Here is a 115,343-nt window from a genome sequence, read left to right as displayed (position 1 = left end):
ATTTCATCGATGGCTGATTCCAGTGCAAAAGCGCCTGTTGCCTCACCAGGACCACGCATCCAGATAGGAACGCCTCTGTCCAGCGGCACGATGCGGTATTTAGTGGTTACGTTCGGACAGCCATACATGAACCTTGTCATGGCCACTGTACCTTCTGTAAAGTCGTCGTAATTCGCCGTTTCAGCGGTAGCTTCATGGTAGATACCCTGTAACTGACCGTCCTTATCCGCACCCATACTGATATGTTGTATAGTGTAAGGGCGATGTCCCACCAATGAGAACATCTGCTGACGTGTCATGACCAGTTTAACCGGCTTTTTGAGCTGACGTGCAGCAGCTACCACAGCGACTTCCTGTGGCCAGGTACGCAATCCCATACCAAAACCGCCGCCAACAAATTCGGAGTATACCTGGATATTCTTTTCCGGTATTTTGAACGCACCCGCCAGTGTACGCTGTGTAGCCTTTACTCCTTGTGTTTTAGCGTATACTTTCAACTGATCCTCTCCTTCCCAGATAGCCAGTATACCCGCCAGTTCCATCGGATTGTGTACCTCTACAGGGATCGTATAATCAGCTGAAATGGTAACAGGCGCCGTTTTATATGCCTCTTTCTGCTCACCACGGGTATAATCGCCGAAGCGGCCGGGCATAGCTGCCTTCTGTGTATTTTTCAGCAGGTCAGTCTGATGTTCGGTTTTATTGTAGGTAGCTGTCACCAGTGAAGCGCCATATTGTGCACGCTCCAGGGTATTGGCTACCACCAATGCGATCGGCTGACCGTTAAAGAGTATTTTATTACTGCCCAGCATACGGTATTTCTCTCCGCCGGAAGGCAGTTTCGCATTACTGTTTGGCTGATCGGCCCAACCAGGTACGGCGGGCATATTCAGGTGTGTATATACCGCCAGTACACCAGGTGCACGTTCCGCATTTTTTGTATCAATCGTAGTGATGGTACCGCGGGTAATTGTACTCGTCACCATTACACAATAAGTAAGACCGGGCACTTCGAACTCTGCAAAGTATTTTGCCTTACCAGTTACTTTAGCTCTTCCGTCTACCCTGTTCAGCGGTTCACTTTTTTTATCTGTTCCCATTATTCGGGTTTTAAGCGTTTAGATATTACCGTTTGCAGCGGCGAGTTTCAATGCCTCCACAATTGTGTTGGGCGCGAGGGTGAGTTTGAATTCATTACTGCCCTGCGACTTTGCAGGCGCCATCACCATACGTGCCGCCTCCTGAAAGTTCTCTACCGTGGCCTTCTTTCCTTTGAGGAAAGCTTCCGCTTCTCTCAGCCGCCAGGGTTTATGCGCCACGCCACCCATAGCCAGGCGTACATCAGCGATATTATTGTCTTTCAGGGACAAGGCAGCGCCAACTGATACCAATGCGAATGCATAGGAGGCACGGTCACGTACTTTCAGATAATGCGCATATCCACCTACTTCATTGAAAGGAATATCCACCGCTATGATCAGTTCTCCACGCTGTAAGGTGTTGTCCACTTCAGGCGTATCTCCCGGTAAACGGTGAAAATCGCCAAAAGGAATTTTACGTTCCCCTTTGGGGCCTTTTACTGTTACGACTGCATCCAGTGCTGTCAGTGCCACACACATATCGCTTGGATGTACGGCAATACATTTATCACTTGCACCGAAGATGGCGTGCATACGGTTGACGCCTCCGATAGCGCCGCAACCGGAACCAGGATTTCGTTTATTACAAGGCATGGCTGTATCGTAGAAATAATGACAACGCGTACGCTGCATCATATTACCACCGACAGTGGCCATGTTCCTCAGCTGTGGAGAAGCGCCTGCTTTTAATGCGAGAGACAGGAGCGGAAAATGTTTGACGACCAGGGGATGTTCCGCTACCATTGTATTTTTAGCCAGTGCGCCGATACGCAATCCCGTCTTTGTTTCTTCGATCTTTGTAAGGGGCAGGCGATTAATATCTACCAGTCGCTCCGGTCCCGTTACACCACTCTTCATCAGATCGACAAGATTGGTACCACCGGCCAGGAATGTAGCCGATTTATCTTTGGAGACAGCAGCAATGGCTGCATCACTGGAAGTGACCCTTATGTAGCTGAACTGTTTCATATCTTCTTCCCTCCCTGTTTTACGTCCATGATCGCATCGACGATATTGGAATAAGCACCACAACGACAGATATTTCCACTCATATATTCTCTCACTTCATCGGGCGTACCAGCGTGTCCTTCCCTGATACAACAGATTGCTGACATGATTTGTCCAGGCGTACAGTAACCACACTGGAAACCATCATGCTCCAGGAATGCTTCCTGCATAGGGTGCAGGTTATCTCCGTCTGCCAGCCCTTCGATGGTAGTCACCTCACGGCCTTCTGTCGTGAGTGCCAGTGTCAGACAGGCATTCACACGTTCTCCATCGATGTGGACGGTACAGGCGCCACACTGTCCGTGGTCACAACCTTTCTTTGTACCTGTCAGTTGCAATCGTTCGCGCAACAGATCCAGCAGGGTAACACGCGGTTCTATCCTGACACTTTGCTTCACCCCATTGATGACCACATTCAGCGGCATTGTCTCAATGGCAGCCGCGATCTTTTCATCAAGGCCGTTTTCAGCAGCTTTGAGCACCGTTTCAGGCGCAAGCGCCAACGCTGTCATCAAAGAGGTTTGTTTAAGGAAAGAGCGCCGGGAAGTACCGTTCTGCTCTTCATTCCTGAGTTGATCGTCCATAATCTTGCTTCGTTATCAGTTTGACAGTATTTTTCTTATTCCTGATCTGCGTAATAGTAGCTATATAGGGCTATCTTATATCTCCTGAGCCGCATTGTTTCAACATAGTCAATTTATCAGATACCAGCAGCGATGAATATGACGAATGGCAGATGCTATCATAAGGTTAAAAACTTTTCAGATGCTGTTGATTTACAAATTACTGAATTGTATGCATTAAGACACAAAAGCGTTATGTTTGCAAACACATAGCGTATTTGACGTACGTAAAGTAATCTGACGCAGAATAGATTGCCGCTAAAACTATACCGGAACTTTGATACTTTGTTTACTATTTTCCAGGATAGTATCTCCGGTTGTTTTCACATTTTTTGTTACCATTGCGCTCTATGAAGATTTCTCACTATATATTTCTTGGATTCGTATCAGTACTGATACTGTTTTCCATTACGACGTTCGTGAACTTCAGTCTGTCCAATGCGGTGACAGAAAACAATGCCTATTTCACCCGTTCCACCAATCTGGTGCGTAACAGCAGCCGCTTTCAGCGGAACGTACTCACGATGGTCAACGGCCTCAGAGGATATCTGCTCACTGGTGAAAAGTCTTTTGTAGAAGCCTATGACACGGCTAATATCGAAAATGAGCTCATCCTGAAGGAGCTGTCATCCATGCTCACAGACACACTACAGATCAACATGCTGCAGCAGATTAAAGAGCTGAATGACCAGTGGACGGAAGAATATACAGATCCATTGAAACAGGCGAAAATGTCAGCGTCTATCAGCAGGCAACACCTGGATACTTTCAATAGGGTATACAAGGAAAAATTTGCTTCCGGTCATGAACAGGCGATTCAGGCGGCATTACAGGAGAAATTCAAGACATTCTCCGCATATGAATATGCACGTAGGGATGCACGCAAGGAAGAACTGGCTGCTTCGGTTATCAATACGAATATTCTTTCGTTGTTATTGACATCCGCTTCTATTGTACTCGGGCTTTTCATCATCATCTATGTAACCATGAAGATATCCCGGCGTATCAAGGTCATGACAGATATGGCCAATGATATTGCGGGAGGCAATTATAACGTGACGATCAAAGATACGGGTAGCGATGAACTGAGTGCATTAGGAGATGCGCTCAATCATATGACAGAAGAACTGTCAAGGAATATCACGCTTTTGAAGCGATCCAATGAAGAACTGGACCAGTTCGCACATATTGTATCGCATGACCTGAAAGCACCGCTGAGAGGCATCAGTAACGTTGTAACATGGATAGAGGAAGATCATAAACAGGAACTTACGCCAAAAGTAAGCGAATACATGGAGCTGATAAAAGGTCGCGTGATAAGAGCAGAAAACCTGATAGAAGGTTTGTTGTCCTATGCAAAAGCAGACAAGGAAGAGATCGAAAAAGAGGAAATTGCACTCAACTCACTAATGAAAGAAGTACTCGACACACTGCCTGATATGGACCATGTAAGGGTTGAAATGGCTGATCTTCCCATTATACACGGAGAAAAATTGTGGTTGTTCCAGATTTTTTCTAATCTTATCGGGAATGCAGTCAAACACAACGAAAAGCCCGGCCCTGCTGTAAAAATCTATTATAAAGAACGGCCTGATCACTATGAATTTTTCATTGAAGACAATGGAAATGGTATTGAAAAGCACTATCAACGGAGGATTTTTACTATTTTTCAGACTTTAAAGGACAGGGATAGTTTCGAAAGCACAGGTGTTGGATTGGCAATTGTCAAAAAAATTATAGAGACCAAAAAGCAGCATATCAATGTGGTCTCCGCACCGGGCAAGGGTTCTGTCTTTTCATTCACCTGGTCAAAAGATTAAAATGCAACCGATTAATATTTTACTGGTAGAAGATGATAAGCTGGATGTGATAGATATTAAGCGTTCACTTGATAAATTGAATATTTTCTATAAACTCACGAATGCCAGAAATGGCGAGGAGGCCATTACACTGCTGAATGAACAGATCAATACCGGCAATGAAGGCTTACCTGATGTCATGCTCATTGACATCAACATGCCCAAGGTAAATGGTTTCGAAGTATTGGAATACATGCACCAGAAAGAAGAGCTCAAACAGATCAAACGATTTGTACTGACTACGTCCGGTGACAGAACAGACAAAATTACTGCTGAAAAGCTCGGTGTATCCGGCTATATCATCAAACCGCTGAAACTCAACAGTCCATCCGCCATGGATGCATTCAACCTGATGATCGACCTGCTCAATTTCAAAAAGAATTAGTGTTTATTTTTTGACTCCGGCGTAGACATAGTGCTCACCCTTTGTTTCTGCTCCGGAGACCCTTCTTTGCTTCAGCACCGGAATTGCTTTCTTTTGTCCGGTCAGGATCTCCTGTGGAATATACAGATGGCTCTTGGCTCTTGTAATCGCTACGTACAGCAGATTAATCTCTTCCGACAGCTTTGACATATTGACGTTATCGATGTTCTCCGCCTGCTTCACCACCTTGTCATGGGTGATGTAGTCATTGGTCAGCGTCACTTCATCATATTCCATCCCTTTACAGCGATGTACCGTAGAAAAGATCATATCAGCCTGCTCCTTATCATCATGATCAAGGTGGCAGTCTTTTAATTTTTTGATATAACCAGGGATCTTCTCACCATACTTCTTCACCACATCAACCAGCATCCCCAGCTGTGTTTCGCCGGTTGTTTTGATATACTCTTCCAGGTCTTTCATGCTGTCCATGGCCGCAATGGTCTTATCCCGTATACGGCCGACATCTCCGGTATGGAGGTTCAGTATATCATAGATGGAAGCGCCATCATTGGCATAAGTATAGTTTTCGATCCGGCCTTCAAAATAGATCGTTTTGATCTCTTTCTTTTCAATCAGTAATTCGATGGCTTTTACCAGTAAACCTGCATTGGTGCGGGCTACTACCGCCCTTGTATTGGCCTTACGGGACTTACCGAAACCGATGACCTTTACCGTCAACGGATTGCTATACAGCTTCTTCCACTGAATGACATAAGACGCCAGATCGGCGATATCCTGGTCAAAGCGGAAACTGGTGCTGAGCGTATATAAAGGGTAATTGAGTTTGTCGAGGGAATTGACGGCATAGCGCCAGCCATAGATCTGCTGATGACTATCGCCTACCAGCACCTTAGTGCCTTCCTGTGAACGGAATACGTCCAGCATGGCGCCGGAAGCATCCTGTCCTTCATCAAACAGGATCACATCGAAGTTCAGCCTGGGTCTGGCCAGCTGAAACTTCTTCAGATAAAAATCATGCGTAATAGGGATTTCACCCTTATTCATCTTATCCAGGAAAAGGCGGGTCTGATACTGAATGTCTTTCTTATACTTAGTGGCAAATTCGATGGCCTCCCTGTCAGTGAGCGTATCTTCATAATCAAGATCCTGCACTTTTGCGGGCGCACTATTACAGAAATAAGAAAGGTAGGCATTGATATGTGTAGCGAGAATAGACTCTGTATGTTTGCCTTTGAGGCCGCGCAGCTTCAGGATATCTACAATCTCATTCAGTTTATACCCCTCGCCCTTGATTGTATATTTTGATCCTCTGACTATATAGTAATGCGCCAGCGAGTGCGCTGTTTCCACCCGCACATTTGCGAGTCTCACTTCTGCAAATTTGCGTTCTGCCTCCTGTTTAACAGTCTTGTTGAATGCCAGATAAAGGATACTTTTATCCGGTCTTGCTTTCGCATATTCAATAAGTGTAGTAGTCTTACCGGCGCCAGCAACGGCGATGATCCTGATGTCTCCTTTGCTTTTGATAATGGCAGCCTGCTCCTGGGTCAAATTCATGGCCCGAATTTACATCATCTCGCGTTATTATCAGGCATACCAGACGTCCGCCGGGGATAAAGAAAGATAAATATCTTCTCCCTTTCTGAGCACGCTGTTATCTGTTTTTACGGTGATAGTCGCAGCAGGCAGTGCTACAGCCACTTCATAACTGCTGCCCATAAAGCTTACGTCTTGGATCTTTCCGCTCAGTCCATGTTGTCCTTTTTCCACAACACGGAAACGTTCAGGACGGATAAACAGACTTTTATCATTGAGATGCACACCGGATACCTGGCTGAAATCAGTAGCCTGGGCAGAAGGAATCATGTTATAACTGCCGAATAATGCCGCTACATATTCATTTACCGGCTGGTGGTATACCTCTTCAGGAGCGCCTTGCTGTACGATCTGACCATCTTTCATGACGATCACCTCATCAGCCCAGGAAAGGGTATCTACCGGGTCATGAGACACGAGCAGACAAGTGATATTGAGATCTTCACTGATCTCACGGATCACAGCTTTCAGTGTATTTTTGAGAATGGGATCCAGGTTGGAATAAGGTTCATCGAGAATCAGCAGACGAGGAGCGGTAGTTAACAAACGGGCTAAAGCCACACGTTGTTTTTCTCCACCGGACAACTGATCATTCTTTCTTTTCATCAGGTGACTGATACGGCAGATCTTATACAGTCTTTCCGCATCTTCATCAGCTAACATATTGGCGTAGGCAAGGATTTCCTCCATGCGGTAATGGTTACGCAGCTCATAGTGCTGGGAAAGATAAGCGATACCTGGCTGACCAGGTAATAATCTCTCCAGCGGTCCTTTCACCTTCACATTTTCAAACCGCACTTCACCGCCATCTGACTGTGTCAGACCACCGACTATTTTCAACAGGGTACTCTTGCCGGATCCTGACTCTCCTACGATAGCTATTTTCTGGAAAGCTTTCTGCGTGAAGCTCACGCCTTTCAGCACTTCTTCTTCCCCTTCCTGCTTGCGCACGTCCGTTACTTCTAACAAATTCATATAAAGCTGATATCACATAAAAAGCTGCAAATTACCACTTAAACAGAGAGGAAGCAAGTAAAGAAGTTCAGGCTGGCACTAAAAACTCCAGCTCCCGCTTCAAAATGCTGACAATGTAGCTTTTACCATCCCGGGAACGTATCAGTTCGTCATCAATGTGCGCATGTTCATCCCCCCAGGAAATACGGATATTTTTCCCTTTGATCACCGGGAGGTCATAGTCCTTATGCGCTGAGGAAGCAATACGGTCTTTGATATAGGCAGAGAATGACTTTCTTTTATCTTCTCCTAACAGCACAATCTCCATTTCTCCGTCCCCTACATTCGCGTCTCCGTTGAGATTTAGTCCCGGGCCAATAGAGCGTATGTTCATAATTTCAGCCATCAGGTAATGCCCCGAGTAATCCACTCCGTCAATCTCCAACTTACATTCCTGTGCATGGTAGTTATCGATAATATCATGCAGCATTACAAGCGCCAGTTTGATCTTTTCTTCCGGTTCATCAGGTTCTTCCAATTGCTTCATAGCTTCCATCAACACCGGAAAAATACCAAACCCAAAACTTTCCAGGAAGAACATCTCTTCATGAAAGCCGGCAATGGTACCTATATCAAATGGCTGTATATGATGTTTATGCCAGGAGGCGATAATGTCTTCTTCTTCACCGGTGACATGCAGGGAACGGCTGATATTATTGGCAGTGCCCATGGGTAATAGTGCCAGCGGATAACGCCTCTCTCCTGCTTTGCCGCTAAGAAATTCAAGAATGACTTTCCTGATTGTACCATCCCCACCGGCGATGATCACAAAATCAGTATCAGGAGAGATTTCCCTGCACCAGTTCTTTTTGGCAGATGAGTATGTACACTTGATCTGCTGGTCACTGATCTTCTTCATCAGTGCAGCTTCTGAATGTTCCTGGTCACCAGCTTTGGGGTTATGCAGTAAATGCGCTTTCATACACATCAATATCCAAAAAGGATACCACCCCAATGGCATGAAATTGGAGGCCGCATTGGTATGAGAATACTAATCACAAACGACGACGGCATTTACAGTCCGGGCATAGCAGCGCTGGCCAGAATAGCGGCCCGGTTCGGAGAGGTAAGGATAGTTGCCCCGGATGTGGAACAGTCTTCCATGGGACATGCGGTAACGCATTCCCGGCCGCTTTCCTTCAAAGCCTCTCCTATTAATTTCGAGGGGATTGAAGCATATCGTGTAAATGGCACCCCGGCAGACTGTGTCGCCCTGGGAACACATCTGTACACCAAGACAGACGTGGTATTGTCGGGCATCAATATGGGGCCCAACCTGGGCAATGGTATGTGGCATTCCGGCACCCTGGCAGCGGCTAAACAGGCTGTACTGTTAGGTATTAAAGGCATAGCCCTGAGTACGCCTGTGGGCAAATCTGAGCCTGATTTTGCCGCTTTTGAGGATTATGTGGCACAAGTACTGGAATTGTTGCTGGAAAAGCCCGGACTAAGCCTTTTCAATGTTAATTTCCCTCCTCACCCCAAGGGCATCCGCTGGACGAGACAATCCGTACGTTTATATGATGGTAAGATCGTTCCCGGCACTGACCCGATGAACCGCAAGCATTACTGGTTCACCGTCACACCACTGGAACCAGCAGAAGAGGGTACCGACAGGTGGGCAGTAGAAAATGATTTTGTCTCCATTACCCCATTACGCCTGGATCTGACAAATGAAGCGGAATTACAGGCGGCACTGAATAGTCAGTCATTGTAAACTTATACTGGCCTTAATGGTCAGGCTCCATAGCTGAAAACAAAAAAAGGCTGCGTATGCAGCCCTTTTTTTGTTTTTACAATAACTTGTCCAGTGTAACAGGCAGATCCCGGATCCTTTTTCCCGTCGCATGAAATATAGCATTGGCAACAGCTGCTGCCACTCCCACCTGACCGATCTCCCCAACTCCTTTCACACCAAGCGGATTTACTACATCGTCGTTTTCTTCCACAAATATGACCTCAATATCGTTGATGTCCAGATTTACCGGGATGTGATACTCGGCATAGTTGTGATTGACGAAGCGGCCGAACTGATGATCCATCACAGACTCTTCATACAAAGCACCCGATATTCCCCATACAATTCCGCCCATGATCTGGCTCCTGGCTGTTTTAGGATTCAATATCCGGCCAGCGGCTATCGCACTTACTACCCTGCTTACTTTTACCAATCCCAGTTCCTCATCCACCTGCACTTCGACAAAAACAGCTGAATGCGTATTTTTCGCATATTTCATCTGTTTGAAGATATTGGGAAGTGGTGTAGAGGTCACATTGACCGCATCTGTCTCCGTCAGGGTCATGATATCTTTCAGATGAATAAAATTGGCTGGTGTTTCAATCATATACATCTTTCCATCTGCGAAAGTGAGTTGCTCTATGGACAGCTCCCTAAAGGGAGAATCAGGAATATCTTTAGCCAGTGACAATAAACGCTCTCGTATCTGCAAACATGCTTTCTGCACAGCAGTACCGACAGAAGCTGCCGTAGCGGAGCCACCTTCGAGGTAAGCAAAAGGCAAAGAAGCATCCCCCAGCTGAAAAGTCACATTATCGATCGGAAGCCCGAGGGTTTCCGCAGCGATCTGTGTCATGATGGTATATGTACCCGTACCTATATCTGCAGTAGCACTACCTACTGTTAGTTTTCCATCCGCAGTAAAAGTAGCTTTGGCACGTGCCGGTACAGTCATTGCATCCCACATACCGGTGGCCATTCCCCAGCCGGTTAACAGGCGCCCGGTCTTCATAGACCTTGGCGCCGGATTCCGTTGCGACCAGCCAAATCTGGCAGCGGCCTGTTCATAGCAATCCATCAAACCTTTACTGGAATATGGCTTTTTCATAGATCCGTCTTCTACACTATAGTTGATACGCCGGAGCTCAAGTGGATCCATATTCAGTTTATATGCGAGTTCATCCATTGCACATTCCAGTCCGAATACACCGGTCACCGCTCCGGGGGCACGCATATCCAGTGGTGTATATGTATCGAGACTCACCAGTTTGTAATCCTGCTGCACATTTTTGCAATGGTACAACATACCCGACCAGTTGACGATGTTTTCCACATAGTCTTCAAACTGCGAAGTACCTGATACAGCCTGATGACTAATGGCTTGCAGGGACCCATCTTCCACTGCTCCGATAGATAATGTCTGCTGTGTAATAGGTCTGAATCCCAGAGAAAACATCTGTTGTCTGGTCAGCATCACTTTCACCGAACGTTTCAGTTCCAGGGCTGCCAGTACAGCCATAAACAGTTGGTACTGCGGCCTCAATCCTGAACCAAACGCGCCACCTACAAAAGGAGATAAAGCTTTTACTTTTTTACCGGAAAGTCCGAATACGCTTTTGACATAGCTTTGTGTATTCAGAACGCCCTGGGTTTTATCATATACGGTGATACTACCATTTTTGTAATAAAGTACCGTAGTAGCATGCATCTCCATGGGATTGTGGTGTTCTGCCCCCTGATAATAGGTTGCTTCAGCACGCACAGGCGCCTCTTTAAATGCTTTATCAAAATGGCCCCTGTTAGCCGGTTTCTTAAAGCCGGTCTTTTTTCCTTTAGGAGGTCTTGCCTTATCCAGATTTCCGGTCAGACTGGTGGTATGAGCATCCGCTTCGTAGCTGATATTTACAAGCGTTGCAGCATACCTGGCCAGTTCAAATGTTTCCGCAACGACAAGCGCCACCGGTTGCTGACTATACGCGACCATATCCGTTTGCAGATAACGGAAATGCTTACCTGGCGGTGCATCCATGTCTTTATAACTGCGGTTGAACCAGGCGAGTCCGGAGACATTCTGATGCGTAAATACCTGAAGCACACCTTCCAGTTGCAGCGCGGCTGATGTATCAATATCTACGATACGTCCCCTGGCAATGCCAGCCGAAACCACCACACCATAGCATAGCCCTTTGGCATGATAGTCTGCAGCATATTTCGCATCACCGGTTACTTTTGCATATCCATCTACCCGGTTCATCGGCCGGCCTATATATGTAGTTTCGTTATTCATTTTTCCCGATTTAGAGCTTCCTTACACGCACGTATGATCGCACGTTTTGCAAGCGCCGGTTTAAAATCATTTGTCCCGAAAGTGACAGCATCCTTCAATATTCTGTCAGCTGCGGCTGCAAAGGTTTCAATTGTGGCAGATTTACCTTTCAGCTCCGCTTCCACCGATTCATCCCGCCAGGGCTTGTGCGCTACACCTCCCATAGCTATTCTGATATTGGATATTATATCGCCCTCCAATTGCAATACAACGGCTACAGACACCAGTGCGAATGCATAAGAAGCCCTGTCTCTTACCTTCAGATATTTATAATTCGCCGTAAAACGTTCATTTGGTAGTATAATACCGGTAATCAGTTCATCGTGTGCCAGGTTATTGTCAATATGAGGCGTGTCTCCTGCTAACCGGTGGAAATCTGCAATAGGGATCAATCTTTCCCCCTGCTGTCCCCTTACCTGTATCACCGCATTTAATGCCCTGAGAGCCACACACATATCACTGGGATGCACCGCTATACATTCCTGACTGGTACCCATTATGGCATGAATACGATTGTACCCCCGCAAAGCCGAACAACCGCTTCCCGGCAGCCGCTTGTTACAGGGAGTAGATGTATCATAAAAATAATAACACCTTGTACGCTGCATCAGGTTACCACCATTAGTAGCCATATTGCGCAGCTGAGGAGAAGCTCCGGCCAGTATTGCATCGGCCAGCAGCGGATATCTTTTTTCAACCAGGGAATGCCAGGCAGTATCAGCATTTGTCGCCAACGCTCCCAGAAACAGGCGACCATCATCCAGCAACTCAATACTGTCCAGATGTAATCTGTTAATATCTATCAGATGGCCAGGATGCAGGACATTTTCTTTCATCAGGTCTATCAGATTGGTACCGCCTGCTACGAACATTGCCGCAGCATGTCCTGCCATTTCGTTCACAGCATTATCGATATCAGATGCCTCTGTATATGTGAAATTGTTCATAGCTTTTGATTTACCTGTTGCACAGCTGCCACGATATTCGGATAAGCGCCACAGCGGCATAAATTACCACTCATCAGTTCCTGTATGTCTTCCCTCGTTTTTGCTTTTCCTTCATTCATCATACCGATCGCCGAACAGATCTGTCCGGGTGTACAGTAGCCACATTGAAAGGCATCATGGTCAATGAACGCCTGCTGTAAAGGATGCAAAATGCCATCTTCCGCAATACCCTCAATAGTGGTAATGTCGGCTCCGTTTTTCATGACGGCAAGCGTCAGACAGGAATTGATGCGCTTTCCGTTCACCAGCACGGTACAGGCGCCGCACTGACCGTGATCACAGCCTTTTTTAGTACCTGTAAGCTGCACGTACTCACGTATCGCATCCAGCAGCGTTACCCAAGGCTGTATTTTAAGTTCATATGGTATTTTATTGATCGTAAGGTGAATGGTATGTGCAGCCTGATCAACCAATACCGGCACAGCAAATTGATCCATTGTTATAAGTTTTGATCATAGTTACGGGATCAAAGATTACGCCTTTCTCAAAGCCACCATCAACATATATTTATATATTTGTATATTTATAGCACCTATACCTGTTAAAACAATATAAAATATGAAGCAACTAGCGCTTTGCCTGCTGGCAGTCGCCCTATTACTCACAGCATGTGGAAAAGACGAGGATGAAAACCAAAGCCCGGCTAACAGCTTTACTTACAACGGGCAGGAAACAGGCACCCCTTACGGTTACATTATGGATTGGGGCAGTGAAGGGAGTCAGCTCATGTTTGCAGATAAGGAACTGACACTGGACGGTCTGTCAACAAATGCCAGTGCAGTAGGCATAGACCTGGATGTCCTCGTCTCTGGTCAGACCTACACGTTCAAAAAGAGCGATGCCCCGGACTACGATAAAAAGCAACATTTTGGATATGCGGCTGTCTATAATAACCAACCTTTTGCCAATGGCAAATTTGTTGCAAATGCACAGGTGCTGGACTCCCTGATCGCAGGTTCGGTTACCTTCAGACAGGTGGACAATGTATACAACATTGTATACGATCTGAAATATGTAAATACAACAGTAAAAGGAGAATATAACGGCGAACTGACACCTAATTAATTAACATACTGTTAATAGCGGAAAAAGTCCTGACCTGAGAAAAAATCTTTTTCGGCTACAATATTCACATTATCAGTAAATTAGAGCTTAGAAAAAGTAAATAGGGACAATCTGAATATAAGTGTTGACAAATACCCGCAAAACAGACCATGCACAAGGTTTTCGGGGCTGTGTTCTACTTCATATTCAGGACATTAATATAGCATTACAAAAAAATCTATGTGCTGTAAATGTGTTTATTCCATCAGAAACTATTTATATATTTGCAGCCATAATCAGTAATAAGACTACGAAACCTACAACTAAATGACTAGATCAGCAAACCGCTTATTAGCTGTAATACTATGTTTTGCTTTCTACGGCTGCACTTTTGGTGATGAAAAAACGAATCCTGCAAACGGATATACTAACGACGGCAATTTTATACAAACTGATTATGCTGTTAGAAAGAACTGGGCAGGAGGGACAGTGATTGCTTTTACAGATTTACTACCTACAACGGAATTTACAGGAAAAGTAAACGCTGTACAATTTTTACTGGATACACTGGAACAACACGGGGACTATACGTACATGCCGTCTGATTCGGCAGCTTTCGACAAAACAAAGAATTTCGACATCGCCATACTGTACAAAAATGTGCATTATATGAATGGAACAGAAGTGGATAACAGTGGGCAGACATACAGTAAACCTACGGCCGGAACACTCACATTTACTCCCGGTCCCGGCTATCAGACATTCTCTTACACACTGAAATTTGGTTCAGACCACGTCATTTCAGGGTGCTTCAGAGGACAAGTTACTTCGGTAGAATAACAACGTTTGTTGTTCTGTATAAAAAGGATGAAAAATAATGCGGCGACGGCTGTTTCGATCTGATTCGGAATAGCCGTTACTGTTTTATATAATTACTATCAATTTATAACTGCTATGTTGTTTCAGTAACTAATTCTAAAGTCCTCTTTTTATCAACAAAGCGATGCAATAATACATCAGAGAACTACATGCAGCATATCTGCATACTAACACCGTAATCCTTTACTACAAAGCATCACACAGGAATCATTTTAACATTTTGGATACTGTATCTACTAACCTATTTAATAAAAAATAAAGGATTCGATCAAAAGAAAAAAAATAAATTTCCGTAAATAGATTCTACTTTTCCATCATCAATTTTGATATCGAAGTTTGATGTAATTTTTTTATACCACGTCTAAAAACCGATTGTATAACCCGGATTCCCTGCAGGAAGTTCATGAAACCCTTGTTCGTTATGTAACTCAGTCTATCTGACCGTTATCTTACGCCCATTCCACTATTTTTTTATTTATTCTATGTAAACCCAACCCTCATGTCTGCTAACATTGAGTTCACAAAAGGCAGTGGCATACGCCTTTATACTTCGCACGACGAAGAATATATTGATGCCGTATCCGGCACATTTAACCTCGCACTCGGATACAGTCATCCGGAAGTTGTCGAGGTATTGCAGAAACAGGTAAAAGATCTGATACACGTTTCCTCCTCCTTTACCGGCGATCTTGCTGCAGATGTTTTAAACAGCATACTCGAACATGCACCGCAGGGCATTACTGACGGATGGATGCGCGATATTATTGGCTCTACGGCCAATGAAGGCGCTGTAAAAATCGCTAACAAGTTCAACGGAAAGAATGAAGTCATCAGTCTGTCCCTCTCACATCACGGACAGACACTTTTTGCGACTAACATCTCCGGAAACGCGTTCAGAAGAAAATCGTTCTCCAACACCATGCAAAGTCAGCATGCAGTAGTACCTGCCCCCTACTGTTATCGCTGTCCATTCTCTGCCAAATATCCCAACTGTGGATATCTCTGTGCAGAAGCTGTATATGACTACGTTGAGTATGGCAGTAGCGATCATGTATCCTGCATGATCATGGAACCTATTCTGGGTAACGGTGGTAACATCGTGCCTCCGGCAGGCTACTTCGAAAGAATCAAACAGATCTGCGAAGAACTCGACATCGTGCTGATCTCCGATGAAGTACAAACAGGTATCGGCAGAACCGGATACATGTTTGCCAGCGAGCATTTTGATATGGAACCAGATATTATCACACTGGCCAAAGGCCTGGGTGGTATTGGTATCCCGACTGCCGCTATCCTGTACAAACCGGAGTTTGCCGTCCTGGAGAAATGGGAACATTCCTACACTTCCGGAGGTAATCTGCTGTCGCTCGGCGCTGCAAAAAAAACCATGGAAATTGTATCCCGTGAAGGCTTCCTGCAAAACGTACGCGACAACGGTATCGTACTGGGTAACCTGCTGAACGGCCTGAAAGAAAAGTTCGGTCATTTCATCGGCGATGTAAGAGGTATGGGATACATGTGGGGCCTGGAAATAGTAGACAAAGACGGCGCTCCGGATGTAAAACTCACCAACAGGATCATCGACAATGCCCTCACAGATCATAAGCTCATCCTCAGAGGATCCCGCTATGGATTTGGCAACGTTGTAAAGGTAAGACCCGCACTTACTGCCACTGTAGATGATATCGAAGAGATCTGTGGCAGATTGGACAAAATATTCAGTCAGGTAAAAACAGTCACCCATGCAAGCTATAGTTTATAACGGCCCCTGGAATATTCAGTTGGAAGAACGCGAAGAACCAGCCATCACACTCCCGGATGAAGTCATTGTTGAAATACGTGCTACAGGTATCTGTGGCACTGACCTCAGCATCATTTCCGGAGAATATAATGCCAGACAGCAGGTGATCATCGGCCACGAATCAGCCGGCGTAATCGTAGAAAAAGGCAGTGGTGTGGAGAACTTCAATGTAGGTGATCGTGTTATCATCGACCCTACCTACTATTGTGGTTACTGCGAGAATTGCCGCAAGGGTTTACGCAATCACTGCTTCCAGAAATCCAGTACGGAAGCCGGCGTATCCATCGATGGTACATTTACAAAGTACTTCAAGACCACCAAACGCTTCATCTACCCGCTGGGCGACAATGTACCCTTTGAACAGGGCGCTATGTCAGAGCCGCTTAGTTGTGTGCTCACAGCTGTAAAGAAACTCGCCGTCAGCCCTTTCTACAATGTAGCCATCCTGGGTGGTGGTCCGATAGGACTACTCTTTTATCTCGCACTGAAACAGTACGGTATACAGGCGGGTACTATCTATGAAACTTCTGCTAACAGAACAAACCTGATCAGCAGTAATGATATACTCAGTTCAGGATGGTATCTGTCCGGTCATTTTGCACCTCGTAAACATCAGTATGACCTGATTGTTGATACAACAGGCAGCATGCTGGAAAAATCAATCGATGCAGTTGCCGACGGTGGAAAGATTGCGCTGATAGGACTGCGTAACAACCAGCAGACTATCAATCCGAGAGAGATCACGGATCGCAGTATTTCCATCATCGGTTCCATCGACTCACAGGACACCTTTAAACATGCTGTTGACCTGATCAACAGCCAGGTACTCGGACTGGAAAAGATCATCACAAAAGCCTATGGCATTGATGAATTCCAGGACGCGGTACTGGACCTCGGCTGTAATGTCAGCAAGCGGCAACGCAACAATGACATCAGCAGTCTGAAATCAGTTATCAAATTTTAAAACTGCTTTTTCATGAAGTACATCATTTTCGATATAGATGGCACGCTTACCAATACCACAGAGATAGACGATCTCTGTTATACACAGGCCATCGCAGAAACCTTCGGATTTTCCGATTTTAATACCAACTACGGTCACTATGAGAATACCACAGACTCAGGTATTCTCAACCAGCTCTCACTTGAGCGCAGGAACCGTCCCTGCACAGTCACCGAAATAGAAAACTTTATTGACTGTTTCCTGCATCTGCTGGAACGTGCCTATGAAAAACAGGCCCACTATTTCCATGAGATCCCGAAAGCTGGCAGGATTATCAGCAGCCTGGTCCGCAATGAAGACCTGCGCATCGGACTTGCAACCGGTGGCTGGAAACAGTCTGCGCTCTTCAAACTGCAATGTGCCGGTATCGACATCGAAGGTTGCAGTGCAGCATCTTTTGCACAGGATGCTTTTGCAAGACGCGATATCATAGGTCATACAATAAGTAAGATGAACAAACGCCACAACACGACGCCCGATCTTGCAGACATCATCTATGTTGGTGATGGTAACTGGGATTATCAGGCGACTTTGCAACTTGGCATAAAGTTTATCGGTATTGATAATAAGAAACTGGCACACTTACAGGATATCACCAAAATATCCGATTACGATGAGCTGGAACAACATATTGGCCTTTTGACATTAACTTCCTGATAACACAATGAAAGACCTGACTGTCAATTTAAACCTGAAGCGAACGCATCGTATTGCGGCAAGCGTATTCTTCTTTATCGCCGGACTGACCTATTCCAGCTGGGCCTGCAGAATTCATGATATCAAAGCAGCTTTCAGTCTCAACAATGCCGCCTTAGGAAGTGTATTGTTTGCACTGCCGGTGGGCCTGATTGTGAGTCTGCCGATATCAGGCTGGCTGGTCACCCGTGTAGGAAGCGGAAAAGTATTAATCGGCGCCGGACTCTTATTCCCGGTGATGCTGGTGGCAATAGGGCTCGCACCGGGTATATGGCAGTTAGTGTTACTGTTGTTCTGCTTTGGTTTTATGAACAACGTTTTTGAAATATCCATGAACACACAGGCTGTTGGAATAGAGGCTTTATATGGCAGGTCCATTATGGCTTCATTCCACGGTCTGTGGAGTTTAGCCGGTTTTGCCGGCGTAGGGATCGGCACAATTGCCATTTCACTTGATATGCCTGTATTACCGCATTTCCTGTTGATCTGCGGCATCTGCTGGCTGCTGGTCCTGTTCTCTTACAGATACCTGCTACCCGCAGATGAAAAACAGGATGATACCCAACCGCTCTTTGCACGACCGGACAATAGCATCCTCAAACTGGGATTAATCGCCTTCTCCAGTCTGGTGACGGAAGGGACCATGTTTGACTGGAGCGGTATATATTTTCAGAAAGTGGTAGCAGTACCAGAACATCTTACTACAGCAGGCTATATCGCCTTTATGAGTACCATGGCCGGAGGCCGCTTCATTGCCGACCGCTTTGTTACCCGGTTAGGTGCCAAAAAGGTCTTACAGATGAGTGGGATCATGACTACTTCCGGATTAATCATCTCTATCTGCTTTCCTTATCTTATAACAGCAACAATCGGCTTCTTACTCATCGGATTCGGCGTATCCTCTGTCGTACCCCTGGTACTGGCATTAGCAGGAAAATCCAAAACAATGGCGCCAGGTGTAGCTATTGCAGCCGTATCAACCGTTGGATTCTTCGGTTTTCTGCTGGGCCCTCCTATGATAGGTTTTATCTCAGAAGCCACCAGTCTGCGCTGGGCATTTGCCATCATCGCCTTGTTGGGTACCGGTATCACACTGCTGGCATCACAGGCAGGAAAAATCTCAGCGGAACAATAAGCAGGGATCAAGAAAGGATAACTTCATTCGTATAATTTATTTGTACTTTTGGCGATCCAAATTCCCACTTCAAATGATCTCCTTAAGTTCCAACTACCCGTTACTCGCAGAACAGCAGAACGATTTCAAACGCATTATAGAAAGGCATTACAGCACCTACAATCAGTGGCTGAATATTAAACCCGCCGACGGCACACCCGAAGACCGGAAGACGGCTGCTGCCTGGCTATCAGGTAAGGGACCCGCTATCAGTGAAGACCGGATATCCATTGTCACGTCAGGACATCAGGCCATTATGGTGACCATGATCGCTGCCGCCCTTCAGGGTAACGCTATCGCTGTAGACGAGTATACCTATTCAAATTTCATCAGCATTGCCCGCTGGCTGAACATCGAAGTGATTGCCTGTCCTGGTGATGAAAAAGGCATGTTACCTGCTGCATTAGCCGCTGCCAGTGCGAAACATAACATCAAAGCCGTGTATGTGATGGGTACCATCAGCAATCCTACCGGTATTGTGATGCCTGTAGACCGCAGACTTGAACTGATCGAGGTAGCCCGTAAAAACGGACAGATTATTATCGATGATGATGCTTATGGCTTCCTGGAAGAAAACCCGCCTGCCAATTTCGCGCAACTGGCCCCCGACCTCGGCTGGTTTATCTATAGCTTATCCAAACCCTTTGCACCGGATATCAAGGTTGCTTATATCGTAGCACCGGAACGATATAAAGAGATGATTACCGTCGCTATCAAGCTGACCACCAGTAATCCTTCCACCTTCTTTACCTCACTGGTATCTGATGTGATCAGGAACGGAGAACTGGCAGATCTCTTACGCAGAAAACGGATCGAAGGAAAGAAACGCCAGGAACAGACAAAAGCCTTCCTGTCCGGATTCGAAGTACAGGGACACGAAAATGGCTTTCACTGCTGGCTGACATTACCGGCAGGATTTACTTCCGCTGAATTATACCATGAGCTGCGTGAAAAAGGTGTGGAAGTAATGGCAGGCGCCTTCTTTGCAGCGCCAGGAGCTACTGGTGAATATATCAGGATCGCAATGGGCGCAGAAGCAGATATGAACAGGGTATCAGAAGGCCTGGCGATCATTAAACAGACCATCTCCCGATAATCGCTTCGTATATTCCATCAGGTTGTATTAACACCAGGAACCTGTTTTCCGGGTATTTGTATATACCGCCGATTTTCGTTTCGTTTTGCTGCCTTACATAACTTTACATAACCAGGGCATATATTGTTTCGCTGTATTACATTGATTTATGTTTGTCATCATTACTGCTAACGATGTGTTAATTATAACCAGGTGGTCTTAAACCAATGGGAATGTCATAACTTAGCAGTACACAAACAAGCATTTAAAACTAGCTACATATGAATACAAATATTGGCATCACAGAAGCAAACAGACAGCAGGTATCCAACCAGCTGGCCAAATTACTGGCTGATGAATATGTACTGTATACAAAGACACGTAATGCACATTGGAATGTAGAAGGACCGGATTTCCATGCAATGCACCTGTTCTTCGAATCTCAGTACAATCAACTGGATGAGATCATGGACAGCGTAGCTGAAAGAATCCGCTCTCTGGGTCACTATGCACCGGCTACACTGAAAAGCTTCCTGGAACTGACACACCTGACAGAGTACAGCGAAAGACAGAATGATAGCCTGGGCTTCATTAAAGAACTGCTGGGCGATCATGAAAGCATCATCGAATTTATCCGTGGTAATATCGACGCATTTGCCAATACGTTCAAAGACGCAGGTACCAGTGATTTCATCACCGGTCTGATGGAAGAACATGAGAAAATGGCGTGGATGTTAAGAGCCCACTACAGAGGTTAGAAACCTACTCTATCATAAATAGGAAATGCCGCAGTCATAGGTACTGCGGCATTTTCATTTTTATACGTCCCTCCTCCTTACATGATCTTTTTTTCTGATCTATGGAATTGTACAACAGTTACGATGATTTGTAAATCCGCCGTACTGCCGGTTTCAGATACCTTTGAATCCGGAACGATATACTAGACTCCGACCAGGCTTAGAAACACGTTCCTAACGGCAGAATACGATTATCATGAACAAAAAGATCATAGCACTATTTTTCCTCCTGCTATATCAGGGTATACAGTCATTGTCCGCCCAGAGCTTTAAACTGATGCGGTTTAATGAAGACTACTATTACCTGCGCAATGACACAACAGGTAACTGGTATAATCATATCAAGTATATCCCCCTTTTTAATAAAGATCATTATTACCTGTCGTTTGGTGGAGAAGCCCGTTATGAATATGCAGCCACCGTTCATGACAACTGGCTGAAATACGGCGATGGCTACAATAATCTGATCCTTCAGCGCTACAGCCTCCACGCTGATATGCACCTGGGACCTGCTGTCAGGGTATTCGCACAGGTAAACAGTGCCCTGGAAAACTTCAGCAAATTTGACCCTAGTCCGGTTAATAAAGACGCATTGAATGTGGAAAACCTCTTTGTAGATGTCACCCTTAAAACATGGCGTACAAAGCAGCGTAAACTGGTAGCAAGGGCAGGCAGACAAGAACTTGACTATGGTACCGGCAGACTCATTTCTGTCAGGGAAGGTACCAACGTGCGCAAATACTTTACCGGTGGAAAACTGATGTATAATGCCCCCCGCTTGGGCGTAGACGCCTTTGTTATGATGGACGACGAAGTGAACCCCGGCGTATTCGACAATCACCTGATACATGAAGCAAATCTGTGGGGCGCTTATTCCTATATCATCCTTCCCAGACAGGGCAACTTCGATCTCTATTACCTGGGCATCCACAGAGACCAGGGGAAATTTGAGGAAGGAACACAAAAGGAACTGAGACATACCGTTGCCGTGCGTTACTGGAAATACGGCGGCGGATTTATTTACAACCTGGAGTCCGCCTACCAGTTCGGCTCCTTCGGTAATGGTCCTATCAATGCATGGACCACCGCCATTGACATCGGTTATACATTTGAACACGCACGGTACAAACCGAGTATCAACATCCGTAACGACTACATTTCCGGTGATAAGACACCTGGTGATGGAAAGCTGCAAACATTCAATCCCCTGTACCCTAAAGGCGGTTATTTCGGGTTCAATCCCCGTATCGGACCATCCAACCTGATTGATATCCACCCCTATGGTACTCTGACCTTCAACAGCAAGTTCTCCATGCAGGCAGACGCGGTCTTTAACTGGCGGTATGCAACAGGTGATGGTATCTACACACCCAGCGGCTCCTTCAATATGGCCGGCGCAGGATCAGATGAACGTTATATCGGGACCGCTTACCTGTTAAGCAGCGATTATGCATTCAGCAAATTCGTTAAACTGAGTTGCGGGCTGCAATATTTTGATACAGGCGCCTTTATCGAGCAACAGGTCAACCCTTCTGCGAATTCTTTCTTTATCAATACACAGTTATCATTTAAGTTCTAATAATATGAAAACGTTAAAAACAAGTCTGACCAGTTTATTGCTGTTTGTCGTAGTCGCAGTAAATGCACAGGTAAAAGAGCTCCCTGCAGTGGGTACATCCGCAGTAGTGGGTAAAGCAAATGGCATTGCCGTTGAAGTAAAAGTACAGGGGCCTTCCGCACAGGAAACACCTTTACAGATCGCATGTGTGTTTGAATACACAGAAGGAGATATTACCAATCCACCGGCATTACCCGCACCGCTGAATGGTATGCTGCATCTCGACGAAGCCTTACATGGTATCATTACGGACCTGCGGAAGAGTGGCAAATTCACCGGACATGCATTTGAAACATTACTGATCACGCCTCCTACCGGCACGATCAAAGCGAAACAGCTACTGCTGATAGGTCTGGGTAACAGAAATACCTTCAATGCGGATGTAATGTACACCGTAGGCACTATTGGTATGAGAGAAGCCCTGAGACTGGGTGTAAACGCTTATTCCCATGCAAGTGACATTAAAGATGCAGGTATCGATTCTCCTACCGCCGAAGTAGCAGAGAATGTTATAAAAGGAGCCTTTGATGCTTATAACACACAATTGCACCTGAAAGAGAAAAAGATGTCAGTATTTAAACCAGTGCTGAAATTGACCCTCCTGTCCGGCCCTGCATTTTATGCGCCTTCTTCAGAAGCCGTAAAACATGCGCTGACTGCCTACCAGCAATAGAAAGTAACGGACATAAAAAAACCGGGAAGAAGACGACGACAACTTCTTCCCGGTTTTTTTATGTACATTCTATCAGACCATTTCGGCCATACTATGTTTGAAGGTCGTAAAGTTCATGCCTGTTTTAGCTTTGAAGAACTTACTAAAATGCGCCTGATTATCGAAACCCAGATCAAAAGCAATTTCCTTCAGACTACTATCCGTATATAACATCCGGCGTTTAGCTTCCAGGATGATCAGTTTATGTATCTGATAACTGGCAGTAAAACCCGTCACTTTTTTAACCGCTGTATTCAGATAGTTAGGCGTTACATTCAAGGCATCTGCATAATCAGCTACCTTCTTACAATGCAAGAACTGCTGTTTCAGCATCGTCATAAACTTCCGCGCCACATCTCCCTCTCTGGACAGTACCTGTGTTTGTGCACCAACACCTAATTCCCTGGACAAATAGATCATAAACACGTTCAGTAGTCCTGATAAAACCTCAGAACGCATCCACAGATCACCTTCACACTCCCTTTGCATCTTTCTGACAATTTCTTCCAGTTCCTCCTGCATCTCCTCATCTGCTCTGAAGTTAAGCAACTGCATATTCAATATGGACTCTTCGAAGGACGACATCATGTCCTTCAGGTTATAAGCCAGGTAAAGGCAATCAGGTGAAAAAGAAATATAATAGCCATTGACAGGACCTTCCAGCTGAAACTTTCTAAGCTGACCTGGCAGGAAACAATAGATCTGGTGTTCTTCCACCTGCATGATCTTACCGTCCGCCTGTACAGTGCCGCTGCCGTATTTCGACCAGAGGATCTCTACATTCTCGCGTTTAAACGCCTCCCGGTCAGAAAACGTATTAATCATATCTGATGATTCAAATGAATGGATCTGAATCCTGGATTTCAATTGTGTATTTTCCTGGTGATGTCTCATAAAACTGGCCTATTTAATTGACTTATAACAGGCAATCAAAATGCCACAGGATTAAACAATTGAAAAACAACCGATTACACCCACAAGTTCATAAACTATACTTACGATATATCGTAATTTTACGAGTACTGTTCTGAGCGTCTTTATTATTATTCATAATTTCCAGCTCAATACTACTCGTTATAGTTACAGATCCGCGACGCCTACTCTCAATGCTCTTAATCCGCTCAGTCCCTGCAGATCTTCCAGTTCCAGTTCTTCCAGGTCATTGTTCAGGGTCCCCTTCTCCTGCAGATAATGGATAAATGGCAGGTAATCTTCAATATCCTTATTGTCAAAATAGATCAGTACGATCTTATCCGGTTGCGTTAAGCGCTCTTCGGTATTACGCAGATGTACCTTATCGATCCGTTTTTTGATCATCTGATACCGGATGTTATAGGCGCCCTCCACATCAAATTTCCTTTCATCCGCCCTGAAACTGATATCAATAGTATGGTTATGCACAAAGATCAGCTGTGTGGTACGCAGCGGAACCGGCATATCCGGTAATAAAGAAGCTGTCAGCTGTGCCACTGCCGCCATAGATGACAATTGCCAGAGACGCAGGTTCTTCAGGTGAAAATGATTAAATGCCTGTTCAGGCGCAAAAGACTGTCCGATATAAATATCATATTCAACCCCATCTGAACGGAACTTCTCAAAATAGCAGGGATAGGAAGTCTGCAACTGGTCTTTCTCCGTTTCAAAATAATTGTTCACGACGGTATTGATCATCTGCATGGACATTTCCAGCGCATGCTTACTGCCATACAGGTTATTGTTGAATTTATCCAGTACGCTCAGGTATTCTTCCAGTATTTGACTGTTACCATTCTGTTTTGACATATGCTTCAGATATGGAGTCGTTTCTTCCTTGAAAAAGGTCACCAGCCTGTTTTCATCATTGCCGTTCAGTTGCTGTACGCCCAGGGCTTCTTTCCACTTGCCGCATTTGTAGATCATTTCTTCCTGTAATACGGAATGATGATCTTCCTGTAAAGACTGCAATGTTTTCATCAGGTGATCCAGATGCGTATCGAGATCGGTGACGATCGCCTTATTCCGCTCTATGGTTGAATTCCGGATATCTACCGCACCATATAAGGGATAAACCCCATTAAAATGGATGGTTTCGGCTGTCTCCGGCAGCCCTTTCTTCCTGTCATGCAGATAGTGCCAGGCCACCTCGTTGAACTTCCATTGTACGGAAGGCTGGATCGAGGTAAATTTCTCCTTGATAATATTCTCGATCTCCAGGTTAAACTCGTCAATATATACTTCGAATAACTGGGCAATAGCTGGTAATGCCGGCTCAAGTAATGAAACAGTCGTTTCTTCAAATGTCTCGTCTCCCCAGGTATGCATCGCCAGTACACCTACCGGATTAGCGTTATAAAATACCGGTAGCAGGGCGAGTGAACGGACTTTCAGTTTACGGAAATGTTCCAGAAAAGCGACCTCCATCTCCTTCGGCCCGAAAAGGTCGTGAGAGAAGAAGGAATTAGGATTGGAGAAATAGCCCTTGGCCTGTTTACGGAAGACTTCCGGCGACAGCCGCTCTCCCCACACTTCAAAAAGGATCCCCGTACCGGCCTTTTTATAGCCATAAACGGGCTCATTATTGATCTTTACCAATGGAAACAGGTCAAACTCGATCTGTTTATTCCCAACGATGGTTTTAAGTGATTGTATAACGTTCAGGTAGCTGCTTTCGTCATTATCCGGTGTACGGTTCAGACGCACATTTTCAATATTTTCCACCGCCTTCTGTACCGTCACATCAGATATTGATACGATACAGAAGCCCCTGAAACGGAAAGCTGTAAGCGGCAAAATTTTCTGCAACAGATCATACCCTTCGTCCTCCGCCAGCATCAGTGATATTTCACCAGAATCAGGTGTAGGCAGCGGCCCTATCGGTTCTACCTGTAGAAAATCCGCATTGATATGCACCTGGAAGTATTGCAACAGTCCGGTTTCCCGGTTGATACCAGCGTGATATTGCTCCGTTTTTACAGACATCCGGAAATTATAGAGTCGCTGCAAAATGAAGGAATAAATCATCTGCAGACGGCTCTTATGGAATTCCTCCGGCGTCTTGGATACAATATACTTTTCATGATCGACCACCCTATTGGACATCAGCTGATACAGGGTTTCGGTACCATAGAATATCAGCGGGTGAAAAGGGAAGCTCAGGCCCCAGGCCATTTCATTTTCATCTGCCAGCGGGGGAGACAGGCAGACGTACAACTGTTCCAGTAATTCACTGTATTTATGTACCTCAGTAAGCGCAATATCTTTACTACACAACTGATATTTATCGAAAAGCTCCAGGGCATTTCTGTAGATACCAGCCTTGGCCGTCCTTTCCTCTCCTGCTCGCTTGTGGAGATAGTCAGTGAATAATCTGAAAGAAATGGCGGCGTCCAGCTGGAGAGGTAATGCTTTCTCACCGGAGAGGTCCAGTATGTCCTGTTTCATGCGTAGATTCTTTGGCGGATTACTACAAAGTTAATGAACATACGTAAGAACCGTAAAAGGACTATTCCTGTGTTGGCACACTTATGTCATTATCTGTTCTGAAAACTGTTTCAAGTAGTATGCCAGCTGGCGTACGCAGGAAGATCCGCCGTTCGCCTATATCCGGCAGATCCATCGGGGAGAAATGGATACCCAGGTCTTTTAGATGCTGTCTGAAACCCTCATAATCCTCCATAAAAAAGGCTGTATGGTCAATGGCTTCTGCCGGGGACTGTCCGGTTCTGTCATGATAAAATGAAGCCGGTATCAGGTGTACCAGCGGCGCTTCTTTCCAGTATAGCCAGTGGCCGGGTATCGCCCTGGCAATAGCCGCAGGGCGGGGGCCTTCTGTCAGTCCGAAGACTTTGACAAAGAAGTCCCTGGTATCAGCCAGATGATCCGTCCTTATCGTAGTATGATCTATATGCATGTGTTATTCCTTTAAACTTGTCATGCAAAGTTCGGCTGTCTGTATGGATCGTGCATTGAACGAAGCGGAGATTATCCTGTATAAACTATAGATCGGCGCATCTGCTGTTTCTTAAAGGCAGAAGGACTAAGGTTGAAATGCGCCTTAAATGCACGGTTCAGGTGGCTTTCATCACTATATCCAAATTCCTCGGCTAACTGGGTCAGTGTCTTATTTCTGCCTACCAGCTGACTGGCGATCAGTTTAAGGGCATATTCCTGTACATACTTTTTGTAAGCGCTACCGGTAGCATTCTTGAAATACTGGTTAAAGTAACTCTTACTGATATGAAAAGTATCTGCCATCTTTTGTACAGACAATAGGTGTTTATCTGCGATATGCTGGTGGATGTAGTTCAGCACAGACTGTATTTTATCGTCTTTGGCAGTCGATAATTGTTCACCGGCATCTTTTGCAGTCAGTGTAATGATCAGAGAAAGAGCATGTTTTATAATGATCTGCTGATGGGCGCTTTCCTTCCGGTGCTCCCGTATGATCAGCTCCATCAGCTGCATGATATCCTGTTTGTTTTTACAGCCGGCAGAGACCTTGCGGTATGGAGAAGACAATGCGGTAAACAGATCTTTAAACTTCGCATCCTGCAGAAAATCGCTGAAATACCCTTCATGAAATTTCATGATACAAATAGCGCTGCGTTCCTGAAAAACAAAGAAATGATTATCCTGTGGGACCAGTATAAACAGATCGCCCTTTTCATAGTTATAGGTCGTTCCGTTGATCATATGCTGTCCTCTCCCCCGCATGATATACAGCATTTCAAAATGTGTATGCTTATGCAATAGAAAAGGCCAGATATCCTTGACCACATAGTCGATCTCCAATTGCTGGGTGAGGTTCCTGATATACATACCTGAAAATTACGGGTATTTCAGCTAATTGCAGATACCGCTCAAAGAAACAGCCGGCACAATGGCCAGCTGTATACAACAGAACGGAGTTAACCGGGTATTAAAAGCTTTGTGTAAGGCGCAAACCTGGTGTCACTCCTTTAAAGACTTCATGGAAATAAACCACCGGCTCTATCTTTGTTTTTCCTTCCAACAAGGAAATACGTCCCAATCCCACACGGAAGGAATGCTTCTCAAAATAGTCTCCGCTGCGATGTACAAGATATCCGACAGAGGCGGCAAATTGCAGATAAGGGTCTTTCTTTCCCTCCGCTCTTTTCGCCGGACCAACACCATACATCAGCGTTACAAAGTCATTCCGGTAGGTCTTTAGTTTCCCGTCACTATCCCGGCCAAAGAAGAAATTAGGTTCCCAATATGCCCCTAATTCCATCGTATGCTTTCCACTGAATACAGCAGTCACCGCAGTTGCTCCTACACTAAAAGAAGGCACGAAGTAGTTTTTATAATTCTGGATATTCACACTGGCGTTAAAGGCGAGATAGTCGTTATGTGCACCGATATTGCCGCCCGAAAGACTGGAAGAAATCATATAATCCTTGCGGATATGCATCATCCCCTTGTCGTCTTTTACCCAATCTGAATGTACATTTTCCCGGAGGCTAACCAGCTTTGCCTGCAGACGTCCATCTGCATAGGCAGCGAGATTATTCAGCTGATTCACAAAAAAGCTGATGCGAAAACGATGTACCTGTTGTTTCCCACCCACAGGTACCATACCGATAAAATGCACCGTATCCTGTTCCAGTTTCAAGGCTGCCATATTTCCCTGTTGCACGAGATAACTTGTACCGGCAGGACGAAATTGTTTAAATCGCAGTTTCTTGGCAGCCGGCGGTTCCATCACGTAGTCAATACGTTTAACGGACAATTCATCTAATAGTGAATCCTTTAGTGGTGCAATATCTTTCAGGAATATTTTCAGCAGGGAATCAATATTGCCGATACATGCCAGGTCTCTCATGTCTACCAGTTCTACCTGCATCTTATCTCCCTTATCCAGCGCGATCTGGAATCGCTTGTTGATCTCCTGCTCCGGCACGTCAAATACCTTGTCTTCATTGGATGTATGTGTATTATTCTGGGCATAAAGGATCCCTGTGATGCTCAGCAGGAGCATCAGAAAGCAAGTAACTTTTTTCATCTATTGTTTAATTTTTGGGAATGTTGTTTGAAGATTTATCCGAGACAATCTGGCTGGCAAAACCGGCGCGTCCGCCGACAGCAACCCTGAATTGTTTATGGTCCGGGTTTATATAGGTATTACCGATGACGTCTCCGCCTACGTCGTTGATGTGTACAACACGCATTTTGCGGGTATTCGTACCGGTAGTAGCGGCAGTCATCACGAATGGTGTGTCATTATGGACAGCGGTCGTCTCCGCTATTGGCTGTAGGATAGCTACATCTTGTAAAGCTTCAGCTGTATCTGCCTGTACGATGCGCTGTTTACTGCTCCTCACCGGCCGTGTTTTCTGGAGTGTTACGGCACCCACTGTTTTTACAATGGCAGGTGCAGAGAAATTTTTGACTGCTGGTGTATATACCACTTCCGGCGCCGCTGGCAAAACCGGTTTTGCCTTCTCCTGTAGCAGGAATGGTATTACCATTGCTACCAGGACAGCTGCCGCAGCCCACCAGTACCACATCTTCCGTTTTACAGGGGCCAGTGTTTCCCTTCTCTGTTGCAAACGATCCCAGGCAGCTCCCTTATTGAAAGGCGCTTCCCCTGGCAGTCTGTCCAGTGCATCCATCTTCTCCGGGAGGCTATTGCTGTGATTTTCGCTTAACATATTCAATATTTTGCTGCGTAAGCATTTTTTGTAATAACGATTTCGCCTTACTTAACTGGGATTTGGAAGTACCTTCCGTTATACCCAGCAACCCTGCGATTTCTCCATGATTCATCCCTTCTATGACATACAGGTTAAACACCGTCCGGTAACCAGCGGGCAATTGTATCACCAGGTTAAAAATCTCTGCCGCTGAAAGCGTGTTCAGTACATCTTCCTCAAGGGCGACCGTTTCTGCTACATGTTCAGACACAATCACGAAGGTGTTTTTCCTCCGCAGAAACATCAGGCATTCATTGATCATGATCCTTTTCAACCAGCTAAACAGGGCCGCTTCTCCCTGGTATTGCAATCCCGGCAGGGCGGCATAACACTTATAAAACCCATCCAGCAATAATTCTTCTGCATCCTGCTGGTTCTTGACGTAACGGCGACATACCATCAGCATCCTGTCTGACAAATGGTCAAACAGTAATCGCTGGGCGGCAGCACTGCCTTTTCTGGCTTCTTTGATAAGTTCAGGTGTAATCAAAAGCACAATGGGTTTATACACTTATAAATGCAGTTTACTGTGAAAGGGTTGCCCGGACAAATAAATTTATTTGCCGCAAGCGATTTGAGTATCTTTGGGCATTATTATCCTGTACCAATGTATTCTTTCCGTCTCTTACCTAAGAAGCTACTGCTCTGCGTCGTTCCCCCTGTTATATTTGCGCTGTTCACAAGGGTGCTTTTTGGCCTGGATCAATCTGGGGTCCTGTTATGCGTAATGACACTGGCCTTTCTTTTTTGCGTTCCTTTTACTATGGGAGCCATCACCATCTATTTTTCACCAATACAAGATGTGGAAAAGAAGCGCTATCGGGTGATGATGCCCTGGGTATCCATTATTGTCTTTCTGGTTGTAAGCATCGCTTTAGAATTGGAGGGATGGGCCTGCTGGATCATGGTGCTTCCCCTTTTTATGATAGCAGCTTCCATCGGCGGTCTGATAGCAGGACATTATAAAATAAAGCAACATAAACGGGAAACCCTGAAAATCTCCCTGTTCGCCTTACTGCCTTTATTACTGTCACCGCTGGAACAACAGCTGACAAAGATCCCAGGTCGTTATAAAGCGGATACTTATATTGATATTCATGCACCTAAAGAGAATATCTGGAACAATGTGACCAGGGTGAGTGAGATCAACGCTGCACAGGATAAAGGCTGGTTCACCCGTATGCTGGGATTCCCCCGCCCTATTAAAGCTGAACTGAATTACGAAGGCCTGGGTGGATACAGGAAAGCCATATTTGATAAAGGACTGGTCTTCGATGAAATCGTAACGGAATATGAACATGAACGGAAAATGACGTTTACCATCAAAGCCAATCCTTACGATATCCCATCTACGACGATGGATGAACATATCGTGATCGGCGGGGCTTATTTTGATGTACTCAATGGTACCTACGAACTGGAGCAACTGGATGATAATACTTTCAGACTCCATCTGTTCAGTCATTTCAAACTGACCACATCCTTCAACTTCTACGCAAGCTGGTGGGCAGGATGGATCATGAAAGATATCCAGAACAATATTCTTCAAATCGTCAAAGACAGGGCCGAAAATGGTAAACAGATATAGTATACTGCTGATCTGTCTCTTGTTGACGGCCTGCATCAACAAAAACAAATCACATATCGCTATAAAAGGCGTACAGATCAAAATACTCCCCCTGGGCAGGGTAAAGGATATCCAGATCAAAGAAACGTACGAGGAGCTAAAAGACATCTCGCCAACAACGGAAGTATTGCCAGCCCAGGATATGCCGGCATTCACTTACTATGAACCCCGAAACCGTAACAGGGCCGATTCTCTGATCCGGTGGATGAGTCGCATGGCGAAACCAGGCGAAATATATGTAGGAATTACGATGCAGGATATCAGTGCTTCCAAAGGCAAACATGAGGACTTTGGGATCATGGGACTGGGATATTGTCCGGGTAACGCCTGTGTTGTATCCAGCTACCGGCTGAAAAACAAAAAGAATTTCACCAAACTGGTTGTTCACGAGCTGGGCCACAATATGGGGCTTCCCCATTGTCCGGTCAGCACCTGCTATATGCGGGATGCCAGAGGGGGCGATCCTACGGATCAGGAAACAGGTTTCTGTAAAAAGTGTAGTGCTTTCCTCCTGAAGAGGAATATGCGGTTCTGATCTACAGCAGTTTTTGTTCTACCGCTGTCCTGATCAGCAATGCAACATTCTTGACTTCAAATTTCTGCAACAGGCTTTTGCGATGGGTTTCCACTGTCAGCGGACTTAAATGCAGCGTAGCTGCTATATCTGGTGTGGTTTGCCCTTCCGCGATCAGCTGCAGTATTTCCTTTTCTCTTTTCGTCAGCCGGGGTACGCCTTTCAGTTCTGTAACAGATGGACGGGACATGATTTCTTTTACGGCCTGACTGAAAGTGATCTGTCCATCCAATGCTTCATGGATACACGCGATCAGTTCTTCTCCGGAAATATTCTTTAGTAAATATCCCGAAGCCCCCTGCTGTAACATCTGCAACACCATACTGCGTTCACTGTGATTACTTAATGCCAGGACGATGGTATGAGGAGAAAATTTCTTTATTTCAAGGCACAGTTCAATGCCGTTGATATCCGGCAGACTGATATCCAGCAGTACAATATCTATGGTATGTTTCTTCAGAAAGCTAAGGAAAGCAGTTCCTGTTGTAAAACTGCCCGCAACCGAAATATTCGCTGCATTCAGCAGTAATTGCTGCAATCCTTCCAATACAATCAGGTGATCATCCACTATGGCCAGACTGGCGCTTTTATCCGACATGCAGTTCTATGTTTATTGTTGTTCCTTCGTTAATAACAGAAGTGATTTCTATGTTTCCATCGAGGAAACCGACACGGTTCCTGATGTTGCTGAGTCCTATTCCTTTTCCGCTGATAGCGGTATCGAATCCTTTTCCGTTGTCTTCTAATGTGATCAGGAAAGTATTACCATCCTGGTTACACTGTACAATGATGTTGTCTGCTTCTCCGTGACGGATCGCATTAACCAGCATCTCCTGTACGATCCGGTAAATATGCACCTGTTTCTGTTCGGGTAATGTTCTGCTGATACCATATGCCTGAAAATCAATTGTCAGCTGCTTTGTCATCAGTGATTCACACATATCTCTTAACGCTGTTTCCAGTCCGAATTTCAACAGATTGACCGGCATCATATTATGAGCAATACGCCGTAATTCCGTTACCGAACTATCCACCTGTCCGATGATCTTGCGTAATTCCGTCTGTTTCGTTTCTACACCAGAGAGCTGTCCCGAAAGATTCAGCTTAACAGCAGCCAGCATTCCACCAAGCCCATCATGCAGATCACGTGCCAATCTGTGACGTTCCTGCTCCTCTCCCTGTAAAACAGCCTGACCGAACTTCAGGCGCTGTTGCTGTTCTATTTCTATCAGTTGTTGCACATGGTTCACTTCCTTCTGTGCTAATAGCTTTCTGTTACTACGATAGTACAGCAGAGCAAAAGTGGCAACTACCAGCAGGAATAGGCTGGTGGAGGCGAATAACCAGCTGTACAGGCGACTGTTCTTTGCAGACAATGCGGCCTGGGCATTCTTGCCCTCTAACGCAATGATCCGCTTCTGGCTCTCCGCACGTTGATATTTCATTTCCAATGCGTTAATATCATTGGCAACGTCGCTTTCGTGCAGACTGTCGCTGAGGTGCCTTGACTGTTTCAGCCATTCATAGGCGGGTTTCATCTCTCCGAGGCCGGAGTAACTTTCTGCCAGTCCTTCGTAGATCTCCAGGCGGCTACTGTTCAGGGACATTACATCTTCATCCTGCATTAATTCCAGGAGAATATCTTTTGCAGGTCCATAGATTTTTGCAGCCAGCAGTGATTTCACCTTATAGAATTGTATTTCCTGGATAGCATAGACTTTATTCGGTCCTTTGGCAGCCGCCATTCCTTTGTCAAAGCATTTAATCGCGGTGGCATATTGCTGCTGGTGATGATAATACAGGCCCTCCACCATATAATGACCAGCATATAACTCTGATTCAGGATAAGGCGCCAATAATGGTTTTACTTCATCAACCGTACGTTTGGCTTCTTCATATTTTTCGAGGCAGATATAGTTCTCTCCTGCCCTGTTATAGGCGGAAATCAGTTTCGGACCAGATGCATGAATGGATTTATAAATACGGATCGCATTGTTGAGATATGTTTCCGCTTTGTCGTATTGTTCAATATTCATAAAAGCAACCCCTACGCCTACATACTGAGAAGCTAGAATAGTACTATCGCCCGCTTTAGAAGCCAATGGAATCGCTTTATTCAATACATAATCAATATAGGTTCTGTCATCATCTTTCCGCTGCTGAATAACGGCCAGATTGATCCAGACATTTGCCCGTATCTGATAGGCGTCTTTTGTGGGGTAAGGACTCAGCACACTATCTGCTCTTTTGAAGGCAGTTTCGCTTCTGTCGATATCAGATCCATAATAAAGATATCCTTCATGTGCATACGACAATCCATAGAGGAAGGAGGACCCTTTACTCAGGCGGCGACCTTCCTCAATACATTGTCTTGCTTTGACAGTATCTCTGGATACCCAGTATACGACCAATGCAAAATTAGCCCTGGCCTTCACGCTATCAGTTCCGGGTTCACGCAACATCGTGGTGAGGCTGTCAAAATACCGTTGTTGGTTTAACGGCATCTGGGCTTTACAACATATGGATATGGCGATGGTTAATACAATCAGGATATATAAACGGATCATGGCCGAAAAATAAAACAAATACCTGGAAACAGGTAGAAATAAATCATGGGTTCCCGGTATTGCCCTGCCTGGCAGGCCGGTTTACCTTTGTCATCCGATGAACAGGTATGCCGAAAACTGAATGATAGAGTAGGCACTTTTTTAAACCATTTGTATGAAATTATTGAAAAATTACGCTTTCCTGGCGCTGTTGTTATCTCTTGTGTTTGTTGCTTGTTCCAAAGATGATGACAATAAGCCGTCTTCATCCTCTCACAAAGTTTATTTCAAAGCGGTTGCTAGTACAGGTTCCAGTATCTCCGTCGCTGTATGGGGATATGACGGTAAAACCACTACTGCAAGCAGTCTGTCCGGTACGACCTGGACAAGTCCCGAATTTGAAGTACCTGCAGGTACGATTATAGCCAATGCTGCGGTAAGTGCAACAGGCGTTAACGCTAGTTCCACACTGAAATTACAGGTATTTGTAGATGGAGAGATGAAAGACGAAGGATCTTCCAGCGGAGAAATTTTAAGTGCATCTGTTTCACATAGTTTTTAGGGCTTTCTATTAGTTAAACCACGGCTGTGCAAATGTGGTAACATCTATTGTATTGAATTTCCCAACTATAAAGGCAACATATCAATGTTGCCTTTTTGTATTTCGTAAAATGCTATCTTTGCGCTCCCCAAACCTATTGTCATGAGAAATACATTCAGATTTTACAAGACGCCCGAAAACAGATGGTACATTGACATTCCCGAATGGCAGGATGATATTGCCGCACTTGAAATGGTATTAGGTGCAGATACCATGCTTGATAAAGTAAGCAACTATACGAGTGAATGCTTTGTAGAAATGAGTGATGAACCATTTGAAGGCGCAGATCCGATAAGGTTGATAGAGAATCTTCAACAGTCTATCGGAGGCGGTAACTACCTGATGGAAAACTTCAGGGGAACGCCTGTTAACCAGGAGATGTGGCTCTGCGAGGTAACAGAATATGTGTTTAAAGGATTACCGGAAGTTATTTATGTAAATGTTATACAGGAAAATAATTAATCTGTGGTAAAGGCCCCGTATCATGGTTTTGATACGGGGCCTTTTTTTTGTTCAATTCGTTCACTCTATACGCATGCTGTATACTGATTCATTCGTTTCCATTCATCTTCTACTGAAACCAATAATAATTCCAGTCTATAATAGCAAAAATACCATTGGTCACATCACGTAATTTTAATGGATAAAGTTGCGCATCCAGGCAAGCGTTTTTGGTACATACTCAATACGATAGAACATGGTAACAGCCGCAACATGCTGGCTATGCAAATAAAGAGTGATCTGTTTGAGCGACAAGTGACAGCAAAAAAATTACAAACTTCTGCCAAACACCACCAGCACCACAAACTGATTACGCCAATTACCTGATAAAAGACCCATACATTTTTGACTTCATACAGGCGAAAGGAAAAGCTGACGAAAGGAATATTGAGCAACAATTCACCGACCATATTACCAAATTCTTATTGGAACTAGGCACCCCATAAAATAATTTCCCCGATATCCCTTTTATTCCTTTACTTTGTATCTCAAAGTATAATAACACCCGGCGATCAATCCGTGTCAGACAGTATTTCCGCTGCCTGTTACGCATATAGCTATATTTAACAAAAGGCCATCAGGCCCTTTTTTTGTGTAAAAACACTTTGAGATACAAAGCACTTTCAACTGCCCAAATTAACCTGATAAAACGCTTCACATGAGAACTAGTCATCAATGGATCTCACATTTCAGAAAAAATGCCACACAACAGCGTATTGACTGGCAACTGGCCCCCACTGTTACAGAACAGGAACTATCCCCTATCCTGCGCTCATTTCAGTCCTGGCAACTGGGTGAAACACCGGATGGCGGTCCGCTCTTAAAGGCGACCCGCAAATATGCCCGGAAAATGAATGATCCCTCCTACCTGGAAGCTATCCGCCTTTTCATCAGCGAAGAACAAAAACACAGTGATAATCTTGGCACTTATCTCGATCGCATCGGCCAACCCAGATTAAAAGCAGATATATGCGATACCATTTTCAGAAAAGTAAGGTATTTCAACACCAGTATGGAAATCTGGACGCTAACGGTATTAGTAGTAGAAAGCATAGCGCAGTTGTTCTATCAGTCCCTGAAAGATGCAACACGCTGTACACTGTTAAAACAGATTTCTACGGATATTCTCGTCGACGAAGCACACCATATCGCATTTCAGCGTGACCGCCTCTTTATGCTCTTTCAGCACAAATCCTGGATTACAAGATTCGTTTGCCGGCACTTATATAAACTGTTCTTCGCCGGCACAGTACTCATCGCCTGGACAGCCTATAAAAACGTGTTTATCGCCGGTGGTAACACCTTCAGCAGTTATCTGCGAAAAATGAGATACAAGTACTATAAGAGTATTCATAATACAATCAGTCAGAACAAATACTATTATTCAAACAGCGTAATGGCTTAACAATCATGATCAGACATCTCTCTCCCCTGGAAAAAATGCTGCTGGTATCTGTCTCCTTTACAATGTCACTGCTGGCAATACGCATAGGCTATACACAGGAAATCACCTATATTTTCTACACCTGGAATACATTCCTGGGCATATTACCACTCGTGTTCAGTCATATGCTGTTACGCATTGATAAATACAATATAAATGCATTGCTGCTCCTACTCTGCTGGCTGGCATTTTTTCCAAATGCACCTTATCTGATCACCGATCTGTTTCATTACGAGGAAAAACCTCCTATGCCGAAATGGTACGACCTGCTACTCGTGACAACAGCCGCCTGGAATGGGTTATTATTGGGTATTGTGTCGTTGATGCAGGTAGAGCAATATCTGCTGCGGCACATGCGCGTGAGATGGGTCAGAAGACTGGTCGTCCTCAGCTTTATTTTATGCGGTTATGGGGTCTATATTGGCAGATATCTGCGTTTTAATAGCTGGGATGCCGTCGTTAATCCACAGAAACTTTTACAGACCTTTGCAGGGCATCTTTTCCTGCCGCATCAGCATCTGTCCACCTGGGCATTTACGATTTCATTCAGCGCCATGTTCGGGATCGTATACTTTACCTTAAAACAATTCCGGATTGCCACCATTCGCCTTGCAAGTTAAGCACTAGTTATCCACATAAAACAGCTGTCTTAATAATAATAGCGTGTGTAAAATGGCACTTCAAAGGGAAACTTCCCGTATATGCGTCGTATATGAAGCATGTAAAGTAATAATTTGGGGCAAAAGGGGGCATTCAGGACAAGGTGAGTATAAATATATAATACTCAGACTATAGTTATGCTTCATTAATGCTTCGTTCACACACGAAAGATCAACGAAACGTAACTATAGTCTGAGTATATCCAGGTAATAATAAAAGCAGATCTATACTGCCGGGTTCAGCCTGTTAAAAGCTGCCTCTACTTCCTGCGGACCAGCTTTCGCCATTGCTTCACTGAAACCAAAAGTTAACTCTTTTTTTCCTTCTGCCAACTGTGCAAAAATGGCTGCGATAAAGTCGCTCACCGGAGGTGCCGCATCATGCAACCCTTTTCCGCCCAGATCTGTATTTAAAGCCGGTGGGATAATTTCTATCACCTCTATTCCCTTGTTTTTCAACAAGTAACGGCTGGACAGGGTAAAAGAATGGAAAAATGCCTTTGTAGCACTGTATACCGGTACTTTTGTAAAAGGTGCAAAAGCGAGTCCGGAAGTTACATTCATAATCGCGTTCAGAGAAGGCAAACCACTGAATAAGGCAGTCAGGTGTACCGGCGCTTCCACATTCGTAGCAATCTCTTCTTTTATACGCTGATAAAAGTCTGCATCCGTAATATTCGTCCATTGCTGAACTCCGGCATTATTCACCAGGACATTCAAATCACTGTGCTGTTCTTCTACCCATTTGAAAAGCGCAATTCTCCCCGCTTCTGTGGATAAGTCGCCAACTTTGGTGATTACCGCAGGGAATTTATCGCTTACTCCCTTTAATACCGATTCTCTCCTGCTAACAACAATTACCGTATTACCTTCCTGCAGAAACCGCTCTGTCAGTCCAAGACCGATGCCGCTGGCGCCACCGGTGATCAGAATTTTATTGCCTGTTAATTTCATATATGTTTACGTTTTAAATTGCTGACAACAAAGGTAATCGTACCTGAATTTCCACAGCTTGCGAATATCAATGCAATGATTACGAAATTCAAACCATCAGTCTGGTGTGCCATTAACACCCGCCACAGGGAAACAGGCAATCCTTCATATTGTTGCGTCTGTACTGGCATGATTTTTTTGACAGGTATACTGCAATAAACCTATAATGCCATGATAAACAATGATCCCAAAGACAAGGAAGTAAAAAAGAAAAATGAAGATGCCGGTATACAACCTGATCCTGAAACACTAGGACCGGAACCACAGGAGCACATGGAAGGACCGATTTCTACCATCATCAAAAAACTGGAAGAAATCGGCGAAGATAATTTCGGAGAAGACGATGAAGCAGTGAAAAAAAAGGAAGAGAAGAAATAAATTCCATAAAATTATACATGAGGCGTGAGGAATGGAGCAAGTCTCCCTTCCTCATGCCTCATGCGCAATTCATATCGCTGTATAGTTATTTAATACATATTAACTTACACGAAAAAACATATCGGCATTTACGCTATTGTAGAAAGATCTGGTAACCCATCGTTATGTACATTTTATCGATAACGATATAAACCCCAAAGACCAGGTATTAAAAACAAGCTGTGATCAGAACTCCAGGGGCAATTTCATATTCATAATAATCGGCACGAGATTGTCCAGGGACTTTCGCAGATCAGCTTCAAGTGTTGCTTTCTCTGTGAATTTAAAAACGAATTCATTAATGGCGTGCTTACGCAGGTAATAATCCAGGGTTAGTCTGGCTTTATGATCGTTTATTTTTTCTACCGTGTAATAAGTAGCCCTTTTCCTTTTTTCCTCTGTCTCACTGAATACCACCTTATCTTCCGGATCATAGGAAAAGCTGCTGGTATACATCAATACTTCTTTCCCGCTATTCATTACATGCCGGTGACGGCTTCCAACGCCAGGCAGGAAATGTTCTACTTCATCCACTGCTTTCAACCCCACCTGCCAGAGATGACGAAACTCAAAATGCACAACAGTATATATCAGGGTTTTGATATCAACGTCATATTCTTTTGATACAGAAAACACCTTCACTTTACCAGACAATTCCAGCTGAGGATCCGGTTCAGGTGGTAATTGCTTTCTCAATTCTCCCAGCTGCGTGTAATGGAACAGTACATTACCCGTCTCTGTCTCTTTATGACTCGTATTCCATTTCATCCAGGAAGCCAGATCCGGTCGGGAGTCATCTCTGAAAAGCTTATCTGTAACAAGCCAGTATTCATGTTCTGCAATATCATTTTTCAATAACTGGTGTGCTACAATCACATCCTTCCCGATCAGTTTACTGAAGTTTTTCACCTGGTAGGTGGTAAACTCCCCATAGTGTGTGATTACTTTCAACGTGAGATTAACAGCAGCCACACAGGCGTGACACTGACATATTTTACGTTGATCGTAAGCGTTGAGGTGACGGTGGAATTCACAGAACATTCTTTCCACCTGTTTATACAATACTTCCAGTTCAAGTGGGGCACCGAACTTATAAAACAAAATGGCATCTCCTTCTATTTCGGATATCTCGAACCCGGCCTGATTAGCATTGATCAATACTTCCAGCAGCTGTTGAATAATATGATGGCTATGTTCAAGTTCGATCTCATTCACGAAACGGGTAAAGCCACTTATATCGGGGATAAAAAGCAGCCCTCTGTTTTCCATCGTTTTTATTTAAAGTTAACGAAAAAAAAGGGCGGATATATATAAAAATCCCCCGGTTATCGCCGGGGGACCATTCACTAGATAACTAATTCGATCTGTTAATATTCATCTGCCAATAAAGGCGGCGCAAGGTATTTTTTATAAGCCCTGATCGCTTCAGCGGTCAGCTCTTTCTTATTCTTTACTTTCTCTACATCCTCCAGCGGATAGAACAGATCAGGTTTGGTGTTGAACTTTGACGGATCCAGTGGTTGTGGTCCGCTGAATATATATGATAATTCATCATCGAGACTTTTGTAACTATACAAGGTAATCCATACAGCAGGTTTATTATCAATCTGCACTTTTATACGGCTCACCTGTTCGATAGGGGCATCTGCATTGTATTCCTCCATGTTATAGGCAAGATAAGCACGGCCAATTAACTCCTGTGTCAACAGATGCTGAATCTGCGACATATGCTGATCGCTTTCAACATCAACAATGAATGAGTAACCCACAGCATCATCGTTGAGAATTTCTTTGAGCACTTTATCATTTATTTTGATACCATGATTAATCAATCCACGTGCAGCGAATGCACTGATAGCAGGAATAGAATCCGGCAGCAATTTAGAGAAAACGGCATCTGCCTTCACCGGTATGCCTGGTAAGGAAAGTGTATTACCGGTTGCCAGTACACGACTCAGCCATACAAAACCGCCATTCTCCTTCTGATCAGCATCCCATGCCTTCAACTGACGATCCAGTAAGCGCACCATACCCGGCACCAGTTTCTCCAGACCATACTTCGCAAAACACGGCGCCTTCCATATGGAATCTTCATTGAAATGAACAACAAACTGTTGCAGGATGCTACCAGATTTTTCTGCCGCCGCAATAATAGCCGGCAGATATTTCTCCTGCATACCATTGTCTTCCATCGCGTAAGAAAAAATATTATCATTGATCTCATTATCCTCCGGTATTGCCGCTGCCAGACGGATGAACGTCTGCATAGCCGTATCCAGCGACAGGCCGCTGAGGAAACTCAATAATTCGATACGTAACCCTGTATCCTTTACCATCGTAAACAAATGCTCCGCAGCTGCTACAATTGTATCATCTGCCATTTCCTCCAGATTCACCAGCAACTGTACGCTTCTGTAACCAGCAGTATCCAGCGGGAACGGACTTTGTAATGCTTTTAAAATAATGCTTTTATCCAGACTATCAGGATGCATATAAACCAGGTATTCACTGGCCTCTTTGAAAGCCGTCGTATCCGTACTCTGCAGATCTGCCAATAACACCGATAATTTCTTATCTCCGATCTTCAATGTAGTCGCCTGTTCTTTCTTACCGGGACGGAAAGAATCAAAGAACTGTTGCGCACGGCCGGTGCCGACTACTTCTTCAGGAACAATTGCGGACAAACAATACATGACATGGCCTACAACAATCACTCTTCTGTATGACCGCAGATTCGTGTTCAATGATTTCAATTCTGTATCATATACCGGCCATCCGCTTAAGACTGATTTTCTGTAATCTGCTACCACTAAAGAAGAATCTTCAGGATGAAGGAATGTCTTCATCAGGCTATCCGGATCACCGCTATGGTAACGTGAATACTTGTTCACCGTTACAATGTAAGAAGAGAAAGAAGCACTATCCAGTGCCGCATAGACATCATCAGAAACCGTTACTGCTTTATCATGACCATAGAAAGTAAACGGCTCCGGACCACTAATCGTAAAACTACTGTCAGCTGCAGTAAAAGATGTCTTCAGTTCCTGTGCCTGCACCGGCAATATCCTGAAACCATCCAGGAAACCTCTCCAGTAACTACTGTCTTTGCTCTCGCCATCATAGGTACAAAGCAGGCTATAAGCCAGGTTGCCCCTGGATATAAAATGCAGGCGGGACATATACCCGCTCGTATGACGATACAGCAGTTTAAAGTAAGCATAACCGTCTTTTCTCGTCATGGTAGAATCAATCAGTTGTAAAGTAGAGTCCTGCCTGAGCAACACTGTACGGATACCGGCCAAAGCTGCTGCATCATCTGTATTGTAATAACCCGACTTCATTTTCTCAATACGCAGTACATATGAAATGCGGTTCGCATCATCCAGTGCGGTATACGCTTCTACCGGACGTGTCTCTCCTTTATGATCAGCTTTCACATAATTAGCATCCGAAGGCATAAGCGCAGAAAAGCCCAGCTCCGGACGATACAGGGTATCATATACACTTACCGCACGTACAACATCATAGAAGCGGACAGATTTAAAAAACTCTTTCCGCGCAATGCTGTCAGTCCCATCCGATCCATACATAAAAATAAAAGCTCTGTTATTACGAATAAACAGACGCATATGAAAAGGTAGCTTCCCCTGCATCATCAAAGCCTCCGTACCCGGGATATCTCTGTAAACAATCGGATATGACTTTTTCAGTTCCGCTTTACCCTGTGCTGCCATATTCGCGATAAGCATATCCACCAGTTCCTTTTCATTCTTATCCAGTTGTGGCAGATCCATTGACAGGGAAAATGCAGCTTCATTATCGTTAGTCCCTACATACATTTTCCGGTTCATATTAGGAATAGGATAAGCAATAGGTACGCCGGGAAATACAACGCTATATCCATCTGCCATCCTGTTGAGTGTGTATCCTTTCACACTATCCAGCCTTTGCCGCTCACGTTGCGCCATACCTGTAAAAGTAGCTCTCACCGGATTCACGCTGAACCCTTTGGCACGCAGGAGCGTGATCAGACCCATATCACCCGAGAGGTGTGCAGCGCCAACAGCAGCAAACACACTTTTACCTTTCATCAGTGTAGCCAGGTTAGCTGCCATTTCAACATTACGCTTACCTAAACCTGGTCCCATATCATCTTCCTTTGACTTGTCCACCAGATTGTACATCCGTTGCGGATCACCGGCATAATAGAGATTTACAAGCGAATCCAGGAAACTTACCCTCGCATCAAATAACTCCTTTTCTGCGGGTCTTTCATTGACCCCAAGCTGATAACCGACACTTTCAAGAAAGATCTCTTTTTGTAAGGTTGTTACATCGGCACTCATGAAATAAAGCTGGTTCTCCAATCGTTCAAGACTATGCACCGGCTTCCCCATAAATGTCGCTTTCTGATGCAGCCATCCATCCAGGAATATATTCTCTGCCTTTGCACCCGTACCGGCTGTTTTGTTAATCACTTCATCTTCATCCAGCAACAGCTTTTCCACAAACCAGAGCCTTTTCAGATTCAGCTGCGCAATAGGAGCGCCTGACTTCTTTATTACCAGACTATCCACAAATCTGTATTCTGCAGGTGTCAGTATTTTACGCATGTAGTTAACAGTATCGCGCAAGGGACCAGCAGGAGAAAGCATGTATGCCATAACAGAATCAAGATCGATCTCCATGGCAAATGCATCTGCACCACGCAATGCGAGCAACACCGAATCACTAAAATCAAACACCCGCTTTTCCGTCAGGTGCATTGTACCAAACAGATAGGAAGGCGTGCTTACCCCGGGCGCTTCTATACGCCAGAGCAGCTGATAGTCAGGCCGCTTTGTATGCTGTGCCTGGAGCAGAAATGGTGATAGTAACAGTGCAAGCAGTACAGACCATGTAATGCGGGAAAAGAAACCGGTTTTGAGGTGCCGGGGATAAGTGTAGGATACTAACATATACACAAAAATAGTAAAGTATTAATATGTCAGCGGTTCTTTATTTGATGTCCCGGAAATAAGAAAAGAGGCTGTCCCGTCATCGGAGGACAGCCTCTTCCAGTATTGGATAACAACCTTTTACAATCAAGGCGCTGCGATCTGCCATTGCTGATTAGCACCACTATTCCAGTTCCACTGAATCACATTACCTCCGTTGGCTGTTGACTGACCATTGACATCCAATGAGAAACCGCTGTTCCTGTTTAATAACTTGTAATAACCAAAACCTATATCAACAATCTGCCATTGCTGATTGTTGCCGGCCCAGTAGTCCCATTGCACAATTGCTGCTCCTGCGACGGTAGATTGACCATTCACATCCAGGGATTTAGCACTATTTCTGTTTATTATAGAAAAGTAATTATTACCTAATGCATTAAATGACCATTGCTGACTGTTACCTCCCCAGTAATCCCACTGATCAATCGTAGCGCCGTTAGTAGTCAGCTGGTTATATACTTCCAGTGATTTACCACTATGTTTATTGATGACTTTATAATAAACGCCTGCTGTAAATGATGCATAAGGAGGCGTAATTGTGCCGGTTCCCCAGGCATATTTTAAACGGGTTAAACCTGAATTATTATTAGTAGCAAGGGATGTGCCATTAGCGGTAAACATGCTGTAAGTATCGCCTGTTCTCAGACCGGGCCAGTATACACAACCAACACCCAGTTCGCGTAGCGAATTCGTCATTCCCTGCAGATACGTGTTATTCACATTTGATCCTGGTGCGCCGGTATAATTAGTACCATCTGTCATCACGGTACCAAATTCCGTGACAATCGTCCTGCCAGGATAAGCCAGCGATTTAACCGGTTGCTCCCAGTCGGCAGTTGTCGTTTTACTGCTTTCAAACCAGGTGTAATCATGGAAAGAAAGCATACAGCTGTCAAAACGGGTATCTGCTCCCACAGTATTTACACCGGTGGAATATCCGGTACCATCGAGTATAAACCTGTTCTTAGGCACACCCGGATACCTTGTTACGAACTGATTGTACAAGGTCAGCAGGTCTGTCGCACTATACCCATGCGGCTCATTAAAGACCTCAAAATAGATCAGCGGATTGGACCGGTAAGCAGCGATGACCGCATCCCACATCTGCCAGAAAGTAGTCGTATTATCAATCAGTCCATTGCGTGAGGAAGCACCCTCCCAATACGCCAGTAAGACTTTCATATTTTTAGCGCTGGCTTTGTCAACAGCGCCTTTATATGCCTGCCACCAGGTGCCCAGCACCGTAGGAGGGTTGACAGGCAGCCGCACGGTATTGGCGCCCGCTGTCTGAAAACCGCTCAGTATATAATCGGCCTTCGTCTGAATAGTCGCATAGCTGTCATTGATAGTGGTACCCGACAAGACCAGCTCATCATCCGCAAAATTATCCCGGGTATCCGCCCAGTTAACGCCTTTAAAATCTGAAGAAGGCAGGGCTGCTGCTGATACGGCTGCGGTAGAAGGAATAGGTAAAGCACAGGCTGCGCTGTCTTCAATGTCTTTTTTACAGGCAAACAGCAGCATAGCTGCAAATGCAAGAAGGGGGATTTTTCTTTTCATACGTGAGATTTATAATGATAAAATATTAGGGTTCTTCGCGCGGAGGTATGGGAGATGGGTCTTTCAGCTATGGGCTCCGGCTATATCGCTTATTCGTCATAGATTCGTCGCTTCGCCGTCGCTTGTTCGTCACTTCTTCGAATGAGTCATTTTAAGCAGCATATTATCCTGTGGAAATATCATTACGCCAGCACAAATACCTGTTCATGCATATACCTGTACAGTCATTTTTTCAGATAGCCCGCTACAATGCTATTGGTTCTGTAGAAGCCTGCCGGTATACAAATCTGTGCAGGATGGAGGTCATCAAATATTAATTGTAAATCTTACATTTAAATGTAACAACAATGGAGGAGCCGGCAAAATCTTTGTTTTGCAGCAGATATGTCCCTGATGAAGTAAATCAGTTATTTAACTTTTATATAGTCAATCAATGCCCAGCGTTCTTCCTCGCTCATCGTGGAAAAATCAGGACATTCAAAACCGTATTCTTTCTTTAACCGGACCTGACCTGTATCTGTACGCACGGAAGCACGGTCCCGCAAAAAATCATATAGCCATTGGTCATTCCTGACATTAACCCGTTCAGTCAATACCGGCCCTGTGAGCTGCTTGTGAAATGAATGACAGGATGCACAATTTATCCTGAATAAGCCTTTTGCCGAAACAGGAGCGCGTAAGATAAAACTATCGACGGGTGTGATACGATTCTTCGACACATTACTCTCTTCAAAAACAACCGAGCGGAAGATGTCGAGCACAACATCAGGCTGTTTTAAATCTGTACCATCTATGATAAACTGATCCTCCCTGTTAACGGCTATCATCATCACGGCCAGATGTCCGGGAGCTTGAGACAATCCTATATTCGCCCGTAATCCATTCACCGTATCCGCTGCATACTTCATTTTTTCATCTGTAAACTGACCTATTTCCTCATAATAGTGACCATAACCAAAATGCAGCGTATCTACTCCATCCGTTAATCCACCAACATAAGTATCAATACCCTGCCGTTTAACTTTCTTCCAACCGGCAGGCGTCGTCAGTTTAAAAACACCAAAATCAAGTGTCTGCTTTTCAGTTGTGCTGTTACATGCAACGGCAACAAACAGCAGCAAAACCGGGATTAAAATACTACGTGAGTTCATATCTATAGCATAGGGTGATTGATCCCCAATATACCATTCCTTTCGTTACGGGGAATACTATATCTTCGGGATCGCAGCAGATAGTGTATAACAACACTATTCCCAAAAAACATTACTTTATTCACATATAAACACCCTGACATGAAATTTCTTTCTCTTGCGCCCTTTGTGCCTTCCGGCAGTGATTTCGATGCCTCTAAACAACTTTTCCAGGAACTGGGTTTCAATATCGGCTGGGACGCTGGTGACTATGTCGGTTTTGAAAAAGACGGATGCAATTTCATTCTGCAGAAATTTGATAACGAACCCTTTGCGCAGAACTTTATGCTCAGCGTAGGCATAGAAAATGCAGATGATTTCCGGAAAGAAGTAGCAGACAAGCAACTTCCTGAACGATTCGGTATAAAGCTCAGCCAACCTATCGATCAGCCATACGGCAGAGAAGTCAATATCATTGACATTGCCGGCGTTTGCTGGCACTTTGTACAATCCTGACTTTTAATCCGGCTGATGCTGAAAACAGTAGCCGTTACCGATACTTGTCATGTGTTTACAACGGGTACCTTTTTTAGTAATCCCCTGACAACGAACAGTATGCCCCGTACCTGCAGGCTTCTTTGCCGGTTTTTCGGTCAACGCTTCTATCGGTTGCTGTAATAATTGCTGGACAGGTTGTTCCAGGGATTCCTGTAATTCAGGGTGACAAATCTTACAAGGATCCAGGTGCAGGCGTATCGCTTCTGTCAGCGACAATCGCTGAGAAACATTCTTAACCATTCTGCAATCCGCTGTATGATATTTCTTGCCGTATGGTGTTTTATAGACAGACTGCGAATGCAATCCCGGCATCAGCGAAAACAGGATGTATACCAGTAAAAAAACAATACCTGCTTTAACAACAGTGGGCAGACAACTTCTTTTTTGAGGGGACTTCATCAATATACAGGGTTATCATATACACCGGTGCAGATAGCAAACACTATCCGCACCGGCAAAGGTTATTCGCTTAATTGCTGATAGATCTGATATAATTGGAAAATGCATTACCGAAGGACTCAGTTGCCTCATAATTACTGAACTCATACTCTTCATGCAAGCCATTCCTGGTCTTCAGCGATATACTGCCATATCTCACAATAGGGATCTGACGGTTATCTTTAAATCGCTTATCAGGTGTACCATTCCTGTTCACCTTCGCCCAGGTCCTGTCAATCACCTTACTATCCCCCGGCACAATTCCACTTTCCACAAAACGGACTGGTCCGAAGTCAAACTGTAATTCATTATACCCGATAATACCAAACTGGTCGCGCGAGTCATACATGATCACAAAACCAGGATAGAAATACAGGTCAGCGCCATTCGCATTCTTCAACCACAAAGGAGAGATCTCCGATCTGATATCAGGAATACCCTTCACCGCAATCGCTACCTCCCGCTTCATCACCAGCGTGGAAGCTGCTGACCTGGCCGCCACTCTGTTCTGATGTACGGCGCTTGTAACATCCCATACTTTCTGCGAGTGGGATAACTGTTTAAATGTATCTTCCAGCACACTGAATTTCGCTTTCATGTCCGCATCAAATTCAATGTCCATCTGCATATAACTGTTATCAATCTGTTCTTTTATACGAAGAATCGCATCCTGCTGTGCAGCGATCGTTTCTCTTACCTGCTGAGGTATCTTACGTATAAAAAGTCCGTATAAAAACACATACGAGCAAAACAATTGCATACGGGATACAAAAAGCGCTGACTGAACCTTCGTCAGGTCCTGTGTCAGTTCTTTCTTCTGCCGATGTGCAGCTACGATCGTAGCCTTTATACCTTGCATATCATTGCTGGTAACGTCATTAGGCGCTACGCTGAATATATTGCCGCGATCTTCCGGCTCCAGCGTAGCCACTTCCGGCACATAGGCTTCCGGTCGCTGAGACTGACCAGGCGCAGGCGATATTCTTTGTCTGTTGTATATACCCAGACCAGGTATACTTGTATTCAGATAGGTGCCATTGGGACCGATATTCAGACTGGCGCCTCTGACGCCAATAGTCGTGCTGATACCTTTACGGCTGATATTGAGGTGTACGCCGGGGATAATTTTTATGCGTTTTCTATAGCTCCATGCCATGAAATAATGTTTTTGGGATAAAATAGTTTTTCACGTATGCAGCAAATATCAAAGAAATGCCCGCATACGCAATCATGTCTACCCAAAAACCGGAAAAATCCCCCTCTATGCTCAGGGGTATAACAGGTACTTTTTACGCATCTCTTTATACTTCGACAAACCAGGTTCCCAGGATGCACGGATCTCCTCCGCTGTCTTTCCTGCAATAATCTGTTGTTTGAATTCAGACACACCGGCCAGATAGTCGATGTTCCCGATCTGCGTACTGATCGAACGGTCAAAAAAGCGGGCCTTATCAGGATAAGCATTGTACAATGAGATCATCCATTCCAGGTTGATCTTTCTCTCACGACGCAGTGCAGCTACGTCATAGTTTCTGAGATCCAGTCCGTAGCACGCTTTATTCATATGCAGCGGCGTTTCGCTCATACCGGGAATGCTCACCGGCTTAAAAGAGAAACTGTATTTGTCTTTCAACGCTGGACTTCCCAGTACCGTAAACGGATATTGGGTACCTCTCCCCTGACTGATAACAGTACCTTCAAATAAGCAGGTAGAAGGATATAATAATATACTCTGTTGTGTATTCAGGTTTGGTGAAGGTTTTACAGGTAAGGTATACTCCATGTCATGCTGGTAGTTCTTCAACGGAATGATCTTCAGTTTACAGGTTTTTCCACCAGGCAACCAACCCTCTCCATTGATCATTTTTGCAAACTCAGCGATCGTCATGCCATGTGCAATTGGAATCGGGAACTGTCCGATACCCGATTTCAAACGCATATCCAATATCGGCCCATCTACCAGGTAACCATTAGGATTAGGCCGATCCAGGATCAGCACTTCTTTATTATTCTCCGCGCAACCCTCCATCACATCTCTCAGCACATTGATATAAGTATAAAAGCGGCATCCCACATCCTGTATATCAAAAATGACAATATCCACATCTGCCAGCTCAGCTGCACCTGGCTTACGCTTAGCGCCATACAGTGAAATGATCGGCAAACCGGTCGCCGCATCTTTTTCATCTTTTACTTTAGCCCCATTACTGGCATTGCCACGGAAACCATGTTCCGGTCCGAATACCTTGACAATTTTAACCCCTCTCTTCAACAGACTATCCACCAGGTGACTATTCCCGATAACAGTAGTAGGATTCGCGAGCACAGCCACTCTTTTCCCTTTCAATAATGGCAAATAGGCAGCCGTCTGACTGGCCCCCGTAATAATCCCTGCATCTTCTTTCTCCTTCCGGACAACAGTGGCCTGTGTCTCCGGGTGAGAAGCAGGACATGTAAACAACGTAACAAGCGTGGCAATCGTGAATATTATCTTCATATCTGAATGGTTAGCTATACAATATACAAATAAGCAGGACACCTTTCGCTTAACAGCTTATTGTCCCCTCCGCTATCTATCCTCACAACCTGCTGATATCCCTCAAATAGGCAATCTCATACTATTTAATGTCTAATCAACACTTTACACATCCCGTCATACACATATACCAACTTTTCTTGTACCCATCATAGTTGATCCTTCAACTATTTTTCCGCATAGCGTAAATCATTTTCCCGATTGTATAAACGCGTCCGCCGTTTATACCCCAACTTCGCGGCCCAAAACATACGTATTATATGAGACTACTTCAGACCTTACTTTTAATGCTCCTGGCATTCAGTCCTTGCGCACTCTTCGCAGAAGACGGAAACGGAGTCGTTAAAGGTACAGTTAAGACGACAGATGGAAAGGCAGCTGCAATGGTATCAGTAACATTAAAAAATACTAAGAAATCGACCATTACAGACGAAAATGGCGCTTTTTTACTGAACAATGTGAAACCTGGCACCTACACCTTACAGGTTACCCTGCTGGGCCACGGCGCAAAAGAAGAAACTGTTATCGTCTCCTCTGATAATACAACCGAGATCAACGTCACCTTACAACTGTCAGATATCCAGTTGCAGGAAGTGGAAGTAGCGACAGGCCGTAGTAAGTTCGCAAAAAAAGAATCTGACTACGTAGCGCGCCTCCCTTTAAAAAACCTGGAAAATCCACAGGTATACAACGTTGTATCTAAAGAACTGCTGCAGGAACAGGTAGTAACCAACTTCGACGACGCATTGAAAAATACACCGGGTGTAACCAAACTCTGGTCATCTACAGGCCGGCCTACTGACGGCGCCGGCTATTTCTCTATGCGTGGTTTCAGCGTACAGCCAACCATGATCAATGGTATCCCGGGCCTGACTAACGGTGGTATCGATCCTGCTAACGTAGAAAGAATCGAATCTATCAAAGGTCCTTCCGGTACCCTGTTTGGTAGCAGCTATATTTCCTTCGGTGGTTTGCTGAACATCGTTACTAAAAAACCTTACGAAACTTTCGGTGGTGAAATCAGTTACACTGCCGGCGGATTTGGCCTCAACCGTGTAACAGCCGACGTCAACGCACCGCTGAATGCTGATAAAACAGCTTTACTGCGTGTGAATGCCGCTTATCACAATGAAGGCAGCTTCCAGGATGCAGGTTTCAAAAAGTCCTTCTTCTTCGCACCAAGCTTCTCTTATAAAGCGAGCGATAAATTATCCTTCCTGGTAAATGCAGAATTCTACAATGCTGAAAGCACCAATGCGCTGATGGTATTCCTGAACAGATATCGTCCGCTGATCGCAAAAACGCCTGAACAACTGCACATGGATTTTGACAGATCTTACACCAGCAACGATCTGACACATAAAACGCCTACCGTAAACCTCTATGGTCAGGCTAATTATAAGATCTCTGATAAGTGGACGTCCCAGACTGTATTGTCAAGAAGCTCTCGTAAAAGCGATGGATATTATTCCTATGTAATGTTCCTGGATATGGGCCCTAATGGAAGTCCCGGACCAAACGATACATTACTGAGCCGTTTTGCATACTATCAGAACTCCACCACTACCACTACCGATATCCAGCAGAACTTCATCGGTGATTTCAACATCGGTAGCCTGCGTAACCGTGTAGTATTCGGTCTGGATTTCAATGATCAGAGCACCGTGAATAATAACAGCGCATACGCACTGTTTGACTTCGTGAACGTTACACGTAATGACGATCCACGCTACGCACAGCTGACAAAAGCTGCGGTAGATGCGAAACTCGGCGGACAAGGCGGTACCAAAGACGGTAACAGTGCACAGGTATACAGCGCCTACATCTCCGATGTACTGAATATCACAGACGCGTTAAGCGCCATGGCGAGCTTGCGTGTGGACCGCTTCGAAAGCAAAGGATACACAGATTTCGCAACCAATACCACCAGTGATAAATACGGCCAGACTGCAGTGTCTCCGAAATTTGGTCTGGTATACCAGATCGTTAAAGACCAGGTAAGCGTATTCGGTAACTATATGAACGGTTTCAGTAACACCGCTCCGGGTGTAAGAGTACTACCTGACTACACTAACATCTTCAAGCCACAACAGGCTAATCAGTGGGAAGGTGGTGTAAAACTGGATGTACTGAACCACAAAGTAGCCCTGACGGCCAGCTACTACGACCTGCTGGTGTCTAACATGACCCGCCAGATCACCGTAGAACGTGAAGGTACCGCCTACAATGTGACCATCCAGGATGGTAAACAGAAAAGTAAAGGCGTTGAATTTGACCTGATCGCTAATCCGCTGCCAGGTCTGAACATCGTAGCAGGTTATAGCTACAATGACAGCAAAGCTTTACAGATAGATGCGGAATACCTGAACAGAAGACCAGTATCTGCCGGTCCTGCTAACCTGGCAAATGCCTGGATCAGCTACGCCTTTACCAAAGGCGCTGTAAAAGGTCTTGGTCTGGGCTTCGGTGGTAACTATGCCAGTGATAACAACGTGACTAACGGTCTGACCACAGGTCTGTTCACACTGCCTTCTTACACCATCCTGAATGCATCTGTATTCTACAATGCAAAATCATACCGCCTCGGTGTAAAACTGGATAACGTCAGCAACAAGGAATATTTCTCCGGATGGACTACCCTGGAGAAACAAATGCCAAGACGTCTGTCAGTAAATGCTACTTTCAGATTCTAACCGATAAGAATTAGGAATTAGGAATTAAGAATTAGGAATTCATTTTAATACTAGTTTTCTATACAACAAAAGGCGTCCATTTATATAGGACGCCTTTTGTTGTATAGAAGTTGCTGTGATCTCCGCTTAATTCCTAATTCCTAATTCTTAATTCCTAATTAAATTCTACTTTTGCCCGGTAAATATTCGAAATTCACCCCATTGGTTAATAAAACCCCAACGTCATGTCAACAACCCTGTTCGAAAAATTACTGGAAAACAGTTATACAGAACAACAGCCCGTCTCCATATTTTTGACCAGCGCAATTGTGCACGGCATTGTCAGTCAGCTGCATCCCGGCGCCGTAGAAGTCAGAACTGCTGAAGGCAAACGCTGTACGATCAAAACCGAAAAAATAGAGGCGATAGAAACATTGTAATCGCCCGCTTTTATTATATCATATCTAATTGAAAAGGATGGACAATACGACCCAACATTCCCTGCCGGGACTGATCCGGAAAGTACTGGGAAGCCCCCACGCAGAACAGGTGATCAAAGCCCAGATCATTCAACTGGCATCACAGAACCTGCATGTACCCGAAGTGACGACTGCCCTGCTGGAAGTACTGCCACAAACAAAGGACAAAGAAACCCGCGACAGACTTCTTTTCTTCCTCTCTTCGCTGAATACTTCCCGTTTTACGGACCTCAGTGCACTATTCGACGCATTGATACTGGTATTCCAGCAGGAGAAAGACCGTGATACACGTACAGCCCTGCTATACCGCCTGCAGGAAAGTCTGCACCAGGATAGCCGCCTGGCGCCTTTCTTTATTACACTGGGCGCCGATACACAACTCAGTGAACAGGAAATGGCCGCCGTACAGGATGCCTTATCCACTTTACCGGCAGTGACAGAAGAGATTGCACTGGCAGCGCTGGATAAACACCATCACGGTGGTACTCTATTACAGATGCAGGCGCTCACCCTGGCAGAGAAATGCCCGGTATGGGGAGAAAAGATCGTGACCGCTTTACAACCCTATCTGGATGTAAAGAATGATAAAGATATACGTATACGCATCCTCAGGCGCCTCGCAGATGCTAAGCTGCTGGACGCTGCTTATGCACCGCTGATCATACAGGTACTGCGTACTGACAATGAAGCTTATATGCGCGCACAGGCACTGCTCGCCTTACAACGTATACGCCCCTGGAACGGGGATATGGTGGCCCAGGTATACTGGTCTTCCGTCCACGACAGTGATGAAAGTATCCGTCAACAGGCACTGCACCTGCAGAAAGAGATGCCGGAACTGAGTAACGAACAGCTCATACAGCTGGCCGCTTCTCTCGCCGCAGACCGCTCAGAAGGAGTGCGTCTCACTGTATTGGAACTACTAAAACCAGTGATGCGACTGCCAGAAATCCGTAATACAGTCGCTGCGGCCTTCAGTTCCCATCCGGGCGTTTTCGACGATACTGAATTCAATCAACTCACCGATATGCTGGCCCCTTATGCAGGCAGAGATCCGGAAATCAGCAATATGTTGCTGGACGGTATCAAAGACCTGCCTAATACGGCACAACGCAGGAAAGTATTGTCATTACTGATCGGTCGACTGAAGACCGAACAGGTACTGGATACATTACTACAGTTATTCACAAAAGAAAGGGATGAAAGCCTGCGGGAAATACTTTTCAACCAGGTAAAAGCATTGTCCGTTGCCCGTCACCCGCAACTGGTAGACGCCTTCTGTACAGAACTCACAGAACCAGGTTCTCCTTTCAGGGTCACCTGTGCAGGTATACTGGCAGGTGTCGCGGAACTCTATCCACAAATACCAGCTGCATTGGAAGATGTATTGCTGTACGATACCGAACGGGAACTACTGCGGATTTGTCTCGATGGTTATCTGCGCCCCGGCGTGGAAAAACGCTTCGATGTACTACTGTCCGTCGTACGCAATGAAATGGTCGACACCCAGTCCAGACAAAAAGCACTGGACGCCATACTGAAATTAAACCTGGAAGCCGGTCAGCAGGACACACTCACAGCAACCCTGGCAGGTATTAAACCCAATACGCTGAAAACATCCTGAGATGAGTAACATTATTGAACAGATCAAAGAAAGAAGAACGGCCAATACCTCACAATCACTGATGATGCTGGATATGGTACCGCTCTCCGATACAGATACAAAATACTCCCTGCTGTCGTCAGCAAGTCCATACCTGCAGGATCCCGCGATTGCTGCAAAATGGATAGACCTGATCGAAGCAGAAAAAGATACACAGCTCAAAGCGGACATGTTGCTACAACTGGCCGGCACGGGTATGCACCAGATAGCGATCAAAGACCGGTTTATCCATGTGCTGATCAACTCCCTCCAACAGGATGAAAGCAGGGATATTATCCTTCCCCTGCTGGGCAGATTCTCTATCACATATAAACAGGCCAGGCAACACCTGATCTCCTTCTACCGGCAACAGGACAACAGAGATGTCAGCAGCATGATCTTATCGTGGTTGCTGATACCGTTGGATGCAAGCCCTGAAGATCTCAGCTTCTATAAAGAGATACTCAACAAAGTAGATGAAGCCGACAAGCTGGTACTGGTGAACAGATTACTCCTGCAGCATGAAGCAGACCTCCCCCTGATCAGTCAGTTATTGACACCGGAAGAACCCTTCCTGATCAAAGAAATGGTCCTGCGCTTCTGCTTTGACAGATCTTATGTACCGACAGACGCCCTCGCGCAACTGATAAAATCAGACAGATCTCCATTGATCTGTATCCGTTGTATACAATTACTGGCAGTACATGGCATAGACAGTCCCGAACTGATCGATGTACTACTCGAATCCGGCAGGAATGATCCGGATGCCAGTGTAAGAAATGCAGCCCTGCACGCATTTTCCTATAGCATCAAACTGACGCCGGCGATCATTACACACCTCTGTAATAACCTGGCTACCGAAAAAGAAGCCGGCATTGCACTGGGACTGATCAACCTGCTCGCGCCATATACCGCGCAACATGAAACATTGTCCAATGCCTTGTCACAGCTGCTCACGCAAAACATCCAGACCACACTGGCAGTACGCATTTATGAAATCCTCGGTAAACTGATCCCGCAACGACCTGCACTATTTGAAAGATTTGTGCAGTTATTCGAACAGGAACAACATACGGAATGCCGTACCGCCATCCTGAATGCCATCGCTGCCGCGGTCACAACAGGTGATGAACTGAACAGCTTCTACCTGAAAGCCCTGGATGCAACTTCACCGGCTATTAAAGAAGCAGGTATCAGAGGGATATTGTTAATACCGCTGACTCGGACCAATATTGCGACCGTAGAGGCAGCAGCGCCTGTATTACTGTATCCGGACCTGCAGGCAGACCTCCGCCGTACACTGGCCAGAAAGATCAGTACCATTCCGGACTTATCTTCCGCTACCATACAGGTGTTCGGCAAACTGGCCGACCACGAAACCGATGCCACCATCCGTGATATCTGTACCAAGGTCCAGGAAAGCGCGATCTCCCAGGCTGGTGGTGAACATATCAACTGGGAACAATGGCTGCACAAAGCAGATGTTGAACATGATTTCTCTGGTATATTCCCACATCTCTGGATGTACTATGATGATAATCCTGCCATGGCCCGCAGTATCCTCTGGGCAGCCCTTACACCTGGCGGAAGTTCTTCTCTCTACCAGGAGCGTGTCTCCGATGTAGATATACTCCGTTTCCTGGCCGTTAAGGCGGGTATAGACGATAATCTCAGCAGATACACACTCAACCAGCTCCTGACCACAGACCTCGGTAATGAGTCTAAATTCAGGCAATACCTGCTGGTGCTGAAAAGCAATCCGCAATTCGCCGAACTAAAAGAAGGATTGTGGTCCCTACTGGAAAAAAGAGGCCGTTATATCAATCTGCTCCAACTGGATGAACTGAATCATCTCATCTGGGGCGATGAACTGGAAACAGTATTCCGGCAACACCTGCAAAAACAACAATCTGCTGCAGGTGTCCTGCCTTACATCAGTTATCTCTCGGCCAACAGTTCCTGGGCGCCCGTTCCGGAATTGCTGCAATGGATCGTACAGCAGCCTTTTGTACAACAGGATGCCGACGCCATGCGCGCATTGAAAGACGCCACCCGCAATGCGGGTATGGACCTGGAAAAGATGCTGCGCAATGCAGCGCCGGAGAAACCGGGATTTGCTGACGAAGAAGGACCCGGTTTCGCTGATTAATCATACAGTGATACCCGGATGCCGATTTGCTGACCTGATAACTTTAAACGATGCCTGAAGAATTAGCTTTATTCGATATACTATTAGCGCCTGAACGTTCGGAAACAGAACGCCTGGATGCACTAAACAGTCTGCAACCCTTCCTCGCTACAGACGAAGCCGCAGAAAAACTGTCCCTCGCAGCGAGAAACGAAGCCTCCACCACCATACGTGCGCGGATGCTGGCACTCCTGTCCGACATCCCCATCACCCGTCTTACTCAACGGAGTGCCTATATTGATACCTTCTGCTGGTTTGCCTGCCTGGAAACAGAAAGAGCACTACGCCTGCAGGCAGTACATAAACTCGCAGCACTCGCGTCACACGTAGACCTCGTACAGGAAATCCTGGCAGAAACACTGGTCAACGATCTTGATATCGCCATACAACTGGAATGTATACTTGGTCTGGGCAACAGCGTACAAAAAACGCCTGCTACCATCCAAAAGATCAGCGCATTCATTCCACTGGCGCCCACAAAAACCAAATACAGCTTGTTGCAGCTGGTAAAACAGTTTCCGATGGAATCAGCAGCAGAACTGGTATTACAGTTCCTGTCCCCACTGGAAAGCAGCAGTACCAGACTGGATGCCATCAGTTTCCTCGCATCGCTGCCAGCTCCTTCTCCGGCAGTGATCAGTACCCTGTCTACACAGTTCCTTGAGGAGAATGACTTACATGTACGTACCGCGATTATTCAATTGCTCGCCGGACTGAAGACCGCAGACCAGTCATTGTTTCCTGGTGTCCTCGCGGCATTACAACGTATGCCCGATCAACCGGAATTACTGGCTATACTGAAAGACAGGTTGACAGCACACCCGGAACTGGCAGAACAACTGTCTCAGTTGTTTGCAGACAGTCAGTCCGCCGGACTGAAAATCAGCCTGCTCTCCTTACTCCGCCATAGCGAAATACCTGCCCTGCTGATAAAAGGCTTACAGGATACCAATCCCTATGTCAGAGAAGCCGCCATTCCTTATCTGCAACAACATTTTGTTCGCTACCAGGACACCATCGAACCGGCATTGATAGCTGCTATCAATAAAGAACCACTTACCGTATTACGTAGTGCACTGATATCCGTACTGCTACACACCGGTCGTAAATCGCCTGCCACAGAAGCAGCGTTGATATCGCTGGCATTAGCAGAAACCGAACATCACTTAAAAATACAACTGGCCGAAGCCGCCACGCAGATCCCTGTTACAGAAGAAAACAAGGCACTCTTACTGCAACTCTTCAGAGAGATCTTGGAAGGTGTCTACTTCCCTCCTGCTATCAAACACATGGTAACAGAACGCCTGCGTACCTTCTCCTACAGCGATTCTCCCGATCTTAAACGCAGTCTGGGACTGATGCTCGAACAGGCAAAAAGCATCTCAGAAGTCGCCAGTATTTATGGCTTATTAAAAACACTGGAAACAGATATTCACCAACTGGCGCCGACAATGATCAATGTACTTTACCGGCACATTGCATTTTATCCACAGGCGCCCCTGGACGAATGGGTACAGACACTCGGAATACTATCCGCTCAGGATGCAACAATAAGGGCCGAACTGCCTTATATCGTTTCGCTGACCAAAGCCAACTGGCTGCTGTCAGAAACAGAAAAGGCAGATCAGACAGGCGCTTTCCTGCCTGCATTCAAAGAGACGCTGTTGAAGAAGAATGGTATGCAAACCTTCATGGAAGCAGAAAGAATGCTGAATGAAGCCTGGCAGAACAGAACGATCAAAAAGACAGAGGTCATTGCATTGTATAAGATGTTGTTAAGTCTTCCAAAGACGGACGGCATTCTCCAGCGACTGCTGAATATTATGCAGACAGGTAAACTGGTTACGCCCGAACTGGTACAGATCAGCCTTGATTACCTGCTGACCTCCATCGACAAAGACGGCACTTACATGGTCAGAAAATACCTGGAAAGCACCGGCTTTATGGACCTGGAATACCGTGACAGGGTAATTGCATTATTCACGCAAGACAACTTCCGTCGTTACATGCAACACAACCTGTCTACCCTTCATTCCAAAAAGCGGTACAGCACCATCAATGACTGGGAATACAGCGGCTGGTACAGCGCATACAACGACTGGCCGATAGCGGAACTCGTATTCGCAATGGAACCCGGACAATTGATTACACAACTGTTCTCTACGTCTCCTTCAGCAAGCGATGCACCTGAAGCAACACTGCAATACCTTGTGCTGGAACACCTTTTTAGAAAAGCCAGCAATACCTGGGCAAAAACAGTATACAGCAACGCAGAGACATTACAAGCCTTCCTGCGGCAGTTAGCTGACAATATCCGCATCCTGCCGGAAACAAATGGCCTGCGGGACAGAATGGTATACCTCTTCTGGAAAAAATGGAATGACTACGTAAGACTCATGAATGGCAACCCCATACCGCCTGAATTAGCCCACGCAGCGGCAGAAGTATATGTGGCAATCTGTAAAGTACAGCAAAGACTGGAACCAGATTTCTCGGGTAAGAAATTCCCGGATATACTGAAGGGTATGAACAAAGATATCGTTCAGCAGCAATGGCCCTGGAACAACGAACTATGGGAGACCTTTGAATACAGACATTTCCCTAAAGCAGATCCTGATCAGGATGCAGCGCAGCAATTGTACCAGCAGGCCGCCAAAGCTTTGCAGTCAGGAGAAATGGGAAAAGGCTATCAGGTATTGAAAGACCTCCTGGCACATTACAGTCATACAAAACTGGTAAAAGAGCAACTGAGTAACATCAATAACGCCCTCTCCCGTTTAGAAGAACAGTCCAGGTAACAGATAATAAAACGGCTTCTGAAAGAGAAGCCGTTTTTATTTATTGCCAGCGGAAGAAATCAAAATCTGCGTATCCACCCGCTGTTGTAGTAGCGTAATTAAACAACCCATAACGGTAGCCGATAAAATGAGGCAAGGTGTATTTCATCTGTAATACCGTTCCGAACTGCACCCAGGATTGACCATCCAGGCTATAATAAAAGTACCCCTTATCAGTCAGGTTACGGAAATCGCAATCCGCTTTCAGATAAACCGTCTTTTGCTGTAAAGGTATTCTACCCTGTTCAACAGGCCGGCCTGACACATAACTGACCATCACCAGGTAACGGACATTCTTCTCCACCTTCACCCCTATCCAGCCATATTCCTGCTGAAATAAGGTCAAGCCCGCACAATCTCCGTCTTTCATATGTGTCACATCCAGCGCAGTGATACCGGAGCACTGAGGTCCATAAGTTCTTTGTGTCAGCATATTCCTGGCAAGGAAAAGAGAAGTATCTACACGACCAGTAGTCAACCGCAGATAACCAGGGCGTTGCTGCAATGACCACAGATGATTTGCAGGCTGATGATTCCATTGCCACGCATATGGCAACACACGATCTCCTTTTTTCCTGTTGAATTCATCCGATGCTACGATCTCTCCCATCATCCCATTTGATGCCGGTAAATCCAGCGAATCAGGTACTACGCCGTTAATGCCCAATACCGGCCAGCCATCTTCCCAATGCACAGGCGCCCAATAAGGTACTCGCCCGACAGCACCGAAATCCCGGAAAAGATAGGTATACCACTTCCCATCCGGGGTACTGATCAATCCTCCCTGTGCAATGCCCCTGTCCTGCAATGCTACACGTCCTTCATAAGGTCCGGTGATCTTATTGGCCCGGTGCACAGTCACCGTACGCATACCACCCTTAGGCCAGCAGATATTAAACAGGTAATACCAGCCATCGATCTTAAATAACTGGGAACCCTCTGCCGGCAGACCAATATTCGGTCCGGCAGGCGCACTGGCATTTTCAATAATCACCTTACCTGCTGTAGCCGGCTTAATACCCGCAGCATCGCTATTCAGTTCCGCCAGCATGATTTTCCCGCTTCCATATACCATATACACCTTCCCATCATCATCAAAAAATAAAGAATGATCATGCAGCATCGGTGTAAAAGACGCTTTCTTCCAGGGACCTCTCTCTATATCTTTTGTAGTGTATACATACGTCTTATGCGTGGTACCACAAAATGTAGTCAGATAGAAAATACCCTCATGATAACGAAGGCTACTCGCCCAGGAACCACTGCCATAAGCACTCTTTCCATTATCCAGATTGAGGGCATCCATATCATCCAGTACGTCATAAGCATAGCCCACCATCTGCCAGTTGACAAGATCAGTGGATTTCATAATCGGTACACCAGGCGCCATATGCGTCGTCGTACTGCTCATGTAATAAGTATCCCCGACCCGTATCATAGCCAGGTCTGGCACATCCGCGTAGATAATAGGATTTACAGCTTTATCAGCCGTCTTTGATTGCGCATATCCGGACAGATATGCCAGTGTAAATGCTGTCAGCAAAAGCAGCGATTTCATATAGTGTCGTTATTTACAAACAATACTTCATTCCATACCGTGGATCTGTAAAATACGAAATTAAATTAACTGTACATCTGACATATAATAGAGCAGGATATATTTATTTCCAACCGCCGCCCAGGGACCTATAAAAAGCAAGCTGACCTGACATCTCTGCCAGGTCAGCTTGCTGATATCCCGGATCATATCCGGTCATCTGTCATTTACATGGCGAAAGTCTCTTTTAACTTTTTATCCAGCTCTTCTCCCCTCAGATTCTTTGCAATGATCTTTCCTTCCGGATCCAGCAGGAAATTCTGTGGAATCGCACGTATACCATACTCCCCGGCTGTCGGACTCTTCCAGTATTGCAGATCAGATACCTGTAACCAGGTGAGTCCATCATCTTTAATTGCTTTTATCCAGGCACTCTTTGAGGGTCCTTTATCCAGCGAAACACCCAGTACTTCAAATCCATGAGATTTGTACTTGTTATACGCTTCTACAACCGCCGGGTTTTCTGCTCTGCAGGGGCCACACCAGGAAGCCCAGAAATCAATCAGCACATATTTACCTTTCAGGGAAGAAAGTTTAATCACATTCCCCGCCGTATCCGGCAAAGCTATTTCCGGCGCCACTTTGCCAATGGCAGTACGCGAGATCTTTACAAGATATTCACTATACTTCTTCCCCGGTACAGATGTTTTGATCTCTTTCGCCAGTCCTTCAAACAACGGCTGCACCACTTCATATTGCGGTACTGCACCACCATAATCCTGTATGGTATGCAGACTTACAATTGAATTCGGATGACGCTGAATAAAATCCAGCTGTACTGCCTTTTTAGCTTTATCATTGGCTTCCTCTGCCGCCTCCATTTCCTTTTTAAAACTTTCTGATTTGCGTTCTTCCGCCGTAGCGATAGCATATTTCCTATAGATATTCATCAGCTCCATTTCCACAGGGGCCAGTGCATTACACAGCTTAACATAGGCATCGTTAATAGCAGAACCATTAACACCCGATCTGGCGATGGAATCGGCCGGTAGCATCGTACGGTCACCGGGTTCAAGATAAATATTCAACTTATCCTGTTCTCTCATTTCACGCATCGTTTTACCATCATGACTGATAATAACAGTAGCTGTAACCGGATAATCCAGTTTACCGCTGAACGCGAAATCACCAGCGGAAATATCTGTTGAATCCAGGGTAGTTTTGCTATTGTAACTATACAAAAGATAGGCTCTTGCCGGCTTATCCAATACTCCAACCTTCCCCGACAGTTTAAAGGGCTTCTGCGCAAGCAGCATACCTGGCATACAAAGCAACGCTGCTGTGAATATTCTTTTCATGCTGAAATGTTGATCAGTTATTAAATATCTTTTCTAACTCTTTTCCAATCTGATCGCCGTCTCCCGTATCACGCGCAAGTATCTTTCCATCAGGACCAATGATCAGTTTTGTCGGCAAAGCAGTGACGCCGTATTTTATCGTGATGTCCCGGGGATTAGACTGACGCTGCATAACCTTCTGTTGATCTACACCCGCCAGTACGTGCCGCCAGATACCGATACCATCCTGTTCTATCGCGTTTTTCCAGGCAGCTTCACGTCCATCATCAGAAGCAATACCAATGATCTCCAGCCCTTTTCCTTTGTATTTATTATACCATTCTATCAGGTGCGGATGACTGTGGCGACAAGGCACACACCAGGAAGCCCAGAAATCCAGTATCACGTACCTGCCCTTGAAATCCGACAAGGACAGTTGTTTACCATTGATATCGCTAACACTGAAATCAATGGCCTGCTGACCCGGAGCGCCTGCTTCCATCCCCCTGAGTGTTTCTCCTATAGCCTTTCCTAACAGCCCATGCTGCTCGGCAGGAGTGAATAAGTCATACACCTTCCTTATTGCTGCCGTACTGTAAAAAGGCATATAAAAATTCAGATAGTATGCTGTCACGTAAGAATGCGGGTTTTGCAACATAAACGTGTAATACGTTTTGTTACGCTGCTCCTGTAGTTGGTCCATTTCTGCACGTTGTACTCTTTTAGCGGTAGTATCTGTTGTTTGCTTAATGGCCGCCCGCAACGCAGTACTCCGCTCCTCTATGGGTTTCAGCATACGTTCCAGCGCTTCAGACTCCCTTTGTGTTTCAGAACCACTGAGTGTGAGCGTTTGCAGCGCCGTAGCATCTCCCGTCATTTTCATAACAGCAGGTTCTATGAAAAACACGCGGTAGTCTTTCCCTGACTGCACATGTTTATCTGTTGTCTGTTGGCCTTTAAAAACAAAAGAAACAGACGCAGTACCTGGCCCGCCGATATTCCCACTGATCTTAAACCGATGGTCTTTAACGGCCTTTACAATGACTACCTGTTTATGCGCCGCATCAGCATATGTCCATCTCACACTATCAGGATTACCGGCAGTCAATATCCCTTCTAATACAAACTGTTTTGTTTTTTGCTGTGCAATAGCTCCGCTTGCGGTACTGCATAATGCAGCCGCTAATAAGACAAACTGTATTTTCATGATGATCTTTTTATTGCGTGTATCCCGGATTCTGTGCGCCGATCAGTGGATTGTTGACAAACTCTGACCTCGGAACAGGGTAAATGTATTGTTCTTTATTTTTGATAGTTGGTCGTAGCGTAGTAACAGTCGCCAGTGGAAAACGCAGCAAGGCGAAGTAATACTGATCATCCTCCCCTGCAAAGCTTTTCACATACTCATAGTAACCCTGCAACAACAGATCGTCCGCCGTATTTGCCTGCTCAACCGCCAGATAGCTGGTCGTATTGTCTGTTGCAGTAATACCGGCGCCCGCTTGTACAGCGTGTATCAGTCCCTTTGCAACAGCCAGACTACCGCCGGAACGGATCGTCGCTTCAGCCGTCATCAGGTAGACCTCAGACAAACGGATCGCATACGCCACTTCCGATAACTGTGTCGTAGTCAGTGTGGATTGTACATACTTTATAAAATAAAATGTACCTGCCTTATCACCATTCGCATTGCCGATATACCATTGCTGACGCGGATCATTTGCCAGCAGATCTTTTAATAGCGTCGTTGCTACATAAAAAAAGTTACGCCGTACATATACACCGCTGGTATTATAGTAGTAAGCCCCCTGGTTAGCCTGTGGTGTAACGCCCAGTATCACCTCTTTACTGCTCAGCCCTTTTACATAGAAGATATCACGGGTATTCGGTTCTAACACATAACCACTGCTGCTGATAACATTATTTCCAATAGCGGCACACTGTGCATAATCCTCCTGCTGGCCCCTTGCTAACAGCACACGCATCTTCAATGCCATCGCCGCCCATTTTGTGACGTACACATTGCTACCGGATGTAGCGGCATTCTCTACCGCATAATCCAGGTCTGACAATATGAACTGATAACTGCTCTTGACATCAGAACGTGCCCTGGCATAAGTAGTAGAGGTAAGGAACTTGTCATGCAACAGCGCCCCGTAACTACTGTTAATATCAAACCACTGGCCCATCAGTGTCAGCACCTTGAATATAGCAAAGGCCCGCATAAACCTGGCCTCCGCCAGTATCTGCTCTTTTCTGCCATTGGAAAATAAGGTTCCGCTGAGTGCAGTCACCTGGTCTATGATACCATTGGCCGCATTCACGAGGGAGTAATAACGCCCCCAGTCATTATTGAAATTGGTCCTTCCTAATACATTACTCGCTTCATTCAATGTATTACGCCCATCATCCAGTACGCCTGCCAGTATAGCCGTATTAACCTGGTTATTCGTCCAGTTCGTATTTGTTTGTGAAGCGTTGGCAAAACGGTAATACACCCCGTTGAGCGCAATGTTAGCCGTTTGCTGATTGACAATTGTATTTCCCTGCACCAGCGCGTCTTTCGGCAGCTCGTCCAGTTGCTTCTTACAGCTATACTGGCTGCCCGCCATCAATACCGCCGATAATATGATAATAGCTTTTTTCATCTTTAATGTCCTTTAAGATCATAATAAATCACACGCCTAGAAGCCGAATCTGAAACCCAATACAAACTGACGGATAGTCGGATAATTGTTGGAATCCGTATAACCATCTACAATGCTATATGGATCATTGCTCACCTCCGGATCCTGTCCCGGATAGTTCGTGATCGTAAACAGATTGGTAGCAGAAGCATAGATGGAGGCTGACTGTACCTTCGTCCGCGTCAACAGTGTTTGCGGAAACTGGTAATTGAGCGTTATAGATTTCAGCTTGATAAAGGAGGAACTATAAATATCATTACTGCTGGTGAAATTGGAGTTCTGTCCGTAAATAAGTCTCGGACGATCTGAATCTTTGTTTTCAGGCGTCCAGCGGTCCAGTATGCGCACTCCCTTATTGGTAAGATCAGTCACTGATTTATTGGCAATATCCGCCGCATAGAGGATATGTCCGCCATAGGAATAGGTCATTAAAGCTGACAGGGTGAAATTGCGCCAGTTAACGGTATTCGTCCATCCACCATAGAACTTCGGTGCAGCGCTTCCTATGAGTGCATAAGAATCAGGAAATCCCGACAGCGGACCACTGGTCGCCAGCACATACATCGGATCTCCTATATTCAGATAAGGAGTAAAGAAGGCATAGTAAGGAAAGGCCGCTTTATACGCGTCCAGCTGTTCTTTATTCTGAATGATACCATTGTAGGGTGTACCCACAAACTGTCCTACCGGATATCCGGTTCTCAGTACCGTATTGGACATGATATAACTCTGTCCGCCGGAAGAAGTAACCCCACCACCATGATTCGGATCCGTATAATCCATATTCAGACCGGTCACGAGACTACGGTTGAAAGACATATTCAGACTGCTTCTCCAGCCCGCATGTTTACCTGTAATAACATTGCCGGAAACCTCAATTTCAAGTCCTCTGTTGCGGATGTCTGCCAGGTTGGCGATGACAGATGAGTAGGAAGAACTGGATGGCAAAGGTTGATTAAATAACAAGCCGGAAGACTTCTTCTCATACACCCCCACATTCAGTACCAGACGGGATCTGAACATAGAGATATCAATACCCGCATCTTTCTGTAAGGTCTGTTCCCATTTCACTTTGTTGTTACCCAGTTGAGATGGGATCACAGCATTTGTACCATTGTAGGATACAGGCGTATACAGCGTACGGTACAGGTAGTTACCGATATTCTGCGTACCTGTATAACCAGCACTGGCACGCAGTTTCATATCATCGATCCAGGTAAACTTTTTCATGAATTTTTCTTGCGAAATACGCCAGCCGATACCACCGGAAGGGAAATAACCCACCCTGTTATCTGAAGAGAACTTCGAAGAAGCATCCGAGCGACCGGTAAAAGTGATCAGGTATTTATCCCTGAAAGCATAGTTAGCACGCAGGTAAAAGCTTAGTAAAGCATTTTGGAAGGCGGCCGACTTACTTGGCAGTGTCACAGCAGCTGATGATAAATTATTCAGGATAAAATCATCCGGATAGGTTTGTCCGGAAGCCTGGAATGAATTAGACCTGTCTTCCTGCCAGGAAGTACCCGCTACTACATCCAGACGATGATCCGGTCCGAACTGTTTATTATAGCTCAATGTATTTTCATACAGGTAGCTGGTCGTTTCTGTTTGTCCCTGTGAACCAATACCTCCCATAGAACTTCCTGCGCCACTGGCAGTTTGTACCTGGGCAGAAGAAGGTGTGTAGTTACGCTGGTGATACTGGTTGTAATTGATGGAAGCCTGGCTACGGAATTTCAGCCCATTGACAATATTATACTCAAGTGCCAGTGAGCCAAGAAACAATCCATTTTTACCCTGGTTGATACCATTCAGCAATGCCAGCGGATTCTGAAACCCGTTGAAATTATCTGAATTCACGGCACTGCCGGCCAGATTAGCCAATGTACCATCAGGATTATAAGGCGCCCGGGTAGGCGGTGCATATAATGCCTGGGCATATGCGCCGTTGGTGATATTGTTGGTAGAAAATGCGTAGTTGATATTTGTTGTAAACTTCAGCCGGGCATTGACCTGGTTATCAAGGTTCAGCTTACCCGACAGGCGTTTGAAGTCAGTACCTTTTACCACGCCTTTCTGTTCTGAATAAGAAAGGGACGTGTAATAACGGGTTCCTCTGCCACCACCGCGTACAGAAACGTCTGTGTTCTGGGTAAGACCGCTCCTCAATACAAGCGATAACCAGTCTGTATTATCCATACCCAGATAGGAAGGATCATTAAGGATCTTATTCGCCGTAGCTGAAGGTTGCTCCCCCATGGCCACCCTGTCGGCGTTATAGTTCGTAGCGGCTTCTTTCAGGATCATCCTGTATTGATCTGCATTCAGCACATCGGCTTTAACCGGACGGGAAACACCGGTATAATTATTTAGTTCAAAATAAGGCTTCGTATCCTGTGTACCTTGTTTGGTGGTGATGATCACGACGCCATTTGCCGCCTTAGATCCATAGATGGCGGTGGCAGATGCGTCTTTCAGGATATCAATAGATTCAATATCATTAATGTTCAATCCCGCCAGACTATTCAATCCACGTGCATAAGCACCCGAAATAGCATTGGATGGATCACTGAAGTTGGTCGAACGTGCAACAGGGTCTACCACTTCGCCAGGCGTTTTGATATAGCGGCTGGTGGGCGTAATCTGCACACCATCGATGATGTATAAAGGATCATTCCCCCCAAGGATAGACGTACCGCCACGTACACGGATATTAGCCACACCACCGGGAGAGCCGTCAGACTGTACCACCTGTACACCAGCGGCTTTACCTGCCAGACCAATATCGATAGTGGCAAAGGGAACATTCCGTATTTCATTTACGTTCACCGTAGCTACGGATCCAATGAGGTCTTTCTTCCTGGTACTACCGTATCCTACTACAACGACCTGGTTCAGTGCAGCATTTGTCACCTTCAGCTGAAAGTCGATAGTCGGCTGATTCCCTACTGTTACCTCACGGGTGACATAACCCACAAAACTGATTACCAGCACATCGCCGATATCAGCGGCTATCACATATCCGCCTTTGCTGTCGGTAACGGTGCCTTTACCGCTATTGCGGTTACGGATGGTTACACCAATAAGCAACTTCATGTCTTCATCAAACACGGTTCCTTTTACAATCCGTGCTTGTTGTGGCTGAGACGGGATGCTGTTATTTTTTTCTGCGGATACCAGCACTACGTTTTTACCCATGATCTTATAGGTCACTGGTAATCCACGCAGACAGCTATCCAGTGCTTTTTCAATCTGGGCATCTCTGATACTGATCGTCACCTTGTAATTAGCAAAGGTGGCAGCATCATAAAAGAAGTGGAAACCAGACTGCTTACTGATCCGTTCCAGCACTTTTTCAACAGGTGTATCCTTTTCATTCAGACTGATTGCCTGACTAAAGCTGCTTGCACTCACATGCATCAAGGTAACAAGCATCAGAAAGGTGACAATTTTCAAAACCATCAGGATTCTTTTTGACAGCAGCGGGCATGGCGCTGCCATAGTAAAAGAATGGAAATTCATTACTTTTGTACTGTTTGGATTAATAAATGATAATTGCTAATCAGATTCCCGGAAGGGAGGGTTAATCCAAAAGTCAATCGGCGTAGAAGTGTTCGTACCACTTCTGCGCTTTTTTTCTGGATATAACCCTGTCCGGATGGTTGGTCTTGTTATCTCTTCATGTTTGGCTGATTTATAAGTTTTAGAATTTTGGTTGATCAATCCGGTACCACTGTTATCGTCTTACGTGGTCCATTATCTGTTATTTTAAAATTCACATGCAGGAGCCTGAGCATGTCCAGGACTTCGGTGATAGCTGCCCCGCGGGTGATCTCTCCGGAGAAATGCCGTTCAGGGACTGCTCCTTCGTAAATCACATCCACATCATACCACCTGCTCAGCTGTTTCATGACGTCTTCCAGTTTAGTACCGTTAAATTTGAAAAGCCCGTTTTTCCAGGCAATCACCATATCGGTATCCACCTCCTTATTGATGGAGATGTCTGCTGTATGAACGATAGATTGTTCTCCGGGGGCCAGTTCTACCTGGCGGCGACCATTATCGATCCTGATTTTACCTGCTAATAAGGTGGTGATGATATGTCCGTTGTCCCCATAATTATTGATATTGAACTGTGTGCCCAATACCGCGATAGTTTGCCCAGCCGTATGTACGGTAAATGGCCGTCCGGGATCGGTAGCTACCTGGAAATAAGCCTCTCCGCTCACTTCTACCTGTCGCGTATCCCCGTTAAATGCCGTTGGATAACGGATGGAACTTGCCGCATTGAGCCACACAATGGTCCCGTCTGCCAATACCAGCTGGAATTGTCCGCCACGTGGCGTGGCAAGCGTATTATACGTAACAGCTGTTCCGGCGCCCGCCGCATATAGCAGACTGCCTCCCTGTTGTTGTACAGCTGTTTCCCCCTCGCGGATCAGTTGGTGGCCTGTGCTGTCGAGGTTAACTTTTTCACCGTTGGCAAGTGTAAGAACGGCTTTATTGGATCCGGGCATGATAACCGGATCGGACTGTTGTGCCAGTCTGTCGCTGACCGCTGTCTGGTTGTATTGCCAGCGATAGATACCCAGTAATGAAAAACATAGTATAAGGACTGCTGCCGCCCACCACCAGGTACGCAGTCGACGGACAATCGCTGTCTTTTCCGTTGCTCCTTTATCCACAGAGACAATACGTGCGACACGCTCATGCAGGGTACTTTCATCCAGCGGCTCCGCTGTGACAGCCTCCTGTTCCATCAGAACCGCAATCGCATCTATAGTGGTATCATCTGGCAAGTCCAGCCAGTACTGCAATTCCTGACGTTCCGCAGCCGTTAATACCCCCTGGCGATGTTGCCCTAATAAATAAGCGATACGTTCTTCCATACGCCCCCTTTACTATATAAGAAGCAGGAAACCGGAAATGGTACTATCCGGACTCCAATTTTTTTTAATAATCTTTGAGGAACAAAAAGAGAGGGATCATAAAAGTATATCCTGAAGCCGCCAGGTGTTCCCGGATCTCCTTCAGACTGGTAGTTAATACGTTCTTTACGGTACGTGGAGTAATAGACAGTGTATCGGCGATCTCCTGTATCCGGATACCCTCATCCCGGCTCATACGGTAAATACGGCGGCGTTGTTCTGGCAGCCGTGCTACCGCTTCGCCGATCACCCGCCTGATATCCGCCAGGTGCGCCTGGTCATCCGGCGTAAGCGGGGCCAGATCTCCATCCTTATCCATATTAATATTCAGCGTAGCCAGCTTTTCTTCATATACCAGCTGCTTCCTGAGTAGGGTGAGGTATTCCCGGGAGGCGACTTTAAAGATCCAGGCACTGAGATTTTCAATCTCCGGCAATTTGTCCCTGTTCAGCCAGATCCTGATAAACGTTTCCTGTAAGATATCTTCTGTCTGTAACGCCGAGCCGGTATATTTCCAGATAAAAGGACGCAGTTGAGGATAATAACGGGCATACAGCTCCCTGAATGAAGCCTCATCGCCTTCTGCGATCTGTTGCAGCACCCCCTGTTCTATATTTGATGGTTTATCCGGCAATATTATCCCTGACGTTTTACTCTCCCAAGATACAGCAACTGTTGAAAGTTTCAAGGCTCCCGGCAAACATTACGCACTCCCGCTTATCCAGTCCACTTTACACCTGGCCTGTCTTTAGCATAGATATGGCAATAAAAAAGCGCAGGCATTCAACCCGCTCTCCTGATTATTTCTGATAATATTGAATATACTATTGCTTTAACACCTCCGCCAGCTTATTCCTAAGCGCCTCTCCATGCAGGTTCACACCTACTACCTTTCCCTCAGGGTCCAGCAATAAGTTAAAAGGCACTCCATTTGCCCGGAAATAACGATATATCTCCGCATCAAAGTGTCTGGGATCAATGGCATTGACCCAGGGAAGTTGCTCTTTCTCTACTGCCGTCAACCAGTCCTGTCTGTCTCTATCAATAGATACTCCCAGAATCGCAAATTGATTTCCTTTATATTGCTCATACAATACTTTAAGCAATGGTATTTCTTCCCTACAGGGAGCACACCAGGATGCCCAGAGATCAACCAGTAGATATTTTCCTTTAAAGCCGTCAGTACTGATTGAATCTCCTGCGGCATTTACCGCCTTAAAATTCTTTATTACCTGCCCCGTCTGTGTACGTTCATAGTACTCCAGTCGTTTTTTAACTGCCCCACCATATATAGTAGTTTTATAACGTTCCGGCAATTGTCTGTAGATGGAGTCAAGAAGTAATTGTGGTATCGCAGCTTCAGATCCGGTACTCACGAGATAGAATAATGGCGCAAAACTTTCCGGATGTTCTTTGAATAAATCCCGTATCAAACCAAACGCGAATTGTAACTGCTCAGCCTCCGGAGCATGAATATACTTTGGAGCAAGCGTTTTAATTTTTCTTTCTAATGGTCCAATCACTTCATTAATAGGGCCCGCCTTTATAAAGTTGATGTTTATCATACATGCCTCCCTATTATTCAGCAAACTGACAGCTATCGTTGTATCAACTGTAATTGCCGTCTCCCCCGCTTCCACATACAACCCATCAGATTCTATAGGAAAATGGCTGTCTACAGATAACCTTGCCCGGACAGGACCTGTTGTTGATCCTTCGAAACGGAATTTATTGTTTTTTATAAGGACTGTATCTACATGATGATCCCAATCGAGATAGATCTTTCCTTTATAATTCAGCGACGTACCCCGGATCACAAATTTCTCCTGCGCATAACTGACAGATATAAAGGAACAAAGTAAGAATACAATGAGTGTACTAAATAATTTGTATGGGATAAATTGTCTGCAATGAAGGTTTATTGGCATATTTTCGGGTTATTGGGTCTTGTGGGTATTGGCTAAATATACAAAATCCTGTCGCTAAGCCCCTTACTTTTTACAGCCATATAAGATACATGAAACAGATACTTTGGATTGTAGCATTACTGGCCGCTCCCGCCACTTACGCACAAACAGGTCAGTTTATCAAAGACAGCCGGCATCAATGCCTGATCTGGGATGAAGATTATTCACCCAAAGACAGCGTCACATGGACAGGCAGTTGTAAAAACGGACATGCTTCCGGAACCGGCATATTAACCTGGTATCAGGATAATAAAACAGTAGGCGCCTATACGGGCATCATGGCTGACGGCAAACCAAACGGCCAGGGAACATATGTCATCCCCGGCTATGCGACCCTGAAAGGTACTTTCGCCGATGGCGTCCTGCACGGAAAAGGGGCGGCTTATTTTGAGAACGGCGGAAAAACCATCGGTAATTTTGTAAAAGGTAACTTTTTAAACCTGGATGATAAATACCTGGCGCTCCTGAAAAAGTATGATATCAGCCAGGACAGCACAGATATTTATGTCAATGACAACGGAGCCGGTAAACTGTTCTACTACACGCTTGTGCCACAGGGGAAGATCAACGCTGTGCTCATTCTCTTCCCTTCCACAGGTGAAACAGCAGAAAACGTGATCAGTTGTAACAAGGCATTGATGCAACAAGCCTGGAACAACCATATATTGACAGTCGTAGTAAGCGCCAACTACAACAAAGGACTGGAAACAGATCAACCAGCGCTCACATTTTTCGAAGCCGTTTTCAAGGACCTGATTATCCGGTTCAAAGCCCCCAAAGATAAATTCATATTAAGCGGCCTGTCCCTGGGTGGTGAAAATGCCTTACAATACACCGAGATGTCCAGGAATCAAAAGTATAACACGTTGATAAAGCCACTGGCTACTATCGGCATCGATCCACCTGTTGACATGGCAGATCTGTACTACAATGCGCAAAAACAGATCCCCCTTTACGAAAAAGAAGGCGCTGCATTATCAGAGAGTAAAAAACTAGCACTGACAGAAGCCCATTTCCTGATGGACTACTTTCACATACAATATGGCGGTTCGCCAGATGAATTTCCCGAAAAATATATAGCGGCTTCCCAATTCTCCAGGAACCAGGAGGATGGTGGAAATGCGAAATACCTGGTGGACGTACCCGTAAGACTATACTGTGACCCGGATATTGTATGGCAATTGAAAAATAAAGCCAGGGACTACTACACTATGAATGCCGCTAATTTGTCTGCAATGGCAAATTTCCTGATGCAGCACGGCAGTACTAAAGTAGAGTTTATTCCTGCTGTAGGTAAAGGATTCCGGGTAGATGGTACCCGACATCCACATTCCTGGTCGATCGTTGATGCGGATGACTGTATCAGATGGATATTGCAACTGGCTAAATAAACAAGAGCCCTCCCATAAGGGAAGGCTCTTTACTATACTCAGAAGACCATTAGTGTTGTGGGACCGATCAGTTAAGCAACGCCGGCGGCAGCTTTATCATGTTTGGGTGCAGCATACAACGCCTGCAGTGACTGAACAGATATTGTTGCGCTCTGTGAATTCTGCACGCTGTCTGCATTGATCCATACGATCTGCTGACCGTTACCAAAGAGGCTCCAGGACGCAGACTGATAAGGAACAGGGTTCAATACAACTTTAGGTTGTGCCTGTGTACCGTAGTAAGCAATTACACCGGTAATACCTGTTGAAGGCGCGTTTACACAGATAACCGTAGCAGCATTTTCTGTAAACTGTACAGACATGAATGCATTGATGTTGCTGGTGATCTGACCTGCATACCAATGAGAAGCTGGTACTGCGTAAAAACGGGTAAATTTCTGGAAGCTCTGTTGCTGGCCATTCAGTGAAAGACCCTGGTTGTTGATACCACTGGTATCAGTAGGCATCTTCACGCTGCCAATAAATGCCTGGATATTGGCGCCTGGTTGACCATTCAGAATAGAAGCTGCAATAGTAGCAGTCTCATCGCCACTGACAAAGCAGATAGCAGCAAGACCCTGATTAGCGGTTGTGCCGGGAACGGTAACGGTTACGGGAGGTAATGAGTTGTTACCGGTAACAACAACGGTTGTGCTTGCATCATTTCCTGCAGCATTGTAAAAGAAGAGGCCGTACAGCTGACCTTTGTTCAGACCACCGTTACATGTAGCGGTGTCGCCCTGGCCAAAGCTGATAAGCTGACCTTGGTTCCAATTAATTGCGGACATGATTATAAATTTTGGTTATTTTCCCTACTCTTTTAAAGGCTTTTCGGATCCGCCCTGTCTTACTGTAATGCGCATTGAAGACATCTCAAAGGTGAAGAAATTGACGACTGTCATCGTCGCAATAAAGGATGGTTTTCAGCAATACCCCAATTGGGGTAGACTGTCAGATCAATAGCAGTAGAGGCCGCTGTCCGCCATCAGATAATACCTTTATCGATGGCCAGCCGGATTAGCTCCGCAGAGGTCTTGACATTCAGCTTATGCATGATATTTCTCCGGTGAGTCTTCACCGTATGTTCACTGATATAAAGCGAACTGGAAATAGCCTTGGTATTCATTCCTTCAGCCAGACATTTGATGATTTCCTTCTCCCTTTCAGAAAGTTCCTGTAATCCGCTCTTACCAACACTCTTCCCCCTGAAATAATCAAATACCTGGTCATTGATCTTCGGATGAAAATAATTCTTCCGCTCACTGGCATTGTTAATGGCCTGTACTAACTCCGCCTTGGACGCATCTTTCAGTACATATCCCTGTGCGCCTTTTTCCAGCGCATCTTTGACCTGCCGCATGGACTGATGCATCGTCAACATGACAACAGGTTTATCATATCCTTTATGTTTCAGCAATTCCATACAGGCAATACCATTCAGAATAGGCATATCAATATCCAGCAGTATGACATCGATGTCACTGCCGGCCAGAATATCAGGGATCTCGTTACCATTGGTAGTATGCTTTACCACCGCTATACCATCTTCGGGTTTAAACAAAGAAGCAACGCCTTCTGCAAACAGATGGTGATCATCCACTATCAGTACTTTTATCATAGGTCTCAGTTGAGTGTTATCGGCGTAACAGGCAAGTCTATATTTACCGTGGTACCGCTTGCAGCGTTACTATCAAAGCGGATCTCCCCACGCAGATCAACAATCATTTCTTTCAGTGTATTCAATCCCATACCGGAACCGGTCATTTCTTCTGCTACATCAAATCCTATCCCGTCGTCCTGTACGATGATATTAATAATATTTTCTTCGTCAAAGCAGGTCAGCGAAATAGACAGTTTTGTCGCCCCTGCATGTTTCAACACGTTACTCACCAGTTCCTGCACGATCCGGTATATAATGATTTCATTCCGTGCCTCCATTTTCTGTTCACACATAGCAGCGGAGAATTCCACTTCCAGACTATTCGCCTGCCGCAAATGCGCTGTCAGTTCAACCAATGCAGGTACAAGACCAAAATCATCTGCGATACCCACATTCAGGGAATGGGAAAGATTCCTGATATCAGCGCAAGCCTGATCTATCAACACGGACAAGGTCTGATAATTAGGGATCGCCTTTTCATCTACTGCGTGCATGTTAACCTTAATAGTCGCCATCAGGCTCCCGAAGTGGTTATGTAACTCCCTGGCAAGGCGTTTCCTTTCACTCTCCTGCCCCTGTACCATCGCCTGCAAGGCTTTTGTTTCCTGTGTATTAAGCAGATTCCGGATCCTTTCGTCATGGTATTTCTGCTCATTTACCGCCAACAACTTTGCATTAAAAAAACGTTGCCGGAAATACAGCAACATCAGTACCGCCAATAACAGGAAGAACACCGCAACGATGATATAGATCCTGTTCAGCAATTGGCGTTTTTCCAGTAATACGATCTCTTTTTCCTTCAGACTCACCTCAAACTCCGTCCGCAGGTTCGCCAGCTGCCTGGTCGTACCCGAATTTTCTATACTGTCTTTATATACAATATACCGGCTCTGATAATCAAAAGCCTGTGCATAGTCTTTCTTCGTTTTATACAAGTTTGACAACAAGAGAGAAGCATCCCGCATCTGCTCTTTCAGGTCCAGCGCCTGCGCTATTTCCAGGGCTTTACTGGTATGCCTGATCGCGTCTTCCGTTTTTCCTTCTTCGGCATACAGTTTACCAAGCTGGTTATGATAATCCGCCATGCCAAATTGATCTCCCAGCGGACCAAGCATATCAATTGCCCGTAGAAGTCCTTGTCTCGCACTGTCATTATTACCCTGCTTCCAGTAGACCAGGGCTTTGTTTCCTACCGCATACGCCTGACCGATCTTCAGACCGATCTGTGCAAAAATTGGCTCAGCCTCATTGTATAACAATAAGGCTGAGTCCAGTTCATTCAAGCTATAATAACTATATCCGGTGTTCAGGAGGTTAATGGCCAGTTGTTCTTTATTGCCGTGTAGTCTGATAAGGCCAACCGCTTTCCTATTATATATAATGGCGTTCTTCAGATCATTGTTGGCCATATAGGTATTGGCAATTTCAAGATAACCGGTGGTCAGCCGTTTATGTTCTCCCTTTTCAATGGCCAGGTTGGCACTACGGAACAGGTTTTCCAGGGATTTTTTCAGATTCCCCATTAAGCGGTAAGCAACCCCTTTGGACTGCAGCGCTTCAATAATATAATTGGGTTCGTGATGCGTGGCGGCCAGTTCCAGTAATGTGTCTGCATACAGCAATACCTCATCGGGAGAAGAGGAATAGGCTGCTATTTTCGCAAACATCGCCATCTGGGACATCGGAGAAAGCGTATCCGTCTCCAACAATACCTTTTTAAGACTATCCGCTTTACCCTGATCCTGTGCCCACAGTGTTCCGCTGATACCGAATATCAGACAAAAGAAAACCTGTATGAACCGTGTTCCATCCAATTGAGCGCTGGTTTAATCATTATCCGTTACCCTGATTCGCTCTTAATACCGGATCAATACACAACGGTATCTTTACGAGCTCATTCGCGATCTGGTACTCCAACATGGCATACAGGTCGAAACTCAGTTCCCCGCCGGCATTGACATTAGATATAGGCACTTTAAAACTAACCTGGTGCCCGTCCAGCCTAATATCATCAGGAACGGTAATACCCCCGTTCGAATTGATCACCTTAAAATCAGTGAAATATAGCTTATGATAAGAAAACAATACCAGCGGAAGAATGGTAAAATAGACATCCTGATCCGTTGTCACAGGAATGGCAAAGCTTTCAACAGGATTCCCCAGTGCCATTGCGCCCTGGTCATATATAGCAGTGTTTTCGCGTACCTGTGCATTTGAAGGTGGATTGATACCGATATTAGCGATCAGGCGACTACAGTCTACCTGTACAAAAACGTGTCTTGATTGTGCCATTAGATTGGTGTGGTTGTTAGGAATGGTTTTTCAGATAGTCATTCTGAGTAGCTAGGGGTATAACGCTTTTCCCGCCATATTGTTCAAAATTTATTCTGGGGATAGAATTTGACGGCTTCCACGTAAATGCCTATCTTGTTTATTATTAATCACCTATACTTCATTAATTTTATCAAATGGGACTTTTTTCAGGCTTACTTGGAAACGCCGGCGCTGTTGATCAGGCGCAACTCGTAAAAGATTACGGTAAACTTTTAACTCCTTCAGAAAACATTGAGCTTGGCTTCAAACTGATCAGGGACACTTTTATTTTCACCAACAAACGTATGATCCTGGTTGACAAACAAGGGATCACAGGTAGCAAAGTAGAATACCTGAGTGTAACCTACAAAAGTATTTCAAGATTCAGCATCGAAACTGCAGGCACCTTCGACCTGGACGCAGAACTGAAGATCTGGATCTCCAGCGAAGTACAACCAAGCATACGCAAACAGTTCAATAAGTCTGTAGACGTATACGAAGTACAGAAAGTACTGGCACAGCACGTACTGGGATAATATCGTATCTCATTTATTTTGCGGAGATAGACTACTGTGCAAACTGAAGTTGTGTTGCAATGTGTAGTGTTAGTTTTATCTTCTTCTGGAGATAGTCAGCCTATACTCAACTTACGTTGATGCTCCCTTTTAAAGCTAAGATTAACGTAAGATAAATATAGTCAGACTATACTTAAACGGGGCTATCCTTTTGGATTAGCCCCGTTTTTTATGACTGTCAGTGAATAATGAATCATTAACAATAGTGTTGTGTTAACATGTGATTAACATACTTGATAAGATATTTCTGTATTATGCAACAGAATTAAAGACGCATTGCTTCTATACCAGGTTGCCGGCCCGGTAAATAACAAGGGACATAAACAGCATTAAGTATCCGGCAAAATCTCTTTATTTTTTTTTGAAATAACGCCTGCACTATGAAAGCCTGTATTCACAGGATCCGGACCATGCCGCCTGACGCAACCGGTATGTTCTTTTATTGAATTGCTCAAAATCACCAAAAGAATATCAACCTCGAATAATCTAAAACAATGACTATGAAAAAAACAAAAATCCTCGTAATGACCTTTGCCGCAGTTCTCGGCATAGGTGCAGCTGTCAGTGCAAATGTAAATACAGCTGCTGCCGATGCACTACATGACTGGATAGACTGGAACGGACAAACTGTGCTACAAGGCGTCACACAACAGGATGCACAGGATCTCTGCGTGCCTGCCGTAGGCGTCTGTCTCAGGGCGAAAGACAATGTTTTCATATACACAACCGGATACCTGCTGTGGTAGAGAAAACAATTGTCTAACCTTTAAAATGACGTCAGATCAATAACCTGGGTTTTGTGTCAGGTTTTTATTTGCTTCCAGATCGATCTTAGGAATAGGCCATAAACGCCTGCGGGAATCCCAATCCTTTTTGATTTGCGCCATCACAACATCTACTTTTCCTGATCGGACAAGATCGTACCAGTTAATTCCACATTCCGTGAAAAATTCAAACTGGCGTTCACGTTCGATCAGGCTTTTCATTTTATCGGCACTGATAACACCTGTTTCTACGCCTACAGCCGACAATCCGGCCCTTCGGCGAACCATATTTAAATTCGCCGCCGCACCTGCAAGATCCCCTTGTTGCAGTCTGCACTCCGCCAGGATTAAAAACATCTCTGACAAGCGGAGGACTGCCGTTAATTCGATTGGAAAGGTGTCAACTGCAGAACGAAATCCCTTTTTTAACTTGTAAGGGCAGTAAAACGTATCCTGATCAATCATCACTGTTTTTACCCAATGGCTCTTCCGCTGATCTCCGGTATCAAATTGCCGGATCAGGGAATCAGATAAAGCAATCCTTGGATATAAGCTGTTGGTGGGATAAATTAACATTGTTTCCATAGAATAGTTACTCATATTCTGGGGAAGCACCTGGAAGATGGATTCTTTGCTGTTAATAACAAATACACTGTCAAGGGGCTCTAATTGATACATTCCGCTGTTAATGACACCTTTACATTCCTGTTCTGCCAAACGCCATTTTTGTTGCTGCAAATAACACCTCGCCAGCAAAGCCATTGCTGCATACTTATTGGCTATTACCTTATAACCGATCGGATACTGAACAGGCAATTCCATTTTGGCATATTGCAGATCAGCTATGATGGAATCCATCACTTTATCAGGATTATCGCGGCCCTGTGCCTGCATTACCTGGTAATCAGTTGACGTTATATACGGAACCGCACCAAATACATTCATCATATGAAAATAAACCAGAGCCCTGAAAAATCTGCATTCAGCTGTTAGCTGAGATTTATCGGCAGCAGCTATGCCCTTACTATTATTGATGCCTTCAATACAAAAATTAATCTGACTGATAATTTTATAAGGCGCCATCCAGAAGACAGTACCTAGTGTGCCATTCGTCGGACTGATAAATCCACTGGCAAATTCCTGCTGATCTGAGTTAGTACCCAACTGCACGGCTTCTCCACTGTAGAGGGCGATTAAAATACTACCTCCACAAACGGGATTGGGCGTACTCCCCATTGTTTTGCAGATGCCCATAATCGACTCTTTAGCCGTAGCAATATTCTTAAATGGCTGATCTCCTACGATACTACCATTCGGTGGAGCTACATCCAGCAGTTCTGAACATGCCGATATCATCAGCACATACAGTAACAACAATATCAGTCGAACTGAAACAGCGATAACTTTCTTCATATCATTTTCTTCTTTAAGGGATTACCAAAATAAATTTTAAGGCTTGCAACGACAGTTCGGAGTGTAGGCAAAGCATACAGGTTTGCTATTTCAGCATCGCCTGCATCGTATGGCGAAATGGTCAGTAAATTCTGCGCCTTTAAGGACAACTCAATTTTATCAATGTGCCTGATGGCCAGATCAGGGTTTCTGAATGTGTAACATATATTAACATCTCTTAGTGCCCAAAAGCTGCCGTTAGTAATAGCACGACTGGAATTAATGAGATTAGCCCTGTATAAATTCACAGGACTGTTAGATAATGCGGATGCCTTCGAAAACTCAGCTTCATCGCCTGGCTGACGCCAACGTTTATCAACAACGGCCAGTTGATTGGAAAGACTACCCCAGTTTGCCCCTCCCATCAGGACATTATAGGTGTAACTGGGTACCGAGACTTTTTTGAATTCGGAAGAGGTAGAAAATGACCATCCCTTATAACTGACACTCAGCGTCAGCCCTCCCTGATACTTTGGATCAGTATGATCAAAATACATCAGATCATTTTCGTTTAACTTATCATCACCATTAATATCATCAAATTTGTCAAAGCCGGTTGCTTTATCAACACCATTCCAACGATATAACTTTTTAGCATTAAGTGACTTCCCTATGATAAACCTGGAAGAATAGTCCGATTGACTCAGTCCGTCAAACGAACCAAGGGTATTCTTTGCGGCAGTCAGATTAAACCCTGCACTCAACTGAAAAGCGCCTAGCTTCAACTGCCTGGCCTCAAGGAACAACTCGATTCCACGATTCTGGATTTCAGCATCAAAATTCTTAAGGATACTTTTATAGCCTGTCTGGCGGGGAAGCTTGTATTCCACCAGCTGTCTCGTATTTCTGTTTAGAAAATAAGCGACGTTACCCGAAAACTTTCCATCAAACATCAAAAAATCCAGTGAGAATTCTATTTTTTCACTTTGCTCCCATGAGTACTTGGAATTATACAGCGATCCTAATGAAAGACCTTTCGTGTCGGGCAAAGACGCTTTGGACGGTTGCCAGAATTGTAAATACCTGTAGTCCCCGATCTGATCGCTTCCTGTTATGCCATAGCTAAATCTTAACTTCGCGTACTCCAATGTCTTCTTCGGAATTCTTAAAAATGATTCCTTTGCAAAATTCCATGCAATAGCAGTCGCCCAGAAATTACCGAATCTGGTCTGGGGTGCAAACCGACTACTGCCATCTCTCCTGATGGTAAAGTTGAAGAAGTAAATATTCGAATAATTATAATCCAGCTTACCAAATACAGACCCGTATTTATATTCACGGATTACAGGACTGCGATCCGTAATCAAAGGAGCCCTCCCTTCAGCAGGTGCATAACGATGATCATAATAATATCCGGAACTACTATCACCGCTTGTTTTAGAATACTGATAAGTCCCTCCTGCTAATAATTTCAACCATCTCCAGGTATATTCCACGACCGGTTCGACGATAATACTATTTGACACACTGTTTGCGAGAAAAGATCTTCCTGGCAGGGAATCAGCGGGAAGCGGCATCATTGCGCCAGAAGGTATTAGAGAACTTTCATTCACAAAATTTGCATTCGCACCAATGTTTGTCTTAACAAGCAGTTTTTTATTATGGCTAAGGAACTGTGGACTTAGATTAAATATGACACTGTTGATGTTCATTTTATATGTCTTCTTCCTGTCTGCATCCGGATTCCTCGACCAGTCCAGCCATTCTGCCCATTTCAGATCCTTGTTCCGGCCCATAAACCGGGCAGCATTCTGGGGAAGCAAAACGCCCATCAGGGATCCGTTAAATATTTTATTTGTATTTGAAGAAAAATAAAATTGCGACTCAATGGAGAATCGCTTGTCTGGCAGAAAACACTTTAATGAAGAATTAAGGGATATCCGCTGGAAATTCATATCATTGTCCATTACAGACCCCTCCCGCCAATATCCAAATCCGATATAAGATGAAACAAGGTCTCCACCATGTGAGACAGAAAGATTAGCATCTGTCACAGATGTTACGCGACCATACAGTAATTTCTGCCAATCAATATATTTTTCAGTCGTATCAAACAAATCCGGCGCATAACCCGCTCCTCCGCGACTATTCACCGGTGTAATACCATCATTCTTAAAAGCCTCCTTACGCAAATCCATATACTGATCTGGCGATAACAAATTGAACTTATGAGCCACACTACTTATCCCGGTATTCACATTTGCAACCATCCGTGAAACACCCGGAACGGCAGACTTCAGCCAGATGGCAATCACTCCGTTCCCTCCACGGCTGCCATAAATACTTGTAGCGATCGCATCTCTGGATACCTGAACAGACTCTATTTCATTCACATTTATGACAATAAAAGGACCAGCCCCTGCTGTTGTATTATTGGTAATGACACTTGACAACTGATTGAGGTTATCACTAACAATGGGAACACCATTGATCAAAAACAAAGGACTGCCTGCATTTAGTATAGAGTTTCTTCCTCTTAACTCAAACTTAAAAGACGATCCCGTCACTCCATTCAAGGGAACAATATTCAATCCGGGCACCCTTCCTCTAAGTACATCTGCCAGATTATTGGCTGGATGTTTTTCTATTTCCGAAGACGTTAGCGTAAATATAGTCGCCATAGATGCTTCACGTGATTCTTTCGAATAGCCATCACAAATCACTTCTTTAATAGAGGTACTCACCTGTTTTAAAACAATATTGTATTTCTGTCTGTAATGAATAATTTGCTCCACCGACTCACATCCTACGAAAGACACGGCTATAGTAATAACAGAATCTTCTGCATCTAACGAAAACGCCCCCTTTTCATTTGTGATTTTTTTCTTATTGGTCCCACAGCGGGTCACTGTTGCTTCAAACAAGGGCTTACCATCATTATCGGAGACAGTGCCTCTGAACTGATACAGTCTGGGCGCAGGTATAATCAACTGCTGCCCCGACGCAGATGCATTTTTAGGTGGGAAAGTCTGGGTCAGGTGAATATCCCAACCATATACTTCCCATTTAAGACCATACTTTCTGTTGATCTCATCCAATACAAAAGACAAAGGTTTTCCCGCAAGATCGGCTGATACCATAATACTGTCATACGCAATGATCCCAAGAATATGAAATTGCGTTTCATTCTCAATCTTCTCGACAAGCGTAGATAAAGGAATACTTGCCCCGCTAAAAGAAACTAAAGTTGTTTCGGTTGATTTTCGTCCCTGAGCATACGTTCCATGTACAAAAAACATACTGAATAGCAGCATCAGACAGAGGTTAAAGCTAGATGTACATTTTTTCATAATGTGTTGGAATATTTGTTTTGAAACACTCCTACCATTAAGTGCATCTAACCGGAAAAATGAGTAGTGTATAGAAGCATTTTTTTAATGACATCCGCATTTTTACGATTCCTTGATTGTTATGACACCTAACTTATCAAAAACGTCATAGGATTGTCATAAGAATTTTTACCTGTACTTCATTTTTCACTTCAGCTATACTTATATATAAACGGCCTTCAACCTCAAAAGAACCATCCATGTGTTACTATTATTATGATGCTCTATCCACGTGCTTTAAAAACGCTTTGCAAGTAAAAACCACCAAAACCAATGTGCATGATAGACTACCAGGACGATCCGGAGCTGCTACACAGACTTAGCAATAATGACCAGCTCGCTTTTAAGATGATATATGAAAAGTATGAGCGCTTTTTGTATTTGCTTGCCTACAAAAATCTTCAGAATAAAGAAGGTGTGGAAGATCTCGTACAGGAAATTTTTATAGCGTTATGGAAAAAAAGATCGACTGCCACCACAATACTGGTGTTAAAAGCCTATCTGATAAGGATGTGCGAATACAAAGTCTGGAAAAAAAATAACGCGCCGAAAAAGACGTCTTCACTTGACGCGATGTCATATGATACAGCTTCTCAGGTTTTAGGCAGAGCCACAGACGACTCAGCGATGGAGCACGAACTTATTTATCTGGATCAATTATCTCAGTTTAAAAACAACCTGGCAAAAATTCATGGAACAAAAAGAGCAGACGTATTTATCAAAGTTAAAGTGGAGCTTCTTGATGAGGAAGATGTTGCCCAATCAGAAAACATTACTGTAGGTACTGTTAGAAAACATGTAGCAACAGTCATGAAATATCTACGCGAACAGGTTCAAAGCAAAAATCAGATCACCCCCAATCCCCCTCACTCACTTTAAATAATCTACCATGGAAAACATTTCACCAGCAATTGAAACCCTCATTATCTCCGAAATTACCGGCACAATCTCCCAGGAGGAGAAAGAAATACTGGATTTACTAATAGCAGTCCATCCGGAAGTTGCCAATATTTCAAAACATCTGCATAAAAAACTGGGAGCAGTCACAATACCAAAAACAGATATTGATGCGATAATTACATCAATCACTAACGAAATAAATAATGTAGAGACACTCCCAGCCCCATCTTATAAAAATAATTCACGAAGGCGGTGGTATACCATTGCAGGTACCACACTTGCCGCAGCCGCCGTTACAGCCTTCATATGGTTCAGACCCGGCAATACCAGCAATATACCCTCGCCTCATTTGGACAAAGCATTTTTTGCCAATAATCAGAAAGCCATTACCCTGACATATGGTACTGCCATAAAAACCATTATGGGACAAGGCTTGTCAATAAATGAAAAAGGAGTAATCACCACAGATGATGGTCAGGTATTCGATACCGAAATTCTCCCGGGAGAAAACGCTTCTGTGGCTGTTCCGGATGGCGGCAGCTATCAGCTGAAACTATCTGATGGTACGCAGATTGTGATGAATTCCAAAACAACCGCAACATTCCCTCTCATATTCGGCAATAGAAGAAACCTCACCCTTGCAGGCGAAGCTTACATAGAAGCCGCAGAAGATGCTACAAAACCATTTGTTGTCTATGCTGCAGATACCGAGACAAAGGCACTGGGAACCGCGTTCAACATTAACAGTTATAAAACAGGAAATGTAGTAGTCTCATTGTTGAAAGGCAAAGTAAGAGTTTCCGGGGGCGGCCAGGAAAAGGAAATTACACCCGGTAATGCAGCCATCTATTCCGAAGGGAACATAGAAATCAGTCCCAACAAAAAGGATCTTTTAGATTGGGCAAAAGGTAAAATTTATCTGCGTACCACCAATACACAGGAGATTGAAGAAACAGCAGCGAGATACCTTGATCTCAGGATTAAGTTTGACAAACCCATCACAGGCAAGCTAGCCCGAATTGCCATGGAACGAAATAACCCCGAAAAATTCCTTAAACAATTTCCCGCAGGCTATGACCTGCATCCAGGTGACAGCACCTATTATTTAAGATAAGTTGCATTGTTAACCCCCAAATAAAATGAGTACTTAACAAAACCCCAATACCGTTTCAGTCCTCATTCTTGTTTTTTGCATAGTCATTGTTAAAAATAGCTGGTAATTCCTTACCGGCTTTTTTAATTAAAGCTCTTCCGGAATGCCAGCGGAGAAAGGCTTGTCTTCAGTTTAAACAACTTAGTAAATGACTGTGGATGTTCAAATCCTAATTCATACGCGATCTCATTCACCGACAAGTCCGTTGTTGATAACTTCTCTTTTGCCCTTTCTATCAGCTGTTCATGAATATGCTGTTGTGCCGTTTGTCCTGTCAGCACCTTTAATAAACTGCTCAGGTACTTGGTAGATACATGCAGCGCATTCGCCAGGTACTGCACAGTCGGCAAACCATTCTTCAGCGCTTCTTCATTGTTAAAGTAATCCGCAAGTACATCCTCCATACGGTCCAGCACCTTGTGGTTACTGATCTTCCGGGTAAGGAACTGCCTGTGATAGAATCGCTCGGAGTAATTGAGCAAAGTTTCTATCTGGGAAATAATAATTTGCTGACTGAATTTATCAATGTTGGAATGGTATTCCTGTCGTATCGCCTGAATGATGTTGTTAATGATTGTTTCTTCTTTTTCAGAAAGAAACAATGCCTCATTCACGGAATAGCCAAAGTATTCATATTGCCGGATCTTCTTCGCCAGGGGTGTATTCCAGAGAAAATCCGGGTGAATCAGCAACATCCATCCGGAGCGCTCCGAAGACGCATTCGGTTCTGCGGCCACACGGAACACCTGGTTGGGGGAAATGAAAAACATGAGACCTTCATCAAAATCATATTCCTGCTGACCATACTTCAGTTTAGCATCCAGTCCCCGTTTAAGGGATATATTATAAAAGTCGCATACCCAGCTTATTTCACTGATATCAGACGGACGTTTGATAGCCGCATAATCCACGATACTGATCAGCGGATGCTCTGGCGTAGACAATCCCCTGAGTTGATGAAACTCACTGATCGTTTTAATTCTTTGTGTTTTTACATTTGCCATGACCGGGAAGATAAAACCACTTTAAAGTTACTATAATAATCGCTCACAGCTGACAGGAAGACTTTCCATTACGGCAAAGCTTCCTGTCACGTGTAAGCCCATCCTGGTTAGTCCTTGTTGTATACGGCTGCAAAATCCTTTGCAAAATCGGTCAGTTTCACTTTGCCCAGGGTCGGTCTGTGGCGGAAATAATCTTCATACAATACGCCACCCCGCATACTGGCCTGCATTTCCATAAAGCCGTTAGCGATCTGTGGGTTCATACCAATTGCCAGCCAGTTCTCCAGCAACTGGTCGTCCGGAATCACCTGCCATGCCAGATCCGGTTTTCCGATAGCATCGCCTAAAGCAGCCGCGATTTCATTAGGAGAAACTTCATCGCTCGCGATATAACGGATCTTTCTGCCCTCAAAAGGAGTCTCCACTTCTTCGGCAATCACAGTCGCAATATCCAGCGGAGACACCCATGGCTCCTTGTCATCCCCGCCCCAGTTCTGTACGATGGCGCCTTTTGCTTTCAGTCCACGTACGAACGAAAACATGTTAGTGTAAAAACCAACAGGGCGCATAAACTTAATGGCAACGTCCCCCGGCAGTTGCTGCAGGATGTTTTCCACATTATGATGGAAGGCAAGAATACCATTTCCTTTATCCATGTGCGCACCGATACTGCTGAGGTGTATTACCTGTTTTACTCCTGTCTGCTCAATCGCCTGTTTGTAATTTCGGCCGATCTGGCTGATTGCAGCAATAAAATCCAGCTGCTTGTCAAAAAAGTTGCCGACAGCTTCCAGTGTTTCCATCAGGTAGACGATGTCTGCCCCTTTAAAAGCCGCGGTCAGGAATGCTGCATCATGCATACTGCCAATAGCGGCTTTTGCGCCCAATGATTCGATCTCTTGTTGTCTGTCTGCGTTACTGCTGATAACGGTAATGGAATGTCCCTTCTGCAACAATGCTTTTGCAAGTGGTTTTCCGATATTCCCTAATGAGCCTGTAAGTACAATGTTCATATCTCTGTGTTTTTGATGATACAAAAGTCCGCATCCCTCAAAAAACAGAACTAACCAGATGGCAGCTTGTTCAAGCCAAAAGGAAGATTCTGGGGATTATCCCTGATAGTCCATCTATACTAGTATTTTTCAGTTGGTATTATTCCCTATTCGGGAAAGGAAGCATGGATATCTGTCAATTAGAATGAAATATGAATGATAATATGATTAATGCCATTACAATTTTCTAGTCTAAGAATCACTTTTTCAGAAATTCCCATATTACCTTATTATCAACTGGATATTTGCCTCGTATGGAATAAGTTTTCAGGGTTACATTGTATATTTGGATCCTGATGCACAATTATATCCTGCTTTGTTTTCCACAAAAAAGTAATCTATGAGCAATAACAATTCATTCGTAAAAGGGTCATTATTTGAAGAAGATTACCTGATCAGAACACTTGGGCCGCTTGGTCATTCACCTGAAGTTGCCTTAACAGAATTAGTTTCTAATGCATGGGATGCAGGAGCAACCAAAGTAGATATATTTATTCCGGAACATAGTGGAGATTATTTAACTGTAGCAGATAATGGAACAGGGCTGACACCAGAAGACTTTGAACATCGCTGGATGAAACTGGGCTATAACAGATTAAAACACCAGGGGAAAAACGTCATATTTCCTCCTGGGGTAGATGGTAATAGACTTGCCTATGGTCGAAATGGTGTTGGTAGGCATGGATTGCTTTGCTTTAATAATGAATATACAGTTATCACTAATGCTGGTGGTAATAAATCGACATTCACTGTTACGACTGAAAGCGAAGAGCAACCATTTGTTATTAAAGATAAAAAAGTAGAACAATCCAACTTACACGGAACAACGTTGAAAGTTCTTGTAAATAAAAATTTGCCAAAATCGGAAAGAATTCTACAAATAATTTCAGCCCGATTTCTACATGATCCAAAATTTCTGGTTTCGATCAATAGGCAATCGGTCCAACTGAATCAACATACGGGATTATTAGACACTTCTATTCTGAAAATAGATGAAAAGACTACTTTAAAAGCCCATTTTCTGGATTCAACACAGAGCGCAAGATCTACTATCTATCAAGGTATTGCCTTTTGGCAAAGCAATAAATTAGTGGGAGAACCTTCGTGGTCCCTGGGAGGAGAAATTGTTATAGATGGAAGGACCAAATTCGCTAAAAGATATACGGTAGTTGTAGAGACAAACGATCTCGCTGATTATATAACTGAGGATTGGACCGGATTTAAGAATAACTCATATATGGATAAGATATATGCAGTAGTAATGGAGTATGTTAACAAAATGCTTACAACTGTTGCCGATGAATATGTTGAGGAAGCAAAACAACAGGTAAAAGCCAATTTTTCTGAAGATATCGCACAATTAACGCCTTTAGGCAAATATGAGGTTATCGAAGCAATAGAGACTATCACTTCAGCTCATCCAACCGCTCGTCCGGAAACAATATCAATCGCCGTTCAGGCAATTATTAATTTAGAGAAAACCCGCTCGGGCAAAGAACTATTGATAAGACTTGCCAGTCTTTCAGAGGACGATTTCATAGGATTAAATGAACTTTTACAAAAGTGGTCAATTAAAGATGCGCTTATCGTATTGAATGAAATAGATAATCGTATTTCATTAATTGAAGCAATTCGGAAGTTATCATCAGATCCCGATGTTGATGAATTACATGTTTTACATCCGCTGGTTTCTGGCGCTCGTTGGCTTTTCGGTCCTGAGTTTGAATCTCCTGAGTATTCTTCTAATAGACAATTACAAACAGCTGTTGAACAGGTATTTAAGAAGAAAATCGATCCGACAGTATTCCTGAATAATAAAAAAAGACCGGATATTGTTTTATTGAAGGACTCAACTGCATCTGTAACAGGTATAGAGGCTTTTGATAGCGATTCAGGTTTAGCTACTGTAAACAAGATTTTAATCATTGAACTAAAGAGAGGTGGTTTCAATTTAACCCGTGATGAAAGAAACCAGGCTCAGGGATATGTTGAAGACTTTATGAATTGTGGAAGATTAATAGGTGCTCCTTATATAGAAGCTTTTGTAATTGGACAATCGTTCGCTAAAAATCTCCAGCCGATTACCACTGTAAAAAATGCAAATGATGTGGAAATGGGAAAAATTCGTCTTTCTACATTTTCCCAGTTAATAGATACCGCTGAAAAACGGTTGTTTGGCTTACGAGATAAGCTCAATGAACGTTATGACGATATTCCTGGAATCGATCTCTTTAAGGCTCAGGCTACACAAATAGCCCTGAAGTTATGAATTTAACTTTTCTGATTAAACTTCGCCTTATAGCTTAACGCAACGGACTAATTCAACACAAAACACTTAATAAACGACTGAAAAACATCGTATTAATACAATAATTTTTTATATCAAGCATGTTTAAGCCGACTATGCCACAAATTACAATACTGGTGCATCTGTAGCCCTGATACTTGACTATTGGGCTATTGTAGAAACATTCGGACGAAAATAACACTGATTATCAATTAATTATTAGATCATGAGTCATTTTTCGTCATGAACTGGCTTAAACAACAAATCAATATCTTCAACAAACCTAAAAGAAAGATATTCGATTTTTATTGTCTATTTGGCCGGCAAACCCTGATATATTCTATCTATGATTACATAAACGGCTCTCAAATGATTAGAATTTCCTAATTTTGCGGTTTCGTTTCATAGACTTCATAACGCACTATAATGATTCATTTCTTTGTGAACCAAACAGACTTTGTCTATTGTGTTCAAACAGAAAACGACCTTTCTCAAGAAGACATTCAGAAGCTTAACTGGCTCTTCGGCAACGCCAAAAAATTAGACGAACTTACTGTGAACCGTACCTATGTGGGCCCTCGCGCTGCGATGATCACCCCGTGGAGTACGAATGCAGTGGAGATTACCCAGAACATGGGGATCACCGGCATCATCCGTATCGAGGAATTCGAACCGGTTCCTGCCGACTTCAACGAGTTCGATCCGATGATTTCACAAAAGTACCAGGCTTTAACACAGGAACTTTACACGATTAATATTCAGCCGGAACCTATTCTGGAGATCGACAACATCGATGTTTATAACAAACAGGAAGGTCTGTCACTGAATCCGGAAGAAGTAGAATACCTGAATAAGCTGTCTGTGAAGATCGGCCGTAAGCTGACAGACTCAGAAGTATTTGCGTTTTCCCAGGCGAACTCAGAACACTGCCGTCACAAGATCTTCAACGGAACTTTCGTGATTGACGGTGAAGAAATGCCGACTTCCCTCTTCAAACTGATTAAGAAGACTTCCGAAACGAATCCTAATGATATCGTTTCTGCTTATAAAGATAACGTGGCTTTTATAAAAGGCCCGAAAGTAACACAGTTCGCTCCTAAGTCAGCCGATAAACCTGACTACTATGAAGAGAAAGAATTTGACTCCGTTTTATCACTGAAAGCAGAAACACACAACTTCCCGACGACAGTTGAACCATTTGCCGGCGCCGCTACTGGTTCCGGTGGTGAGATCCGCGACCGTCTGGCAGGTGGCCAGGGCTCTTTGCCACTGGCAGGTACCGCTATTTATATGACCGCTTACTCCCGCCTGCTGGAAGACAGACCATGGGAAAAAGGGATGCAGGAGCGTAAATGGTTATATCAGACACCAGTAGATATCCTGATCAAAGCATCCAATGGTGCTTCTGATTTCGGTAATAAATTCGGTCAGCCACTGATCACCGGTTCCGTACTGACCTTCGAACACGAAGAAGAAGGACGCAAACTGGGTTATGATAAAGTGATTATGCAGGCCGGTGGTATCGGTTATGGTAAACTGAATCAGGCGAAAAAACACACACCAAAAGAAGGCGATAAAATCGTTATCCTCGGTGGTGAAAACTATAGAATCGGTATGGGTGGCGCAGCAGTTTCCTCTGCTGACACCGGTGCATTCGGTTCCGGTATCGAACTGAATGCCATTCAGCGTTCCAATCCTGAAATGCAGAAACGTGCTGCCAACACCATCCGTGGTCTGGTAGAATCTGATAACAATACCATCGTTTCCATTCACGACCACGGTGCAGGCGGACACCTTAACTGTCTGTCTGAACTGGTAGAAGAAACAGGTGGTCTGATCGATCTGGATAAATTACCAGTTGGCGATCCTACCCTCTCCGCAAAAGAAATCATTGGTAACGAGTCCCAGGAAAGAATGGGGCTGGTGATCGGCGAAAAAGATATAGAAAACCTGCAGAAGATCGCTGACCGCGAACGTACCCCCATGTACACCGTCGGTGATGTAACCGGTGACCACCGTTTTACCTTCGCCTCTGCACACACAGGCGTAAAACCAATGGATTTTGCCCTGGAAGATTTCTTCGGTTCTTCTCCGAAAACCATCATGAAAGACCGCAAAATACAGCGTAACTATGCTGCTCTTTCTTATGATGTGAAAAATATACCCGCTTACCTGAACCAGGTATTGCAACTGGAAGCTGTTGCCGCTAAAGACTGGCTGACCAACAAAGTAGACCGTTGTGTAGGTGGCCGTGTTGCGAAACAACAGTGTGCCGGACCATTACAACTGCCGCTGAACAACGTTGGTGTAATGGCGCTGGATTACAAATCAACAGAAGGTATTGCTACCACAGTTGGTCACTCTCCGCTGACTGCACTGGTTGATCCGGCTGCAGGTTCCCGTAACGCCATCGCAGAAGCTTTATCCAATATCGTTTTTGCTCCTGTCAAAAATGGCCTGAAAGGTATTTCCCTTTCTGCCAACTGGATGTGGGCGTGTAACAATGAAGGAGAAGATGCACGTCTTTATGAAGCGGTAAAAGCCTGCTCCGATTTTGCTATCGCACTGGGCATCAACATTCCAACCGGTAAGGACTCCTTGTCCATGAAGCAGAAATATCCGAATGGCGATGTTATTGCTCCAGGTACAGTAATCATCTCCGCCGCAGGCAACTGTACAAACATCAATAAAGTAGTAGAACCTGTACTGCAGAAAAATGCAGGTTCCGTTTACTATATCAACTTATCAAAAGATGCATTCAAATTAGGTGGTTCTTCCTTCGCACAGATCAATAACAAGATCGGTCCGGATGTTCCGACTATTCAGGATGCAGACTACTTTGCAAAAGCATTCAACACCATCCAGGACCTGATCAACAACGATCAGATAGCGGCTGGTCACGATATCGGCTCCGGTGGTTTGATCACTACCCTGCTGGAATTATGCTTTGCTGACGTTAACCTGGCTGCCGATTACGACTTAAGCGGATTAAACGAAGCCGACACCGTAAAAGCACTCTTCAACGAAAACATAGCAGTCGTATTACAGGCTACCAACGATGCAGCATTTGAACAGGCATTGAAAAATGCAGGTATCGATGCGGTAAAAATCGGTACCGTTAAAGAAGCGAAGGAAGTAAGTGTCAAAAACAACGCTGATACCTTCACATTCAATATCGCTGACACCCGTGATACATGGTTCAAAACCTCCTTCCTGCTGGATCAGAAACAGTCCAGAAACGGCATGGCACAGGAGCGTTTCAACAACTATAAATTACAGCCATTAACCTACGCCTTCCCGGCACAGTTTGATGGTAAAAAACCTGCGATCGACGCATCTAAACCTCGCCCTAAGGCAGCTATTATCCGCGAAAAAGGTTCCAACTCTGAGCGTGAAATGGCCAATGCAATGCGCCTGGCAGGATTTGATGTAAAAGATGTACATATGACTGACCTGATCTCTGGTCGTGAAACACTGGAAGATATTCAGTTCATTGGCGCTGTAGGTGGTTTCTCCAACTCCGATGTATTAGGTTCCGCTAAAGGCTGGGCCGGCGCATTCATGTACAATGAGAAAGCTAAAAAAGCACTGGATAACTTCTTTGCTCGTCCTGATACAATGTCCGTAGGTATCTGTAACGGCTGTCAGCTGTTTATGGAACTGGAACTGATCAATCCGGATCACGCTGTACACGGTAAGATGCTTCATAACACTTCCGGCAAACACGAATCCAACTTCGTATCTGTAAAAATACAGGAGAACGATTCCATCATGATGAAAACCTTAGCTGGTGCTACATTAGGTGTATGGATCTCTCACGGAGAAGGTAAATTCAAATTACCAAATACCGAAGATCAGTATAAGATCACCGCTAAATATGCATATGATGCATATCCGCACAATCCTAACGGATCTGACTTCAATACCGCAATGATGTGCGACAATACCGGCCGTCACCTGGTAACAATGCCACACATCGAGCGTTCTATCTTCCAATGGAACTGGGCGAACTATCCAAAAGGTCGTCAGGATGAAGTGACGCCATGGTTAGAAGCTTTTGTGAACGCGAAGAAATGGTGCGAAGAGAATAAGAAATAAAAAACATACTAAAAGAAACGCCCGCTCAGCATTGAGTGGGCGTTTTCTTCACACTAATACTAAACATCGGACATTCGGATGAAAGAACAATTCGCAAGCTTACTTCAGCAATTAAAAAGCAATTTAGTTTCCTTCAAAGAGGTAATCGAATTCATTGAAACATATTACCAGCATCAGCCAACCGCCTTTAAAAACGGTGAAACATATAACGAAGCAACGCAAAACCAGGGTAGCGCGAAAGTCTTTTCTTTTGCACAACTAAATAACCTGAGCAAAGAAGATACCCTCTTCTTATTTGCAGAACATTATCAGGCAGTGTTAAATACGCCCGATGCTACCGATCACCAGAATATCAGACAGTTCATGGCACATGGATGGTCCGGTATTGCTTTTGAAGGACAGGCATTACAGGCGAAATAGTGCTAAAGCGCATTTAATTTTAAAAGGCTATTGACCAGTGATCAATAGCCTTTTAAAATTTGTTACCCACATCGATCAGGGTGCAACATTTTCTCTTGCTGTTATTCTACGTTGTTTTATGTTCAGTCGTATAAGAAAATACACCCCTGCTACCAGTCCAAAGAAGCCTCCCATATAAGCGAAGTTGTGCACAGAGCCAACGCTAATGAATGCTGACTCGTCCAACAATCCCTCCGGCAACCACCAGTCTACACCCGTTCCGGCCAATACAAAGCGACCATATAAATACCCGGCAATAGCGAAGGCAATAGTGGATATAAACGTGTAAAATATAGCCTTTTGAATAGCCCGTCGCATAGACTGATGATCTTTAAAAATAAGACCTGTAAGACCAAGCACCAGACCAATGAGAAGTCCTACCCACCAGGTGGCCATTATACCGACGACAGTAACCGTCTGTCTTATTCCTCCAAACCATACCGTTTCAAGTCCGAATTGCTCAAATTTAAACCGGGTATAGTATTCCGGAGAGATCGTGTAAGTTACATGATCATTGATCACTCCATACATGGCTGCCAATAACATACAGGCGCACACAGTTAGCACAAAAACAAAAAATTTCTTCATAGGTTTATCTAACAAAAATGGGATATATTTCTGCTAGTATACACAAATTTCCCAACACCTCTCAGCAAATACTCATTTATCCCCGCTGATAATACCAAAGGCCATAAATCAATGATCTATGGCCTTTATCTTTTAATGGCAACAAGTATATCTCATCAAATGATCAGGGTCTTCGGCTCTAAAAATGCCTCCATACCCAACTGACCGTTCTCACGTCCCATACCGGAATGCTTATACCCTCCAAACGGTGCCAATGGATCATGCTTCAACGTATTGATCAACACCCTGCCTGCTTTTAACTGTCCGGCAATCCGTGCCGCCTTCTCCTGATCAGCGGAGCTGACATACGCCATTAGCCCGTAATCAGAATCATTAGCAATAGCAATAGCTTCCGCTTCATCCTGGTAAGCAATCACCGATAGCACCGGACCAAAAATCTCTTCCCTGGCGATCTTCATATCGTTTTTTACACCTGCAAAAATCGTCGGTTTCACATAAAAGCCTTTGTCAAAGCCTTCCGGATGTCCTGGTCCGCCGTATAATAACTCCGCTCCTTCCACAAGCCCTGTGGTAATAAATTGCTGGATACGGTCATACTGCTTCTGACTAGCCAGCGGCCCTATCCTGGTTGCATCTTGATAGGGATCTCCCACCCTAAACTGTGTAGCTCCATCAGCAAGCCTCTTTTTTATCTCCTCCAGTCTGGATACCGGCACCAGTAACCTTGATCCCGCGATACATGCCTGTCCGTTATTCATAAACCCTGCCTGTAGTGCCATAGGTATCGCGGTATCAAGATCTGCATCTTCCAGGATAATATTCGCCGACTTACCTCCCAGTTCGAGCGTCAGTCTTTTCATGGTGTCGATAGCCCCCTTCCCAAGAATTTTTCCCACTACGGTAGAACCGGTAAAGGATATCTTAGTCACCTCCGGACTTGCTATAATAGCCCGGCTGATCACATCTCCCCTTCCATTGACCATATTCACAACGCCTGGTGGCAAGCCTGCCATATCAATACATTCCATAATGATCTGAGACTGCCAGGGACTGAACTCGCTTGGTTTAAGAACGATCGTACAACCAGCTGCCAGTGCTGCTGCCACCTTCACGGCAATGGATCCCGCCGTAGAATTCCACGGAGTAAACAAGGCCGAAACACCAATAGGCTCCATTACAACGGTAGATTCATGTACGGTCTTTTTGAACGGATAATCCTTCATTACAGCGATCTGGTGAAGGAAAGTCGTAGCCGCGATCATATTGGACCATTTCGCTCTCTCCTTTGGTGCGCCGTATTCCAGGATGGTGATATCAATCAGGTCATCAATTCTTTTGAGGATTTCATCATGGATACGTTGCAGGTATTCAGCTCTTTCAGCAAGGCTGCTTTGTGCATAATTTACCAAAGCTGTACTTGCCGCCTGTATTGCCTTTTCTGTATCCGTTTCGTCTGCATACGTCAGTTGAGCAATCACTTCACCGTCCAGCGGACTTACAATACTCGCTACTTCATTGCCATGGGGTGTAGCGAATCTGCCATTTATATAGACGCTCTTTATGTGTTTCATGTTCATTGTTATAAGGTAAATGAAATGTATTTCTATGCCTCCTACAGTACAAAACTGCGGAGATATCTCCATAGACATAAATACATTCTGTGTGAAGTGGACAAAATGAAAGCCGGCAAAGGCATTTTCAAGGTCAAAACTCCCCTTTCCCTTGTCAAAAACAGGGTATCTCTTGACAATTAGCTGGTTAAACGGCCAGAATAGGCTCCCGGGCCGGAAATAATTGTACTTTAATGCCTGGTTGGGGCAATTTTCTGCAAATACCACACGTTTACTATTTTCACGAAAATTTGTTTGAATGTTGCTTTTCCGGTCCCGGAGCCAGGATCAATTACCGGCCTGACTAACTTTACATAACCAACACATTTCCGGGATTAAGACACAGGTTTAAATTTCCTTGTTAGTTCACGGCTGCGCCAAATATTTATGACGATGCTACTGGAGCATGGAACATATTCTGAAAACATTACACTTTGGAAACAGGTAAAACGGTGGCTGCTTTGCTGTATCCTATCGCTCACCTGCATATCCGGCAGATTATATGCACAATATTATCCTGCCCCCGCACCTGTTGCAGCCAATCAACTGCACACATTATCTACGCGATTAAAGACTACACGTAATGCACATGAGCGTATACAGACACTAAATGCACTGTGTAATCTCTACCATAACCTGCCCTATAAAAATCCGGCTGACCTTACGCTTGCGGAACAATACGCTAAACAGGCACTAGCAGAAGGTACCCGGATAAACGACCAGGCAGGTATGTCTGAAGCATTATTGTTGCTGGGACAATTATATTATTTCAGTGATGCGCTGGATAGTTTTGAGCAACTGCCCGGCAAAGCCAATGACTCAACCAGAGCTAAACTGTTCCTGCAACTCAGCTTCTACATCTGGGGAAGAGACGCAAAAGACAAAACACAGGACTATCTCAGGAGTAACGATTACGCCAGAAAGGCTGCCGCAATAACTGAAAGACTGGGTTTAAAAGACCTGACACTGATGGCTGCGCGTAATATTGCCATTAACAATTTATACCTGAAAAAGCCGGATGCTGAAGCGGACGTCCTTAAAATCATTGCAACATACAAACGGACAGGATACAAAAAGCTCCAGTATATCTACTACCCGCTGACCTGTTATTTTGATTTTGTTCGTCAGACAGATAAATCCTATTACTATTCAGAAGCCGCGGTAACAGCAGTAGATGCCACCAGAGACACACTCTCCGCAGGTGACATTTACATTGAAAAATCAGTACTGGCTTATCGCCGCGAAAAGTATGAGGAAGCAATAAACGCCTGTAAACAGGCATTGAAATACTACGAACACCAACCAAGCATATATTATGTTTCTTCCCCTATGGTGCACGAGATCATCAGTGCAGCTTACAACAAAATGGGTAAGAAAACAGAAGCAACCAACTACATATTGAATGCCCTGCATCAATATCCGCCCCGTGGTACCCAGGATAGTATTACTTATCTTTACAGACTGGGAAATGCTTTTCGTGAAGAAAAAGCGTTTGATAAATCGGAAACCTATTTTAAACAGTTATACGCCATTTCCAGCCGGCTGCACAAAGATGAAGATTATGCCAACATTAGTCTTGGCCATGTTTACCTGGACGCCGGCGAGTTTGAAAAAGCCAGGCACTATCTGTACAAAGGCTTATCCCTGGTGAAACCGGAAGAAAACACTGCTGGTCTGCGCTACCTGCATTACATGATCTACCTGGCTGATTCTGCCACACAACATTATCTTACCGCAATAGAACATTTGAATAAGAGCAATGACCAGGCAGCCGCTGAAGCAAGATTAGAGCAGGATAAAGTAGTGAGACAAATGGAAGTCGCCTACAAGGCCCGCGAAAAAGAACAGGAACTCAAGCTAAAAAATCAGAATATCATATTCCTGCAACGACAGGCACAGGCGCAAAAGGAAAAACTAAAACAATCTGAAAAAATTGGTTTGCTCACCGCTGGCGCCTTAGTCCTTGCCCTGGCCATCATGGTATTACTCTTTTTCTTTTATCGCCAAAAACAAAAAAGCAGCCGGGAAATGACGCATAAAAACCAGCAATTGCAAAAGCTGGTTTCTGAAAAAGAGTGGCTCCTGAAAGAAGTACATCACCGTGTAAAGAACAATCTTCATACTATATTTTGTCTCTTGGAAAGCCAGGCACGCACTGCTACACCAGAAGCGCGCAATGCGCTTGAAAAAAGTACGCATCGCATTTATGCCATGTCCCTTTTTCACCAGAAAGTTTATCAATCCGGCAATATTCAACAGGTCGATTTCGGCAACTATATGAGGGAGTTCCTGCTCTTTTTACAAGAGGGTTTTGATCTGGAAACCAGGAACATCAGGGTTACCCATGAGATGACAAGCATCTCATTGCCGCTCAATCTGGCAATGCCGCTGGCACTGATTGCAAATGAAGCGCTCACCAACGCCGCCAAATATGCATTTGAGGGCAGGTCTTCCGGAGAAATCAACCTTTCATTGCACCCGCATGAACAGGCGTACAAGATGACAATAAGCGACGATGGCATAGGCATCACCCATCCAGGTAGCTCAGATAGACAATCCCTGGGAATGGAATTAATGCATGGACTCTGTGCTGATATAGGAGCCGCCATCAACTTTGAAGTAAATAATGGTACCCGCATTAATATCGCTTTTAATGCCGGTTAAGTGTTGAACAGTAAATGGATTATCAGGGTATATGAAAAATAAAATATTAATTGTAGAAGACCAGTTTATAGAAGCCAATAATCTGCGCATGGTGCTAAAAGCAGCAGGTTACCAGGTTTGCACTATTGCCAGGTCTGTGCAGGAGGCGTTGAAAATCATTTCCACCGAACAGCCTGATCTCGTTATGTTGGATATTTTTCTAAACGGCGATCAGACAGGCATCGAACTGGCCGTAATACTGAAGAAACAAAACATCCCGTTCATTTATCTTTCTGCTAATTCAGACCAACATACCTTCGCGCTGGCAAAACAAACCAACCCCTATGGTTTCCTGGTGAAGCCATTCCGCGAAAAAGATGTACTGGCAATGCTTGACATCGCTGCGAACCTCCATGAGGAACATCTCGCGCTGTCACATATGTCAGCCAGCAATAGCGTATCGGCAGCGCAGGATAAAAAGACCATCGCTGATTTCGGGATGATTGGCAATAGTACTACGCTAAAAGAAATCACACGGTATATCGGTATCGCAGCTGCAGCAACCGCTCCCGTACTAATACTCGGCGAAAGTGGCACAGGGAAAGAAGTAGTAGCGCGTGCTATTCATGAAAATTCTGCCCGCCAGAAGAAGCCATTAATCGTTGTCGATTGTGCCGCTTTAACCCCCACATTGATAGAATCAGAACTCTTTGGCCATGAGAAAGGTAGTTTTACGGGTGCAACAGATAAACGGATAGGCAAGTTTGAACAGGCCACCGGCGGCACCATCTTCCTGGATGAAGTAGGAGAAATCCCTGTTGAGATACAATCGAAATTATTGCGTGTACTACAGGAGAAAGAAATATGTCCGATCGGAGGCAAACGTAAAACAGTGGATGTGCGCATCATTGCAGCCACCAACCGGAATCTGGAAGAAGAAGTAGCACAAGGCAGATTCCGCCTGGACCTGTACTACCGGCTCTTTGTATTTCCGATTCAACTCTCGCCCTTACGGGATAGAAAAGAAGACATCATCCCCATTGCAGAGCACTATCTCCGGATATGTACTGCCGCCAACAACAAGATCATAGCTGGCTTTTCAGACAAAGCAACACAAATGCTCCTCAACTATTCCTGGCCAGGCAACGTTCGCGAATTGATACACCTGATTGAACGCAGCGTATTGTTATGCGAAGATCCGCTGATCGATAATGTCTTTCTTCCAACAACCAGAAAGAGCCAGATACAGGATGTGCTGCCCATCAAGACAATGACAGAAAATGAACGGGATCACATACTGGAAGTACTGTCCAGGTGTGACTGGAAAATATATGGACGTGGCGGCGCTGCCGATCTGCTGGAAATCAACGCCTCCACGCTAAAATCCAGAATGAAAAAACTGGGTATATCCAAACGATTCGATTAAAAACTAACCACTCACAACAACGCCCCGTTATGCACTATTGAATAGTGTGTAACGGGGCGTTTTTTATGCGCATAAACGCGCTTGAACATTCGCTCATATCCTTATCATGAAATGTCGTGCTGATTTAAATGATATCACGATATACTGTGGTGAACACAGCCTTAAAAAAACGCCACAAACGCTTATCTACCAACCAGTTAATGCACTGGTACGCCCTTTGTATTACCAGATTGCCGCCGGGTATCTATCCTGGCTGTCATTATTGAAGGTTAAACTATAAAATGAATTAGTCGTATGGATAATCACAATGTTAAAACAGACGCGATTATGGACGTATACAAGAGTGGAGCTAGTCAGGATTTTATACTAATCAAAGACTGCCTGCTATACATTGGTGGCAGCGAGACAATTTACCAGAACGGGAATGACGCGCCAGGGATGCAACATCTTAAAGGCACTTACCGCCTTCCTGACAAAAACATTTTATACGCCTTAGGATCAGCCAACGGAAACTTCGGCGTATCCGACTCAAGCGAAACAGGCAAAGCAGGTCCCTTCGGCTGGAAAAAGAGCTTTCTCGTTTTCAGGAACCAAAAATACTTTACTGTTCAAACTGATCATATCGCATTCTTCTATATCCGCAACAACTGCGTATCCTTTAAATGCTTCGACAAACAGGTCTATACCATCAATCATTCACTAGACCAGATCATCCATGCAGTATCACCCCATCAGTTCTTCCGTATCAACCGCCAGTATGTTGTCAATTTCAGTGCGATAAAGGAAGTAGAACCATATTTCACACGTAAGTTATGTGTAAATCTGCTGGTAGATACGCCGGATAAACTACTTATTAACAAGGAAAGAACAACCAACTTTTTATCCTGGATGGAGGATAGATGATCGTATACATTTGGATAGGGGATTAGATACAGAAGGGAACATGCGTGTTCCCTTTTTATTTGGTATGCTTCAATGGAGATGAATCCAATACCTGCACTTGCACCATTGCCCATCTATACGTATCTTCATCTTCTGTCAAATCTGCATCAATTATAATTAAGTCATAAACCATTCTCCTAATACATATGAATATCAAAAAGTACCTTCCCTTCGAAAACTATGTTTTAACAACCCGTTTACCTGTAATGGAAGTCATAAAACGCCTGCACAATAACATCGAGATCAGTAGAGGTCTGCAACTTTCACATCTAAATAACAGCTCCGGCAAACCATATACAGGGGAAATAACAAGCAGTACATTTAAAATGAGCCGGATTATAAACTACAGAAATTCATTCCTCCCACAGATTACCGGAGAGATCACCAGCTTCCTCGATGAAACACAGATAATCATTAAAATGCAGCCAGTGACTTTTGTACTGATATTTATGTCTTTCTGGTTAGGTACAGTCGGACTGGCTTGCCTGGGTATTCTGCTGACCGGACTATCTCAGCTGCCCCTGCTTTTCAGCGAAGGTTTTTCTCCCTTTGTTTTAATCCCCTTCGTAATGTTCGTTTTTGGCTGCCTGTTATGTACATTGGCCTTTAAAACAGAAGCCAAAAAATCAAAAGCATTTTTAGAACAACTACTCGAAGGACAGGAGAATAGATAAGGCATACAGTAACATGCATGACTGCTTATTGCTAACACCGCTTACACATCACAAACTCTTCAGCAATCTGATATAATAAAATTTTATGTTTAGGGGGTAGTCCATCTATATGAACAACCCCCTTTTATTATTTCCCGAAAATAGACGCCAACTTTTCATCCATACTCTTATCTTCTTCACCCTCCCCTGTATATCTTCCAATAATCTGTCCATTGGGGTCAATAAGAATTTTAGTAGGCAAAGCATGTATATTATAAAAGTCCGACTTATCATTTGTACGATCAAAACCGCTGTCTGTTCTCTTCATGCCCCTCAACACATGTTTCCAGATGCCGGTCCCGTCTTTTTCCACCGCCTTTCTCCATGCATCCGGTTTTGAATCATCATCTGAAATACCGATGATTTCAAATCCTTTATCCTTGTATTTACCATACAATTCTTTCAAATGTGGACTACCCTTCCTGCAAGGCAGACACCAGCTGGCCCAGAAGTCAAGCAACACATATTTCCCTTTATAATCTGCAAGACTCAACGGCTTTCCATCAATATCTTCTGAAGAGAATCCCTTTGCCATTGTTCCGGGTATACCTATTTTCTTCCTTTGAATGTCCTCGTTGAGCGACTTTCCATATTTGCTTTGTTTTACTTTTTCAGGGAAACCTGCATACCATTTCTTCAGTGAATCCGCGCTCAGCTCATTAACCTTAAACCGAAGATAATAGGCTGTTACATATGAAGTGGGATACTGGTTCATGGAGCGATCATAGATCTCATCCATATCCATATGGAAAGGTGATAGCACCCAATTCTTCAGCTCCTGGTATTCGAAATTACTACGCTTGTTGACAGCAGACAGTGTATCCATTACCACTTTCCATTTCTTATTCACATACCTGATCTGTTGCTGCATAGCTCCGAATTGCTTTTGCGATGCAGATCCTTCTACCTGTGCATTAGCGAAATTCCCCTCTTCTACCGAAATAGTCATCTTCTTAGGCTCAAGAAAGAGACTTACATTCCCTGAATCATTATAGGAACGGGGATCACTGCTATTCTTCAATGCCGCCATAAAGGGCTCGCTTACATTGCCAGAGAAACGGAAAAGACCATTCTTTACGGTTGCACTGTCTCTGATATAAGTACCCTTATCATCTGCATATTGCAGATAGATATACTTTCCTTTATAACCAGACACTTTTCCGTCCAGCACAAACTGCGCTTTGCAGGGAATAACTGCAGCCAGTGAAATGAGCGTCAATAAATATTTCATAATTGGCTTTATTATTGTTCGTTTTGTTTCATGTTAGCGTTTTCGGTCAGTACATCCAATGGGATACGCAGAACTACATTAGCGGCGGTGGCGTTGACAGTAAGGGGTGTGGAATTAAAAGAGCCATAGTTCCGGATCATGGGAAGACCATTTCTGAAATCATCATAACTGTTATGGCCTTCAAATGCCAGCTCTAACCTGCGTTCCTTCAGAATAGCGTTAAACAGATCCTGCCCGCTTAAACCTGTTAAACGAGTAAGCCCTGCACGCATGTGGATAATATTCAGATCCTCCAGCGCACTGCCATTATCGCCAGCCTTCAACCGCGCCTCAGCCCTGTTCAGATAAACCTCGGCCAGCCGCAAATGATGAACAGCGGCATTACTATAGTATACAGCGGTGTATTTATAGGTATACTTCGTAGTGCTGAACGTATCGATGTTGTTGTTCGGATACTTATCCACCTTGTAAAAATTCCGGCGCAGATCTCCTGCTTCCAATAAACCAAGCAGATCAGGAGAAGGCTTTACCTGTCCGGTTGAATACTGCGTACTGCCTGTATAAACGCCTGTAGGCTGATTAAGCAATATGGGCAGCTGCATGGTACTGATTTCATGATTGACGGCCCATATTGTCTCTTTATTGCTCTGGTTAGGAATTGTATAATAATTGACGTAGTCCGCCCCCTGCAATAACTGGTTTCCACTATTGATGATTACAGAGTCTGCATATTGCGCAGATAGTTTGGCATATTCAGCTGACGGCTGACTGAATGTACCGCTCATATACAGATACACCCTTGATAGTAGCGCAAAAGCAGCATACTTACCGGCATAACTATTAGCATTTACCTGCGAGAACAATGGAATAGCAATCATAAGGTCCTTCAGTATCTGTGCATATGTTTCCTTTATAGTAGCACGGCCCGGTGGATTGCCGGTAGTCATAATGGGCGTAAGGATCAGCGGCACGCCCAGATTGGTTTCCGGATTTTGGTAATAAGGACGCCCATAAACCCTTACCAGGTTAAAAAACATATTGGCACGTAAAAAAAGGTTCTCGGCTTTGGCCTGTAAGATGATCGGATCAGTTTCATCCTCCCTGACATTCTTCAATACCATATTAATACCCAGCAACCCCTGGTAGGAAGCCTGCCAGAACTGATAGGAATAACCATAATCCTTGGACTCAGAATTGGCATAGTTAAAAGCATCTATGTTTTTGGCATCAGCGAGATTGCTCGTGGATGTCTGATCAATGATCCTTACATTATTACCCCTGTATTCACTGATATTAAACCATGAATTTTCATAGTTTGATGATGCGAAATAGCTGTAGTTACCGATCGTAGCCTTTGTATAACCACTCGCTGTAAGGAACTGCTGATCTTCGAAATTGACATTGTGTGGCGTTAGCTCATCCAGCTGTTTATTACAAGCTGTATGAGCCAATAGCAACAACGACAGATACCCCGCAATACCTACACCGCTTAATTTAAATTTTATAATACGCATGATTAAGTTAAAAGTTAAATATCAGGAAATCAGAAACCCGCATTCAGCCCAATGACAAACCTCCTGGGCATTGCACCATTGATACCCGTACCGGCATAACTATTCGATGTTCCACCAATGGTAGCCCCTTCCGGATCAGAAGCGTAGAGCGCCTTATTTTTGATCACAAATACATTATCAGCACTTACGTATACAGAAAGAGAAGACATACTGATCCTCTGCAGCGTACGTGGCAGGAAATCATATGACAAACGGATATTCCTCAATCTTAAATAACTGGCGTTCTGGTAAAGCAATGATGATCCTAAGTTGGTCGCACCCCGCTGACTGAAAGCAGGATCATAGAAGTTGGGATAGTTGGCAGCCTTGTCTCCCGGAGCTTTCCAGAAGTGTTGCTCCTTTGTAGGCGCGGCTATATTAAAACCATTCTGCCAGCCGGTAGGGTCCATAAAGTTCCGCATGTTGTTATTGACAATCTTATTGCCATAAGAGAAGTTAAACAGGGCACTCAATGTAATGTTCCTGTACGTAAACGTATTGGTAAAGCCGCCGAAAAATTTCGGTGTTGCAGATCCCATATTAAGGTAATTCTGTAATCCCGCGGCTTTGGCCAATGGCAGAGAGTCTACTATTGATATGCTTTTGTCGGCATTCATCCGCTGGAACAATGGTCTTCCGTTATCAGGATTCACACCCAGGTAAGGGATCGCCTTCAATGTATTAATGTCCTCGCCTTTATATCGATAATAGCCACCTGTAAAACCATCAATCAACGAATCGCCATATATTTTGGTCAGCCTGTTTTTGTTAAAGCTGATGTTAAATTCAGTCGTCCACTTAAAGTCCTTTGTCTGCACGTTGATGGTCGACAGGTTAATATCTATCCCCTTATTGGTAAGCTCACCGATATTCCGGATCTGTGTTGCAAAACCAATATAGGTAGGTAACTGCACGGATTGCAACAGACCGGCACTACGACGGCTATACAGATCAGTGCTCAGGTTAATACGCTTCCAAAGTTCAAGATCCAATCCTATATTGGTAGTATAAGTCGTCTCCCAGGTAATCTGATCATTTCCCAACCGCTGGATAGTAGAGCCATAGGTATTTGCATCATTATAACGGAACACATCCGCATAGGTAGTAAAATTGAGATAATCAGCGCCTGCTTCCCTGCCGGAGGTACCGTAGGCGGCTCTCAACTTCAGATTGGTAACTGGTTTTACCGATTGCATAAATGATTCCTTACTGATCAGCCATCCCGCACTCAAAGAATAAAAAGTACCATATCGGTTGTTACGACCGAAATTGGTAGAAGCATCTCTTCTCAATGAGGCAGATGCAAAGTATTTCTCTTTGTAATTATCATTCAGCTCTCCAAATACAGAGAAGGAGCCTTTTTCAACAGGAGCTGAAGAATAAGGAGTGGCTATTGTGCCGAATAGCTTGTTAATATAAGTCCCATAATTCTGAAAAGCACCTAATGTACGTTCTCCGGGATAAGGTGACCCATATACCGATACGGAGAAATAACTTGTATTGGTTTTACTGTACTCCTGGCCGGCCAAAGCAGTCAGGGTATGTTCTCCAAACTGTTTACTGGCCGTAATCAGATTCGATGTCAGGAAATAATTAGTTCTGTCATCAGAAACGGTCAACGCACCATTTACATATATTCTGTTGTTTGCAGGGCCATCATAACGGCCCCGGTAAGTCCGCGGATCTTTATAGGAATTAAGATTGTTATTGATGTATTGCAGTGTATTGGTTGTTTGTACGGACAACCATGGCAGGATGTCATACCTTAACTTACCCGTAAGCAGGTAACTTTGTCTTTTGGTAATGGCAGTATTATATGTATAAGAGTATAAAGGATTATCATAGTAGACCGTACCTCTTTTCCCTGAAGAATTATATATATAATTAGGTACAGAATCTGCCAGGGCGCCATTTGCATAATAAGGAGTGACCCATGGGAGGAAAAGGTAATTCTGATTTTCAGATGTGGAAGCAGCATACTTATCGATCAATACATTGGTATTGATGCTAAGCGTAAGTTTGCTATTAATCCGCTGATCGAGGTTCAGGCGGAATGCTTTCCTGTCAAGGTTATCTCCCAGTATTGTTCCATCCTGCCGGGTCCAGTCAAGCGCAGTATATACTTTCGTCTTTTCATTCCCTCCAGACATAGAAAGATTGATGTTACTCTGGTTACCATCCGGATAAAATGTTTTATTACTCCAGTCATAATCATGCTGCAGATCATCGTCTGTATAGATCCTGGTCGTATTAAAGTAGTTATCAAAACTGCCATAGGTGCTATTTAAAGACGGAGATGCCGCGTACAATGACGCCATATAATTATGTATATGAGTACTCAGCTGACTGGTATTCATATAATCTACTAGTCTGTTGTTTTTCACCTTTCCATAACTGGTATTCAGTCCTATTTTCATCTTACCGTTAGCACCACGGCGGGTAACCACCACAATGACACCCTGTGCTGCACGCGATCCATAGATCGCGGTAGAAGCTGCGTCTTTAAGAATAGTAATACTTTCGATATCATTCGGATTGACGATATCCTGGAGGTTTGGAACATTGCTGATAACACCATCTATCACCAGTAAGGGACCGAAATTAGTATTAGACTGGTCTGGCATTGATGCCTGACCATGCATCACCACCTGTCCTCTTGTCGCCACACTACCGCCGTTTTCAACGATGTAAAGTCCGCTGGCCTTTCCTTTCAGCATAGCCAAAGCATTGACAGTGGAGACGCCTTTACGCAGCTCATCGCCTTTAATTGTCTGTAAAGCGCCGGTAATTTCACTGACTTTTTTCTGCTGGTAACCGGTGGAGATAACGATTTCCCCTGCAGTGATGCTCGCCCTGTTCAGGACAATATTAAAATGGTGGTTACTCCCAATTTTGTATTCCCTGGATTCAAATCCGACGAATGAAATAATAAGAACATCACCCTCATAAGCGTCTATGGAGAATCTGCCTTCTTTATCGGTATAGGTGCCATTGGTGTTACCTTTCACCCTGATGGAAGCACCTTCCAGTACTTGTCCGTCGACGCCGGATACTTTTCCCTCTACCATCTCTTTTACAGGAACGACATTATCACCCGACTTAGACTTGGCCTTCGGCGTCAGCGTAATGGTATTATCAGCAATTGTAAAACCAAACGGCTGATCTTTTGTACATGCCTCCATAAATTGTCTCAATGGCATTGCATTCGCTTCTACAGCGACGCTTTTTGTCTCATTCAGATAACTTTTGTTGGCAAAAACAACATAACCGGTTTGTTGCTCAATAGCTTTGAATACCTGTTTCAAAGTGAGATCTTTTCCCTTGAGTGTAACGGTTTGTGCCTGCGTCTGGACGTTTATCTGCAATAATAAAAAAGTAAAGAACAATGCCGTCATCCGTCTGGCCGGAGAAAATTTTAGAAACGGACCACTACGGAACATGCGGAACGCAAAACGATGTTTTTGCATACACTTCTCGTGATGTTTAGTTGTTAGAAATTGGTTGATTCTGAAAAATAAAGACCCTCTCAGGCAGTTCGTCAACTACCCGGCATTATTGGTTGTTTGTCTTTTATGTTATTGGCTAAATCAGGGGAAGACGATCAGTTTTCCATCTTCCAGTTGGCATTTCACACCTGAGACTGCCAGTGTATTCAATAAGTTTTTTAATGTCATATTCCGGCTGATCTTACCGGTGAACTGTATATTCGGTTGGTGGCCCGCATACACCACTTCTATATCATACCAGCGTGCTATCTGATGCATGACTTCATCCAGATCGCTGTCATCAAAGTCAAAAAGATTATTTTTCCATGCTATTACTTTTTCAAGTTCAGGATGGTTCATTACCATCATACCATCCCGGAGAAGCGCTTGTTGTCCGGGTTGTAGTACTGTCTTTTTTGCAACCCGTATACGGCCTTCCAGTAAAGTAGCGGCGATGCTCTTCTCCTCGTTATATGCCTTTATATTAAAGCTTGTCCCTAATACTTCTATCAGTTCTTTCTTATTTACAGTCACCACAAAAGGCATTGCAGCATCTGTGGCTACTTCAAAATAAGCTTCTCCGGTCATCTCTACGCTTCTCGTTTTCCCACGGAACAGCAACGGATAATGAATACTACTGCCTGCATTCAACCATACTTTCGTACCATCCGGCAAAACGAGCCGGTATTGACGACCATTGGGAGTAGAGACTGTATTATATACTACCTCATTCCCTTCACCATTATATACTAACTCACCATTCTGCACCTGCACGCCTTGTCCGCCCTGTAAAGCAACTGTACCATTCCGGAGTGAATCCAATTGTATGACGGTTCCATCTGCCAGTGTCAGCATTGCTCCGCTTCGGCCAGGTTGTATATCTGCCAATACTTTTACATGCTGCGTTTGTACCGGACGTCTTGACAAGTAATACCCACCGCCTGCCAGGATCAGCAGCAACACGACGGCACTTGCCGCCATCCATCTGCGAACAGGCATTCTGCGATAAAGCGGCTTAGGTAATTCATTATGTATCACAGACATCACATGCTGCTCAAGCCGCTGGTCTATTTCCGGAAGCGAATATTCCTGCTGCAGCTGAAAATCAAACAGCTCTCTCAGCCGGGAATCAAGGACCTGCATCTGCTCTTCATCTTCCAGCAATTGCCGGAATTGCGACATTTCCTCTGCAGTCAATGTCTCTGTCAGATACTTATCCAATAGCTCCTTTATAGCAGCATCATTCATAATATTATCCTTTAGCGCGCCCTGTTCAGATATAAAGACGCACTTTTTTTAAAGTACATAGATCAGGGATGCACTTTTTTTAAAAAAAGATAGAACACAGCGATATCCATAATATACAGAGCTCCGGAAACCCTGCCAGTTCGGCCCTGATAAAGCTCAAAGCCGCCATCAGCTGCTGATTGACTGTCCCTGACGAAATCTTTAGTTCATCGGCGATCTGCTGATGCGTTTTATTTTCAAGGCGGCTCATGACAAACACCTGTTTCCTGCGGGGAGGAAGCCGGTTAATGATTTCATGCAGACGGCTACTCAGCTCTTTAAACTGGAGCTGCCTTTCTGGTGTCCAGCTATAGGCCTGGTCCACTTCCGGATCTGTGGGAATGAATTTTTTGCGGAGTTCTGAAATGGTATAGTTGCGGGTTACAATAAAAAGATAATTTTCGAAGGAGTTCAGCTGATCTAAGCCCTCGCGGTAATGCCATATTTTCAAAAAAACGTCCTGTGTGATTTCTTCCGCCCTTTCAGGAGATTTAATAATACTGAGCGTGTGCATAAACACAGGCATTCTGTATTTTTTAAATATAGCTGCAAAGGCCCTGGTATCCCCTTTGGCGATGGCGGCAAGCAACTCTTTTTCCTCGTATGACTGTTCACTCGACAATGTGATATAATAATGCCTATAAATGTACAAATTTGCGCATGTAGATCCCAAACCTATTTGTCACTTTCTAAAATAGCCAGGCAAAACCCTGTTTTGTGCTGGCCATCAAAGGTCATTGAAAGACGAAGCTATTTCATATGAAGTCGTTTTAATATGAAAGAGGTTACTTATACAAATATATAAGGAAGCGGGAGCCAACTGAAGACAATGAGGAGTAAATCAATCAAAACAACGATTCATATAATACACATGCCCAACAGGCCTGCTCTTCCGCTCCTGCAATTGTTTTGACGTGTCGTTTATACAAAGTGCTGTCTTTGTACTGTCAATCGATTGAATAAATATTTAAGGGGGGGCTGGCATCCTGCGCAGAAACGCCTGTGCAGTAACTACAGGCAATTATAATGGACAGAAGATGTCGTTTCATGCTTCTAAAATTAAAGTTCCACACCTATTTAGGGAACCTGCCCAAATCTCACCGCTGTTATTTAATTAATAATTCAAACTCCATTAACCTGTTGAGTGCTGTCAACGCCCATTGAGTTGGATTACTGGAAAAACTGGAAATTCTCATTGTAAAATTTCCTTTGGGCAGACCGGTGATACTATAAGCGGTAGTATCCCCAGCTGGACTCAGAACCGGCGCCTGGCGAAATGACATCTCATTATCATCCTTGTCCATAATACGGATGTCCTGTGTAAAACCTTTTATTACATAATTAGTGATACTAAAACTTCCACCAGTTGAAATAATTTCCCTATTGCGGGGAAAGGGCTTATCCGAATAATTAAAGTAATCGCACCAAATTGTTGGGAACTGATCGAATTCTGTCTGTGTGGGATATGTTTCTAATAAGGTCCATTTGGGATCATCCGGATAATGAGAAGCAATCAGAAACGATGGAGGCGTCATAAAGTAGAAATAGTTTACCTTATGAAGGTCTTTATCAGAGCCTCCCCAGGTGCAATCAAAGAGAAACCATTTCCCTTCCACAGTCACAGCGTTCCAGGCATGTGAACCAGGACCACTTGTCAAAGTGGTCCTGGTTTTGCCATATATATCTTCGCATTTCAATCCTGCTTTTTCAAACATTTCTTTAGCGAGACCGCTAATTTCCGAACAAATTCCAGTTCTTTTTTTCAATACTTCTGCCGGGCTTTTAAATGGATAGGTAGCAGTATTATTAAGACTCAATACATATCCTTCATAATCATAATAAATATTAATACAAATCCAGTCAAAAATGGCTCTTGCTTTACGATGCTGATCATTAAAAGGACGAATGATTAATGCAACCAGATCATCCGTTTTCAGAGTAGTATCCGCTTTAATCTCCGTCACATATTTATCTACCGGTGTATAGTCAATTTTTTGAGCGTTGCTATAGCCCATAAGAAGACACAAAACAGACAATATTACAGCACATTTTTTCATCATTTTTATACTGGATTTTCTATTAAATTATTGGATTTCCACATCATACCCGTTAAAGTTCGAGCTTGCTTTAAATTCAACAGTTGGTTTCATTCCTTTATTCTTCATATAGTCTAGCATTTTTACCCTTTGTTCCATCAGATTATTCCAGCCATTAGTTCCAAATTGCTGATCGAGAATCATTTTCCGTTGGTCAGTCTTTCCCTTATGCCCACCGATATCCTCAATTCTTAATCCCGTTTTAGGATCAAATGTTTCGTACATATTCGCATCCCGGCGATAATTTTTACTCAGCTGGAAAAATGCCTCAGAAGATGTTGACCTGTAAAGTAGTATAACCTTGGTCTTTCCTGCCTCTTTTGCAAGTTTGATTATCTGATTCATCATATCTACCTGTTCCTTTGACAAAGTAATCCATGGATCCTGAGTCGGCGCAGCTGATCTGAATGTTCTTTTTATCACTTCTTTCTCTTTCGGCGGTCCTCCCCCACCCCCGGGTTTTTCCTCCTCCTTCTTTTTACCATCCCCCTTCTCTTCGTCAACAGGATCCTTGTCTGGTATATCCTGAAATATTGGTCTAACTGGTAATACAGGTATGTTTATAAGTCCTTTATTTATGACTATTTTAAGTTTGTCAGGTTTAATTTTACGTATATACTCCGCTTTGAATCTGAACATAATTGTTTTCTCCGTTCCTATTTCGCTCCGTTGAAAATAGTAACCGATTCTTTGGAAGAAACTAGGATCATCAATCCATTTTTTTTGGAAGTTAAAACATTTTAATACGTTGTTATCATTATTAAAGATTGCGCCTCCGTAATTTCCTGCAACCCCTCCTAAAACACCTCCTATAATTGCGCCTGTAAGTGTTGTCGTCTTCTTGTCATAACCATTATTGTTTGCAATCATGTAACCGGCAGTAGCTCCAACAGCAAATCCCGCAGTAGCGCCCAGGAACACTCCAAGCGGTGAGTCTCCATTAGGATCTGAAAAATTGATAGGATCGTTGAAATTACTGTTATATGGCGAATAATTAACCATAGTTTCCTGTAGAGGATCTTGCTGCCACCATCTACCTGTCTGCGGATCAAGATTGCGGTAAGCAGCATCATAAATCTCGAGATCAAAATCCGATATTTTCTCAATACCGTTGTAAAGATAATTATTCTCCAATCGGCTTAATGCTTGGCTACTTAACCCTCTCATCTGCAATCCAAAGGGATAGTATGAGTCCTCCTGAAGCAAATGACCACTCGTATGTTTGACAACCAGATCGTCAAAATAAACATCAGCGTTGCTTTCATTTGACAAATAAACGTACAGATAACCATTTTTCCTGACATCTAATTGCCCGGTCAATGGGATAATTTCCCCTGGAGATGAGACCCTTACTGGGTTGCCTTCAATCATTTTAAAATTATCGTCAAACAATACATAGTTAAGATATGCCTTGGGAACCTGCGATGGAGGATTGGCGTTGTTCTTATTCTGTAAGAATGTGTTCATATCCTCTTTATTGAGAATAAGTCCATTCCCCGTTCCCTGAAGAATATTATCATGTCCGTTCGGAATTACGGCAACAGGGCCTAGTAAAGAATTGATAAGCTGATTCAGAATTATCTCCGGCAGTTCATTAGGTGTATTGTTTGATACCGAATTGTTAGCATAATAAGACTGTACTCCTACTTCTACTTTATCACCTGCCATCACCCTAAGGACTTTCGCTGTGCCAATTTTTCTATCAGGATCACCACTGTTCAATTTAACAAACTGCCTGTTGCTACCAGTTCCCTGATAATCATAAAACTTATGCCCCGCAGGGATTACATCTACATATTTTGGGAAATTAAAACTTTCCCTTTCCGGAATAGCAGGCGTTGGCTGAGGATTAGTTTCATGTGATGCTTTATAGTATACCTCATTCGTTTCCTCTGTAATTACAGTACGGGTATTCCCTCTATTATCGGAAATAAAATAATCATATATCATTTGCCCGTTAGCATTCACACGGACCCGCCCTTGCGGTTGGGGAAATAAAAGTAACTTATCATTCTTGTAGATATATCCACTGTTATAAGTATACGTATAGGTATTTGTACCATCTTTTACAATCCTTTGTAATCGCTGTCCCTGAGCATTATATACAAAACTTATACTTTTAGTGGCATCATTGTCAAAGGTTATCTTTTCTGGTTTATTCAACCATGAGTTATATACAATGGTAATCCCCTTATTCAAATCGTTAATAAGATTACCATTTTCATCATAATTGTATTCTACAGCTG

General features: G+C 44.4%; 90 protein-coding genes and 1 pseudogene (2 of these 91 running past the window's edge). 40 read left to right on the top strand and 51 right to left on the bottom strand.

All coding sequences use genetic code 11. The annotated features are described in order from the left end of the window. The 3 genes in view from CPIN_RS10855 to CPIN_RS10845 are tightly spaced (at most 18 nt apart) and all read right to left on the bottom strand, a layout consistent with a single transcriptional unit that may run on beyond the window. Positions 1–1,100, bottom strand: partial view of a xanthine dehydrogenase family protein molybdopterin-binding subunit gene (locus CPIN_RS10855; RefSeq protein WP_012789836.1) — the 5' portion only. It extends 1,072 nt beyond the left edge of the window; the window shows 1,100 of its 2,172 coding nt (coding positions 1–1,100); its start codon is at positions 1,098–1,100; its stop codon lies beyond the left edge, outside the window. 18 nt (positions 1,101–1,118) lie between these two features. Beyond that, positions 1,119–2,108 (bottom strand): FAD binding domain-containing protein, encoded by a 990-nt coding sequence (locus CPIN_RS10850; RefSeq protein WP_012789835.1) that lies wholly within the window; start codon positions 2,106–2,108, stop codon positions 1,119–1,121. Beyond that, positions 2,105–2,731, bottom strand: coding sequence for a (2Fe-2S)-binding protein (locus CPIN_RS10845; protein ID WP_012789834.1), 627 nt, complete (start codon positions 2,729–2,731; stop codon positions 2,105–2,107). The genes CPIN_RS10850 and CPIN_RS10845 overlap by 4 nt, the downstream gene beginning before the upstream one ends. 389 nt (positions 2,732–3,120) lie before the next feature. Here CPIN_RS10845 and CPIN_RS10840 point away from each other — a divergent pair, with 389 nt between their 5' ends. Beyond that, positions 3,121–4,590 carry an ATP-binding protein gene (locus tag CPIN_RS10840; RefSeq protein WP_012789833.1) on the top strand — a complete coding sequence of 490 codons (1,470 nt, stop codon included), beginning with the start codon at positions 3,121–3,123 and terminating at the stop codon, positions 4,588–4,590. 1 nt (position 4,591) lies between these two features. Continuing rightward, a complete protein-coding gene (locus tag CPIN_RS10835; RefSeq protein WP_012789832.1) occupies positions 4,592–5,014 on the top strand; it encodes a response regulator in 423 nt (140 codons plus the stop codon). Between the two features lie 3 nt (positions 5,015–5,017). Here the strand turns inward: CPIN_RS10835 and CPIN_RS10830 are convergent, their stop codons facing one another. From CPIN_RS10830 to CPIN_RS10820, 3 genes are all read right to left on the bottom strand, one after another. Then, the gene (locus CPIN_RS10830) at positions 5,018–6,574 is read right to left on the bottom strand and encodes a UvrD-helicase domain-containing protein (RefSeq protein WP_012789831.1); all 1,557 of its coding nucleotides are present in this window, start codon (positions 6,572–6,574) and stop codon (positions 5,018–5,020) included. A 30-nt stretch (positions 6,575–6,604) separates the two neighbouring features. Continuing rightward, positions 6,605–7,588 (bottom strand): ABC transporter ATP-binding protein, encoded by a 984-nt coding sequence (locus CPIN_RS10825; RefSeq protein WP_012789830.1) that lies wholly within the window; start codon positions 7,586–7,588, stop codon positions 6,605–6,607. A 67-nt stretch (positions 7,589–7,655) separates the two neighbouring features. Beyond that, complete coding sequence (locus CPIN_RS10820; RefSeq protein WP_044218318.1) at positions 7,656–8,549, bottom strand: diacylglycerol/lipid kinase family protein; 894 nt, start codon at positions 8,547–8,549, stop codon at positions 7,656–7,658. Between the two features lie 60 nt (positions 8,550–8,609). Between CPIN_RS10820 and surE the strand changes: the two genes are divergently transcribed. Then, positions 8,610–9,344 (top strand): 5'/3'-nucleotidase SurE, encoded by a 735-nt coding sequence (gene surE / locus CPIN_RS10815; protein ID WP_012789828.1) that lies wholly within the window; start codon positions 8,610–8,612, stop codon positions 9,342–9,344. Positions 9,345–9,420: 76 nt separating this feature from the next. Here the strand turns inward: surE and CPIN_RS10810 are convergent, their stop codons facing one another. From CPIN_RS10810 to CPIN_RS10800, 3 genes are read right to left on the bottom strand one after another with little or no spacing between them, the layout of a single operon-like run. Beyond that, positions 9,421–11,652: a xanthine dehydrogenase family protein molybdopterin-binding subunit gene (locus tag CPIN_RS10810; protein WP_012789827.1), complete on the bottom strand. Its 2,232-nt coding sequence runs from the start codon at positions 11,650–11,652 to the stop codon at positions 9,421–9,423. Beyond that, complete coding sequence (locus tag CPIN_RS10805; protein ID WP_012789826.1) at positions 11,649–12,638, bottom strand: FAD binding domain-containing protein; 990 nt, start codon at positions 12,636–12,638, stop codon at positions 11,649–11,651. Before CPIN_RS10805 ends, CPIN_RS10810 begins: the two co-directional genes overlap by 4 nt. Continuing rightward, entirely contained in the window at positions 12,635–13,135 is a 501-nt protein-coding gene (locus CPIN_RS10800; RefSeq protein WP_012789825.1) for a (2Fe-2S)-binding protein, read from the bottom strand. Before CPIN_RS10800 ends, CPIN_RS10805 begins: the two co-directional genes overlap by 4 nt. 121 nt (positions 13,136–13,256) lie before the next feature. Here CPIN_RS10800 and CPIN_RS10795 point away from each other — a divergent pair, with 121 nt between their 5' ends. The 10 genes from CPIN_RS10795 (at position 13,257) to CPIN_RS10750 (ending at position 23,458) form a co-directional block, all read left to right on the top strand. Next, on the top strand, positions 13,257–13,763 hold the full coding sequence (locus CPIN_RS10795; RefSeq protein ID WP_012789824.1) for a hypothetical protein: 507 nt from the start codon (positions 13,257–13,259) through the stop codon (positions 13,761–13,763). Between the two features lie 306 nt (positions 13,764–14,069). Next, entirely contained in the window at positions 14,070–14,582 is a 513-nt protein-coding gene (locus CPIN_RS10790; protein ID WP_012789823.1) for a hypothetical protein, read from the top strand. A gap of 538 nt (positions 14,583–15,120) precedes the next feature. After that, positions 15,121–16,383, top strand: a complete 1,263-nt coding sequence (locus tag CPIN_RS10785) for an aspartate aminotransferase family protein (RefSeq protein ID WP_012789822.1) — start codon at positions 15,121–15,123, stop codon at positions 16,381–16,383. Next, positions 16,364–17,386, top strand: a complete 1,023-nt coding sequence (locus tag CPIN_RS10780) for a zinc-dependent alcohol dehydrogenase (RefSeq protein WP_012789821.1) — start codon at positions 16,364–16,366, stop codon at positions 17,384–17,386. The genes CPIN_RS10785 and CPIN_RS10780 overlap by 20 nt, the downstream gene beginning before the upstream one ends. Before the next feature lie 12 nt (positions 17,387–17,398). Then, positions 17,399–18,082 (top strand): HAD family hydrolase, encoded by a 684-nt coding sequence (locus tag CPIN_RS10775; protein ID WP_012789820.1) that lies wholly within the window; start codon positions 17,399–17,401, stop codon positions 18,080–18,082. Between the two features lie 7 nt (positions 18,083–18,089). Then, the gene (locus CPIN_RS10770) at positions 18,090–19,256 is read left to right on the top strand and encodes an MFS transporter (protein ID WP_012789819.1); all 1,167 of its coding nucleotides are present in this window, start codon (positions 18,090–18,092) and stop codon (positions 19,254–19,256) included. A gap of 73 nt (positions 19,257–19,329) precedes the next feature. Further along, positions 19,330–20,391, top strand: coding sequence for an aminotransferase-like domain-containing protein (locus CPIN_RS10765; protein ID WP_012789818.1), 1,062 nt, complete (start codon positions 19,330–19,332; stop codon positions 20,389–20,391). A 260-nt stretch (positions 20,392–20,651) separates the two neighbouring features. Further along, complete coding sequence (locus CPIN_RS10760) at positions 20,652–21,128, top strand: Dps family protein (protein WP_012789817.1); 477 nt, start codon at positions 20,652–20,654, stop codon at positions 21,126–21,128. Positions 21,129–21,363: 235 nt separating this feature from the next. Beyond that, the gene (locus CPIN_RS10755; RefSeq protein ID WP_012789816.1) at positions 21,364–22,746 is read left to right on the top strand and encodes an alginate export family protein; all 1,383 of its coding nucleotides are present in this window, start codon (positions 21,364–21,366) and stop codon (positions 22,744–22,746) included. A gap of 4 nt (positions 22,747–22,750) precedes the next feature. Further along, positions 22,751–23,458 (top strand): M17 family peptidase N-terminal domain-containing protein, encoded by a 708-nt coding sequence (locus CPIN_RS10750; RefSeq protein WP_012789815.1) that lies wholly within the window; start codon positions 22,751–22,753, stop codon positions 23,456–23,458. Between the two features lie 72 nt (positions 23,459–23,530). Here the strand turns inward: CPIN_RS10750 and CPIN_RS36515 are convergent, their stop codons facing one another. From CPIN_RS36515 to CPIN_RS10715, 7 genes are all read right to left on the bottom strand, one after another. Then, complete coding sequence (locus CPIN_RS36515) at positions 23,531–24,391, bottom strand: helix-turn-helix domain-containing protein (protein ID WP_012789814.1); 861 nt, start codon at positions 24,389–24,391, stop codon at positions 23,531–23,533. Positions 24,392–24,577: 186 nt separating this feature from the next. Further along, positions 24,578–26,917 (bottom strand): GAF domain-containing protein, encoded by a 2,340-nt coding sequence (locus tag CPIN_RS10740; protein ID WP_012789813.1) that lies wholly within the window; start codon positions 26,915–26,917, stop codon positions 24,578–24,580. Positions 26,918–26,978: 61 nt separating this feature from the next. Next, complete coding sequence (locus CPIN_RS10735; RefSeq protein WP_012789812.1) at positions 26,979–27,386, bottom strand: VOC family protein; 408 nt, start codon at positions 27,384–27,386, stop codon at positions 26,979–26,981. Between the two features lie 71 nt (positions 27,387–27,457). Beyond that, positions 27,458–28,294: an AraC family transcriptional regulator gene (locus tag CPIN_RS10730; protein WP_012789811.1), complete on the bottom strand. Its 837-nt coding sequence runs from the start codon at positions 28,292–28,294 to the stop codon at positions 27,458–27,460. 100 nt (positions 28,295–28,394) lie between these two features. Further along, entirely contained in the window at positions 28,395–29,498 is a 1,104-nt protein-coding gene (locus tag CPIN_RS10725; RefSeq protein ID WP_012789810.1) for a hypothetical protein, read from the bottom strand. Positions 29,499–29,505: 7 nt separating this feature from the next. Continuing rightward, positions 29,506–30,147 (bottom strand): hypothetical protein, encoded by a 642-nt coding sequence (locus CPIN_RS10720; RefSeq protein WP_012789809.1) that lies wholly within the window; start codon positions 30,145–30,147, stop codon positions 29,506–29,508. Further along, positions 30,122–30,679, bottom strand: a complete 558-nt coding sequence (locus tag CPIN_RS10715; RefSeq protein ID WP_012789808.1) for an RNA polymerase sigma factor — start codon at positions 30,677–30,679, stop codon at positions 30,122–30,124. The genes CPIN_RS10720 and CPIN_RS10715 overlap by 26 nt, the downstream gene beginning before the upstream one ends. A gap of 312 nt (positions 30,680–30,991) precedes the next feature. On the opposite strand from CPIN_RS10715, the gene CPIN_RS10710 reads away from it, so the two are divergent. Together CPIN_RS10710 and CPIN_RS10705 are read left to right on the top strand one after the other, a co-directional pair. Further along, positions 30,992–31,777 (top strand): hypothetical protein, encoded by a 786-nt coding sequence (locus tag CPIN_RS10710; protein ID WP_222838194.1) that lies wholly within the window; start codon positions 30,992–30,994, stop codon positions 31,775–31,777. Next, positions 31,761–32,351 (top strand): archaemetzincin, encoded by a 591-nt coding sequence (locus tag CPIN_RS10705; protein ID WP_012789806.1) that lies wholly within the window; start codon positions 31,761–31,763, stop codon positions 32,349–32,351. The genes CPIN_RS10710 and CPIN_RS10705 overlap by 17 nt, the downstream gene beginning before the upstream one ends. Position 32,352: 1 nt before the next feature. On the opposite strand, the gene CPIN_RS10700 is transcribed toward CPIN_RS10705, so the two are convergent. Together CPIN_RS10700 and CPIN_RS10695 are read right to left on the bottom strand one after the other, a co-directional pair. After that, positions 32,353–32,988, bottom strand: coding sequence for a response regulator transcription factor (locus CPIN_RS10700; protein ID WP_012789805.1), 636 nt, complete (start codon positions 32,986–32,988; stop codon positions 32,353–32,355). Further along, entirely contained in the window at positions 32,978–34,957 is a 1,980-nt protein-coding gene (locus tag CPIN_RS10695) for a tetratricopeptide repeat-containing sensor histidine kinase (protein ID WP_044218307.1), read from the bottom strand. The genes CPIN_RS10700 and CPIN_RS10695 overlap by 11 nt, the downstream gene beginning before the upstream one ends. A 154-nt stretch (positions 34,958–35,111) precedes the next feature. Between CPIN_RS10695 and CPIN_RS10690 the strand changes: the two genes are divergently transcribed. The 6 genes and pseudogenes from CPIN_RS10690 to CPIN_RS10670 all read left to right on the top strand — a co-directional run bounded on the left by CPIN_RS10690 (position 35,112) and on the right by CPIN_RS10670 (position 38,102). After that, the gene (locus tag CPIN_RS10690) at positions 35,112–35,498 is read left to right on the top strand and encodes a hypothetical protein (protein ID WP_012789803.1); all 387 of its coding nucleotides are present in this window, start codon (positions 35,112–35,114) and stop codon (positions 35,496–35,498) included. A gap of 141 nt (positions 35,499–35,639) precedes the next feature. Further along, positions 35,640–35,999: a DUF6717 family protein gene (locus CPIN_RS10685; protein ID WP_012789802.1), complete on the top strand. Its 360-nt coding sequence runs from the start codon at positions 35,640–35,642 to the stop codon at positions 35,997–35,999. Positions 36,000–36,161: 162 nt separating this feature from the next. After that, a pseudogene (locus CPIN_RS39585) lies at positions 36,162–36,365 on the top strand (hypothetical protein); the annotation flags it as partial. After that, a complete protein-coding gene (locus tag CPIN_RS39580) occupies positions 36,308–36,484 on the top strand; it encodes a PDDEXK nuclease domain-containing protein (RefSeq protein ID WP_083781200.1) in 177 nt (58 codons plus the stop codon). The pseudogene CPIN_RS39585 and the gene CPIN_RS39580, both read left to right, overlap by 58 nt. A gap of 212 nt (positions 36,485–36,696) precedes the next feature. Next, positions 36,697–37,443: a ferritin-like domain-containing protein gene (locus CPIN_RS10675; RefSeq protein ID WP_012789801.1), complete on the top strand. Its 747-nt coding sequence runs from the start codon at positions 36,697–36,699 to the stop codon at positions 37,441–37,443. A gap of 5 nt (positions 37,444–37,448) precedes the next feature. After that, positions 37,449–38,102 carry a DUF1361 domain-containing protein gene (locus CPIN_RS10670; protein WP_012789800.1) on the top strand — a complete coding sequence of 218 codons (654 nt, stop codon included), beginning with the start codon at positions 37,449–37,451 and terminating at the stop codon, positions 38,100–38,102. 264 nt (positions 38,103–38,366) lie between these two features. Here the strand turns inward: CPIN_RS10670 and CPIN_RS10665 are convergent, their stop codons facing one another. After that, a complete protein-coding gene (locus CPIN_RS10665) occupies positions 38,367–39,095 on the bottom strand; it encodes an SDR family oxidoreductase (protein WP_012789799.1) in 729 nt (242 codons plus the stop codon). 210 nt (positions 39,096–39,305) lie between these two features. On the opposite strand from CPIN_RS10665, the gene CPIN_RS10660 reads away from it, so the two are divergent. Continuing rightward, entirely contained in the window at positions 39,306–39,512 is a 207-nt protein-coding gene (locus CPIN_RS10660; RefSeq protein ID WP_012789797.1) for a hypothetical protein, read from the top strand. A gap of 225 nt (positions 39,513–39,737) precedes the next feature. On the opposite strand, the gene CPIN_RS10655 is transcribed toward CPIN_RS10660, so the two are convergent. From CPIN_RS10655 to CPIN_RS10640, 4 genes are all read right to left on the bottom strand, one after another. Next, positions 39,738–40,820 carry a DUF2652 domain-containing protein gene (locus tag CPIN_RS10655; protein ID WP_012789796.1) on the bottom strand — a complete coding sequence of 361 codons (1,083 nt, stop codon included), beginning with the start codon at positions 40,818–40,820 and terminating at the stop codon, positions 39,738–39,740. Between the two features lie 98 nt (positions 40,821–40,918). Continuing rightward, entirely contained in the window at positions 40,919–44,509 is a 3,591-nt protein-coding gene (locus CPIN_RS10650) for a TraB/GumN family protein (RefSeq protein WP_012789795.1), read from the bottom strand. 126 nt (positions 44,510–44,635) lie between these two features. Then, positions 44,636–46,111, bottom strand: coding sequence for an RICIN domain-containing protein (locus tag CPIN_RS10645; protein ID WP_012789794.1), 1,476 nt, complete (start codon positions 46,109–46,111; stop codon positions 44,636–44,638). 407 nt (positions 46,112–46,518) lie between these two features. Then, complete coding sequence (locus tag CPIN_RS10640) at positions 46,519–47,262, bottom strand: c-type cytochrome (protein ID WP_012789793.1); 744 nt, start codon at positions 47,260–47,262, stop codon at positions 46,519–46,521. A gap of 141 nt (positions 47,263–47,403) precedes the next feature. Here CPIN_RS10640 and CPIN_RS10635 point away from each other — a divergent pair, with 141 nt between their 5' ends. Further along, positions 47,404–47,757: a VOC family protein gene (locus tag CPIN_RS10635; protein ID WP_012789792.1), complete on the top strand. Its 354-nt coding sequence runs from the start codon at positions 47,404–47,406 to the stop codon at positions 47,755–47,757. A 3-nt stretch (positions 47,758–47,760) separates the two neighbouring features. Here the strand turns inward: CPIN_RS10635 and CPIN_RS10630 are convergent, their stop codons facing one another. The 3 genes from CPIN_RS10630 to CPIN_RS10620 all read right to left on the bottom strand — a co-directional run bounded on the left by CPIN_RS10630 (position 47,761) and on the right by CPIN_RS10620 (position 50,734). Next, positions 47,761–48,198 (bottom strand): DUF5763 domain-containing protein, encoded by a 438-nt coding sequence (locus CPIN_RS10630; RefSeq protein WP_012789791.1) that lies wholly within the window; start codon positions 48,196–48,198, stop codon positions 47,761–47,763. A gap of 70 nt (positions 48,199–48,268) precedes the next feature. Then, positions 48,269–49,393: a DUF4236 domain-containing protein gene (locus CPIN_RS10625; RefSeq protein WP_012789790.1), complete on the bottom strand. Its 1,125-nt coding sequence runs from the start codon at positions 49,391–49,393 to the stop codon at positions 48,269–48,271. 111 nt (positions 49,394–49,504) lie between these two features. Continuing rightward, complete coding sequence (locus tag CPIN_RS10620) at positions 49,505–50,734, bottom strand: exo-beta-N-acetylmuramidase NamZ family protein (protein WP_012789789.1); 1,230 nt, start codon at positions 50,732–50,734, stop codon at positions 49,505–49,507. Between the two features lie 299 nt (positions 50,735–51,033). Between CPIN_RS10620 and CPIN_RS10615 the strand changes: the two genes are divergently transcribed. The 5 genes from CPIN_RS10615 to CPIN_RS10595 all read left to right on the top strand — a co-directional run bounded on the left by CPIN_RS10615 (position 51,034) and on the right by CPIN_RS10595 (position 60,552). Further along, positions 51,034–53,466 (top strand): TonB-dependent receptor, encoded by a 2,433-nt coding sequence (locus CPIN_RS10615; RefSeq protein WP_012789788.1) that lies wholly within the window; start codon positions 51,034–51,036, stop codon positions 53,464–53,466. Positions 53,467–53,690: 224 nt separating this feature from the next. Next, complete coding sequence (locus CPIN_RS10610) at positions 53,691–53,885, top strand: hypothetical protein (RefSeq protein WP_012789787.1); 195 nt, start codon at positions 53,691–53,693, stop codon at positions 53,883–53,885. A gap of 37 nt (positions 53,886–53,922) precedes the next feature. Continuing rightward, positions 53,923–55,548, top strand: coding sequence for a hypothetical protein (locus CPIN_RS10605; RefSeq protein ID WP_012789786.1), 1,626 nt, complete (start codon positions 53,923–53,925; stop codon positions 55,546–55,548). 1 nt (position 55,549) lies between these two features. Beyond that, entirely contained in the window at positions 55,550–57,715 is a 2,166-nt protein-coding gene (locus CPIN_RS10600) for a hypothetical protein (RefSeq protein WP_012789785.1), read from the top strand. 50 nt (positions 57,716–57,765) lie between these two features. Next, a complete protein-coding gene (locus tag CPIN_RS10595) occupies positions 57,766–60,552 on the top strand; it encodes a HEAT repeat domain-containing protein (protein WP_012789784.1) in 2,787 nt (928 codons plus the stop codon). 40 nt (positions 60,553–60,592) lie between these two features. Here CPIN_RS10595 and CPIN_RS10590 read toward each other — a convergent pair whose 3' ends face one another. The 8 genes from CPIN_RS10590 to CPIN_RS36510 all read right to left on the bottom strand — a co-directional run bounded on the left by CPIN_RS10590 (position 60,593) and on the right by CPIN_RS36510 (position 73,008). Continuing rightward, positions 60,593–62,149: a glycoside hydrolase family 43 protein gene (locus CPIN_RS10590; protein ID WP_012789783.1), complete on the bottom strand. Its 1,557-nt coding sequence runs from the start codon at positions 62,147–62,149 to the stop codon at positions 60,593–60,595. A 206-nt stretch (positions 62,150–62,355) separates the two neighbouring features. After that, the gene (locus tag CPIN_RS10585; RefSeq protein ID WP_012789781.1) at positions 62,356–63,486 is read right to left on the bottom strand and encodes a redoxin domain-containing protein; all 1,131 of its coding nucleotides are present in this window, start codon (positions 63,484–63,486) and stop codon (positions 62,356–62,358) included. 13 nt (positions 63,487–63,499) lie between these two features. Further along, positions 63,500–64,672 (bottom strand): TlpA family protein disulfide reductase, encoded by a 1,173-nt coding sequence (locus tag CPIN_RS10580; protein ID WP_012789780.1) that lies wholly within the window; start codon positions 64,670–64,672, stop codon positions 63,500–63,502. Between the two features lie 10 nt (positions 64,673–64,682). Further along, entirely contained in the window at positions 64,683–66,113 is a 1,431-nt protein-coding gene (locus tag CPIN_RS10575; protein ID WP_012789779.1) for a RagB/SusD family nutrient uptake outer membrane protein, read from the bottom strand. A 36-nt stretch (positions 66,114–66,149) separates the two neighbouring features. Then, positions 66,150–69,614, bottom strand: a complete 3,465-nt coding sequence (locus CPIN_RS10570; protein ID WP_012789778.1) for a TonB-dependent receptor — start codon at positions 69,612–69,614, stop codon at positions 66,150–66,152. Positions 69,615–69,871: 257 nt separating this feature from the next. Further along, entirely contained in the window at positions 69,872–71,041 is a 1,170-nt protein-coding gene (locus tag CPIN_RS10565; RefSeq protein ID WP_012789777.1) for a FecR family protein, read from the bottom strand. A 64-nt stretch (positions 71,042–71,105) separates the two neighbouring features. After that, positions 71,106–71,714, bottom strand: a complete 609-nt coding sequence (locus CPIN_RS10560) for an RNA polymerase sigma factor (RefSeq protein WP_012789776.1) — start codon at positions 71,712–71,714, stop codon at positions 71,106–71,108. A gap of 190 nt (positions 71,715–71,904) precedes the next feature. Next, the gene (locus CPIN_RS36510; RefSeq protein ID WP_012789775.1) at positions 71,905–73,008 is read right to left on the bottom strand and encodes a TlpA disulfide reductase family protein; all 1,104 of its coding nucleotides are present in this window, start codon (positions 73,006–73,008) and stop codon (positions 71,905–71,907) included. 89 nt (positions 73,009–73,097) lie between these two features. On the opposite strand from CPIN_RS36510, the gene CPIN_RS36505 reads away from it, so the two are divergent. Beyond that, complete coding sequence (locus tag CPIN_RS36505) at positions 73,098–74,438, top strand: MORN repeat-containing protein (protein WP_012789774.1); 1,341 nt, start codon at positions 73,098–73,100, stop codon at positions 74,436–74,438. Between the two features lie 71 nt (positions 74,439–74,509). Here the strand turns inward: CPIN_RS36505 and CPIN_RS10545 are convergent, their stop codons facing one another. The 4 genes from CPIN_RS10545 to CPIN_RS10530 all read right to left on the bottom strand — a co-directional run bounded on the left by CPIN_RS10545 (position 74,510) and on the right by CPIN_RS10530 (position 78,429). Further along, positions 74,510–75,265 (bottom strand): hypothetical protein, encoded by a 756-nt coding sequence (locus CPIN_RS10545; protein WP_012789773.1) that lies wholly within the window; start codon positions 75,263–75,265, stop codon positions 74,510–74,512. Between the two features lie 197 nt (positions 75,266–75,462). Continuing rightward, positions 75,463–76,095: a response regulator gene (locus tag CPIN_RS10540; RefSeq protein ID WP_012789772.1), complete on the bottom strand. Its 633-nt coding sequence runs from the start codon at positions 76,093–76,095 to the stop codon at positions 75,463–75,465. 5 nt (positions 76,096–76,100) lie between these two features. Beyond that, complete coding sequence (locus CPIN_RS10535; protein WP_012789771.1) at positions 76,101–77,951, bottom strand: tetratricopeptide repeat-containing sensor histidine kinase; 1,851 nt, start codon at positions 77,949–77,951, stop codon at positions 76,101–76,103. Positions 77,952–77,970: 19 nt separating this feature from the next. Further along, positions 77,971–78,429, bottom strand: coding sequence for a hypothetical protein (locus tag CPIN_RS10530; protein ID WP_012789770.1), 459 nt, complete (start codon positions 78,427–78,429; stop codon positions 77,971–77,973). Between the two features lie 176 nt (positions 78,430–78,605). Here CPIN_RS10530 and CPIN_RS10525 point away from each other — a divergent pair, with 176 nt between their 5' ends. Together CPIN_RS10525 and CPIN_RS10520 are read left to right on the top strand one after the other, a co-directional pair. Continuing rightward, positions 78,606–78,986: a PH domain-containing protein gene (locus CPIN_RS10525; protein WP_012789769.1), complete on the top strand. Its 381-nt coding sequence runs from the start codon at positions 78,606–78,608 to the stop codon at positions 78,984–78,986. Between the two features lie 539 nt (positions 78,987–79,525). Continuing rightward, positions 79,526–79,771 carry a hypothetical protein gene (locus CPIN_RS10520; RefSeq protein ID WP_012789768.1) on the top strand — a complete coding sequence of 82 codons (246 nt, stop codon included), beginning with the start codon at positions 79,526–79,528 and terminating at the stop codon, positions 79,769–79,771. A 36-nt stretch (positions 79,772–79,807) separates the two neighbouring features. Here CPIN_RS10520 and CPIN_RS10515 read toward each other — a convergent pair whose 3' ends face one another. Together CPIN_RS10515 and CPIN_RS10510 are read right to left on the bottom strand one after the other, a co-directional pair. Further along, entirely contained in the window at positions 79,808–81,202 is a 1,395-nt protein-coding gene (locus CPIN_RS10515; RefSeq protein ID WP_012789767.1) for a RagB/SusD family nutrient uptake outer membrane protein, read from the bottom strand. Then, a complete protein-coding gene (locus CPIN_RS10510) occupies positions 81,199–84,531 on the bottom strand; it encodes a SusC/RagA family TonB-linked outer membrane protein (protein ID WP_012789766.1) in 3,333 nt (1,110 codons plus the stop codon). The genes CPIN_RS10515 and CPIN_RS10510 overlap by 4 nt, the downstream gene beginning before the upstream one ends. A 318-nt stretch (positions 84,532–84,849) precedes the next feature. On the opposite strand from CPIN_RS10510, the gene CPIN_RS36500 reads away from it, so the two are divergent. Continuing rightward, positions 84,850–85,449, top strand: a complete 600-nt coding sequence (locus tag CPIN_RS36500) for an RNA polymerase sigma factor (RefSeq protein ID WP_052306775.1) — start codon at positions 84,850–84,852, stop codon at positions 85,447–85,449. 10 nt (positions 85,450–85,459) lie between these two features. Next, positions 85,460–86,584, top strand: coding sequence for a FecR family protein (locus CPIN_RS36495; protein ID WP_012789763.1), 1,125 nt, complete (start codon positions 85,460–85,462; stop codon positions 86,582–86,584). Positions 86,585–86,706: 122 nt separating this feature from the next. Here CPIN_RS36495 and CPIN_RS10495 read toward each other — a convergent pair whose 3' ends face one another. Together CPIN_RS10495 and CPIN_RS10490 are read right to left on the bottom strand one after the other, a co-directional pair. After that, positions 86,707–87,627 carry a helix-turn-helix domain-containing protein gene (locus CPIN_RS10495; RefSeq protein WP_012789762.1) on the bottom strand — a complete coding sequence of 307 codons (921 nt, stop codon included), beginning with the start codon at positions 87,625–87,627 and terminating at the stop codon, positions 86,707–86,709. A 107-nt stretch (positions 87,628–87,734) separates the two neighbouring features. Further along, positions 87,735–88,640 carry an SDR family oxidoreductase gene (locus tag CPIN_RS10490; RefSeq protein ID WP_012789761.1) on the bottom strand — a complete coding sequence of 302 codons (906 nt, stop codon included), beginning with the start codon at positions 88,638–88,640 and terminating at the stop codon, positions 87,735–87,737. Positions 88,641–89,019: 379 nt separating this feature from the next. Between CPIN_RS10490 and CPIN_RS10485 the strand changes: the two genes are divergently transcribed. The 3 genes from CPIN_RS10485 to CPIN_RS10475 all read left to right on the top strand — a co-directional run bounded on the left by CPIN_RS10485 (position 89,020) and on the right by CPIN_RS10475 (position 95,484). Then, positions 89,020–90,948, top strand: a complete 1,929-nt coding sequence (locus CPIN_RS10485; protein WP_012789760.1) for an ATP-binding protein — start codon at positions 89,020–89,022, stop codon at positions 90,946–90,948. A 444-nt stretch (positions 90,949–91,392) separates the two neighbouring features. Beyond that, positions 91,393–95,064, top strand: a complete 3,672-nt coding sequence (purL, locus tag CPIN_RS10480) for a phosphoribosylformylglycinamidine synthase (protein WP_012789759.1) — start codon at positions 91,393–91,395, stop codon at positions 95,062–95,064. Between the two features lie 78 nt (positions 95,065–95,142). Continuing rightward, entirely contained in the window at positions 95,143–95,484 is a 342-nt protein-coding gene (locus tag CPIN_RS10475; RefSeq protein ID WP_012789758.1) for a HopJ type III effector protein, read from the top strand. Positions 95,485–95,559: 75 nt separating this feature from the next. On the opposite strand, the gene CPIN_RS10470 is transcribed toward CPIN_RS10475, so the two are convergent. Both CPIN_RS10470 and CPIN_RS10465 read right to left on the bottom strand, forming a co-directional pair. Continuing rightward, on the bottom strand, positions 95,560–96,111 hold the full coding sequence (locus CPIN_RS10470; RefSeq protein ID WP_044218285.1) for a hypothetical protein: 552 nt from the start codon (positions 96,109–96,111) through the stop codon (positions 95,560–95,562). A gap of 155 nt (positions 96,112–96,266) precedes the next feature. Continuing rightward, entirely contained in the window at positions 96,267–97,682 is a 1,416-nt protein-coding gene (locus CPIN_RS10465; protein WP_044221239.1) for an aldehyde dehydrogenase family protein, read from the bottom strand. 426 nt (positions 97,683–98,108) lie between these two features. On the opposite strand from CPIN_RS10465, the gene CPIN_RS10460 reads away from it, so the two are divergent. From CPIN_RS10460 to CPIN_RS10445, 4 genes are all read left to right on the top strand, one after another. Beyond that, on the top strand, positions 98,109–100,385 hold the full coding sequence (locus tag CPIN_RS10460; protein WP_083781088.1) for a sensor histidine kinase: 2,277 nt from the start codon (positions 98,109–98,111) through the stop codon (positions 100,383–100,385). Positions 100,386–100,416: 31 nt separating this feature from the next. Continuing rightward, entirely contained in the window at positions 100,417–101,790 is a 1,374-nt protein-coding gene (locus CPIN_RS10455) for a sigma-54-dependent transcriptional regulator (RefSeq protein WP_012789754.1), read from the top strand. A gap of 294 nt (positions 101,791–102,084) precedes the next feature. Beyond that, entirely contained in the window at positions 102,085–102,693 is a 609-nt protein-coding gene (locus CPIN_RS36490; RefSeq protein WP_012789753.1) for a LytR/AlgR family response regulator transcription factor, read from the top strand. A 185-nt stretch (positions 102,694–102,878) separates the two neighbouring features. Beyond that, the gene (locus CPIN_RS10445; RefSeq protein WP_012789752.1) at positions 102,879–103,406 is read left to right on the top strand and encodes a hypothetical protein; all 528 of its coding nucleotides are present in this window, start codon (positions 102,879–102,881) and stop codon (positions 103,404–103,406) included. 127 nt (positions 103,407–103,533) lie between these two features. Here CPIN_RS10445 and CPIN_RS10440 read toward each other — a convergent pair whose 3' ends face one another. The 7 genes from CPIN_RS10440 to CPIN_RS10410 form a co-directional block, all read right to left on the bottom strand. Then, positions 103,534–104,676: a TlpA disulfide reductase family protein gene (locus tag CPIN_RS10440; RefSeq protein WP_012789751.1), complete on the bottom strand. Its 1,143-nt coding sequence runs from the start codon at positions 104,674–104,676 to the stop codon at positions 103,534–103,536. 11 nt (positions 104,677–104,687) lie between these two features. Beyond that, a complete protein-coding gene (locus tag CPIN_RS10435) occupies positions 104,688–106,190 on the bottom strand; it encodes a RagB/SusD family nutrient uptake outer membrane protein (protein ID WP_012789750.1) in 1,503 nt (500 codons plus the stop codon). A gap of 29 nt (positions 106,191–106,219) precedes the next feature. Next, positions 106,220–109,696 (bottom strand): SusC/RagA family TonB-linked outer membrane protein, encoded by a 3,477-nt coding sequence (locus tag CPIN_RS10430; protein WP_012789749.1) that lies wholly within the window; start codon positions 109,694–109,696, stop codon positions 106,220–106,222. Positions 109,697–109,816: 120 nt separating this feature from the next. Continuing rightward, positions 109,817–110,962: a FecR family protein gene (locus CPIN_RS10425; protein ID WP_012789748.1), complete on the bottom strand. Its 1,146-nt coding sequence runs from the start codon at positions 110,960–110,962 to the stop codon at positions 109,817–109,819. 79 nt (positions 110,963–111,041) lie between these two features. Continuing rightward, on the bottom strand, positions 111,042–111,623 hold the full coding sequence (locus CPIN_RS10420) for an RNA polymerase sigma factor (RefSeq protein ID WP_044218280.1): 582 nt from the start codon (positions 111,621–111,623) through the stop codon (positions 111,042–111,044). A gap of 484 nt (positions 111,624–112,107) precedes the next feature. Continuing rightward, positions 112,108–113,061 (bottom strand): transglutaminase domain-containing protein, encoded by a 954-nt coding sequence (locus CPIN_RS10415; RefSeq protein WP_012789746.1) that lies wholly within the window; start codon positions 113,059–113,061, stop codon positions 112,108–112,110. A gap of 24 nt (positions 113,062–113,085) precedes the next feature. Next, positions 113,086–115,343, bottom strand: partial view of a DUF8696 domain-containing protein gene (locus tag CPIN_RS10410; protein WP_012789745.1) — the end only. Its footprint extends 2,965 nt past the window's final position; the window shows 2,258 of its 5,223 coding nt (coding positions 2,966–5,223); its start codon lies off the right edge, out of view; it ends in the stop codon at positions 113,086–113,088.

This window comes from Chitinophaga pinensis DSM 2588 (assembly GCF_000024005.1).
In the GTDB taxonomy this organism is placed as follows: Bacteria; Bacteroidota; Bacteroidia; order Chitinophagales; family Chitinophagaceae; genus Chitinophaga; species Chitinophaga pinensis.
The sequence above is the reverse complement of the archived record's forward strand: the minus strand, read 5'-3'. Positions and strand labels throughout refer to the sequence as shown.

Coding starts and splice junctions, on each gene's coding strand:
- CPIN_RS10850 (WP_012789835.1), bottom strand. CDS start 2,108: ATGAAACAGTTCAGCTACATAAGGGTCACTTCCAGTGATGCAGCCATT.
- CPIN_RS10845 (WP_012789834.1), bottom strand. CDS start 2,731: ATGGACGATCAACTCAGGAATGAAGAGCAGAACGGTACTTCCCGGCGC.
- CPIN_RS10840 (WP_012789833.1), top strand. CDS start 3,121: ATGAAGATTTCTCACTATATATTTCTTGGATTCGTATCAGTACTGATA.
- CPIN_RS10835 (WP_012789832.1), top strand. CDS start 4,592: ATGCAACCGATTAATATTTTACTGGTAGAAGATGATAAGCTGGATGTG.
- CPIN_RS10830 (WP_012789831.1), bottom strand. CDS start 6,574: ATGAATTTGACCCAGGAGCAGGCTGCCATTATCAAAAGCAAAGGAGAC.
- CPIN_RS10825 (WP_012789830.1), bottom strand. CDS start 7,588: ATGAATTTGTTAGAAGTAACGGACGTGCGCAAGCAGGAAGGGGAAGAA.
- CPIN_RS10820 (WP_044218318.1), bottom strand. CDS start 8,549: ATGAAAGCGCATTTACTGCATAACCCCAAAGCTGGTGACCAGGAACAT.
- surE (WP_012789828.1), top strand. CDS start 8,610: ATGAGAATACTAATCACAAACGACGACGGCATTTACAGTCCGGGCATA.
- CPIN_RS10810 (WP_012789827.1), bottom strand. CDS start 11,652: ATGAATAACGAAACTACATATATAGGCCGGCCGATGAACCGGGTAGAT.
- CPIN_RS10805 (WP_012789826.1), bottom strand. CDS start 12,638: ATGAACAATTTCACATATACAGAGGCATCTGATATCGATAATGCTGTG.
- CPIN_RS10800 (WP_012789825.1), bottom strand. CDS start 13,135: ATGGATCAATTTGCTGTGCCGGTATTGGTTGATCAGGCTGCACATACC.
- CPIN_RS10795 (WP_012789824.1), top strand. CDS start 13,257: ATGAAGCAACTAGCGCTTTGCCTGCTGGCAGTCGCCCTATTACTCACA.
- CPIN_RS10790 (WP_012789823.1), top strand. CDS start 14,070: ATGACTAGATCAGCAAACCGCTTATTAGCTGTAATACTATGTTTTGCT.
- CPIN_RS10785 (WP_012789822.1), top strand. CDS start 15,121: ATGTCTGCTAACATTGAGTTCACAAAAGGCAGTGGCATACGCCTTTAT.
- CPIN_RS10780 (WP_012789821.1), top strand. CDS start 16,364: ATGCAAGCTATAGTTTATAACGGCCCCTGGAATATTCAGTTGGAAGAA.
- CPIN_RS10775 (WP_012789820.1), top strand. CDS start 17,399: ATGAAGTACATCATTTTCGATATAGATGGCACGCTTACCAATACCACA.
- CPIN_RS10770 (WP_012789819.1), top strand. CDS start 18,090: ATGAAAGACCTGACTGTCAATTTAAACCTGAAGCGAACGCATCGTATT.
- CPIN_RS10765 (WP_012789818.1), top strand. CDS start 19,330: ATGATCTCCTTAAGTTCCAACTACCCGTTACTCGCAGAACAGCAGAAC.
- CPIN_RS10760 (WP_012789817.1), top strand. CDS start 20,652: ATGAATACAAATATTGGCATCACAGAAGCAAACAGACAGCAGGTATCC.
- CPIN_RS10755 (WP_012789816.1), top strand. CDS start 21,364: ATGAACAAAAAGATCATAGCACTATTTTTCCTCCTGCTATATCAGGGT.
- CPIN_RS10750 (WP_012789815.1), top strand. CDS start 22,751: ATGAAAACGTTAAAAACAAGTCTGACCAGTTTATTGCTGTTTGTCGTA.
- CPIN_RS36515 (WP_012789814.1), bottom strand. CDS start 24,391: ATGAGACATCACCAGGAAAATACACAATTGAAATCCAGGATTCAGATC.
- CPIN_RS10740 (WP_012789813.1), bottom strand. CDS start 26,917: ATGAAACAGGACATACTGGACCTCTCCGGTGAGAAAGCATTACCTCTC.
- CPIN_RS10735 (WP_012789812.1), bottom strand. CDS start 27,386: ATGCATATAGATCATACTACGATAAGGACGGATCATCTGGCTGATACC.
- CPIN_RS10730 (WP_012789811.1), bottom strand. CDS start 28,294: ATGTATATCAGGAACCTCACCCAGCAATTGGAGATCGACTATGTGGTC.
- CPIN_RS10725 (WP_012789810.1), bottom strand. CDS start 29,498: ATGAAAAAAGTTACTTGCTTTCTGATGCTCCTGCTGAGCATCACAGGG.
- CPIN_RS10720 (WP_012789809.1), bottom strand. CDS start 30,147: ATGTTAAGCGAAAATCACAGCAATAGCCTCCCGGAGAAGATGGATGCA.
- CPIN_RS10705 (WP_012789806.1), top strand. CDS start 31,761: ATGGTAAACAGATATAGTATACTGCTGATCTGTCTCTTGTTGACGGCC.
- CPIN_RS10700 (WP_012789805.1), bottom strand. CDS start 32,988: ATGTCGGATAAAAGCGCCAGTCTGGCCATAGTGGATGATCACCTGATT.
- CPIN_RS10695 (WP_044218307.1), bottom strand. CDS start 34,957: ATGATCCGTTTATATATCCTGATTGTATTAACCATCGCCATATCCATA.
- CPIN_RS10690 (WP_012789803.1), top strand. CDS start 35,112: ATGAAATTATTGAAAAATTACGCTTTCCTGGCGCTGTTGTTATCTCTT.
- CPIN_RS10685 (WP_012789802.1), top strand. CDS start 35,640: ATGAGAAATACATTCAGATTTTACAAGACGCCCGAAAACAGATGGTAC.
- CPIN_RS10675 (WP_012789801.1), top strand. CDS start 36,697: ATGAGAACTAGTCATCAATGGATCTCACATTTCAGAAAAAATGCCACA.
- CPIN_RS10670 (WP_012789800.1), top strand. CDS start 37,449: ATGATCAGACATCTCTCTCCCCTGGAAAAAATGCTGCTGGTATCTGTC.
- CPIN_RS10665 (WP_012789799.1), bottom strand. CDS start 39,095: ATGAAATTAACAGGCAATAAAATTCTGATCACCGGTGGCGCCAGCGGC.
- CPIN_RS10660 (WP_012789797.1), top strand. CDS start 39,306: ATGATAAACAATGATCCCAAAGACAAGGAAGTAAAAAAGAAAAATGAA.
- CPIN_RS10655 (WP_012789796.1), bottom strand. CDS start 40,820: ATGGAAAACAGAGGGCTGCTTTTTATCCCCGATATAAGTGGCTTTACC.
- CPIN_RS10650 (WP_012789795.1), bottom strand. CDS start 44,509: ATGTTAGTATCCTACACTTATCCCCGGCACCTCAAAACCGGTTTCTTT.
- CPIN_RS10645 (WP_012789794.1), bottom strand. CDS start 46,111: ATGAAAAGAAAAATCCCCCTTCTTGCATTTGCAGCTATGCTGCTGTTT.
- CPIN_RS10640 (WP_012789793.1), bottom strand. CDS start 47,262: ATGAACTCACGTAGTATTTTAATCCCGGTTTTGCTGCTGTTTGTTGCC.
- CPIN_RS10635 (WP_012789792.1), top strand. CDS start 47,404: ATGAAATTTCTTTCTCTTGCGCCCTTTGTGCCTTCCGGCAGTGATTTC.
- CPIN_RS10630 (WP_012789791.1), bottom strand. CDS start 48,198: ATGAAGTCCCCTCAAAAAAGAAGTTGTCTGCCCACTGTTGTTAAAGCA.
- CPIN_RS10625 (WP_012789790.1), bottom strand. CDS start 49,393: ATGGCATGGAGCTATAGAAAACGCATAAAAATTATCCCCGGCGTACAC.
- CPIN_RS10620 (WP_012789789.1), bottom strand. CDS start 50,734: ATGAAGATAATATTCACGATTGCCACGCTTGTTACGTTGTTTACATGT.
- CPIN_RS10615 (WP_012789788.1), top strand. CDS start 51,034: ATGAGACTACTTCAGACCTTACTTTTAATGCTCCTGGCATTCAGTCCT.
- CPIN_RS10610 (WP_012789787.1), top strand. CDS start 53,691: ATGTCAACAACCCTGTTCGAAAAATTACTGGAAAACAGTTATACAGAA.
- CPIN_RS10605 (WP_012789786.1), top strand. CDS start 53,923: ATGGACAATACGACCCAACATTCCCTGCCGGGACTGATCCGGAAAGTA.
- CPIN_RS10600 (WP_012789785.1), top strand. CDS start 55,550: ATGAGTAACATTATTGAACAGATCAAAGAAAGAAGAACGGCCAATACC.
- CPIN_RS10595 (WP_012789784.1), top strand. CDS start 57,766: ATGCCTGAAGAATTAGCTTTATTCGATATACTATTAGCGCCTGAACGT.
- CPIN_RS10590 (WP_012789783.1), bottom strand. CDS start 62,149: ATGAAATCGCTGCTTTTGCTGACAGCATTTACACTGGCATATCTGTCC.
- CPIN_RS10585 (WP_012789781.1), bottom strand. CDS start 63,486: ATGAAAAGAATATTCACAGCAGCGTTGCTTTGTATGCCAGGTATGCTG.
- CPIN_RS10580 (WP_012789780.1), bottom strand. CDS start 64,672: ATGAAAATACAGTTTGTCTTATTAGCGGCTGCATTATGCAGTACCGCA.
- CPIN_RS10575 (WP_012789779.1), bottom strand. CDS start 66,113: ATGAAAAAAGCTATTATCATATTATCGGCGGTATTGATGGCGGGCAGC.
- CPIN_RS10570 (WP_012789778.1), bottom strand. CDS start 69,614: ATGGTTTTGAAAATTGTCACCTTTCTGATGCTTGTTACCTTGATGCAT.
- CPIN_RS10565 (WP_012789777.1), bottom strand. CDS start 71,041: ATGGAAGAACGTATCGCTTATTTATTAGGGCAACATCGCCAGGGGGTA.
- CPIN_RS36510 (WP_012789775.1), bottom strand. CDS start 73,008: ATGCCAATAAACCTTCATTGCAGACAATTTATCCCATACAAATTATTT.
- CPIN_RS36505 (WP_012789774.1), top strand. CDS start 73,098: ATGAAACAGATACTTTGGATTGTAGCATTACTGGCCGCTCCCGCCACT.
- CPIN_RS10545 (WP_012789773.1), bottom strand. CDS start 75,265: ATGTCCGCAATTAATTGGAACCAAGGTCAGCTTATCAGCTTTGGCCAG.
- CPIN_RS10540 (WP_012789772.1), bottom strand. CDS start 76,095: ATGATAAAAGTACTGATAGTGGATGATCACCATCTGTTTGCAGAAGGC.
- CPIN_RS10530 (WP_012789770.1), bottom strand. CDS start 78,429: ATGGCACAATCAAGACACGTTTTTGTACAGGTAGACTGTAGTCGCCTG.
- CPIN_RS10525 (WP_012789769.1), top strand. CDS start 78,606: ATGGGACTTTTTTCAGGCTTACTTGGAAACGCCGGCGCTGTTGATCAG.
- CPIN_RS10520 (WP_012789768.1), top strand. CDS start 79,526: ATGAAAAAAACAAAAATCCTCGTAATGACCTTTGCCGCAGTTCTCGGC.
- CPIN_RS10515 (WP_012789767.1), bottom strand. CDS start 81,202: ATGAAGAAAGTTATCGCTGTTTCAGTTCGACTGATATTGTTGTTACTG.
- CPIN_RS10510 (WP_012789766.1), bottom strand. CDS start 84,531: ATGAAAAAATGTACATCTAGCTTTAACCTCTGTCTGATGCTGCTATTC.
- CPIN_RS36500 (WP_052306775.1), top strand. CDS start 84,850: ATGATAGACTACCAGGACGATCCGGAGCTGCTACACAGACTTAGCAAT.
- CPIN_RS36495 (WP_012789763.1), top strand. CDS start 85,460: ATGGAAAACATTTCACCAGCAATTGAAACCCTCATTATCTCCGAAATT.
- CPIN_RS10495 (WP_012789762.1), bottom strand. CDS start 87,627: ATGGCAAATGTAAAAACACAAAGAATTAAAACGATCAGTGAGTTTCAT.
- CPIN_RS10490 (WP_012789761.1), bottom strand. CDS start 88,640: ATGAACATTGTACTTACAGGCTCATTAGGGAATATCGGAAAACCACTT.
- CPIN_RS10485 (WP_012789760.1), top strand. CDS start 89,020: ATGAGCAATAACAATTCATTCGTAAAAGGGTCATTATTTGAAGAAGAT.
- purL (WP_012789759.1), top strand. CDS start 91,393: ATGATTCATTTCTTTGTGAACCAAACAGACTTTGTCTATTGTGTTCAA.
- CPIN_RS10475 (WP_012789758.1), top strand. CDS start 95,143: ATGAAAGAACAATTCGCAAGCTTACTTCAGCAATTAAAAAGCAATTTA.
- CPIN_RS10470 (WP_044218285.1), bottom strand. CDS start 96,111: ATGAAGAAATTTTTTGTTTTTGTGCTAACTGTGTGCGCCTGTATGTTA.
- CPIN_RS10465 (WP_044221239.1), bottom strand. CDS start 97,682: ATGAAACACATAAAGAGCGTCTATATAAATGGCAGATTCGCTACACCC.
- CPIN_RS10460 (WP_083781088.1), top strand. CDS start 98,109: ATGACGATGCTACTGGAGCATGGAACATATTCTGAAAACATTACACTT.
- CPIN_RS10455 (WP_012789754.1), top strand. CDS start 100,417: ATGAAAAATAAAATATTAATTGTAGAAGACCAGTTTATAGAAGCCAAT.
- CPIN_RS36490 (WP_012789753.1), top strand. CDS start 102,085: ATGGATAATCACAATGTTAAAACAGACGCGATTATGGACGTATACAAG.
- CPIN_RS10445 (WP_012789752.1), top strand. CDS start 102,879: ATGAATATCAAAAAGTACCTTCCCTTCGAAAACTATGTTTTAACAACC.
- CPIN_RS10440 (WP_012789751.1), bottom strand. CDS start 104,676: ATGAAATATTTATTGACGCTCATTTCACTGGCTGCAGTTATTCCCTGC.
- CPIN_RS10435 (WP_012789750.1), bottom strand. CDS start 106,190: ATGCGTATTATAAAATTTAAATTAAGCGGTGTAGGTATTGCGGGGTAT.
- CPIN_RS10430 (WP_012789749.1), bottom strand. CDS start 109,696: ATGCAAAAACATCGTTTTGCGTTCCGCATGTTCCGTAGTGGTCCGTTT.
- CPIN_RS10425 (WP_012789748.1), bottom strand. CDS start 110,962: ATGAATGATGCTGCTATAAAGGAGCTATTGGATAAGTATCTGACAGAG.
- CPIN_RS10415 (WP_012789746.1), bottom strand. CDS start 113,061: ATGATGAAAAAATGTGCTGTAATATTGTCTGTTTTGTGTCTTCTTATG.